General features: G+C 71.8%; 92 protein-coding genes, 2 pseudogenes and 3 riboswitches (2 of these 97 only partly in view). Of the genes and pseudogenes, 40 read left to right on the forward strand and 54 right to left on the reverse strand.

Translation table 11 applies throughout. The features are described 5' to 3' along the window. The 4 genes in view from WMF28_RS19030 to WMF28_RS19045 are tightly spaced (at most 31 nt apart) and all read left to right on the forward strand, a layout consistent with a single transcriptional unit that may run on beyond the window. Positions 1–799 carry the 3' portion of a Hint domain-containing protein gene (locus tag WMF28_RS19030; RefSeq protein WP_437603661.1) on the forward strand. 251 nt of this gene lie to the left of the window's left edge, so the window shows 799 of its 1,050 coding nt (coding positions 252–1,050); the start codon falls outside the window, past its left edge; the stop codon is at positions 797–799. Between the two features lie 23 nt (positions 800–822). Beyond that, positions 823–3,081, forward strand: coding sequence for a S8 family serine peptidase (locus WMF28_RS19035; protein WP_437603662.1), 2,259 nt, complete (start codon positions 823–825; stop codon positions 3,079–3,081). Positions 3,082–3,112: 31 nt separating this feature from the next. Beyond that, complete coding sequence (locus WMF28_RS19040; protein WP_437603663.1) at positions 3,113–3,880, forward strand: hypothetical protein; 768 nt, start codon at positions 3,113–3,115, stop codon at positions 3,878–3,880. Next, a complete protein-coding gene (locus WMF28_RS19045) occupies positions 3,867–5,102 on the forward strand; it encodes a hypothetical protein (protein WP_437603664.1) in 1,236 nt (411 codons plus the stop codon). The genes WMF28_RS19040 and WMF28_RS19045 overlap by 14 nt, the downstream gene beginning before the upstream one ends. A 122-nt stretch (positions 5,103–5,224) precedes the next feature. Here the strand turns inward: WMF28_RS19045 and WMF28_RS19050 are convergent, their stop codons facing one another. The 6 genes from WMF28_RS19050 to WMF28_RS19075 all read right to left on the reverse strand — a co-directional run bounded on the left by WMF28_RS19050 (position 5,225) and on the right by WMF28_RS19075 (position 12,669). Next, positions 5,225–6,388: a hypothetical protein gene (locus WMF28_RS19050; protein WP_437603665.1), complete on the reverse strand. Its 1,164-nt coding sequence runs from the start codon at positions 6,386–6,388 to the stop codon at positions 5,225–5,227. Between the two features lie 145 nt (positions 6,389–6,533). Then, complete coding sequence (locus WMF28_RS19055) at positions 6,534–7,751, reverse strand: hypothetical protein (RefSeq protein WP_437603666.1); 1,218 nt, start codon at positions 7,749–7,751, stop codon at positions 6,534–6,536. Beyond that, positions 7,748–9,100: an RNA polymerase sigma factor gene (locus WMF28_RS19060; protein ID WP_437603667.1), complete on the reverse strand. Its 1,353-nt coding sequence runs from the start codon at positions 9,098–9,100 to the stop codon at positions 7,748–7,750. The genes WMF28_RS19055 and WMF28_RS19060 overlap by 4 nt, the downstream gene beginning before the upstream one ends. A gap of 112 nt (positions 9,101–9,212) precedes the next feature. Next, on the reverse strand, positions 9,213–10,109 hold the full coding sequence (locus WMF28_RS19065; protein WP_437603668.1) for a hypothetical protein: 897 nt from the start codon (positions 10,107–10,109) through the stop codon (positions 9,213–9,215). Between the two features lie 624 nt (positions 10,110–10,733). Next, on the reverse strand, positions 10,734–11,336 hold the full coding sequence (locus tag WMF28_RS19070) for a Uma2 family endonuclease (protein ID WP_437603669.1): 603 nt from the start codon (positions 11,334–11,336) through the stop codon (positions 10,734–10,736). Positions 11,337–11,469: 133 nt separating this feature from the next. Beyond that, the gene (locus tag WMF28_RS19075; protein WP_437603670.1) at positions 11,470–12,669 is read right to left on the reverse strand and encodes a glycosyltransferase; all 1,200 of its coding nucleotides are present in this window, start codon (positions 12,667–12,669) and stop codon (positions 11,470–11,472) included. A gap of 216 nt (positions 12,670–12,885) precedes the next feature. Between WMF28_RS19075 and WMF28_RS19080 the strand changes: the two genes are divergently transcribed. The 3 genes from WMF28_RS19080 to WMF28_RS19090 all read left to right on the forward strand — a co-directional run bounded on the left by WMF28_RS19080 (position 12,886) and on the right by WMF28_RS19090 (position 16,096). Beyond that, a complete protein-coding gene (locus tag WMF28_RS19080; protein WP_437603671.1) occupies positions 12,886–13,806 on the forward strand; it encodes a LysR family transcriptional regulator in 921 nt (306 codons plus the stop codon). Positions 13,807–14,042: 236 nt separating this feature from the next. Further along, entirely contained in the window at positions 14,043–15,197 is a 1,155-nt protein-coding gene (locus WMF28_RS19085; RefSeq protein WP_437603672.1) for a 2Fe-2S iron-sulfur cluster-binding protein, read from the forward strand. Next, positions 15,179–16,096 (forward strand): sterol desaturase family protein, encoded by a 918-nt coding sequence (locus tag WMF28_RS19090; RefSeq protein ID WP_437603673.1) that lies wholly within the window; start codon positions 15,179–15,181, stop codon positions 16,094–16,096. The genes WMF28_RS19085 and WMF28_RS19090 overlap by 19 nt, the downstream gene beginning before the upstream one ends. Positions 16,097–16,279: 183 nt before the next feature. Here WMF28_RS19090 and WMF28_RS19095 read toward each other — a convergent pair whose 3' ends face one another. The 4 genes from WMF28_RS19095 to WMF28_RS19110 form a co-directional block, all read right to left on the reverse strand. Next, entirely contained in the window at positions 16,280–17,860 is a 1,581-nt protein-coding gene (locus WMF28_RS19095) for a DUF4331 family protein (protein WP_437603674.1), read from the reverse strand. Positions 17,861–17,891: 31 nt separating this feature from the next. After that, positions 17,892–19,127, reverse strand: coding sequence for a tetratricopeptide repeat protein (locus WMF28_RS19100; protein WP_437603675.1), 1,236 nt, complete (start codon positions 19,125–19,127; stop codon positions 17,892–17,894). A gap of 167 nt (positions 19,128–19,294) precedes the next feature. Further along, the gene (locus tag WMF28_RS19105; protein WP_437603676.1) at positions 19,295–20,626 is read right to left on the reverse strand and encodes a Dyp-type peroxidase; all 1,332 of its coding nucleotides are present in this window, start codon (positions 20,624–20,626) and stop codon (positions 19,295–19,297) included. Positions 20,627–20,742: 116 nt separating this feature from the next. After that, positions 20,743–21,294, reverse strand: a complete 552-nt coding sequence (locus tag WMF28_RS19110) for a hypothetical protein (protein WP_437603677.1) — start codon at positions 21,292–21,294, stop codon at positions 20,743–20,745. Between the two features lie 310 nt (positions 21,295–21,604). Between WMF28_RS19110 and WMF28_RS19115 the strand changes: the two are divergent. After that, positions 21,605–22,000: pseudogene (locus tag WMF28_RS19115) on the forward strand (Dyp-type peroxidase); the annotation flags it as partial. A gap of 9 nt (positions 22,001–22,009) precedes the next feature. On the opposite strand, the gene WMF28_RS19120 reads toward WMF28_RS19115, so the two are convergent. From WMF28_RS19120 to WMF28_RS19130, 3 genes are all read right to left on the reverse strand, one after another. Further along, positions 22,010–23,020 (reverse strand): HTTM domain-containing protein, encoded by a 1,011-nt coding sequence (locus WMF28_RS19120; RefSeq protein WP_437603678.1) that lies wholly within the window; start codon positions 23,018–23,020, stop codon positions 22,010–22,012. Next, positions 23,017–23,571, reverse strand: coding sequence for a hypothetical protein (locus WMF28_RS19125; protein WP_437603679.1), 555 nt, complete (start codon positions 23,569–23,571; stop codon positions 23,017–23,019). Before WMF28_RS19125 ends, WMF28_RS19120 begins: the two co-directional genes overlap by 4 nt. Positions 23,572–23,809: 238 nt before the next feature. Then, positions 23,810–24,091 carry a hypothetical protein gene (locus WMF28_RS19130; protein WP_437603680.1) on the reverse strand — a complete coding sequence of 94 codons (282 nt, stop codon included), beginning with the start codon at positions 24,089–24,091 and terminating at the stop codon, positions 23,810–23,812. A gap of 454 nt (positions 24,092–24,545) precedes the next feature. Here WMF28_RS19130 and WMF28_RS19135 point away from each other — a divergent pair, with 454 nt between their 5' ends. Further along, positions 24,546–25,037 carry a type II toxin-antitoxin system RatA family toxin gene (locus tag WMF28_RS19135; protein WP_437603681.1) on the forward strand — a complete coding sequence of 164 codons (492 nt, stop codon included), beginning with the start codon at positions 24,546–24,548 and terminating at the stop codon, positions 25,035–25,037. 5 nt (positions 25,038–25,042) lie between these two features. Here WMF28_RS19135 and WMF28_RS19140 read toward each other — a convergent pair whose 3' ends face one another. Next, positions 25,043–27,886, reverse strand: coding sequence for a helix-turn-helix domain-containing protein (locus WMF28_RS19140; RefSeq protein WP_437603682.1), 2,844 nt, complete (start codon positions 27,884–27,886; stop codon positions 25,043–25,045). A gap of 112 nt (positions 27,887–27,998) precedes the next feature. On the opposite strand from WMF28_RS19140, the gene WMF28_RS19145 reads away from it, so the two are divergent. Beyond that, positions 27,999–28,577 (forward strand): prolyl hydroxylase family protein, encoded by a 579-nt coding sequence (locus WMF28_RS19145; RefSeq protein WP_437603683.1) that lies wholly within the window; start codon positions 27,999–28,001, stop codon positions 28,575–28,577. 16 nt (positions 28,578–28,593) lie between these two features. Here WMF28_RS19145 and WMF28_RS19150 read toward each other — a convergent pair whose 3' ends face one another. After that, positions 28,594–29,454, reverse strand: a complete 861-nt coding sequence (locus tag WMF28_RS19150; protein ID WP_437603684.1) for an NAD-dependent protein deacetylase — start codon at positions 29,452–29,454, stop codon at positions 28,594–28,596. 323 nt (positions 29,455–29,777) lie between these two features. On the opposite strand from WMF28_RS19150, the gene WMF28_RS19155 reads away from it, so the two are divergent. From WMF28_RS19155 to WMF28_RS19190, 8 genes are all read left to right on the forward strand, one after another. Further along, the gene (locus tag WMF28_RS19155; protein WP_437603685.1) at positions 29,778–30,398 is read left to right on the forward strand and encodes a cytochrome c-type biogenesis protein; all 621 of its coding nucleotides are present in this window, start codon (positions 29,778–29,780) and stop codon (positions 30,396–30,398) included. Positions 30,399–30,502: 104 nt separating this feature from the next. Further along, a riboswitch (cobalamin riboswitch) is annotated at positions 30,503–30,710 on the forward strand. Positions 30,711–31,148: 438 nt separating this feature from the next. After that, positions 31,149–32,612, forward strand: a complete 1,464-nt coding sequence (locus tag WMF28_RS19160; protein ID WP_437603686.1) for a hypothetical protein — start codon at positions 31,149–31,151, stop codon at positions 32,610–32,612. 68 nt (positions 32,613–32,680) lie between these two features. Further along, positions 32,681–33,664 carry a hypothetical protein gene (locus tag WMF28_RS19165; RefSeq protein WP_437603687.1) on the forward strand — a complete coding sequence of 328 codons (984 nt, stop codon included), beginning with the start codon at positions 32,681–32,683 and terminating at the stop codon, positions 33,662–33,664. Positions 33,665–33,801: 137 nt separating this feature from the next. Continuing rightward, positions 33,802–34,009, forward strand: a riboswitch (cobalamin riboswitch). Between the two features lie 257 nt (positions 34,010–34,266). Then, on the forward strand, positions 34,267–36,759 hold the full coding sequence (locus WMF28_RS19170; protein ID WP_437603688.1) for a ribonucleoside-diphosphate reductase subunit alpha: 2,493 nt from the start codon (positions 34,267–34,269) through the stop codon (positions 36,757–36,759). Then, positions 36,756–37,775 (forward strand): ribonucleotide-diphosphate reductase subunit beta, encoded by a 1,020-nt coding sequence (locus WMF28_RS19175; protein WP_437603689.1) that lies wholly within the window; start codon positions 36,756–36,758, stop codon positions 37,773–37,775. The genes WMF28_RS19170 and WMF28_RS19175 overlap by 4 nt, the downstream gene beginning before the upstream one ends. Further along, positions 37,762–38,184 (forward strand): acyl-CoA thioesterase, encoded by a 423-nt coding sequence (locus WMF28_RS19180; protein ID WP_437493285.1) that lies wholly within the window; start codon positions 37,762–37,764, stop codon positions 38,182–38,184. The genes WMF28_RS19175 and WMF28_RS19180 overlap by 14 nt, the downstream gene beginning before the upstream one ends. Positions 38,185–38,203: 19 nt before the next feature. Further along, positions 38,204–40,516: a 5-methyltetrahydropteroyltriglutamate--homocysteine S-methyltransferase gene (gene metE, locus WMF28_RS19185; RefSeq protein WP_437603690.1), complete on the forward strand. Its 2,313-nt coding sequence runs from the start codon at positions 38,204–38,206 to the stop codon at positions 40,514–40,516. Further along, positions 40,513–40,752: a cysteine-rich CWC family protein gene (locus WMF28_RS19190; RefSeq protein WP_437493289.1), complete on the forward strand. Its 240-nt coding sequence runs from the start codon at positions 40,513–40,515 to the stop codon at positions 40,750–40,752. The genes metE and WMF28_RS19190 overlap by 4 nt, the downstream gene beginning before the upstream one ends. Positions 40,753–41,096: 344 nt before the next feature. On the opposite strand, the gene WMF28_RS19195 is transcribed toward WMF28_RS19190, so the two are convergent. Genes WMF28_RS19195 through WMF28_RS19220 form a run of 6 tightly spaced genes read right to left on the reverse strand, consistent with a single transcriptional unit; the run spans position 41,097 to position 47,888 of the window. Continuing rightward, entirely contained in the window at positions 41,097–41,678 is a 582-nt protein-coding gene (locus WMF28_RS19195) for a DUF7676 family protein (RefSeq protein WP_437603691.1), read from the reverse strand. Positions 41,679–41,732: 54 nt separating this feature from the next. Next, positions 41,733–42,722, reverse strand: a complete 990-nt coding sequence (locus WMF28_RS19200; RefSeq protein ID WP_437603692.1) for an ABC transporter substrate-binding protein — start codon at positions 42,720–42,722, stop codon at positions 41,733–41,735. Further along, positions 42,719–43,510, reverse strand: a complete 792-nt coding sequence (locus tag WMF28_RS19205; protein ID WP_437603693.1) for an ABC transporter ATP-binding protein — start codon at positions 43,508–43,510, stop codon at positions 42,719–42,721. The genes WMF28_RS19200 and WMF28_RS19205 overlap by 4 nt, the downstream gene beginning before the upstream one ends. Beyond that, the gene (locus WMF28_RS19210) at positions 43,503–44,564 is read right to left on the reverse strand and encodes a FecCD family ABC transporter permease (RefSeq protein WP_437603694.1); all 1,062 of its coding nucleotides are present in this window, start codon (positions 44,562–44,564) and stop codon (positions 43,503–43,505) included. Before WMF28_RS19210 ends, WMF28_RS19205 begins: the two co-directional genes overlap by 8 nt. Before the next feature lie 31 nt (positions 44,565–44,595). Then, complete coding sequence (locus WMF28_RS19215) at positions 44,596–45,843, reverse strand: hypothetical protein (RefSeq protein WP_437603695.1); 1,248 nt, start codon at positions 45,841–45,843, stop codon at positions 44,596–44,598. Next, positions 45,837–47,888: a TonB-dependent receptor domain-containing protein gene (locus WMF28_RS19220; RefSeq protein WP_437603696.1), complete on the reverse strand. Its 2,052-nt coding sequence runs from the start codon at positions 47,886–47,888 to the stop codon at positions 45,837–45,839. The genes WMF28_RS19215 and WMF28_RS19220 overlap by 7 nt, the downstream gene beginning before the upstream one ends. 171 nt (positions 47,889–48,059) lie before the next feature. Next, positions 48,060–48,286, reverse strand: a riboswitch (cobalamin riboswitch). Positions 48,287–48,545: 259 nt separating this feature from the next. Between WMF28_RS19220 and WMF28_RS19225 the strand changes: the two are divergent. Together WMF28_RS19225 and WMF28_RS19230 are read left to right on the forward strand one after the other, a co-directional pair. Further along, a pseudogene (locus WMF28_RS19225) lies at positions 48,546–48,923 on the forward strand (AMP-binding enzyme); the annotation flags it as partial. A gap of 96 nt (positions 48,924–49,019) precedes the next feature. Further along, positions 49,020–49,166, forward strand: a complete 147-nt coding sequence (locus WMF28_RS19230; RefSeq protein ID WP_437603697.1) for a hypothetical protein — start codon at positions 49,020–49,022, stop codon at positions 49,164–49,166. Here WMF28_RS19230 and WMF28_RS19235 read toward each other — a convergent pair. From WMF28_RS19235 to WMF28_RS19255, 5 genes are all read right to left on the reverse strand, one after another. Then, positions 49,144–49,599: a TlpA family protein disulfide reductase gene (locus tag WMF28_RS19235; protein WP_437603698.1), complete on the reverse strand. Its 456-nt coding sequence runs from the start codon at positions 49,597–49,599 to the stop codon at positions 49,144–49,146. The genes WMF28_RS19230 and WMF28_RS19235 overlap by 23 nt on opposite strands. Next, positions 49,589–50,164, reverse strand: a complete 576-nt coding sequence (locus WMF28_RS19240; RefSeq protein WP_437603699.1) for a peroxiredoxin — start codon at positions 50,162–50,164, stop codon at positions 49,589–49,591. The genes WMF28_RS19235 and WMF28_RS19240 overlap by 11 nt, the downstream gene beginning before the upstream one ends. Before the next feature lie 167 nt (positions 50,165–50,331). Next, positions 50,332–51,447, reverse strand: a complete 1,116-nt coding sequence (locus tag WMF28_RS19245; RefSeq protein ID WP_437603700.1) for a hypothetical protein — start codon at positions 51,445–51,447, stop codon at positions 50,332–50,334. A gap of 58 nt (positions 51,448–51,505) precedes the next feature. Further along, entirely contained in the window at positions 51,506–52,888 is a 1,383-nt protein-coding gene (locus tag WMF28_RS19250) for an OmpP1/FadL family transporter (protein ID WP_437603701.1), read from the reverse strand. Beyond that, the gene (locus WMF28_RS19255) at positions 52,888–54,210 is read right to left on the reverse strand and encodes an OmpP1/FadL family transporter (protein ID WP_437603702.1); all 1,323 of its coding nucleotides are present in this window, start codon (positions 54,208–54,210) and stop codon (positions 52,888–52,890) included. Before WMF28_RS19255 ends, WMF28_RS19250 begins: the two co-directional genes overlap by 1 nt. Positions 54,211–54,261: 51 nt before the next feature. On the opposite strand from WMF28_RS19255, the gene rlmN reads away from it, so the two are divergent. Genes rlmN through tatC form a run of 3 tightly spaced genes read left to right on the forward strand, consistent with a single transcriptional unit; the run spans position 54,262 to position 57,184 of the window. Next, positions 54,262–55,512: a 23S rRNA (adenine(2503)-C(2))-methyltransferase RlmN gene (gene rlmN, locus WMF28_RS19260; protein ID WP_437603703.1), complete on the forward strand. Its 1,251-nt coding sequence runs from the start codon at positions 54,262–54,264 to the stop codon at positions 55,510–55,512. Between the two features lie 44 nt (positions 55,513–55,556). Further along, positions 55,557–56,234 carry a Sec-independent protein translocase protein TatB gene (tatB, locus tag WMF28_RS19265; RefSeq protein WP_437603704.1) on the forward strand — a complete coding sequence of 226 codons (678 nt, stop codon included), beginning with the start codon at positions 55,557–55,559 and terminating at the stop codon, positions 56,232–56,234. Continuing rightward, the gene (gene tatC / locus WMF28_RS19270) at positions 56,231–57,184 is read left to right on the forward strand and encodes a twin-arginine translocase subunit TatC (RefSeq protein ID WP_437603705.1); all 954 of its coding nucleotides are present in this window, start codon (positions 56,231–56,233) and stop codon (positions 57,182–57,184) included. The genes tatB and tatC overlap by 4 nt, the downstream gene beginning before the upstream one ends. A gap of 285 nt (positions 57,185–57,469) precedes the next feature. Here tatC and WMF28_RS19275 read toward each other — a convergent pair whose 3' ends face one another. The 5 genes from WMF28_RS19275 to WMF28_RS19295 all read right to left on the reverse strand — a co-directional run bounded on the left by WMF28_RS19275 (position 57,470) and on the right by WMF28_RS19295 (position 60,940). After that, on the reverse strand, positions 57,470–58,399 hold the full coding sequence (locus WMF28_RS19275) for a prolipoprotein diacylglyceryl transferase (protein WP_437603706.1): 930 nt from the start codon (positions 58,397–58,399) through the stop codon (positions 57,470–57,472). A gap of 2 nt (positions 58,400–58,401) precedes the next feature. Beyond that, complete coding sequence (gene lspA / locus WMF28_RS19280) at positions 58,402–59,175, reverse strand: signal peptidase II (protein WP_437603707.1); 774 nt, start codon at positions 59,173–59,175, stop codon at positions 58,402–58,404. Between the two features lie 151 nt (positions 59,176–59,326). Further along, complete coding sequence (lspA, locus tag WMF28_RS19285) at positions 59,327–60,010, reverse strand: signal peptidase II (RefSeq protein WP_437603708.1); 684 nt, start codon at positions 60,008–60,010, stop codon at positions 59,327–59,329. A 79-nt stretch (positions 60,011–60,089) separates the two neighbouring features. Further along, positions 60,090–60,560, reverse strand: coding sequence for a DUF4398 domain-containing protein (locus tag WMF28_RS19290; protein ID WP_437603709.1), 471 nt, complete (start codon positions 60,558–60,560; stop codon positions 60,090–60,092). A 26-nt stretch (positions 60,561–60,586) separates the two neighbouring features. After that, a complete protein-coding gene (locus tag WMF28_RS19295; protein WP_437603710.1) occupies positions 60,587–60,940 on the reverse strand; it encodes a DUF4398 domain-containing protein in 354 nt (117 codons plus the stop codon). A 519-nt stretch (positions 60,941–61,459) separates the two neighbouring features. Here WMF28_RS19295 and WMF28_RS19300 point away from each other — a divergent pair. Then, a complete protein-coding gene (locus WMF28_RS19300; RefSeq protein ID WP_437603711.1) occupies positions 61,460–63,859 on the forward strand; it encodes a DEAD/DEAH box helicase in 2,400 nt (799 codons plus the stop codon). A 37-nt stretch (positions 63,860–63,896) separates the two neighbouring features. Here WMF28_RS19300 and WMF28_RS19305 read toward each other — a convergent pair whose 3' ends face one another. Beyond that, positions 63,897–64,715 (reverse strand): SDR family NAD(P)-dependent oxidoreductase, encoded by an 819-nt coding sequence (locus WMF28_RS19305; RefSeq protein ID WP_437603712.1) that lies wholly within the window; start codon positions 64,713–64,715, stop codon positions 63,897–63,899. Positions 64,716–65,038: 323 nt separating this feature from the next. On the opposite strand from WMF28_RS19305, the gene WMF28_RS19310 reads away from it, so the two are divergent. After that, positions 65,039–66,640, forward strand: coding sequence for a serine/threonine protein kinase (locus WMF28_RS19310; RefSeq protein ID WP_437603713.1), 1,602 nt, complete (start codon positions 65,039–65,041; stop codon positions 66,638–66,640). A gap of 44 nt (positions 66,641–66,684) precedes the next feature. After that, entirely contained in the window at positions 66,685–67,566 is an 882-nt protein-coding gene (locus tag WMF28_RS19315; RefSeq protein WP_437603714.1) for a class I SAM-dependent methyltransferase, read from the forward strand. A gap of 129 nt (positions 67,567–67,695) precedes the next feature. Here WMF28_RS19315 and WMF28_RS19320 read toward each other — a convergent pair whose 3' ends face one another. Then, the gene (locus WMF28_RS19320) at positions 67,696–68,835 is read right to left on the reverse strand and encodes a DUF1566 domain-containing protein (RefSeq protein WP_437603715.1); all 1,140 of its coding nucleotides are present in this window, start codon (positions 68,833–68,835) and stop codon (positions 67,696–67,698) included. Positions 68,836–69,129: 294 nt separating this feature from the next. Beyond that, entirely contained in the window at positions 69,130–70,407 is a 1,278-nt protein-coding gene (locus WMF28_RS19325; RefSeq protein ID WP_437603716.1) for a pre-peptidase C-terminal domain-containing protein, read from the reverse strand. Positions 70,408–70,431: 24 nt separating this feature from the next. On the opposite strand from WMF28_RS19325, the gene WMF28_RS19330 reads away from it, so the two are divergent. Then, entirely contained in the window at positions 70,432–70,716 is a 285-nt protein-coding gene (locus WMF28_RS19330) for a hypothetical protein (RefSeq protein WP_437603717.1), read from the forward strand. A 116-nt stretch (positions 70,717–70,832) separates the two neighbouring features. Here the strand turns inward: WMF28_RS19330 and WMF28_RS19335 are convergent, their stop codons facing one another. The 3 genes from WMF28_RS19335 to WMF28_RS19345 all read right to left on the reverse strand — a co-directional run bounded on the left by WMF28_RS19335 (position 70,833) and on the right by WMF28_RS19345 (position 73,860). Beyond that, positions 70,833–71,102, reverse strand: a complete 270-nt coding sequence (locus tag WMF28_RS19335) for a hypothetical protein (protein ID WP_437603718.1) — start codon at positions 71,100–71,102, stop codon at positions 70,833–70,835. Positions 71,103–71,562: 460 nt separating this feature from the next. Continuing rightward, a complete protein-coding gene (locus tag WMF28_RS19340; protein WP_437603719.1) occupies positions 71,563–73,158 on the reverse strand; it encodes a hypothetical protein in 1,596 nt (531 codons plus the stop codon). Positions 73,159–73,560: 402 nt separating this feature from the next. Then, positions 73,561–73,860 (reverse strand): FtsB family cell division protein, encoded by a 300-nt coding sequence (locus tag WMF28_RS19345; RefSeq protein WP_437603720.1) that lies wholly within the window; start codon positions 73,858–73,860, stop codon positions 73,561–73,563. 306 nt (positions 73,861–74,166) lie between these two features. Here WMF28_RS19345 and WMF28_RS19350 point away from each other — a divergent pair, with 306 nt between their 5' ends. The 4 genes from WMF28_RS19350 (at position 74,167) to WMF28_RS19365 (ending at position 83,068) form a co-directional block, all read left to right on the forward strand. Next, on the forward strand, positions 74,167–79,455 hold the full coding sequence (locus WMF28_RS19350) for a protein kinase domain-containing protein (protein WP_437603721.1): 5,289 nt from the start codon (positions 74,167–74,169) through the stop codon (positions 79,453–79,455). A gap of 490 nt (positions 79,456–79,945) precedes the next feature. After that, positions 79,946–81,679: a Fic family protein gene (locus WMF28_RS19355; RefSeq protein WP_437603722.1), complete on the forward strand. Its 1,734-nt coding sequence runs from the start codon at positions 79,946–79,948 to the stop codon at positions 81,677–81,679. A 121-nt stretch (positions 81,680–81,800) separates the two neighbouring features. Next, a complete protein-coding gene (gene nth / locus WMF28_RS19360) occupies positions 81,801–82,598 on the forward strand; it encodes an endonuclease III (protein ID WP_437603723.1) in 798 nt (265 codons plus the stop codon). 236 nt (positions 82,599–82,834) lie between these two features. Continuing rightward, positions 82,835–83,068: a hypothetical protein gene (locus WMF28_RS19365; protein WP_437603724.1), complete on the forward strand. Its 234-nt coding sequence runs from the start codon at positions 82,835–82,837 to the stop codon at positions 83,066–83,068. A 126-nt stretch (positions 83,069–83,194) separates the two neighbouring features. Here WMF28_RS19365 and meaB read toward each other — a convergent pair whose 3' ends face one another. The 3 genes from meaB to WMF28_RS19380 all read right to left on the reverse strand — a co-directional run bounded on the left by meaB (position 83,195) and on the right by WMF28_RS19380 (position 85,521). Then, the gene (meaB, locus tag WMF28_RS19370; protein WP_437603725.1) at positions 83,195–84,268 is read right to left on the reverse strand and encodes a methylmalonyl Co-A mutase-associated GTPase MeaB; all 1,074 of its coding nucleotides are present in this window, start codon (positions 84,266–84,268) and stop codon (positions 83,195–83,197) included. Positions 84,269–84,345: 77 nt separating this feature from the next. After that, positions 84,346–84,618, reverse strand: coding sequence for a hypothetical protein (locus WMF28_RS19375; RefSeq protein WP_437603726.1), 273 nt, complete (start codon positions 84,616–84,618; stop codon positions 84,346–84,348). Between the two features lie 117 nt (positions 84,619–84,735). Further along, positions 84,736–85,521 carry an arginyltransferase gene (locus WMF28_RS19380; protein ID WP_437603727.1) on the reverse strand — a complete coding sequence of 262 codons (786 nt, stop codon included), beginning with the start codon at positions 85,519–85,521 and terminating at the stop codon, positions 84,736–84,738. A 394-nt stretch (positions 85,522–85,915) separates the two neighbouring features. Here WMF28_RS19380 and yhbY point away from each other — a divergent pair, with 394 nt between their 5' ends. Beyond that, positions 85,916–86,218: a ribosome assembly RNA-binding protein YhbY gene (gene yhbY / locus WMF28_RS19385; RefSeq protein ID WP_437603728.1), complete on the forward strand. Its 303-nt coding sequence runs from the start codon at positions 85,916–85,918 to the stop codon at positions 86,216–86,218. Between the two features lie 53 nt (positions 86,219–86,271). On the opposite strand, the gene WMF28_RS19390 is transcribed toward yhbY, so the two are convergent. From WMF28_RS19390 to WMF28_RS19410, 5 genes are all read right to left on the reverse strand, one after another. Beyond that, on the reverse strand, positions 86,272–90,111 hold the full coding sequence (locus WMF28_RS19390) for an FAD-dependent oxidoreductase (RefSeq protein WP_437603729.1): 3,840 nt from the start codon (positions 90,109–90,111) through the stop codon (positions 86,272–86,274). Between the two features lie 287 nt (positions 90,112–90,398). Next, entirely contained in the window at positions 90,399–91,745 is a 1,347-nt protein-coding gene (gene accC / locus WMF28_RS19395) for an acetyl-CoA carboxylase biotin carboxylase subunit (RefSeq protein ID WP_437603730.1), read from the reverse strand. A gap of 21 nt (positions 91,746–91,766) precedes the next feature. Continuing rightward, positions 91,767–92,291 carry an acetyl-CoA carboxylase biotin carboxyl carrier protein gene (gene accB, locus WMF28_RS19400; protein ID WP_437603731.1) on the reverse strand — a complete coding sequence of 175 codons (525 nt, stop codon included), beginning with the start codon at positions 92,289–92,291 and terminating at the stop codon, positions 91,767–91,769. A 39-nt stretch (positions 92,292–92,330) separates the two neighbouring features. Next, positions 92,331–92,798, reverse strand: a complete 468-nt coding sequence (locus WMF28_RS19405) for a type II 3-dehydroquinate dehydratase (RefSeq protein ID WP_437604279.1) — start codon at positions 92,796–92,798, stop codon at positions 92,331–92,333. Then, positions 92,795–93,154, reverse strand: a complete 360-nt coding sequence (locus WMF28_RS19410; protein ID WP_437581352.1) for a roadblock/LC7 domain-containing protein — start codon at positions 93,152–93,154, stop codon at positions 92,795–92,797. The genes WMF28_RS19405 and WMF28_RS19410 overlap by 4 nt, the downstream gene beginning before the upstream one ends. Before the next feature lie 543 nt (positions 93,155–93,697). Here WMF28_RS19410 and WMF28_RS19415 point away from each other — a divergent pair. After that, positions 93,698–95,575, forward strand: coding sequence for an aconitase family protein (locus tag WMF28_RS19415; protein ID WP_437603732.1), 1,878 nt, complete (start codon positions 93,698–93,700; stop codon positions 95,573–95,575). Between the two features lie 102 nt (positions 95,576–95,677). Here the strand turns inward: WMF28_RS19415 and WMF28_RS19420 are convergent, their stop codons facing one another. Next, the gene (locus WMF28_RS19420) at positions 95,678–97,759 is read right to left on the reverse strand and encodes a hypothetical protein (RefSeq protein ID WP_437603733.1); all 2,082 of its coding nucleotides are present in this window, start codon (positions 97,757–97,759) and stop codon (positions 95,678–95,680) included. A gap of 23 nt (positions 97,760–97,782) precedes the next feature. Further along, complete coding sequence (locus tag WMF28_RS19425) at positions 97,783–98,892, reverse strand: hypothetical protein (protein WP_437603735.1); 1,110 nt, start codon at positions 98,890–98,892, stop codon at positions 97,783–97,785. A 77-nt stretch (positions 98,893–98,969) separates the two neighbouring features. Here WMF28_RS19425 and WMF28_RS19430 point away from each other — a divergent pair, with 77 nt between their 5' ends. Continuing rightward, positions 98,970–100,478: a sulfatase gene (locus tag WMF28_RS19430; protein ID WP_437603736.1), complete on the forward strand. Its 1,509-nt coding sequence runs from the start codon at positions 98,970–98,972 to the stop codon at positions 100,476–100,478. 19 nt (positions 100,479–100,497) lie between these two features. On the opposite strand, the gene WMF28_RS19435 is transcribed toward WMF28_RS19430, so the two are convergent. Genes WMF28_RS19435 through WMF28_RS19445 form a run of 3 tightly spaced genes read right to left on the reverse strand, consistent with a single transcriptional unit; the run spans position 100,498 to position 102,595 of the window. Beyond that, entirely contained in the window at positions 100,498–101,532 is a 1,035-nt protein-coding gene (locus WMF28_RS19435; protein ID WP_437603737.1) for a hypothetical protein, read from the reverse strand. Next, complete coding sequence (locus WMF28_RS19440) at positions 101,529–101,939, reverse strand: hypothetical protein (RefSeq protein WP_437603738.1); 411 nt, start codon at positions 101,937–101,939, stop codon at positions 101,529–101,531. The genes WMF28_RS19435 and WMF28_RS19440 overlap by 4 nt, the downstream gene beginning before the upstream one ends. Then, on the reverse strand, positions 101,936–102,595 hold the full coding sequence (locus WMF28_RS19445; RefSeq protein ID WP_437603739.1) for a hypothetical protein: 660 nt from the start codon (positions 102,593–102,595) through the stop codon (positions 101,936–101,938). The genes WMF28_RS19440 and WMF28_RS19445 overlap by 4 nt, the downstream gene beginning before the upstream one ends. A 390-nt stretch (positions 102,596–102,985) precedes the next feature. Here WMF28_RS19445 and WMF28_RS19450 point away from each other — a divergent pair, with 390 nt between their 5' ends. Then, the gene (locus WMF28_RS19450) at positions 102,986–103,354 is read left to right on the forward strand and encodes a hypothetical protein (protein ID WP_437603740.1); all 369 of its coding nucleotides are present in this window, start codon (positions 102,986–102,988) and stop codon (positions 103,352–103,354) included. A gap of 72 nt (positions 103,355–103,426) precedes the next feature. Here the strand turns inward: WMF28_RS19450 and WMF28_RS19455 are convergent, their stop codons facing one another. Both WMF28_RS19455 and mutY read right to left on the reverse strand, forming a co-directional pair. Further along, positions 103,427–103,642, reverse strand: a complete 216-nt coding sequence (locus tag WMF28_RS19455) for a hypothetical protein (RefSeq protein ID WP_437603741.1) — start codon at positions 103,640–103,642, stop codon at positions 103,427–103,429. A gap of 318 nt (positions 103,643–103,960) precedes the next feature. Further along, complete coding sequence (gene mutY / locus WMF28_RS19460) at positions 103,961–105,271, reverse strand: A/G-specific adenine glycosylase (protein WP_437603742.1); 1,311 nt, start codon at positions 105,269–105,271, stop codon at positions 103,961–103,963. A gap of 142 nt (positions 105,272–105,413) precedes the next feature. Here mutY and WMF28_RS19465 point away from each other — a divergent pair, with 142 nt between their 5' ends. The 4 genes from WMF28_RS19465 to WMF28_RS19480 all read left to right on the forward strand — a co-directional run bounded on the left by WMF28_RS19465 (position 105,414) and on the right by WMF28_RS19480 (position 108,786). After that, entirely contained in the window at positions 105,414–106,187 is a 774-nt protein-coding gene (locus WMF28_RS19465) for a hypothetical protein (protein WP_437603743.1), read from the forward strand. A 251-nt stretch (positions 106,188–106,438) separates the two neighbouring features. Further along, positions 106,439–106,945, forward strand: coding sequence for a hypothetical protein (locus tag WMF28_RS19470; RefSeq protein ID WP_437603744.1), 507 nt, complete (start codon positions 106,439–106,441; stop codon positions 106,943–106,945). 83 nt (positions 106,946–107,028) lie between these two features. Further along, positions 107,029–107,436, forward strand: coding sequence for a hypothetical protein (locus WMF28_RS19475; RefSeq protein ID WP_437603745.1), 408 nt, complete (start codon positions 107,029–107,031; stop codon positions 107,434–107,436). Between the two features lie 72 nt (positions 107,437–107,508). Continuing rightward, positions 107,509–108,786 (forward strand): phosphodiester glycosidase family protein, encoded by a 1,278-nt coding sequence (locus tag WMF28_RS19480; protein ID WP_437603746.1) that lies wholly within the window; start codon positions 107,509–107,511, stop codon positions 108,784–108,786. A 42-nt stretch (positions 108,787–108,828) separates the two neighbouring features. Here the strand turns inward: WMF28_RS19480 and WMF28_RS19485 are convergent, their stop codons facing one another. After that, entirely contained in the window at positions 108,829–110,571 is a 1,743-nt protein-coding gene (locus WMF28_RS19485; protein WP_437603747.1) for an ATP-binding protein, read from the reverse strand. 25 nt (positions 110,572–110,596) lie between these two features. Beyond that, positions 110,597–113,071 (reverse strand): hypothetical protein, encoded by a 2,475-nt coding sequence (locus WMF28_RS19490; RefSeq protein ID WP_437603748.1) that lies wholly within the window; start codon positions 113,069–113,071, stop codon positions 110,597–110,599. A gap of 303 nt (positions 113,072–113,374) precedes the next feature. Between WMF28_RS19490 and WMF28_RS19495 the strand changes: the two genes are divergently transcribed. Further along, positions 113,375–114,444: the 5' portion of a serine/threonine protein kinase gene (locus tag WMF28_RS19495; RefSeq protein WP_437603749.1), read on the forward strand. It continues 436 nt past the right edge of the window; the window shows 1,070 of its 1,506 coding nt (coding positions 1–1,070); its start codon is at positions 113,375–113,377; its stop codon lies beyond the right edge, outside the window.

Below are 114,444 nucleotides of genomic sequence, written 5' to 3' on the forward strand. Positions count from 1 at the left end.
CTATGTACAATACTTTGGAGCTCTCGAGGGCGCCACCAACTCAGCCAGCGCCGAGTGGCTGAAGCTTCCGACAGGCGATTATAAGCAGAAGCCGCGGTACCCGCTGTGGAAGTCGGCGCAGCAGCCCGATTGGAGAGCGCCCATCTCTGGCTCTGATTCGGGGTGGAAACCGGACGACGGGCAGATCCGGGCCGTGTGCACGTCGTCCTGCTACAAACCCACCGTCAAGCTCCTCTACGACGGCGGTTACACTCCCATCGGAGAGGCCACCGGCGCTCGCCTGCTCGACATCGTCACGCTCGCCGAGGGCGCGACGCTCGAACAGCCGACCCTGGAATTGGGTCGCGTCTCTCGGTACACCATGGAGGCAAGCGATACTCACCACGAGCTCGTCGTGATCGAGACCAGGGGCGGCGGGCGGCTCGTGGTCACCGGGAATCACCCGCTCGTCGACGGCGCGGGATACATGCGCGAGGCGAGCACGCTGGCCGTCCGTGAGCACCTGGCGCGCGTGGATGGATCGAAAGACGAGATCGTTCGAATCGGCATCGAGAGCTTCCTCGGGAAGGTGTACAACGTCACGCCGGAGGGTGAGTCGCTGGAGAGCCAGATCGTCGTCGCCGAGGGCTTCCTCAGCGGCTCCGCCTGGTACCAGAACGACGGTGCAGAGTACCTCAACCGTGACATTTTCCGGCTGAATCTACCGGACGAGCTGGTAGAGCCGCATGGGCTGGAGGAGGACGCCGTGCGGTCCCCGGGCGCGCTGCCCCCCCTCGAAGCCAACACGGTGCACCCATGAGGGTCGGCGGCACGCCACGCACGATGGCTATCGTATTTCTCCTGGCCGGCTGCGGGGCCGGTTCGGACGACGAGGAGCCGCGGCTGCCGTCCCCGCGACCCGGCGGCGGGACGAGCGACGCCGGTGTCCTGTATGGCGCGGATCCGGCGGATCCGGTCGCGGAGTTGCGCGCTACGTGCGAGGGCGGCGGCGGAGAGTTCGACGGCGTGGATTGCCGCTGCCCCAGGACGAGCCCGCCCGATCCCGTTCTCGTGTTCTCAGGAGAGGCACGAGGCTGCGCCGCGAGCGACGCCTGGTTGTTCAACTCGAGCTGCGCTGGCAAGACAGGACGGGATCTCAAGGTCTGTCTACGCCTCGGCGTGTGGACGCATGGCAGCACAAGGCTGGGCCTCGTCGTCGAGCCTGTGCAGGCCCACGAGGTCACCGGCTGGTTGAGAGACGTCGCCCCGTCGCTCTCGCCGCGGATCCCGGCGACGTCGGTGGACAGCCCACGCGCGACGATCCTGGTCGCGGTAGGCACGGCGCCGGCGTTCTCCGAGGATGTCGTCAGGATCGCGTTCGAGAACCAGCTCCATCATCCTCCGATGGGATCCATGGCTCCACCGTCAGGCTACGTGAGCCTCCGCGCGTCATCGCTAGACGCCCTGGCCTCTGCGCTGGGCGACCCCGCGTACACGCGCACGCGGCCGCAGCTTGCGTCGACCACCTCGGGGGAACACCTGGACGATCTCGCGGCCGCCACGACGCGAGCGATGGACCGCGACTTCATGCGCGATGCGCGTCCGCTCCCGCCGAGCGCGGGCAGCTCGTGCCTCGACGCCTGCGAGCTCCAGCGCGTCGTGCTCGATCAGGACGAGACGACCGGACAGCGTGAGGCGGTCGTGGTCGACCGGTACATCAACGGCGTCCGCCAGAATCGAGAGGTTCAGCTCCTCAGCCCGAGCCACCGGCTCGTCGAGGGCAAGGTCGTGTTCGACCTCGGCGATCACCCGAGCCTCGTCTACGTCCCCGCGGTCGTGCGCGACGACAACAGGCTCATCACACGCGTGCGGGTGTACGACGGGTCCTTCGCGCCGCTGGAGACGTCAGACTTCGTGCTGCTCGACCCGGCCGATGCGCTCGACCAGGTGACCGACCGGGCGTCGGTCACGCTCGGAGGCAACGAGCTCGCCATCCTCTCCTTCGAGAGCGGCTACTCGCTCCGGGACCCCGCGACCTTCAGCTGGATCCTCCGCGGGCCGTTCGCCAGTGTGGTCCCGAGCAGGGGCGCTAGCCTGCTCGGATGGTATCGCGCCGAGACCTCCGGTGCGCTCGAGTACGCGCGCGGCTTCATCCCGTCGCATCGTGATTCGCCGTTCGCGGATCGCCCCGCTGGCAACCACACCTACCATGTCAACTCCATCCTGAGAGGGAGCGCAGGGCCCACCTCCAGCGGAGCGCTCCGTCAACCGCGGATCGTTCCGCTGGGCAGCACCTTGTCGTCGGCCATGACGGTCTCCGCTGTGCGCGCGGCGAGATCGCGCGCGGGCGCGCGGGTCGGCTCGGTCTCCGTGCAGTTTCCGATGAACGCCGCGGCGTGCCGCGACAGCTTGAAAGGGTTGCTCGACACGGGGCTCCTCCTCGTGATCGGAGCGGGCAACGACGGCCGCGATGTGGGCAGGATGGATCTCTGTCCGCAGCGCCTCGGCGCATCGTCGCCCGACGTCATCGTCGTCGGCGCGGCTGCGGGCGGCCGGATGGAGTGGTACTCGAACCGCGGCGCGGCCGTGGTCGACATCGCAGCCGAAGGCGACAGCCCTGATCTCGCAGATCGAGGGACATCGTTCGCCGCGCCGCGGGTGGCCTACGCCGCCGCGCAGCTCGCGGCCGAGCTGCCCGACGCGAGCAACGCCCAGATCCGCATGGCGCTCCTGCTGTCGGCCGATCTGTCGTCGTCGGACGCGCTGCCCGTGCGCAGCGGTGGAAGCCTCGCACGCGACTACGACAGGGCACGCCTTGCGCTCGGCAAGCTGGTGCAGCGATTCCGTGAGGAGACATATGGCATGAAGGAGCGTGTCCCCTTCTCCGTCGCGCTCGCCGTCGCGAAGGCCGTCGAGCGCGAGCGCCCCGACGCCGACGTCTCTCGCGCGGTCGAGCGTCGCTTGGATATTCTGATCCGCAACAGCGTGGTCTGCAGGGATCAGGAGACCCAGGCTCAGTGCAGGGACGGGGATGAGCGATGCCGAGGGCTGCTCCGGGCGTTGATCGAGGCAAAGACAGAGGACTGTAAGCTCCTGAGATGACCCCTATGCACGAAAGGAAGGGATGGCCTTGATGAGCGTGGCTGCAAGCTCCGCCCCGCCGCCGCGCCGACGTGCATGGATCGGCGCGCTGGTCGTCGCGGGCACCGCCTTGTGGATCGCCTGGCCGCGCGACCCGCCACGGCGCGACGCGCCCGGCGCGACCGCGACCTCGCCTGCGCCTGATCGCAGGGCTCTCGCCGCAAACGAGCGTGGTGGAACGGCAGGCCGCCGGAGCGCTGTCGCGAGCGCGGGGCCGGCCGCGGGGCCCACAGCGCCGCCGATGCGCTTGCCTCGAAGCGCGCGCCTCAGGTTCGGTGAGGTCGATGATCCCAGGCTGCTGGGTCTGACGCCCGAGTTATCGCGGTTCGTCGACATTCAGCGCAAGGCGCTGCGCTCCCGCGAGGATATCGCCGAGGCGCTCGCGCTCGCCTCGGATCGCGGGCTCATCGACGAGGCGGCGCGCGGGCTCGGCCTGCACGATCCCGCGGAGCAGCAGGCGCTGGCGCGCCGCCGGCGGATGGTGCTCGTCGACTTCCTGAGGTTCGCGCTCCTGCGCGGAGGGGAGCCGCGCTACGCGGCGAGCGCCATCGGCGACGTCATCGCGAGCGGCGCGCTGGCCGAGGGAGAGCCGATCGAGATCCGCAAGACGTTCGTGGGCGACCGCATCGAGCTGGCTCGGTCCCTCAAGGAGTACGATCCGGCGGAGCTCGAGCGACTCCGAGCGCGTGTCGCCGGAAGCCCGGCGGAGAGGAGCCTCGCGTATGGTTCGGGTCCGCGGTACGAGGATGGCGACGAGTGAGCTGGTGCGCCGCGGCCTCTCCCTCGTCGCCGCGCTGAGCCTCGCTGCGTCCCCGACCACCGGCGCGGCGAGCGTCGTCCTCGCCGGAGACATCGGCCAGGTGGCGCTCGGCGCAGGTTACGATCCAGCGGCGCAGCGCATGCGGGACGTCTGCGTCACGGGCGAGCAGGCACGGCTGGGCGGCAACGTCGCCTGGGTGACGAGCTATCACGCGAGCGACATCGAGACCATGTTGCACAACGTCGATCGATACGGCAGCGGCGGCGTGGATGTCGGGATCATCGGCGTGAGTCGGTCTGTCGAGTACTTCGCGCGTATAGCGCGAGATACCCAGCGCGAAGCGGTCGTCTTCGAGTACCAGGTGCAGCTCGGCTCCTTGGTTCTGCGCCCGAACGCCGCCTTGAACCAGTACGGGCGCGACATCACCGCGATGAACGACGCCTACGCGCGCCGCCTGCGGTGCGGCACCGAGTTCGTGCGACAGATCGATGTAGGCTACCGCCTGTACATAGGGTTGTCCGTGACGTCCCGGTCCCGCTCCGTGCACGAGAGGTTGAAGAAGAAGCTGTCGGTGTCTGCGCTGTTTGGACTCGTGAGGAAGAGCAAGGAGAGCGTGAAGGAGCTCCAGGAGGCGGCGAAGGACGTCATGATCGAGGTCAGCGCCTTCCAGGAAGGGGGCCACCAGGACCGCCTCCAGCGGCTCTTGCAGGACAGGAGCACCTGCACAGGGGATCGAGTCGAGGCTTGCGCCGATCTGCTCGGGCGCTTGCTCGACTATGCCAGCACCGACGCGCTCGGGTTCCGCGCCCAGATGGCCGGCATCGACGGATACGACCCGGGTGACCTCACGGGTCCGGCCGTGCTTCGGTACGTCACATCGACCTATGAGAACGCGGGGATCGAGGACATGCGGACCGCGGAGGCGCCGGCGGGGGAGCTCCAGGCCATGCGGGAGGCGACGTCGCGGCTCGATGGGGTGCTCGTGCGGCTCTCGTCCGACGAACAGAAGGCGGACGCGCTGCTTGCGAGCGGAGCCGTCTCGTCGGAGAGGCGAGAGGGGCTCCTCCGTCTACGCCAGGGCCTCACGAGGCTCGGCGCGAGCGCGCGCGCGACCCGCGCCGCATGCGAGTCCGGCGAGTCCGCGGCGTGGTGCTGCGAGCGTGCGGCCGAGCACGTGCGAGCCGACGGGGAGCTCGACCGCGCGCCCCTGGACCAGGAGTGAGCACGTCGAGCGATGCCCCCGCCGCGCTGGACCTCGCACATCGTGTGGCCTGTCCCCGACGGCGCGCTCGGGTCGAGCGAGCGGCCGGCCAAGGACGGCGCTCAACCGAGTTGAGCCGAGTGTTACGCCAGACAGCAGAACGTCGACGGCTCGGCCGGCAGGATCTCCCCGACCGGCTCACCGCCGCTCGGCGTGCAGGAGCCGGGATCGACGGCGACGACCTCCGCCGACTTGCTGCCGAGGGCGACGCCGGGCGGCGTGACCCCGCAGAACGGCGTCGTCGAGCTCACGACGGCTGACACGAGCGTCTCCGTGCACGCGCCGTCGCTGAAGACCGAGGCCATGATCGTGCACGACGCGCCCTCCGGCTCCCCGCAGCCGCACTCGGAGCAGCCGCGGGCGTCGTCGACGCCGCCGAAGAAGACGTGCCTGTCGAGATACGGCTCCCTGCAGGTGACGTCGCCCTCGTGGAAGATGCACGTCAGGAAGCCGCCGGGCGGCGGGACCCCGGGCTGCCCGGGCGACGGCATGCAGGTGCTCCGGTCGTCCGGGCACTCCGTGTAGGCGCCGGGCAGGCAGGCGAGCGCCCGGGTCTGCCACGGATCGAGGCGTGCCGGCGGCGGCGGCTCGTCCACCCGGGGCGTGCAGGCGGCAGTCACCAGCACGGTCGGCGCCTCGACCGAGAGCGACTGCACGCACGGCTGCCCGCCGCAGTCCTGGCCCGCGGGGATCGCGTTCGCGGCGGTGCAGGCGCCGTCCCAGCCGTCGGGCGCCGCGAAGGCGGTCTCGACGCTGCCGGGGATGTCCGCGGGACACACCGCCGCCGTATGCGCCGACCAGCCCAGCGGGAGCTCACACGAGGCCGACGCCGGTGGGTCGCACAGGCAGGCCGCGCAGGCGAGCGGCGCCGGCGCCAGGTCGGCGAACCCTTGGTAGCCGACGTTCGGCGCGGCGGCGGGGCAGTCCGGCGCCTGGTCCGGCGGGCCGTACCAGAGGAGCGCCGGGCCGAACCAGCCGAGCGGCGCCGGCGAGACGCAGTTGCCGGCGCAGGCGCTCTCGTCGCCGCCGCCGGTCCCACCGCCATCGCCGCCGGTCCCACCCTCACCGCCTGCACCGCCCTCACCGCCGGCCCCACCCTCGCCGCCGGCCCCGCCGCCACCTTCCTCGGGCCACGGGCATGCTGGAGAGCCGTATTCACTGGGCTGACAAGGCCCGTAGATGGTCGGATCGCCGGCGCAGCCAGGTAACAGGAGAAGCCCTGCCGTCAACAAGGGGTAGATCTGCATGCGCGACAAGCTACCCGATATCGCTCCACGCAGACAACGACCATCTCCCGTGACGCGGGCAGTGGCCAGCAAGTTCACCATTCCGAAATGACACATATATTTCTCACCAATCCTCGCAGCATCGGGTCCCGTCTCGCAGATCCGTTCAGTAGCTGGCCGTAACACCCAGCCCGAGAGCTGCTCCGAGCGGCGGAGACGTCCAGTAGAGCGGCGCTGGCGTCACGGCGTTGTCCACCTCGCGCCTGAGCAAGACGTCTTCCACGATCCAGATCGCCTCGGCGTGGCCGTGCACGGACCACGTGTCCGAGAGCCGCCACGCGCTGCCAAGCCGCGCCCCTACCCCGACCAGGGCCTTGCTGCGTACACGCATGTTCCACGGGTCTTCTGGGACGAACCGGACAGCACCGAGCGTCGCAAGCCCGCAGCCGAACAGGAGGCGGCCGCGAAGGCAGGTCACGGTGGTCGCCGTGAAGGCCGTCGTCCCCAGGGACGTGCCCTCGACCTCCTTCGCCAGCGAGACGAGCCCCCGCCCCTCCACGGCGACCGACCAGTCGGACCAGCGCACGCCGAGGGCCAGGGTCGTTCCGGCCGCGACCCCCGGCGTGATCCCCAGTCCGACGGTCGCCCCGAGCCCCGCCTCGAACCGCAACGGCTCGGGAGGATCCGCCGTCGCCTCCTCTCCCGAAGCGATACGCGGCTCCGGCGCGCCCCGGCCGGACGGCGCCGGCGCCGCGCGCGCCGCCTGCGTGGGCGGCAAAGGCCTTGGCGAAGCCTGCGCAGACGGCAAAGGCCTCGGCGGACCCTGCGGAGCCTCCGCAGGGGGCGGAGGCCCGGGCGGCCCCGGCGGATCTTCCTGCGCAGGCTCACGCGGCGAAGGCTCACCTGACTCCCGCTCCGCCATGCTCAGGAGCCGCGTCGCGATGGCGAGACCCATGCCGGCGACGAGCGCCTCGCAGGCCCTGCTGGTGCCGAACCCGTCGGCCCACCCGATCTCCCCCTGGCCGTCGCGCAGCGCCAGCGAGGCCACGAGCTCGGCCCCATGACGCTCGATCCTGGCCGAGATCAGGAGCGGAGCATCGTCCCGGAACGGGTCGGCGCCGGCCACCCGCGCCACCTGCGCGCGCAGGAACGACGCGTCAGGGCAACGTTCGGCGCCACGCCCGCGCACGTACTCGAGGCGCGCCGCACTCGGGCGCAGCCCCGGCTCGGCGTGAGCTTCCCCGGCGGAGAGCGGGCACGCGGCGCCCAGGACGGCGGCACCGGCAAACGCCGCTCGCCGGGCGTGGCGGAGAGGCCCCGTGGCACGGAGCGCGGGCCGCCCGCGCTGCGCGCGCTGCGCCCGTTCCTCGTGAGGCCGGCTCATCGCGACGGCTCCTCCCTCGCCGCGCCGCCGGCCGGACCGGTCCGGCGCATCTGCACGAGCTCCCGGAGCCGCTCGCGCACGGACCTCAGACGGCCGCTCGGGAACCGCTGCTCATGGAAGGCGAGCTGCCGGAGCGCCCCGGCGGAATCGCCGGCGGAGAGCATCGCCTGCGCCGCGTCGAGCACCCGGTATTCCTCGGCGAACGAGTCTCCCTGCGCGGCCGCCGGCCCCGCTGGACGCGGCGCCACATCGCGCCGGGAGGTCGCGTCGGGCGGCGGCGCGCTGGGCGGCGGCGCGCTGGGCGGCGGCGCGCTGGGCGGCGGCGCGCTGGGCGGCGGCGCCGGCCTCTCCGGCGGCGCCATCTCCACGACGCGGGAGAGGCGCACCCGGGGCAGCTCGACCGCCAGCACGCCGAAATGGTCAGCCCAGAGCGGTTGCGGCGGCGCGAAGACGATCAGCAAGGCCACGGTGCCTCCAGCGCCCGCCACGCTCCACCCGACCGCGCGTCCCAGCTCCCCCAACCAGGTATGCGGGCCCGCGAGCCCCGCTGGCGCAGGAGCGCCCGCGAGCCCCGCTGGCGCAGGAGCGCCCGCGAGCCCCGCTGGCGCAGGAGCGGGCGGCGCGAGCGCAGGCGGCGCGGGCGCAGGCGGCGCGGGCGCGATCGCTCCGGCGTCCTCGTGCACGAGAAACGCCGAAGCCAGCGGGAACCCGAGCCAGCACCCGCGCAGCGCGTCTCGCTGCTCCGGGCGCAGCCGCTGGATGGCAGCGCGGTAGTCCTCGCGGGCGAGGCGCAGCCGGTTTGTCGCCGTGTTGTAGTTGATGCCCAGCTCTCGCGCGATCTCGACGAGCGGCACCTCGTACGCCTCGTGCAGGACCAGGAGGAGCCGCCGCTCCGGGGCCAGCGTCCAGAGCACGTCGATCACGAGCCCCAGCCGCTCCCGCTCCACGGCGCGCTGCTCGCTGAGCGGCGCGGGATCGACGGCCTCGCCGCACGGCGCCGGGAGCAGGCCGCTCGGCACCTCGCGGCGGCGATGGGCGCGGTCCAGGTAATGGCCCACCTTCCGCCAGGCGATACCGAACACCCACCGCGCCTCGGCGCTGCGGTGCTGGCGCCAGGCGTCCCGGCCCGCGGGATCGGCATCGTCCGCGGGCGGGCACCAGGTGGGGTCGAATCGATCCAGGGACCGGTAGGCAGCGAGGAGGACCTCCTGGAGGAGGTCGTCGATGTCGGCCTCGGCCACGCCCAGGAGCCGGAACGTGCGGGGGAGCGTTTCTACTGCGGCTGTATGAAGGGCGTTCCAGGTGCGGTCGCGGGAGGTGCCGGCGGGGGACGAGAGAGGTGCGCTCATATCCCCTTAATTACGGGGGGCTCTCCGGACCCGTTTGTGTTCGGCGTGGCTGCACGCGGGCAGCGGCGATGCGCGCGCGTAGCCCGCCGCGCGGCGGGCTACGCGCCGCGGCTCACGGAGACGGCGGGAGGGCGGGCTTCGCCGGCTGCGCGACGGCGCCGCCGGTCTCGTCAGCGCCCGGGTCGTCGCCGCCGCCCTCCTCGGCCTCGACCTCCTCGGCCTCGTCCGCGGCGGCGGAGCGCGACAGGCGCGACTGGAGCTTCGGGGTCACCTCGTCGAACGCCTCGCCGTGGAAGTAGTACGCGATCTTGCGCAGATCCGCGTAACGCCGGACCAGGAGGGTCCAGAGCCGGTCGCGCATCTTCTCGGCCTCGCTGCGCTGCCTGGCGACGGGGCGGCGGGCGCCGTCGGGGGTGAGGGTGTCGAGCAGCCACTCGCTCGCCTCCCGCAGCTTGTCGAGCTCCTCCTGCGTGAAGGGGTGCTTTCCGCGGAGCGCGCCCGCGTGCTCCGCGTACAGGTGGGCCAGCGCCATCCCGTCGCTGGCCAGGTCGTACTTGCCGCTGCCGGCCCGGATCTCCGCCACCACGTCCTTCGGCAGGAGCGCCCGCTTCGCCAGCGTCTCGGCGAGCGTGAGCATCGGCTCGCGCAGCTCGATCACGATCGCCAGCTTCGCCTCGATGTCGCCGGTGCTCGCCGGCTTCGCCGTGACGCGCGTGGCGGCGAAGATCAGGGCCCGGCCGAGGTCCGGCAGCGCGAGCACGTCATCGAGCGGCAGCTCCGGCAGCGCCCGCCGGATGCGCGCCGGATCCGCGCACGCGGCCTGGACACCCCGCTTCACGTTGGCGAAGGCGATCCGCACGTCCGCCCGACAGACCTCGATCTCCCCATCGGGGAGCGCCTCGGCCAGCGGGGCGTAGCGCTTGTAGCAGGCGTGGTAGGTCGTTGTTGCCGTGGGAGCCGCCGTGGGCGCCTTCCCGGTGGGTTCTTTGTTGGTCTTGGCTTTGGCCATCTCGAGAGCGTAGATCCAGGCGAGCGCGGCCGTGAGGCCACATCGCCGTCGGAAGTGTGCTCCGAGGAGCGCAGGATCTCGACGCGACAGCGCGATGGGGCGGCGGGCCGGGGATCCGAGGTGCAACGCCTCGCCGGGAGCCCGGAGCGGGTACGTCGGTGGTCACATAGTGTCATTTCGCAGGCAGATCTGTAAACGGCGGGACACACGTAGTGTCATTTCGCAGGGCCTGCTGAGAATACCGGTGGTCACGTAGTGTCATTTCGCAGGCAGATCTGTAAACGGCGGGGCACACGTAGTGTCACCCGGCGCGGGGTGGTGGTGGAGGCGTCCGGGTGCCTTCCGCCGGCGCGCCACCCGGCGTGTGAGGGAAGCTGGATCTCCGCCTTGTTCCGCACGCCGCGCCGCGCGCCCCCGGCTCCACGTTGCCGATGAACACCGCGCCGCGCGCCGATGAGCGGCCCGGCCCCGGCGCGCCGCCCCGGCCTGCTCCTCACCGCCTTGTCCAGCCGCGCGCCCCCGGGCAGGTTACGCACATGAGCTCGACCTCTCGGTGCTCTGGGCGAAGTAGCTGGCCGCCGCGCTGGCGAGCACGGCGGGGACGATCTGTGCCTCGAGGCCCCCCTAGGCGAGGGTGGGCTCCTCCTTTGTCGCGACCTCGGCGAGCGGATCTCGGTACACCTCGTCGACCGACAGGGTGCATCCGATCGTCTCCAGATGCGCGCCCTCTGCTGCGCGGGCCTCCCGGAGCGTCCACGAGTCATCCTCGTTGCGGTGGAACACCTCGATGCGCGGTTCGTGCTGCGAGACGAGCACGTACTCCCGGAGCGAGGGGATCCGCCGGTAGTGCGCGAACTTCTGCCCCCGATCGCAGGCCTCCGAGCTGTCGGAGAGGACCTCGACCAGGACGATCGGGTTCAGCGCGGCGTCCTTGTCGACAGGATCGCGCTCGAGCTTGCCGCAAACAACGCTGACGTCAGGGTACGTCGAGAGCCCGGTCGCCTGCACCCGGACGCGCAGGTCGGAGGAGTAGACCGCGCAGGGCCGCCCGCGGAGGTGCGCACGTAGCTCGGCGCCGACGCTCATGCACAGGCGCGCATGCTCCGGCGTGCCGCCGGCCATCGCGAAGATCTCGCCGTTCAGGAACTCGTGCTTCGTCGGGCTCGCCCGCTCCTGATCGAGATACTCCGTGTACGTCCCGAGGATCTTGCGCGCCGGCTCGTTCATGGTCCTGCCGAGTGTGCCACGCGGGCTCCTCCAGGAGCCAACGGTGCCCGTGCGCCTCCTCCAACCGGCGGGTCGTCACGCAGGCCCCCGGCCAGCTCACTTCGGCTGCGTGGCCCGCGGCGACCCCCCGAGGTTACGCGGAGGCCCGCTCGATGAGGTCGGCGGCGACCGCCGTGCCGTCCACCGCCACGGCGCCGGCGAGCGCGGCCGCGCGAGCAACGACCCCCTGATCGAGGGCGCCCCCCAGCGCGGCCAGGAGGGACTCCGCGCTCAGCGCTCCACGAGCCACGGACGTCCCGATCCCGAGCGCCCGGACGCGCGAGGCCCAATAGGGCTGATCGGCGAACATCGGGACGATCACCTGCGGGACGCCCGCGCGCGCCGCGGTCGTGGTCGTGCCCGCGCCGCCGTGGTGCACAACCGCGGCGACCCTCGGGAACAGCGCCTGGTGGTTGACGTCGCCGATCACAATGCAGTCGGGGCCGTCGTCGACAAGACCGAGCTCGGCCCACCCCTGCGACAGGACGAGGCGGCGCCCCGCAGCCCGCGCGGCCTCGATGACGATGCGGCCAGTCTGCTGGTCCGCAGGCATGCTGCCGAAGCCGACGTAGACAGGCGCCTCGCCGGCGGCGAGGAACGCTTCCAGCTCGGGTACGAGCGGCGTCGGATCGGGAAGGAGCCAGGCTCCCGTCTGCGTGGGCTTCAGGCCGGGAGTCGCCGGCAGCGGCCCAAGGACCGGATCCGCCGCGAGCCACGGAGCCTCGCCCAGGATGTGACTGCGGGCATCGCTCAGCGGACCCAGGCCCCGTCGCTTCCGATTGTCGTTGAGCCGCTCGAGAATGCGCTCGTTCCAGCTCCGCGATTCGTCCTGCCAGCGCCGGAGGTTGGACTCCGGGTCACCCCCGGGCTCCCCGCTGGGCGCATGATCCGGCGACGGCAGGGCCACCGACGCGTACACGGCGACCACGGACGGGATGCCCAGCCGTTCCGCGATCGACCGTGCGGCGTACTGGTGCTCTCCGCCGGCCACGATCACGTCGCATCCCTCGGCGGCCGACGCTGTCGCGTCGAACTGGTCTCTCACGAGGTGCTCGACCAGCGCGCGGATCTGCTCCGGCGTCGGCAGGGAGGCCTGCGCGGCGGCGGCCCCGCTCGGTTGACGCATCGCGATTCCGATCGGGGCCGCCGTGAAGCCCAAGCCGCGCACCCAGTCGATGAAGTTCGGCGGAACGCACAGCCTCACGTCGTGCCCCCGACGCCGCATCTCGGCGGCCAAGGCAACGACAGGTTGCACGTCACCGCGCGTCCCCACTCCCGTCAGCAATATCCGCATCGTCTCTCTCCCTTCCACCACGCGTGTCGCGTGGATGTCGGACGACGACGATGGCATCGCGGATGCGATTTTTCATCGGAGCAGCGCCAAGTTACATTATACATGCTGGAACGGCAGGCGGGGCGAGGACGCCCACACCACGCATCATCCGTTCAGGCCGCGCTCGCCTCCGCGGGCCGAGCGCGGCACGTGGCGGGGCTGCGCTACCCTCTCCGCATGAGCGCACCGCCGCTTCCTCGCCTGCGCGCCGTGGACCTGAATCTGCTGACCGTGCTCGACGTCATGCTCCTCGAGCGCAACGTGACGCGCGCAGCCGAGCGCCTCGGCATGACCCAGCCCGCCGTGAGCAGCGCGCTGGCCCGGCTGCGGCTCCTGCTCGACGACGATCTCTTCGTGCGTTGCGGCAAGGAGATGGCTCCGACGCCGCGCGCCCTCTCGCTCGCCGGCCCGATCCGGAGGGCGCTCGACCTGATCCAGGCCTCGCTCGCTCAGCCTGACGCCTTCGACTACACGGCGAGCCACACCTTCAAGCTGGGGATCGGCGACCTCGGAGAGGCCGTTCTCTTGCCCCGGCTTCTGCAGTGGCTCGAGCAGCTCGGCGCTCGCGTCCGGATCGAGATCTGCCGCGAGCCTGGGGCCTTGCTGCAGAATGAAATGCGGCTCGGCAAGGTCGAGCTCGTCCTGGATCATGTCGTCATCCCGGGCGAGGGGTTCCGGCGAGAGCGCGTGCTCGACATCGAGCTCGTCCCGCTGGTGCGCCAGGATCATCCGACCGTGGGGCCCTCTTTGACCGTCGACGAGTACATGGCGCTCGAGCACGTCATCCTCGAGCCGCGCGAGGGCCAGACCGACCTGGCAGAGCATACCCAGGCCGTCGTGGGGCTATCGCGGCGCGTGCAGGTGCAGGTCCCCCATTATCTATCGATGCCGTTCATCGTCTCGCAGTCGAACCTCGTCTGCACGCTGCCGCTCCCCCTGGCACGGCTGTTCGAGCAGCACTTCCCCGTCCGGGTGGTGAGCTGTCCCCTGCCCATCCACCCGATCCCGCTGTTCATGATGTGGCACGTATGTCAGGAGGCCGACCCGGCCCATCAGTGGCTCCGGCGATCGCTCATCGATCTCTGCAGCCGCGTCTGACCTGTCCTCGGCGGGCGGACTGATTCAGGAGGAGGCGCGCGACCCCGGATTCAGCGGAATATTCGCGCTGGCCATCTGACTCATACCGTTTCTTGATTGGGATTTTCGTGGGTCGCCGCCCATGAAATCCGTGCGCTCAGGGCTGCACCAGCAAGGGGCGGCCCAGCGAAGAGCGACCCGAGCGCGCGGCCAGGTGCCGCGGACCTGGGTGGCCATCCACAGAAAGAGAACACATCATGTTCGGATTTTCATCTGTCCGCCGGAAAGGCGGTCGAGGCGGGACGCTTCATGTCCTGGGCAGCGAGCGCGCGGCGACCATCGAGCCCGGAGAGACGCTGCTCAGCGCAGCCGCGCGCGCGAATATCCCGTTCCCCCGGATGTGCAACGTGGGCGAGTGCGGCACTTGCAAGTGCCGGCTCACCAAGGGGCATGTCCGTCTCAAAAAGGATATCTCTCGCCACGTCACGCCCGAGGAGCTCTCTGCCGGCTTCGTCCTCGCCTGCCAGAGCCTGGCCGAGTCGGAGGACGTGGAGGTCGAGGTCCCGGGCATCGGCCGCGAGCGCTCGGCGGGGCCTGCGCCGGTGCAGCCGGTGCAGACGGACGCGAGCATCACGCGCGTGACGCCGCTCGCGCCCGGCATCCTCGCGATCGAGGTCGGCCTCGCTGCGGAGATCCGCTACGTGGCCGGGCAGTATGCGCAGCTCACAGCGCCCGGCGTCCCGGGGCTTGGCGAGCCGCGCTGCTACTCGTTCGCCCAGGCACCGGCTCGGGCCTCGCCGCGAAGGGCGCTCTTTCATATCCGCCACGTCCCGGGCGGCGCCTTCACCGACTGGCTCTTCGCCGCCGATCGCACGGGCTCGCGACTCGGCTTCTCGGGGCCACACGGCGGCTTCCGCTACCACGAGGCCGGGCGGTCGCTCCTGTGTGTGGCAGGAGGCACTGGCCTCTCGCCGATCAGCGCGATCCTCGAGCAAGGGATCTCGGACGGGCTCGCTCGCGACGTGACGCTGGTCGTCGGCGCGCGCACCCGGCAGGACCTCTACGCGCTCGACGCCATCGCCTCGATCGAGGCGCGATGGCGAGGGCGGTTCGCCTTCGTGCCCGTGCTCTCGCGAGAGCCCGAAGGCTCGAGCTGGACAGGGCGGAAGGGGCACGTCACGGACTACCTCCGTGAGGTCGCCGTGGCCCACGCCGATCGCGCGGCCTACCTGTGCGGGCCGCCCGGGATGATCGACGGCGCGCTCGACGTGCTGCGCGGCACGATCCCGCCGGACCACGTGCATTGCGACAAGTTCCTGGACCGTGGCTCGATCGCCCTCGCCACCTCGGCGGGGGCACGAGCCCGGACACGACGCGCGGAAGGAGAGGCATCATGCTCGGAAATGCTCTGATCGCCCTCGCTCTCATCGCGATCTTCGCCGCCTTGGAGATCGCGTTCGGCCTGTACCGGCGCCCCGGCGTGCTCACCATGCGGGAGCTGGGCGCGAGCCTCGTGAGTCTCGGTAACTTCCTGCTGGTACGCGGCGCATCCTTCGCCGCCTTGATCTGGGCGTTCACGGCGCTCTGGCCGCGCTCGGAGGGGGCGCTCGCGGGCGTGAGCTTCTGGCTCGCCTTCCCGATCTACGTGCTCGCCGACGAGTACGCGGTGTACTGGTTCCACCGCAAGAGCCATGAATGGCCGTGGCTGTGGCGTATCCACAAACCGCACCACGTCCCGCGCAACATGAATATCGGCGTCGGTTACCGGCAAAACTGGCTGTGGCATGTGCTGGTGCCGGGCGCGTGGTTGGGCCCGGCCGTCATCTGGCTCGGCCAACCTGGTGCCTACGCGGCTGGGTTGGCCTTCAGGACTCTGATGGTGTTGATGGAGCACTCCGATCTCCGCTGGGATCTGCCGCTTCAGCGCAACCGCTTCACGCGTCCTTTCATGTGGGTGATCGAGCGCGTCATCTCGCTGCCCGACACCCACCACGCCCACCACGGCGTCGGCCGCTACGGCAATGCCATGAAGAACTATGGCGTCGCCCTCATCTGCTTCGATGTGATCCACGGCACGCTCGTGATCCCGCACGCTCGGCAGGAGGGCTTCGGGCTGCCCGACGACGCACCGGCCGAGCCCTGGGCTGAGCAGCTCTTCTGGCCGTTCGTGCGCTCGACGAGCTCGACGAGCTCGTCGAAGAAGGTGGCGGCTCATCGCCCGTCGATCGAGCCCACGCCGCCGGCGGCCGCGCTCGCCGCGGCAAAGGCGGTGATTTACACCGCTGATGGCCGCGCTGTCGTGGTGAGCTGAGCCGTGTTACCAAGCACCGTTGTTGATGCCGATGGTGCGCTTGGGCGCTACCCGACTCCGACAAAGCGAGCGGCGTCGCGCTCGTCGCGATCGAACAATTTCGGATTTGCCACGGCGCAGCATGTGGACGGCCCCGTCGATCCGGCCGATTGGTTCGCTCAGCTCGGGAGACGATAAAGGGCTTTATTGAAGCACGCCGAAACGCGTCTTCAAGCCCTCGAGGCCCTTGGAGATGATGGTATTGACCGTTGCGCCTATGAACGGGGTACCCGCGCCCTTGAGCCGATAGCTCACCCGCCACTCCACCGTGCAACCCGCGCCCTTGTCCCTGACCTGGATGACCCCCGTGTAATCCGAGGCTGGCAACCCGCTCACCATCGTGTACCGCATGAGCCGCCGGGCGTCGTCGAGCTCCTCTAGCCGTTCGACGACTTCAGATCCGTCCGTCATGAAGCTCTTCCGCAGCTGGCCGACCCCTCTCCCGACCGTCTCCAACCGCACGACCATCGGGTGCCAGTCCATCAGCCCGTCGAAGCGCCCGATCACCTTCCAGACTTCCTTGCTGCCGGCGGCGAGGTTGACTGCGCGGGTGATCTCGATCGGCGTCACGTTGGGGGGCTGCACGTAGGGGAACGTCTTGCCCCCCGGCTGCGTGGCGCCCTTGGCCCCGCCGCGGAGCATAGGCCCTCTGCCACGGTTGACCTCGTACGAGATGAAGATGTTCATGACATTGGCGTCGAGGGTCCTGCCCCCGCCCGTGGCGTACTTCTTCCCCTCGAGCGTGCTGTGCTCGATCTCTCGATGGCTGTCGTCAGTGGTCGGCTTGGTCACATCAATCAGGAGAAAATCGTCCAGGAGCACGTTCACCAGGGCCCTGCGCCCGGCCTCTGTCCAATCGACCTTGCCGTCCCGCCTGTCCCAGAGATCGAGTGAGAGGAGCAGGCGATCTCTGTAGAGCGGCAGGCGCTTCGGGTCGACCGCGAACGGATCCTCCTGATTCCACAGGTCCCGCAGGTCGATCTCGCCATCGACGAACATGCGGAGGTTGGTCACCTCGGGCCGTCCGATCCGGTCGATCCGCGGGACGTCGCTCGTGAAGCCCCCCCCTGCGGCGCCGGGCGTTGTCTCTGCGATGACCCCGAACAGCGATCCCTTGCGCGGCTCGAGCACCTTGGTCGTGTCGAGCTCGATGACGATGCTCAGGACGTTGTTGTCCTGGAGGGCGTTGGGGATGGCCTTCGGTATCGCGTTGCGGGGCGGGTGCCCCCAGCCGGAAAAGAAGGGGTCCGACCGCAGCCCGGCGAAGATACGGAAGGCGCCATCGGGCGTGGCAGCGCCTCGCGCGTCGCCGACGACCAGCGGCAAGGTCCTCCCGCCAGGCAACGTGCACGCCCCCCTTTGGCGCGGCTTGCCGCCGCTCGTTGAGGCTTCGAGCGGTTCGAACTTGCAGGTGAACTTCAGCTCCTCCTTGGCGGCCTGAAAGCGGGCTTCGTTCCCCGATCCGGCGACATGGACGCGGCGCATCGCGATGATGTAGTTCACGGCGTCGGAGAAGAACGCGGAGTCGCCCGCGAACGGGAACACGTTGGCGATGAGCACCGTGTGGTCGGTTCGCTCCGGGCTCTGAAAAGCGTACAGATCATTCAGGTCTGCCGCCGGATCGCCCATGGATCGCGGCCCGTCGATGTGATCCGACGCGATGGCCGGAAGACCGCCGATGGGCCCGAGAACAATGATCCCGAGCAGGAGACGGAGGAGCGGCATGACCGTATTCCCCCGGCGGCGGGCGACCGCTTCACTTGATGTGGGCCTGTGGCACATGGGGGTTCTTCTCCGTTGATCGGTTCTTGCGCGAGAGAGGAGACCCCTGAAAGGCCTTCGTGTTCCCCAGGCGCGCCTGGGCCTCGGCGAGCAGATTGGCGGCGAGTCGTCGTTCACCGACGCGGACGGCGGCCTCGTGGGCCAACTCGAAGGCGCGGAGCGTCGGCCGGTTGGCCAGGTTGCGGCGAGCCAGCGACAGCGCCTTGAGCACGTCATTGCCGTCACCGAGGTAGAATTCGGCGGCGTGATCGGCGAAGGCGAGCTCGTGCCGCGCGAGGAGCCGATCGTAGGAGGCCCTGGCCCCAAGCAACTGTTCCTGCGCTTCCTGGGCGCGGCCCTGCTCCTTCAGGACCTGGGCAAGGCGCCACCTGGACTCCGGGTCGCCGCGGCGTGCCCCGGGGGTGAGGAGCGCCTCCGCCTTGGCGAGAGCGCCGCGCCTGGCGTAGAGCTCGGCGAGGTGGACGCGCGCCGGAACGTAAGTCGGCAAGTACGCCAGCGCCATTTCGTAATAGCGCCGAGCTCTCTCGGGCTGCGGCGCGGGCATGCGCTCGCCCCAGAGCACCCCGCGCTGGAAGCAGACCCACGCCGGCGGAAACGGGGAGACATCGCGGTACTGGGCGAGCGCCCGTGCATACACGCGGTCCGCCTCCTCGTACTCGCCGAGGTCCACCAGCAAGGCCGCAAGGGGGAGGAGCTCGTCGATGCCGGAGATGGTCTGCGCCCTTCTGCGACGCACAGCCAATACCTCCGCCAGATGCTTGCCGGTCGCTTGCTGGATCGAGAGCCGCACCGGCTCGGTCATGGCCGCCAGGACGCCGCGGCGCCCGGCTTGGCGGAGGTCGGCTTCGGCCTCCTCGAATCGATGCAAGTACGCCGCGATCCTCGCCGATAGCAGGTAGGTCTCGCCGGCTTCGGGCTCATGGCGACGGAGCTCTGCGGCAAGGTGATCGAGGCGATCCGGTGACTCTATGTCGCCCAGGAACTGCGCCTTCAACTGCTCGATCTGGACGATGCGATCCGGCGCGCCGTTTTTTCGGGCGAATCGGAGATAGTCGCTCCAGGCCGCGCGGAGCGAGCTCTCCAGATTGGAGACGGCGATGTCTCCGGACGTGGTCCGGAGGGTCGAAGCGCGTACGCCCGGCGCGATCCCGATCCCCAAGAGGAGCAACCCCAAAAAGAGCCCGATTGGCTTGATCGCGTGGGCTGGCATCGTCTGCCTCCTCGTGCACGTTCCGACGGCGATCGCGGCCGTGCCACCTTGTGAGCTCCTCCATCCGCGAACATCCGCAAAACGCACGCCAGCATCATTGGTACGGCGGCGCACATCACATCCTGCGGGACCGACCGTCTCGTTCCATCGTCAGGTGAAAGCGCAGCTCATGTCTGGAGATCAGCGAGCCATCGCAGGGCTCGCAGCCCCGGCATGAATGCGTACTCACCGCCCCTTGTCACGACGAACCGCGGCAATCCGTGGAGGCGCCGCGGGATCGGGCGTCGTGGAATTGTAAAGTCGCCGTCCCCCTCATTCGATCCGGCGATGGGGTCCTTGGCGTTGCCCGCCCCGATGAAAGCGCCGCTGTTGACCCACTCCGTTTGCACGAATTCGAACTGCCGCCCCGGGTGCGCTCCAACGAAGGCAAATATGAACCCCCGGTCGACACCATCGTCCTCCAGAACCCCTTCCGCGAGCGGAGGACCATAGACCGTTCCACGCCGGATCATCCGGTGCAGGCCGACTATGCCCGCCACACTCGAGTCTCGTGGGTTCACTCGGCGAATGTGTGATTCGAGAGGAGTCTTGAAGCCTGTCGGGTCGTCTCCATAGAGGAATGCGTTGTTGCGTAGCGGGTCGCCTCCCAGCTCGGGATTGTCGCTGGATGGGCTGAGCGCCAGGGGCGCACCGCTCCGCCAGCGCCCCATCATCTTTGCCGCTAGAAGCTCCTCGTCGTCCGGGCTGAGAGAGTTCTCCTTCACGTATCGGCGGAACAGCGCCACGCGTTGGTACAGCTTACGAAAAGCCACGTAGGTCCCGTTGCGGCCCAGTGCCTCGGGCTGGGGCGTCAGGGTGCCGCCCAGCTCGTCCGGGTAGCCCAGGACGAATTCACCTGCCTTGTGAGGACGCTGCGCCGGGTTGGTTCCCGGAATGCCGCTGCCCTCGATCGCGGGATGGCTCATGCCGTCCCGGAACCCGAAGTGTTCCCTTGGACCGGGCAGCGCATAGCAATCCTGGCGCCAGATCAACGCAACTCCCGGCAACGCCTGGATCGCTTCTCGAGCGCGCTCAAGCGCCGCCTCCAGGCCGTGCGCGTCCGGCGACAGCGCAGTGATCACGACGTGGACGTCTGGAGTTCCGAGCGGTGCTTCCCAGTGCTCAGGGCTGCTATCGCCGGTGTCTCCCAGGTGGCGCGCGCGCGCGGCCATCCCCTGCTGGAACTCCCACGCGAAGCTATCGAGCGACTCCTGCGGCACGCCGAGCGCCTTGAGGCCCTGGAAGGTGAGCGAGGCGCTCACCCAAGTATCGGCCGCCGGACTCTCGCGGTGGGCGGCCGAGGCCACCACATTGCTGAGCCGCCTCATCAACTCCCGCCCTGCCTTGCGGTCGTCGATGCGGAGCAAGAGGTACGTCGCCACGTACGGCGCAGGCCGTGGGCGCAAGACCCCGCTCTGTATGTCATCCAGTTCGAGCAGGCCGCTGACTGACTCGGGCATCGATCTCCTCCATCGCGATTGGTTCCATTTTAGCGCGAGGTTTCTCCAGAAAATCTCCAGGTCAATCGCGACAGGAACGGGAATTCTGCTCCCTGTCTCGCAACCAGAGAATGAGCTCACTGCATCTGGTCGAGCATCGTGGAAAGGGCGCACTTGACTTTGAGCGCCTTGACCACCTCCACTCCGGTGGCGTCCGGATACTCCGCGTATTCCATGAATGGCTCAGCTGCGTGCTCACGTGCGAACTTGGCGAACGAGGCAGGATTTTCCTTCCAGTCCAACGGAAAGCCTTCGAGCTGCTCGAATATCGTGTTGAGGCCTGCCTGTTTGAAGAGCAGCACCGCGTCCTCTATATACTTGTCGAAATCCGTGTCGAAGAAGCCGATATAAAGGAACCACGTGGTGTCACCTTCCTTGTAGGTGGCCCAGCGCAAATAATGGAGCGCAAGCGGAGCGAGCGCCATGGGTTGATCCTTTATCAGATTTTCGAGGGTCTTACCGTGTGCGCGGACCACATCCTCCCGTCCTGGTATGACCTTGGCGATGAGCGTGAACCCGCGTGACCTGGGGAGCACCGTACCGAATCTCCCTGCCTCTATCTCTTCGTCCGCTCTTGGCAGCGCCTCTGCAAGCGGTCGAATATCGGCGCAATTCCGTGTCCGGCTCATATCATCTCGCTTTCGTGACCGGTGGCTGTTTTCGTACTATAATGCTTCCCCGAGGTGTACATCATTTTCTGTTCGGCTATCCGCGGTGGCCGAACGGCTGGCTCGGGAGGCATCTCATGGCATGTAACCCCCTACATCGGGCGTCTTCTGAAGGATCTGCAGCTCACGGACGAGAAGCGCAAGAGCACGCGGTCCTCTTGCCTCGACTTGGGGCGCGCCTCCCGGAGGGTAGTGTCCGACCACCTTGACGAAGGTATCCGGGAATATCCGATACTCGATGGTTCCCGGCCTCTGTCCCACGGGGACCCCGGCTTTCCGTCAGTTCCTGAAGGCGAACTCGGCGACTCCCGAGGAAGAGGTTGGCGCTCGCTGCAAACCGCGGAATTCCGGACAGCCCGAGCGCTGGCGGAGCGGCGCGCCGCTGGCGCTCAGCCCGGAGAAGGACGAGGCTGCTCTGGGCGCCGACCCGACGCGCAACAACGCCTTCCTGTACCGTGACGATCCGAAGGGGTACAAGACCCCGCCGGGCTCGCACATCCGGCGCGCGAACCCGCGCGACGCGCTGGGGGGCGGAGACACGGTGCGGATCCACCGCGTGCTCCGGCGCCGCACGACCTACGGCCCGCCGCTGCCGGAGGGGGCCCTGGAGGACGACGGCGCCGACCGGGGCCAGGTGTTCCTGTTCATCGGCGCGCACCTGCGCCGGCCTACCCGACTAGCGCTCTGACGACCCGATGACGTCGTGCACCGATCCCGTTCGTCCGTGAAGAGCGCCCACAGCCGAGGGCGCTCGCGCCTGTCGAGGGTCCGCCTTCACGCCAAACGCGGCAATGGTGAACACCGACATGATGGCGCCGAAGATATCGAGCCTCATGAAGACCGCGATTCCAACATGCAATCCGACCGTGGCTGCTACCCAGAGTCGCCGGGTCCGACGTGGCCAGATGAAGAACGGGTACCCGATCTCCACGAGCAGCACCATCCACCCCGCGGCCACGGCGATCCAGGCGTGGTGAGCGAGCCACGAAAAATCGAACCGCCGGTACTCGGGCAGCATGAGCGATCGCCACACCGCGTCGCCGTCCCACCACGCTGGGCCCAATGCCTTTTCCACACCACTCGAAAGGTAGACGAGACAAAGGTGCAGCTGTACCACCCGCAGCGCGAGACGCGCAGTCGCGCTCGGCTCAGGCGGCGCTCGTCCGAAGACACGATCGAGCGACAGCGCGGCGCCAGAAGGCATGAAGATGAGGTAGAACAGGAAGATGTTCGCGAACTGATCTGCTCCGTAGTTCGTCCTTTCCGCGGTCATCATCAACGTGAAATGCACGAACCAAGCGCACGCCGCGGAGAACCTCGTCCTCCAGCCGAGCAGGAGGCCAGCCAGCGACAGCACGTAGAGAACACCCACTCCAGCGATCACCGAGCTCTCACCGACCCCGAAGCGCGAAAGTGCATTCACGAGGTGGCCGATCCGGGGGAAACCGATCGCGCCAGCCCCGTCGAGGAGCCGTCCCTGAACGATGCCCGAACGCGAGTACAGCTCGGAAGCGATGGGCGCGATCAGCGCCGCCTGCACCAAGAGGACCGACGCGAGCCCTATCCGGAGCGCTGCCAGGGGCCGCGCCGACGCGGGAGCGAGCGCGAATCGCCCCATCGAGCCCCACAGGCGCTCAGCTGCCTCTCGAGCATTCGGCAGGCGCAGGGTACAGGTCCGCTGCCTCATGGCGTCGCCTCTTTGTTGATCTCGCCGGTAGCGAGCTGCGCCTTCAGGTTGAACTTGGCCTGATATTCGACAACCCACTGCGGCGGCTTGCCCGCGCGATACTCCGCCATCGAGGGCAGGTCGTAGCTTTCGAGCCGGACAACAACGCTGTCCGCCTCTGGGTGCTTGGCGAACACCTTCGCTGCCCAGGACGCAACCAGGGAGCGCCTCACGGCCGGGTCCTGCTCATCCCAGTACATACCGATGATATTTTTGACGCGGAGGTCCGCTTCGCGGCTCGCTCCTGTCTCCAGCACCTCGGTCGTCAGCGTTCCCGCGCGATCCCTGACCTGGAAGGTGGCCCAGGGCAGGGGCCCGACGCTCGGAGCAAAGAAGGAATACGCGCTGCTGGCCCCGGAGAGCGCGCCATAATAGCCCACCGCACGCTCCACCCAACCTCCGTACGGCAAGCGCACATGCAGCACCCCCAGCACGATCACCAGCCCGAGATGGATCGCGGCAGCGGGAAGCACGAAGAGCACGCGCTTTTCCATGTTTCCTGTCTCGGCCATGGAGCTCACCCCCGTGGAGCCGTATTGCGCGCGGCGTGCCACCCGCTTTCGCCACCCACGTGTCCAATGCGTTGCCACCGGGCCGCAGAGCAGGCCGCGGTCGGACGGCGACGCCTGACGCGCGATGTCTCAGCGCAATCGCCCGCGATGTTCGACTCCGCGCTCGGCAAAGCGGACCCGGCATTCCGTGATGGCCGCGCCCAACTCCGTGCCCATCACGGTAGGGCCCATACCTTTCCTAGCGCCGATAGGGCCGGTAGTGGCCGACAGCCGGCCGGTAGTAGCCGGCAGCCGGCCGGTAGTAGCCGGCAGCCGGTCGGTAGTAGCCGGCAGCCGGCCGGTAGTAGCCGACAGCCGGCCGGTAGGCGTAACGCTCGTTGTCAGGCGATGGTGGCGTTGCTGTCTCCTCGACGAGGTTCAGGTTGTCGATCGGCACCGTATTCGCCGCAGAAGCAAGCGCAGAGATCCCGCACACTCCTGCGCTGACAGCGATGAGGCCAAGAATTTTCACGTGGTTCATTTGTCGGCTCCTTCCCTCTTCGGTTGCGCCCGTGGGCGCGACGTTGCGCCCATGACGATGCAGGAAACGGGCCGAGTTCGACCGGTGCGGCAGGTGGCAGGCTGCTGATCGCAGCGCACAGATCATTCCTGAGTTGTGGGTTGGCCAGGTGAAGGTGTGCAATGCGTGAGCGGTGTGCTGCGACACTGCGGCACCAGCGGCATTACACCCATTCATGGCAGTCAAGAACCTACCCCCCGGCAGGGAGCATCCAGGATCTTGGGAGACCATGTTCAGGAACATGCGGAGATCCCGGCGAGGCGGCTTGAATTTGGGGGGTGCGTCGGTGATGCTCAATCTATCCCCCTATCCCCGCGGACCGCGCCAGCTCACTTCGGCTGCGTGGCTGGCGACCTGAACAGCCGTCGCAGCGCGCGCTCGCCATCGCGATCCCCGCGGCCCTATCCTGAGCGCCATGCCCACGATCCAGAGCACCGCCGAGATCGACGCCGCTCCCGACGAGCTCTTCGCGCTGTCCCAGGACCACGATCTCCGGCTCGAGTGGGACCCGTTCCTCCGCGAGATGCGCTACCGCGACGGCGCGACCGAGCCGGCCGTCGATGTGCGGGTGTGGGTGCGGGCGAAGAACGGGCTGTCCATGGAGGCCCGTTACATCACCCTGAACCCGCCGGAGCAGGTGGCGATCACCATGGTCGACGGGCCGCGGATCTTCCGCCAGTTCTCGGGCGCGTGGCTCTTCAAGGCGCTCTCGCCGCGGCGGACCCGCGTCACCTTCCGTTACAATTTCACGGCGCGCCCGCGGGTGCTCGCGCCGGTGCTGGAGCCGGTGATGGCGGCCGTGCTGAAGCGCGACGTCGAGAAGCGCCTCGCCGGGCTCAAGGCCAGCGCCGAGACGACGGACATCCTGCAGCGCCTGCCGCGGCGCGGGACGACGGCGGCGGCCTGACCCGCCTACCTGAACCGCGCCTCGCTCTCCGGGGTCGACCCGAGCCGCGACAGCGCCTCCCGCGACGCCGCCGCCTCGGGATGGCGCAGGCGCCCCCGCAGCGCCGCCGCCTCGGCGAGCAGCTCCCGCCCGCGCGGCACGTCCCCCTCGCGCGCCGCCGCCACGCCCGCCCAGTGCAGCGCGTCCGCCCTCGCCCACGCGTCCTCGCCCGCCCACGCCACCGCCGAGCCGGCGAGCGCCACCGCAGACGCCGCCTGCCCCGCGCCGCGGGCCAGCGCGCACCGCGCGGCGACCACCGCGAGCCGCGCGCGGAACGGGCCGAACCCGCACGCCTCCGCGACGTGCAGCCCCTCCAGCGCCTGCCGCGCGCCCTCGTCGAGCCGGCCGGCCGCGAGCGCGATCCGCGCCGCGAGCTCGTGGCACCGCAGCGCGACCTCCACCTCGCCCGTCGCGGAGGCCCAGCGGCGCGCCTCGACGAGGTGCGCCTCGACCGACGCGACGTCGCCGTCGCCGCCGTCGCCGCCGTCGAGCAGCGCGAGGCCGAGCAGCGTGTGGCCGTGCGCCACGTGCCCCTCCCAGCCGCGCCGCCGGCACGCCGCGAGGTTCCGCTCGGTGGCCTCGCGCGCCTCGTCCCGGCGCCCGAGCGCGAAGGCGTGCTCCGCCTCCCAGAGCGCGCGGCGCGCCACCGGGGCGTCGCCCATCGCACGCAGGAGCGCGAAGCGCTCGCCCGCCGCGTCGACCTCGCCGAGGTCGTGCAGCACCGCGCCGAGCAGCGCCAGCGCGCGTACCGCGTGGGCCTGGTCCGCGGCGCGCGCGACGCTCCCGGCGATCTCCGCCGAGCGCTCTAGCAGGCGGCGCGCCTCCGTCAGGTTGCCCCGCAGCCGCTCCGTGTACGCGAGCGTGCGCAGGCCGGTCGCGAGCGGCGCCGAGTCGGCGAGCGCCCCGGCGATCTCGTTGTGCGCCTCGTAGCAGGCGCAGGCGAACGCGAGATCGCCGAGCGCGCCCGCGTAGAGGCCCGCGTCGTACGCGAGCGACGCGCGGACGCGCGCGGGCAGCGAGGCCGGCATGCCGCGAGGATCGTCGCCGCCGGCGAACGCGCGCAGGAGCCGGGCGCCGCGCGCCATGTCGCCGAGCTGCAGCCCGAGGTGCGCGAAGCCCCCGAGGCCGAGCGCGTAGATCTCGTACGCCTCGGTCGCGCGCCCGGCGCCGAGCAGCTCGGTGAGGATGGCCTCGTACGCGTCGACCGCCCGGCGCTCCCGCGGGGCCCGGCGCGGCGCCTCGTCGAGGCGCGGCGGCGGCGCGGCGCTCCCGGCGGCGTGGATGCGATCCGGCGGCACGCCGAGCAGCGACTTGAAGTGCTGCCGCACGAACGGGTGCGTCGAGTAGCAGCGCTCGCCCTGCCGCGCCGCGAACACGAGCCCGAGACGCTCGATCCGCGCGAGCCCGCGGGCGAGCTCCGCGGCGCCCCACCCCGCCATGGCGCCCGCGATCTCGCCGCCCGCCCGGACCAGCTGGAGCAGCGCCGCCTCGCCCGCGCCGCCCGGGAACACCGAGAGGCGCGCGAGCAGGTCCCGCTCGCCCGGGGGCAGCGCGCGCGCGTAGGCCGACAGCACCGAGCTCAGCCGGCGGGCGAGGACGTCGTCGCGCTCGGCCTCGGCGAGGTGCGCCGCGCGCGCCGCGGAGAGCCGCCCCGCGTCGCCGCCGAGGAACGCGCCCACGTACGAGCCGACCACGGCGACCGAGAGCGCGTGGCCGCCCGTGCTCTCGAACAGCGCGCGGAGGGCGTCGTCGTCGCTCTGGATGCCCCAGCGGCGCATCAGCGACGCGGCGTCGCCCTCGCCGAGCGACTCCGGCCGGATCGTCGAGAGCCCGCCCTCGGCCCAGGCGGCCAGATCCGCGAGCTCGAAGCGCGACGTGACGAGCGCCCGCGCGCCGCCGAGCCCCGCGGCGATCGCGCAGAGCAGCCGCCGGAGGAGCGTGTCGTGGAGCTCGCCGTGCGCGCGGCCGGCGCCCCCCTCGGCCTGCACGGTCTCGAGGCCGTCGAGCACGAGCAGGTGCGGCGGGCCCTGCCCGAGCGCCTCCTTCAGCCGCGCGAGCTGCTCGCCGGGCGCCGCCGGCGGCCGCGGCGGCGCTGCGCCGGGGGCGCCGGGGCCCGGCGCGAAGTAGGCCGCCGCCTGGTCGAGGAACGCCTCGGTCCTGGGATCGTCGTAGAAGCTCCAGACGAGCACGCCGCCGGGCCGCGGGGCGTCACCGAGCCCCCGGAGGAAGCGCTCGGCGATCGCGGTCTTGCCCGCACCGCCCACGCCGAGGAGCGCGATCACGCGGGGGGAGGGCGGCGAGGCGCCGGCCCACGCGGCGAGCCGATCGAGGATCTCCCCGCGCCCGACGAAGTGCCGCGCCCGCTGGAGCGTGTGCGCGTGCAGCGGGCGCCACGCCGGGGCGGCTCCGTTCGCCGCCGCGGGCGCGATCGCCGGCGCCTGTGCCTCTGCTGCGCCGCTGGGCGCCTCTGCTGCGCCGGCGGGCGCCTCTGCTGCGCCGCTGGGCGCCTCTGCTGCGCCGGCGGGCGCCTCCCCCGCCCCGGCGACGAGCAGGTCGGCCTCGGCGAGGCCGAGCTCGGCGCCGAGCCGCTCGAGGATGCGCCGGCGGGACGGGCTCCGGACCGAGAAGCCGAGCCGCGGGTCGTTGACGGCGCCCGACTCGTAGCGGCGGTAGGTCCGCACATCGACGCCGATCGACGCTGCGACCTGCTCCTGCGTCAGGTCGAGCTCGAGCCGCGCCCGCAGCAGGAGCGCGTGGTTGAAATGCGCCGCGGGCTCCGCGCCGCGGCCCGCCCTGGGGACCTGTGCCATCGCTGCGAGCCCTCGATGTTCGGCGATGCCCTGCCCTCCTGTCCACCGCGCTGCCCGGTCCTGCCCGGTCCCGCCCTTCCGGATCCGGCCCGCCGCGACGCAGGGTTCCCGCATGAGCAGCACGATCCACGCCGAACGACCCGCCCAGCGGACCGCCCACGCGGACGACCTCCGCATCTTCACGGTGACGAACCTCCTGTCGCCCGAGGAGTGCGATGGCTTCATCGCACTCGCCGAGGCTCGGGGCTTCGAGCAGGCGCCGATCGGGGGCACCGACGTCGTGAACCTCGAGGTGCGCAACAACGGCCGCATCCTCCTCGACGATCCGGCCCTCGCCATGAGCCTCTGGGAGCGGCTCGCGCCGTGGACCCCGCCGCGCTGGTGCCACCACCGCGCCGTCGGGCTGAACGAGCGCTTCCGCTTCTACCGGTACACCGAGGGCGAGTACTTCAACTGGCACGGCGACGGGTCGTTCCTGCGCTCGGACGGCGAGCGGAGCCTGTTCACCGCGATGCTCTACCTGAACGACGACTTCGAGGGCGGCACGACCGACTTCTGGGGCGGCCGGAGCATCACCCCGCAGCGCGGGATGGCCCTCGTGTTCGAGCACCGGCGGCTCCACCGCGGCGCCGCCGTGACGCGGGGGTGCAAGTACGTGCTCCGCTCCGACGTGATGTACCGGCGCGACTGACCCCGGCGCGGCGCCCTCACCACGGCCAGGACGCGCCGGCCAGCGCCTCGGCAAGGCGCGGCAGCACGTCGCCCGCCCGGGCCTCGATCTTCAGCGCGCCGAGCTCCTCGCCGCGCGCCGACCCGAGGTTGACCATGGCGATCGGGATGCCCCGCTGCGCGGCGCGCAGCACGAAGCGGTAACCCGAGAAGACCGCCAGCGACGAGCCCACGACGAGGAGCGCGTCCGCCGCGTCGACGAGGGCGAACGCCGCGTCGACGATCGGCCGCGCCACGTTCTCGCCGAAGAAGACGACGCGCGGCTTGAGCGGGCCGTCGCAGCGCAGGCAGGGGGGCGCCTGGAAGCCGGCCACGTGCTCGGCAGGGAGATCGGCGTCGCCGTCGGGGGCGATGTCGGCCGCGAGGCGCAGCCAGCCGGGGTTCCGCGCGAGCAGCCGCGCCTGGAGGGCGGCGCGCGGCTCCATCGCGCCGCACGCGAGGCAGGCGACCTCGGAGAGCGTGCCGTGCAGCTCGATGACCCGGCGGCTGCCGGCGGCCAGATGGAGGCCGTCGACGTTCTGCGTGATGAGGCCCTCGAGCAGCCCGTCCCGCTCGAGCCGCGCGAGGGCGCGATGCGCAGGGTTGGGCTCGGCGCGGGAGAAGCGCTCCCAGCCGATCACCGCGCGCGCCCAGTAGCGCTGCCGGATCTCCGCCGAGCGCGAGAACTCCCGCCCCTGGATCGGGTTGCGCGCGCGGCGCCGCGTCTCGGGCCCGCGGTAATCCGGGATGCCGGACTCGGTGCTGCACCCCGCCCCCGTCAGCGCCACGAACCGCTTGCCGCGCAGGAGCGCGATGAGGTCGTCGACCGGATCCGCGAGGAGCGCTTCGCCGAGCGGCATGGACCGGTTTGTGACCCGTTCCAGGGGGCGCCGCCAGCCGCCGGCCGCCCGCCCGCCGGCACGACGCTCGGCACAGGCACGGCGCCCCTCCGGGCCCACCCGTCCAGGCACACGCCCCCGCAGCCATGGAGACGGGCGCTGCGCAGAAGAGCTGGGACCAGCAAGCAGGGAGTCGAGGCGCACGCCGGCAGTGCGTCACGCTGTCGCACCTCATCGAACGATGCAGCGATATCCCGCCCTTCGGGCCGCACGCGGGCGCGCCGCGACGAGCGCGACATCGTGTCGCAGAGCCCTGGCGGACGGCCCCGCTAGGCTGTCTCACGATGATCCAGCGAGAGCACGGCAGGTCGGCGAATGACTCGGCCCGTACCGCGCACGGGGTCCGCGAGGTGAGCTCGCCATTGCACCTCCGGTCGCTGCGCGGCGCGCGCTGGCGCCGCGCGGCGGCGCTGGTCGCCTTCGTCGCGGGCGTGGCGATGAGCGGCAGGGCCGAGCCCGCGACGCCCAGCCAGGCTGCGTCCGAGCTCGTGGACACGACGCCGGCGCCCGGCGAGCGGGCGCTCGCAGGGCGCCTGCTCGCGCCTTGCTGCTGGGATCAGACGCTTGATGTCCACGAATCGGAGGTGGCGCGCGATCTTCGCCGCGAGATCCGCGCGCGCCTCCGCCAGGGCGAGGCGGCCGGCGCCGTCGAGCAGGACCTCGTCGCACGTTATGGCGACCGCCTCCGCGCGGCGCCCTCGTCAGGCACCCTCGGCAAGGTCGCGCTTGGATTGATGCTGGGCATCGCGGTGGCCTTGCTCGGGGTCTTCGCCCTGCTGCGCTCGTGGAGGCGCAACGCAGCGCAGACGGGTCCATCCAGGGGCGCCACCGCGGCGGCCCTTCGCGACGAGTATGACGAGTATGACGAGCGCCTCGACAACGAGCTCCGGGAGCGCGACGCGTGAGCGCATCCCCGCCGTGACGCGCGCGGCGCGGCATGGCGCGGTCGTCGCCCCGCTCGTCCGGGCGCAGCCCCAACATCCCGCTTGACCGGAGTCCCGCACCACAATATGTAGTGCCTCGTGTTGGTGCCTCGGGCTTCGGCCCCGGGCTCAAAAGGGAACCCGGTGCGAATCCGGGGCTGCCCCGCAGCGGTAAGCGAGAACGATCTCCACGACGAGCACTGGCCTCCGGGCTGGGAAGCGGTGGACCGTAGGAACCCGGCGAGAGCCGGAGCGCTCGCAAGTCCGAAGACCTGCCAACATCCTGCGTCGGGGAGACATCCCGCGCCGGTTTGACCTGGAAGCCTCGTGGGAGGGCGGTAGGTCCGAGCTGGCGCGAGACTCTCGCGCCGGTCCCGGTTCCGACCCGTTCCCCGAGCTTTCTTTCGCAATCGTCCGCGGGGACGAAGGGTCGGTCCGATGATCATCTCGAAGGTTCAGCGCCCTCGCGCGTCGCAGCTGGCTCCTCCGCGCCTCGCGTCCTCGTACCGAGCGCTCTGGCGTCGATCCGTGCGGAGCCGACGACGAGAGACGTCGCGCTGAGCCTTTCCGGTCGAGGATCAACACAACGTATCCCCCGTGCGCGTCGTCGCGCCGGAGCGCGATCACGCGCGCTTCGTCGCCCGATGGAGACAGCTCAGCTCTCGAGCGCGACAGGGGGGCGCAGGCACGCTCCTCTCCTGTTGCAGCAGAAGTAGAAAGGAAAGAGTCCCTATGCGCATTGTCGCGTCTTCCGTCACCGCAGCGCTCCTCCTGCTCTCACCGTCGGTGTTCGCTGACGCCTTCGACGAGTACGCGGGGAACACGTCGTATACGTTCGACCTTCCCGCCATCGCCGGCGGGTGGTCCGTGGCCCTGGATGGGTTCCCCACGACAGCCCAGGAGATCGATGGCTACGAGCTGGCCGGCCGGCTCCTCGCCGCCAACGATCAGACCGTGTACCTCCAGAAGAACTATGGTTCGAGCGCCTACGTGCCCGTCGCGACGCTGAGCGACGGGCCGATGGATCCGAGCTTCCTCGCCATCTCACCGGACGGCAGCACGATCGCGCTCGGGGTCGGGTACGGGGCGCCGCTGCTCGTGTTCCCGAGCTCCATCCTCAGCATCACCTCGCCGCCGGACCTGCTCAGCCACGTGGACGTGATCGAGCTCGACGTCGACTACTACGACCTGGCCTGGTACGGGAACGAGGCGCTCGTCATCAACGGCGGCTGGAGCGGCCCGGGCGGCTACACGAGCGGCGTCTATGCCCTCGATCTGACCGCGTCGCCGATCACGGAGATCCCGCTGATCACGAGCATCCCCGGCGCCTCCGCGGGGATCGCCGTGGACTCCGAGGGCAACCTCGTCACCGGGATCGGCCATCTGACCTCGCCCAACCGGACAGGAGAGCTCCGGATCTGGGCGGCGGCCGACGTCCAGGGCGTCATCAATGGCACGTGGAACGCCTACGCGTATGGCGGCAGCGAGGGCTCGCTCCTGGCGAGCAACGTGCTGAACGCGGCGGCGCTCGGCTTCGACGAGGACGACACCCTGCATGTGGGCGGCGGAGACGCGTTCGGCGTCGGCGGCGCGAGCGAGAACGGCTACGCCGCGCTCATCCGCGCCAGCGTCGTCGCGAGCGTCGTCGGGGGCAGCCAGACGCCGGTGAACGAGGCGAGCTCGTCGCAGTACCTCGAGCTCGCGCCGGACGTCTGCGAGGACGACAGCACGACCTCGCCCATCGCGTTCGTCGGCCACACGAGCGCCCTGGCGATCGTTTGGAACCCGTCGGGCGACGAGTACTCGTCCCCCGCGGGGCAGTGCTACTCGGCCGGAAGCGCCTCGGACTTCTGGGAAACCTGGGTGACGCCGAAGGTGACGCTGTACTTCCCCGACGGCGCGCCGGACTCCGACAGCGACGGCGTGCCCGACGGCGCGGACAACGCCTACCTCACCGCGAACTCGAACCAGCGCGACACCGACGGCGACGGCTTCGGGAACATCGCGGACGCGGATCTCGACAACGACGACGACGTGGACACGGACGATTACAACATCCTGATGGCGGCGTGGAACACCCAGCTGGGCAACTCCGGATACAACCAGCACGCCGACTTCAACGGGGATGGGAGCATCAACAGCACCGATTATAACATCCATTCCGCGCGCTACGGTACGTCGGCGCCGTTCTACTGATCAGCACGCGGGCCGCGCGACGCGTCGGGCGCGTTCCGACGCGTCGCGCGCCCGCCCTCGGAGGTCTCATGGTGTTTCGCATCGCGCGCGCGAGCGTGCTTCTGTCGGTTCTCACGATCATCGCCTGTTCCTCGGAGGACTCGCCGTCCGGGAGCGGGTCCGGGGGAATGGGAGGAACGGCCGCGCAGGGATTCGGCGGCGCGGCCGGTCAGGGAGGGGCCACCGGATCGGGCGGCGGGGCAACCACGTCGTCGAGCGACGCCGGGAGCGGCGCGGGCGGCGCGACGAGCACCGGCGGCTCGGGCGGCGCTGGGGGCGACGGCGGCGCTGGGGGTGCCGGGGGCGACGGCGGCACTGGCGGAGAGCACGCCACCGGCGGCGCAGGGGGTACAGGCGGGGCGGGCGGCGCTGGTGACGGCGGCGCTGGTGACGGCGGCGCTGGCGGCGGCGGCGCTGGCGGCGGCGGCGGCGGCGGCGGCGAGGGCTGCACGGGCGCGGAAACGGTGTTCGCCTCCGAGGTGGTAAGCCACCTCTTCGGGCCGGGCCAGACCTATGGGCAGGACAGATTCCCGGGCATCGCCTTCGGTCCTCCCAAGGGCGGGGGTTGCTGCGCTGGCTCGACCGACGTGGTGTCTCTCGGCAACGGCGGCACCGTCACCTTCGGCTTCTCGGGCAATCTCATCCTCGACAGGCCAGGACCGGACTTCATCGTCTTCGAGAACGCGTTCCAGACGGGCCCGACCACCGTGTTCGCCGAGCTCGCGACCGTGGAGGTGAGCCAGAACGGCGTCGACTGGATAGCCTTCCCGTGCACGGCCACGGCGGCCCCCTACGGCTCCTGCGCCGGCTGGCACCCCGTGCTCGCGAACCCCGACACGAGCTCCATCGATCCGACCGACCCCGAGGTCGCGGGCGGCGATGCATTCGACCTCGCCGATCTCGAGCTCAGCTTCGCGCGCTACGTGCGGATCACCGATCGGCCGGACTTGACCGGCGCAACGGGCATCTTCGATCTCGACGCCGTGGCGATCGTAAACGCGTCCTGCCCCTAGCTTTACCTCTGCTGCGGGAAGTCGGCCGGGAAGCGAACCGCAATGACGCCAAGGAACCAGGAAGCAGTAAGGAAAGCAGAACGGGGAAATGCCGGTCCACCCCCAACATCTCGCTTGACCGGAGGCCCGCACCACAATATGTAGTGCCTCGTGTTGGTGCCTCGGGCTTCGGTCCGGGGCTCAAAAGGGAACCCGGTGCGAATCCGGGGCTGCCCCGCAGCGGTAAGCGAGAACGATCTCCACGACGAGCACTGGCCTCCGGGCTGGGAAGCGGTGGACCGTAGGAACCCGGCGAGAGCCGGAGCGCTCGCAAGTCCGAAGACCTGCCAACATCCTGCGTCGGGGAGACATCCCGCGCCGGTTTGACCTGGAAGCCTCGTGGGAGGGCGGTAGGTCCGAGCTGGCGCCGACTCTCGCGCTTGTCCCGGTTCCGACCCCCTCCCGCGTCGTCTTCCTTTCGCCCGCGGGGGCGAGCGGTCGGTCCGAAGGCTCTCTCCTGAAGAGCACGCGCCCCGTGCGCATCGGCTGGCTTCTTCGCTCTCGCGGCATCGACGCGAGCGGTCCGGGACCGCTCCGAACGAAGCACGACGAGGAGGATTGCCATGCTGAGCGATACGTCGATGAGGAGCAACGGCGCGGCGCCGTTGCGCGCGCTCCACACGCCCCACACGAGCACCCGCGGCGCCGAGGACGCACTCCCACACACGACGATGCGGGTGAAGAAGAGGAACGGATCGAGCGAGCCTGTCGACGTCAACAAGATCGTCCGGGCCGTGAGCCGCTCTTGCGCCGGCCTGTCCGACGTGGACGCGCTCCGCGTCGCGACAAAGACCATCAGCGGCCTCTACGACGGCGCGACGACGCGCGAGCTCGATCAGCTCTCCATCCAGACGGCGGCCTCGCTCATCGCCGATGAGCCCCAGTACGCGAAGCTCGCGGCGCGCCTGCTCGCCACCTATATCGACAAGGAGGTCCGCAACCAGGAGATCCACGCCTTCTCGCAGTCCATCGCCGTCGGGCGGCGGCTCGGCCTCATCAACGAGCGACTCCACGGCTTCGTGGCGCAGAACGCCCGCAAGCTGAACGACGCCATCGAGCCGGGGCGGGACAACGAGCTCGAGTACTTCGGCCTGCGGACCCTCTACGATCGCTATCTGCTCAAGCACCCCGAGACGCGCCTCGTCGTCGAGACGCCGCAGCAGTTCTTCCTGCGCATCGCGTGCGCGCTGTCCGAGACGGCGGCGCAGGCCATCGAGCTCTACCGGCTCTTCTCGTCGCTCGACTACCTCCCGAGCTCGCCCACGATGTTCAACGCGGGCACGGGCCACGAGCAGCTCTCGAGCTGCTTCTTGCTCGACTCGCCGGAGGACCACCTCGAGACCATCTACCAGCGCTACACCGACGTCGCGATGCTCTCGAAGTTCTCGGGCGGCATCGGGCTCGCCTACCACCGCGTGCGGTCGCGCGGCTCGCTCATCGAGAGCACCAACGGGCACTCCAGCGGCATCGTGCCGTGGCTCAAGACGCTCGACGCGTCGGTGGCGGCCGTGAACCAGGGCGGCAAGCGCAAGGGCGCCTGCTGCGTCTACCTCGAGCCGTGGCACGCCGACGTCGAGGAGTTCCTCGCGCTGCGCGACAACACGGGCGACGAGGCCGCGCGCACGCACAACCTGAACCTCGCGAGCTGGGTGCCGGACCTCTTCATGAAGCGGGTCGAGGCCGACGGCGAATGGAGCCTGTTCGATCCCAAGGACGTGCGCGATCTGCCCGATCTCTACGGAGACGAGTTCGAGCGCCGTTATGCCGAGGCCGAGGCGGCGGGCCTCGCCAGGAAGACGATGAAGGCGCGCGAGCTCTACGCGCGGATGATGCGCACGCTCGCGCAGACCGGCAACGGCTGGATGACGTTCAAGGACAAGTCGAACCGCGCGTGCAACCAGACGGCGCTGCCGGGCCGCACCGTCCACCTCTCGAACCTGTGCACCGAGATCCTGGAGGTGACCTCGAAGGAGGAGTCGGCCGTCTGCAACCTGGGCTCGATCAACCTCGCGCGCCACACGGCCCTGCGGGAAGACGGCGCGGTCGCGTTCGACCTCGAGAAGCTCGCGCGTACGGTGCAGAGCGCGATCCGCCAGCTCGACCGCGTCATCGACCTCAACTACTATCCCATCGCCTCGACCCAGCGCTCGAACCTCCGCTGGCGGCCGGTGGGGCTCGGGCTGATGGGGCTGCAAGACGTGTTCTTCCAGATGCGTCTGCCCTTCGACGCCCCGGCCGCGCGCGACCTCTCGCGGCGGATCTCGGAGGAGGTGTACTATCACGCGCTCTCGACGTCCGCGGACCTCGCGGCCGAGAAGGGGCCCCACCCGTCGTTCGACGAGACGCGCGCCGCGCGCGGAGAGCTCCAGTTCGACGCGTGGGACTCCGTCCCGGAGGACACGGCGCGCTGGGAGGCGCTCCGCGCCCGCGTCCGCGCCGAGGGGCTGCGGAACTCGCTGCTCGTCGCCATCGCGCCGACCGCGACGATCGCGTCGATCGCGGGCTGCTGCGAGTGCATCGAGCCGCAGGTGTCGAACCTCTTCAAGCGCGAGACGCTCTCGGGGGATTTCCTGCAGATGAACCGCTACCTGGTCGCGGAGCTCAAGCGGCACGGCGCCTGGAACGACGCCGTGCGCGCGCGGCTCAAGCTCGCGGAGGGCTCGGCCCAGGGCCTCGACGAGCTGCCGGAGGAGGTCCGCGCCGTGTACCGGACGGCGTGGGAGATCCCGATGCGCTCGCTCATCGACATGGCCGCGGATCGCGGCGCCTTCATCGATCAGAGCCAGTCGCTGAACCTCTTCGTCGAGACCCCCACCATCGGTCAGCTGTCGAGCATGTACTTCCACGCATGGAAGAAGGGCCTCAAGACGACCTACTACCTGCGATCGCGCCCCGCGACGCGCATCACCAAGGCCACCGTGGACGCGGCGCCGGACCGGACGCCCGGGGGCGGCGCCGAGCCGCACCCCGAGCGCGGGTGGGTGCCCGCGGCGAAGGCGGCCGCGGACGTGGCGTGCGCGCTCGAGAACCCCGAAGCGTGCGAGGCCTGCCAATGAGCCGCCTGAGCCGCCCCGCGCGCCTCCTGGATTCGGGCCACTGCCTCACCCTGCGCCCGATGGCCTATCCGGTCTTCTTCGAGATGTACCGCGCCGCCATCAGGAACACGTGGACCGTGGAGGAGGTCGACTTCTCGACGGACGTGGGCGACCTGCGGAAGATGACCGGCGCGGAGCGGCACCTCGTCCAGCGCCTCGTCGCGTTCTTCGCCACGGGTGACTCCATCGTGGCGAACAACCTCGTGCTCAACCTGTACAGGCACATCAACGCCCCGGAGGCGCGGATGTACCTGTCGCGGCAGCTCTATGAAGAGGCGTTGCACGTCCAGTTCTACCTGACGCTCCTCGACACGTACATCCCCGATCCGGAGGACCGTCACCGCGCCTTCGCGGCCGTCGAGAGCATCCCATCGATCCGGGCGAAGGCCGATTTCTGCATGCGATGGATCGATTCCATCGAGTCGCTCGGGCGGCTGGACTCGCGCGCCGCGAGGCGGCAGTTCCTCCTCAACGTCATCTGCTTCGCCGCGTGCGTCGAGGGGCTCTTCTTCTTCGGCGCGTTCGCGTACGTGTACTTCCTGCGCTCGCGCGGCCTGCTCCACGGGCTCGCCGCGGGGACGAGCTGGGTCTTCCGCGACGAGAGCGCGCACATGCGCTTCGCGTTCGAGGTCGTGAGCACGGTGCGGCGCGAGGAGCCCGACCTCTTCGACGCCGGCCTCTCGCGGTCGATCGCCGACATGATGGATGAGGCGATCGACTGCGAGGCACGGTTCGCGGAGGATCTCCTCGGCGCCGGCGTCGCGGGCATGTCGGCGCGCGACGTGCGCCGCTACCTCGAGTTCTGCGCCGACCAGCGGCTCGTCACGCTCGGCATGCCGAAGCGCTACGGGGCGAAGAACCCGTTCTCCTTCATGGACCTGCAGGATGTCCAGGAGGTCACGAATTTCTTCGAGCGCCGCGTGTCGGCCTATCAGGTCGGCGTCTCCGGGGAGGTCGTCCTCGATGCCTCCTTCTGAGATCGAGCGCATCGAGGCCGGGCTCATCACCGAGGCTCGGCTCGTCGAGATGGTCTTTCCCGGGCAGACGAACCATTACGGGACGCTGTTCGGCGGACAGGCGCTCGCCCTCATGGATAAGGCGGCCTTCATCCTCGCCTCGCGCTACGCGCGCCGCGCGGTGGTGACCGCGAGCAGCGAGAAGGTCGACTTCCATGTGCCTGTGCGGCAGGGTCAGCTCGTCGAGCTCGTGGCGAGCATCGCCGCCACCGGGCGCTCCTCCATGACCGTGGAGGTTGGCCTCTACGCCGAGGATCTGATCAGCGGAGATCGGCAGCTCGCCACCCGCGGCCGCTTCGTCCTCGTCGCGCTCGACACGCACGGGAAGCCGACGAGCGTCCCACCGTTCCGATCGATCGCACAATCCTGAAAAGGAGAAAGGGACTCCCATGTCCGTGCTCGCAACGTGTCTAGGTTATCCGCGTTTCGGCATCGCTCGAGAGCTGAAGAAAGCGCTCGAGAGCCACTGGTCGAAGAGCTCGCCGGCGAGCGAGCTCGAGGCGACGGCGTCGACGCTCCGTCGCCGGCACTGGTCGGCGATGAGGTCGCTGGGCATCGATCAGATCCCGAGCAACGACTTCTCGCTCTACGACCACATGCTCGACATGACGGTCGCTGTCGGCGCGGTGCCGGCGCGTTATCGCGCCATCCCCGATCCTCTCGTTCGTTACTTCGCGATGGCGCGGGGTCTCCAGGACCGCGCCGCGGGCGTCGACGTCGCCGCCCTGGAGATGACGAAGTGGTTCGACACGAACTACCATTACATCGTCCCCGAGCTCGATCCTGGTCAGCAGTTCGAGCTCGAAGCGTCGAAGATCGTGGGCGAGCTCGAGGAGGCGCGCGCGCTCGGCGTCGAGACCCGCCCCGTGGTGGTCGGACCGGTCACGTTCCTGCTCCTCTCCAAGCTCGCGCCGGGGTCGCCGGCCGGCGCCAGCCCCCTCGATCTCCTGGATCGGCTGCTCCCGGTCTACGAGGCGCTGCTCGGGACGCTCGCGGAGCGGAACGTCGCGTGGGTCCAGATCGACGAGCCGTGCCTCGTGCTGGACCTGGACGCGCGCGCTCGGGACGCCTGCCAGAGGGCGTTCGCCCGGCTCGCCGCGTGCGCGCGGCGACCGCGCGTCCTCCTCGCGACGTACTTCGGCGCGCTCGGCGAGAACCTCGCGCTCGCCGCGGGGTCGGGCTTCGATGCGCTCCACGTGGACCTGTTGCGCGCGCCGGAGCAGCTCGACGCCGCGCTCGCGGCGCTCCCGCCGTCGATGTCCCTCTCCGCGGGCGTGGTCGACGGCCGGAACATCTGGCGCACCGATCTCGACGCCGCGCACCGGCGGATCCGACGCGCGGTCACGGCGCTCGGGCCGGACAGGGTCTTCGTGGCGCCCTCGTGCTCGCTGCTCCACGTGCCCGCCGACCTCTCCGTCGAGAAGAAGCTGGACGCGGAGCTGCTCCGCTGGATGGCCTTCGCCGCGCAGAAGCTCGCCGAGCTCCGCGCGCTCGCCGACGCCGCCGCGACGAGCTCGCCCAGCTCGGCGGCCTTCGACGAAGCGCGGAGCGCGCTCGCCGCGCGGCGCGCCTCGCAGCGGACCCGGAACCCGGGGGTCCGCGCGCGGGTCGACGCAGTGAACGATGGGATGCTGCGCCGGGCGTCGCCGTTCGCCGAGCGGGCGGCGAAGCAGCGCGCGCGCTTCGGCCTCCCGGCGTTCCCCACGACGACGATCGGCTCGTTCCCTCAGACAGGCGACGTCCGCGGCGCTCGCGCCGCGCTGCGCGCTGGTCGGATGACGTCGGAGCAGTACGAGCGATTCCTGAAGGACGAGACGCAGCGCTGCGTGAAGAGGCAAGAGGCTATCGGGCTCGATGTCCTCGTACACGGCGAGTTCGAGCGCAACGACATGGTGGAGTACTTCGGCGAGCAGCTCGCCGGCTTCGCGTTCACCGAGAACGGGTGGGTCCAGAGCTATGGTTCGAGGTGCGTGAAGCCGCCCGTGCTCTTCGGGGACGTGTCGCGCCCTTCCGCGATGACCGTCCCGTGGTCCACGTTCGCGCAGTCGCTCACGGCGAGGCCCATGAAGGGCATGCTCACGGGGCCCGTCACGATCCTCCAGTGGTCCTTCGTGCGCGACGATCAGCCCCGCAGCGAGACGTGCGCGCAGATCGCGCTGGCGCTCCGGGACGAGGTGGCCGACCTCGAGGCCGCCGGCATCGCGATGATCCAGGTGGATGAACCGGCCATCCGCGAGGGGCTGCCCCTCTGCCGCGACGCCTGGGGAGCCTACCTGCGATGGGCCGTGGACGCGTTCCGGCTCGCCACGAGCGGAGTCCGCGACGAGACCCAGATCCACACGCACATGTGCTACTCGGAGTTCGGCGACATCCTCGACTCCATCGCCGCGATGGATGCCGACGTGCTCTCCATCGAGACGTCGCGCTCCAGGATGGAGCTCCTCGCCGACTTCGCGCGCTTCCGCTATCCGAACGAGATCGGCCCGGGCGTCTACGACATCCATTCGCCGCGCGTGCCGACCCTCGACGAGATGGTCAATCTGCTCGAGGTCGCAGCGCGCGTGCTGCCCGGCCATCAGCTCTGGGTGAACCCGGACTGCGGGCTCAAGACCCGCGGCTGGGAAGAGGTCGAGGCGGCCCTGGTCAACATGGTGGAGGCGGCGCGGCTCGCTCGACAGCGGCTCGCCGGCGTGACGACGTGACGGGTGCCGACATCGATACGTCGCGGTGTCCGCTCTGCGACGAGGCCAATGCGTGCGGGGTGGCCGGGGGGGCGCCGACATGCTGGTGCTTCGAGGTGTCGATACCCGCAGCGGTGCTCGATCGGGTCCCCCAGGAGGCGCGGGGCGTCGCGTGCGTGTGCAGGGCGTGCGCGACGGGGCGGAGGGATCCGGCCAGGACGACTGAGCTGATCGGCCGGCTGTTGCGGGGCCGGTGACGCGCCTCCGGTCCGCCGCCGGAGGGCCGGGGTCGCTCCTCGACCGAGGATCTGACCTCCCGCGCGCTGCGCCAGAGGTCGTCGACAGGCTCGCCCTCGTCAGCGCAGCCGAGGAACGCGACAGGGGGAAACCATCGCACCCGCGATCCACACCCATCGGGAGGTCATTTCAGCCCCTTTGCCCAGCCAGGCGGGCCGCGCCGTAACACACGGTCGAGCCTGGTAGCACGATCTTTCAAGATCGTGCTACCAGCCCAGCCGACGAGGCGCCGGCAGGCGAGCGGCGACAGAAAGGATGGATCCGGGGCCCCTCGCTCAGGCCGCCGGGCGAGCTGACGTTGCCGCTATCCGCACATCCGCGGGCGCCGAGGATCATCGACCGGCGCGGGCTCGGCCGGCACGCCCGCGAAGCGCGCGCGCAGGTCCATCCAGAGCGCGAGCCTCGACCAGTCGGGCTCCTTGACGGGCTTCATGCGCTCCTGGTCGAGCCACGGGTTCGGGAAGAACACCGTCATCATCTGCTCGTTCCGGCCGTTCCAGAGCCTCAATCCCCAGCTCCTCGGGCGCCCGTCCGCGTCGCGATCGCAGTAAAATGCGGCGCGCGCGCACTGCCGCCATCGCGCGAGCTCCGGCGGCGTGGGCCGCGCCTTCGTCCCCTTGTGGGCTCCGACGCAGAGGTGGAAGTGCCACGCGCCGGGCTCGTCCGGCCCGATCGTCAAGTAGCCGTCGAGGTAACCGACCCGGGGCTTGCTCGCGAACCGGAGCTCGAACACGGCGCCCTGGAGGCACGGGCCGAAATCGATGGCGCTCCAGTGGTCCTCGAACAGGACCCTCACCAGCTCACGATACGCCTCTTCCGCCGGCGGGACATCGAAGTACTCCGTCGTCGTTCCGTCGAGATTGCGCTCGGTCGAGCGCTCAGCCACGTCATCACTCATCTTGTCTTGTCCGATCTCCAGGGTGGCAGGGTTGCACACGAGCTACTCGCCGCCCCCGAGCGCAGGGGGAGCGCCATAGACGGCCGCTCGAACGATCCGGGCGGCGTCGAGCATGGCCGGCCCCGGATCGCCGAGGAGCGCGTCGTCGAGCTCGACGACGCCGCCGGCCGCGCTGCAGGCGCGGAGCCGATCGAGACCCGCCTGTCCGCACAGGACCCTTCGCATTCCGGCGTTCGTCACCAGGACATCGGGGTCGAGCGTCAGGATCTGCTCCGGCGTGTACTCCGGCCAGTCGCGGTGCGCGCTCGCGGCCGCGTCGACAAGCCCCGCCGAGGCGAGCACGTCGTGGTAGCTCGTGCCCGCCGTGCCTCCGAAGAGGCGACCGCCGTAGCCGCTCAGGTACATGCCGCGACGGCGCTGCGGAGGCTGGATATCGGCCGCCACCGCGGCCATGCCGTGCGCGAGGGCCGTCGCGAACCGCCGGCCGCGCTCGGGGTGGCCGACCAGCGCGGCGATCTCGTGCGCGTTGCGGACGAGGGCGGCGAGCCCGCGCATGGGGCCGAGGTCGTAGACGGTCAGGCCTGCCTCGCGCAGGCGCGCGATCGGGCGGGGGTCACCGTAACCGTTGAGGAGGATGAGATCCGGTCGCAACGCGAGGAGCGCCTCGATGTCGGCGATGTCCTCGACGCGGGCCTTGCCGGCGTACCGGTAGCCGCGCGGCGAGCGGCGCGCGCCGTACCCGGTGAACGCGACGATGCGATCGGGCTCGCAGAGCTCCACGAGCAGCGCGTCCGCCACCGAGCTCGCCGACGCGATCCTGCGGAAATCGAGGAGCGCCACGGCGGCTCCCGCATGATCTTCGAGCGCGGCCGGGTTCGCCTTCGCCGCGACGCCGCCGGGCGCGCGCGCGGCGGTGTCCTGCGGTCCGGACGGCGACCGCGGGTCGGAGGAGCGCGGCAGGGCGGCCGCGGCCGCCGACAGGGCGAGCGCGCCGGCGAGCGCGCCGTAGTTCATCCAGGCGACGGCGCTCATGACGGCGCTCCCCCGCCGAGGGCGTCCGGATCGACGGGCAGGCGGAAGCCGAGCGCGCCGCCTGGAACGAGCCGCACGTCGTAGATCGACTCCACGGCGCCCGGGCGGATGACGTCACGCGTCTCTCCCTGCTGCCGTATCCGGCCACGGTCCATGAGCACGGCGGCGTCGGTCCAGTCGAGCGCCTCCGCGAGGGGGTGGAGCACCACGACGACGCCGTATCCGTCGGCCGCGAGACGCCGGAGCAGCGCGTAGAGGCGAAGGGCGTGCCCGACGTCGAGCGCCGAGGTGGGCTCGTCGAGCAGGAGGATGCGGGCCTCCGTCGCGATCGCCCGCGCGAGGAGCACGCGCTGCCGCTCGCCGTGCGACAGCGCGGGGAACGGGCGGGAGGCGAGCGGCGCGGTGTCGGTCAGGCGCAAGGCGCGCGCGACGGCGTCCTCGTCGGCCGAGGCGGCGCGCACGCGCCCGATGTGGTGCGCATAGCGGCCCTGCGCCACGACGCTCGCGACCGTGAGCGGCGAGCGGAGCTCGGACTGCTGCGGGACGTACGCGGCGAGGCGCGCTCGCTCGTCCGCGCGGAGCCCGCGCGCGCGGCGCCCGCTCAGCCGGATGTCCCCCTCGAAGGGCACGACGCCGGCGAGCGCCTTGAGGAGCGAGGACTTGCCCGCCCCGTTCGGGCCGAGCACGGCGAGCACGCCGCCGAAGGGGGCCGTGAAGGACACGTCGTCGACGACCACGCGCCCTCCGCGTCGGACGCGCAGCCCGGACACGCCGATGGCCTCAGGCACGCTCCGCCTCCCGCTGCGAGCGCGCGAGCAGCACAAGGAAGACCGGCGCGCCGATGAGCCCTGTGATGACGCCGAGCGGCACCTCCCCGCGCGCGGGCAGGAGGCGCGCGACGAGATCGCACGAGGCGACGAAGACCGCGCCGCCCAGCGCCGCGATGGGGATCAGCCGCCGGTGGTCGACGCCAAGGAACGGCCGCAGCGCGTGCGGCACGAGCAGCCCGACGAAGGCGACGTTGCCGCCGAGCGCGACAGCGCCGGCGGTGAGCACCGCGATCCAGAGGATGCAGAAGCGGCGCACCAGGGGAACGTCCACGCCGAGCGACGTCGCCTCCTCCTCCCCGGAGAGGAGCAGATCGAGGGGCTTGCCCCAGAACCACGCGGCGACGACGCCGGTGAGCACGAGCGGGGCGGCCAGGGCGACGTGTCGCGGGCTCGCGCCCGACAGGCCGCCGAGCGCGAAGGCGACGACGGCGCGGCCGAGCTCCCACCGCTCCTGCGCGAGGCTCGTTGCGAGGCTCCCCAGGCTGAGGAACAGCGAGGAGAGGAGGAAGCCGACGAGGAGGATGCTCAGGAGATCCCCGGGCGCGCGCACCAGCACGAGCACGAGCCCCAGGCTGACGACAGCGCCGGCGAGGCAGCCGGCCGGGAGCACAAGATCGGGGGGTAACCCGCGGATCCAGCGCTCGGCGACCGCGAGCTCCATGACGAGGAGGGCGACCTTGCCGCCGAGCACCGCGCCCGCGGTCGTGCCGAGCACCGACGGGTCAGCGAGCGGGTTCCGGAAGAGGCCTTGCACCACGACGCCGCCGACGGCGAGCGCGGCGCCGACGAGGAGCGCCGCCCCGAGGCGCGCGGCGCGCAGGGTCAGCAGGGTCGCCCGGAGGCCCATATCGGAGAGGCTCGCCGTGCCGAGGACGAGCGAGGCCGCGGCGACCATCGCGAGCGCGGCGAGCAGGACGGCGTACACGAGGAGCACGCGGCCTCCCGGGTGCCGCGCCGCCGGCGCCTCGGGCGCGCTCGCGGCGCGCTCGATGTCGATTCCTTGCACGGTCATGTCACCCCCCCTCGCCCGCTGAAGCGGCGCATCAGAGCCCCCCGATGGATCGCGGCGGGAGCCCGATCGCGGTGTCGACGGTCACGTCCTCCAGCGGATCGAGCGCCCCGTTCGCCGTCACCTTCCAGCGCCGGAGCGTGCTCCTCTCCGCGTCGCTCAGCAGGCAGACGTCGCCGCATCCAGGCGAGCAATGCACGCCGCCGAAGGCGAAGGGCTGGGCCGCCTCGCCGAGCGGCGTGACATCGCCCGTGGCGACGTTCACCGAGAAGACGCTGTCGCCGGCGGACGCGTTGCCCCCGTAGGCCATCGCGAGGAGGACGTCCTCGGACGCGAAGGCGAGCGAGCGCTGGACCCCGGCGTCCAGCGCCCTGGCGACGCCGAGCCGCTTGAGCTCGCGGGGAGGGGCGGAGCGGGCGTCGTAGATCACGATGTCGCTCGTCGCCGGATCGAATTGCATCGTGTCCGCGTCGAAGCGGCTCGAGCAGGCGACGGCCAGCCGCTCGCCCGAGGGCGACACGGCGACGCGGCCGCAGCCGTGGAGCCCCTGGATGTCGACCGTCCACGCGACGGCGCGCTGCTCCGGCGAGACGCCCACGAAGCGCCCCTCCCCCACGTCCGAGAAGTCCGCCGCGAGCCGGCCGAGCGACACGACAACGTCGTCGCCGACGCGCGTCATCCCCGACGGGCGCGGCAGGAGCCCCGCTCGCTCCTCCGGCAGGGCGATGCGCCCCTCGATGGAGTACTTCGCCGTGTCGAGGACGAGGAGATCGCCGCCCTCGTCGAAAGGCTCGGCGCCCGGGGTCGGGTTGCTCCCGAAGCGCGAGACGAGCGCGCGCTCCGCGTCCACCTCGATGTAGTCATGCGGGTTGGACTCGAACCCCTGCCCGACCGGGAGCTGCGCGATGACCTCGGCGGTCTCGAGATCCATCCAGGTGAGCACGTTCGTGCCGTACCGATCGATCAGGACGACGCGGCCGGACGGCGGCGCCGTCGCCGGGACGTCCACGTCGCCGGACAGCGCGAGGCTGAGCCCCGGCTTCGCCGCGCCGCTCGACACGAACGAGGGCGAGAGGGTGGTCCCGTCGAGCCTCGACACAACGATGTTCGTCGACTGGTAGTCGCTCGTCACGATGACGACGCCGCGCTCGCACGCGCGCGGCGCGCCCGGATCGCCTCCACGGCCGTCTGGAACGCCGCCCGTCGACGGCGGCGGCGGCTCCACGTTGCACCCGAGGAGCGGGATCGAGGCGGCGACCGCGAAGAGGCTGAGCTTCACCATGTGGACTCCAGTGCGAAAAACACGCTCCGTCCCGGGAGCGGATACCCGACGACGTCCGTGCGCCGCCCGTCGAGGAGGTTCGCCAGGCGAGCTCTCGCCGCGAGGTGACCTCCGAGCCACGTCGTCTCCGCCTCGAGGTCGACGGTCGCTTGCTCCGCGATCACGCCGAGGCCGGCGGGGTCGGCGTATCGGCTCGACTGGTACACGGCCCGGAGCTCGCCGGAGGCGCCCGAGAACACGGCGCCGCCCGCGGGCTTCCACGCGGCGTGGAGGCGCGGCGCGACGACGAGCCGGGAGCGGAACGGGAGGACGTCGTTGGCGATCGTCCGCTCCGGGGTCGTGTCCCGCGGCTCGAGGAGCGTCGCCGCGACCTCGGCGCGGAGGAACGCGGTGATCTCGACCCCCGTCAGGATCTCGGCGCCCAGGACGCGGGCGCGGCCGACGTTGTAGGGGGCCACGTAGCCCTGGCCCGTGCGCGCGTACGCGATGAGCCCGGAGGCGGCGCGTCCGAACACGAACGCGTCGACGTAGGCGCCGCGCAGCGCCGCGCCGCGCCGCGTCTGCGCCCGGACCCCGGCCTCGATCGTGACGCCGGACTCCGGCTCGAGCGCCGCGTTGCCGTGGACGACGCCCGAGACGCCGTACACCTCGCCGAGCGTCGGGACGCGGAGGTAGTGGCCGACGGTCGCGAGGACGCGGAGCCGGTCGCTCCCCGCCTCCACCCCGACACGCCCGGTCGGCGCGAGCACATCGCAAGGGCGCTCGGGGGCCGCGCCGGTGGCGTGGCACTCCCCGCTCGCGAGGGCGTGCAGCGCGAGCCCCTCGCCGAGGCGCACCTCCGCGCCGGCGGCGGCGCGCGCGAACGAGCGCCCCGCGCGGGCGAGCGGGATGTCGCCCGGCTCGCGCGAGATGCCCTCGCGCGCGACGGAGAGCATGGGTCGCACCCGGAGGCGATCGGAGAAGTAGAGCGTCGCCCCCAGCGTCTGCTCCAGGCGGCGGCCGGCGATGCGGAGCTCGCGCGCGTGGATCGCGAGCTCGAGGAGGGGATCGTGGATCTCGGAGCGCGCCTCGATGAACGAGGTGCGCGCCTCGAGCGTGTGCTCCGCCTCGCCTCCGAACGGGACCCGCGCCACGACGGACGCGAGCGCGCGCCGGGATTCCCCCCGCGCCCTCCGGGACGGCAGGAGCGCGAGCCGCGGCACGCCCTGCTCGCGGCCTGTGCCGTTCGCGATCACGTCGACGATCGCGCCGCGGCCGAGATCGACGCGCGCGAGCGCCCATGCGTCGATCATGCGCACGTCGGCGTTCTGCCGGCGCTGGACGGTGTCGTCGCTCGCGTCGAAGAGCGTGCCGCGATCGTCGACGAACGCGTAGCGGTTCGTCGCGGCCTCCGCGCTCACCCCGACGATCGAGCTCACCGGGCCCGCGCTGACGCCGGCGAAGGCCCACCCGCGCCAGGCGCCGAACGAGCCTGTCATCGCGCCCGCGCCGGCCATCGTCCGGGAAGGCCGCCGAGGCTCGAAGAAGATCGCGCCGCCCGGCCCGAGGCGATCGGCCTCGATGGGGGCGTTGCCGCGGTAGATCTCGACACGCTCGATGAGCCAGAGGGGCACGAGCGAGAGATCCGCCGTCCCCGCGACGTCGTCGTTCAGGCGGACACCGGCGAGGTACACGGGCGTCTGCGCGGCGGTCGCGCCCCGGATCGCGGCGGTCGCCGGTCCGCCGAAGCCGCCCGACTCGGTCACCTGGACGCCCGGCTGCGTGCGGAGCACGTCCGCGGCTTCGAGCCCCGCGCCGCCGAGGCGATCACGGCGCAGCACGGATCCCGCGACGGACCTGTCCCGGGGCGGCGCGGGCGCGAGCGCGCGCTCCCCCTCGACGCGCACCTCCAGCGGCGCCGGCGCTGCGGCAGCGCGATCGCCGCCCGGATCGCCCCCTGACCTGCGCAGCTCCTCCGCGAGGGCGGCCGGCGCGACCGCCACGGCGCCGCCGGCAGCGAGCACGAGCCAGCACCCTGCGCCGTCGCTCCAGCGACGACGCGCCACACGATCCGATGGATGAACCATTCACGCCCGCCTGCCCGCGTCGACCCAGCACTGCTCGGGTGAGAGCCAGGCGAGGGGGCTGCGTGACGGGCTACGGCACCGCGCGTGAGCGGGGTGGTCCAGAGCCTGCGCGCCTTCCCCTCGAAGGCTCAGGTCAGCGCGCGCCGGAGCACCGGCACGCGCACCTCGGCAGGTCTTCGGACTCACGGGCGCCGCGGCCGTCGCCGGTCGCTTTCCTACTGATCACCGCTTCCCAGGCCGCTCATGCGCTTGGCCCAGTGCTTGATGGTGATGGTCGTTCCCGTTCACCGCTGCGGGGGCAGTCCCGGATTCACACCGGGTTCCCTTTTCAGCTCGCCAGGCATGGCCGGGCGAGCACCGATGGCGGGGCGACTCCTGCCAGACTCCTCATGGAATGTCAACACAGAAGCGCCCGCCCAGCGCAGCCCGTTGGCAGGCAGGCCACAGGGAGGGCACCCCGGACCAGCACCACGGATCCTTGACAGTTGTCAACGTGTCATGAGTTACTTGAACCTGATTTTCGTTATCAGATAATCGGTTGAGCAGCGGCCCGCGACTTCACGTCCAGAGCCCGATGAATCGAGCCCACGCGGCTCTCGAAGCCCATCGGAGCGGGATGTGACGACGTACCTATTCGTGCGGCGGACGCCGGCGGGCTACCTGGTCGTCGAGGGCCGCGCCAAGGATCAGATCAACCGCGGCGGCGAGAAGATCGCGGCCGAGGAGGTCGAGAACCACGTCCTCGCCCACCCGGCGGTGCGCGACGCGGCGCTCGTCGCCATGCCGGACGAGCGCCTCGGCGAGCGATCGTGCGCGTTCCTCGTGCCCCGCGGGCAGCCGCCGGCCGCGCGCGAGATCAACGCCTTCCTGCGCGAGCGCGGCGTCGCTCAGTACAAGGTGCCCGATCGCATCGAGTGGCTCGACGCGCTCCCCACGACGAGCGTCGGCAAGGTGGACAAGAAGGCGCTCCGCCAGTGGATCGAAGGCCGGCTCGCGCAGGGCGCCCAACGCTGAAGCGCGGCGCGGGCAGGGGCAGCGCGGCGACCACGCCTCTCGCGCCTCGCCCGAGCCGCCGAGATGAAACGCGGATCACGTGAGAGAGGAACAACCATGGCCATCCCCAGCATCCAGACCTATTCCATGCCACGCGTCGACGAGCTCCCGGAGAGCCGGGTGGCCCTCGACCTGGCGAGCCGCGCCGGGCCGGCGCTTGTCGCGCGTCCGGCCGGGCCGCTCAGCCGCCCTCCCCGGCCGTGAGCTGCGCGAGCGTGCGCTCCAGGTGCGACAGCCCTGCGGCGCCCGCGGATCGCGCCCTCAGCTTCCCCTCGCCGTCGAACAGGAAGTACGCGGGCCAGAGGCCGCCCGTCTGGAAGCGGTCGCCGATCGCGTGCGCGTTGTCGATGGCGACCGGCTCGTCCATGCCGGTCTCCTCCACGACGGCCTCCACCTGATCGACGCGCGTGTCGGACTCCTGGCGCGGCATGTGGACCGAGACGAAGCGGACGCCGCGGGGCCCGTACTTCTCCTTCCACGCGCGCAGGGTCGGCAGGTTGTCCTTGCAGAGCGAGCACGACACCGCCCAGAAATGCACGACGGCCGGCGCGCCCTTCAGCGACGCGGGCGTGGGCTCGCCGTGCAGCCAGCGCGTCGCGCCCTCGAACGAGGGCATCGGCGCGCCGCTAGGCAGCACGGCGCCGCTCCGCCGCGATCTCGATCGTGTCCTTGCCCGGCTTCCAGTCGGACGGGCACAGGCCGCCGGTCTGGAGCGCCGCGAGCACACGGAGCGTCTCGTCGGTCGAGCGGCCGATGTTGAGCGAGTGGATCACGGCGTACTGGAGCAGGCCCTTGGGATCGATGATGAAGAGCCCGCGCAGCGCCGCGTGGACGCCCTCGATGAGGACGCCGTACTTGCGCGCCACCTCGCCCGAGTGGTCGGCGGCGATCGGGTAGTTCACGCCCGCGATGCCGTTCTGCTCCCGGGGCATCATCGCCCAGGCCCGGTGGGTGTAGATCGTGTCGGTCGAGCAGCCGAGGAGGCTCGCGCCGAGCTGATCGAATTCGGCTCGCCGGTCGGCCAGCGCGAGGATCTCGGTCGGACAGACGAAGGTGAAGTCCATCGGATAGAAGAAGAACAGGAGCCACCGGCCGCTGTGATCCGACAGGGAGATCGAGAGATCGCTGCGGTTCGGGGCGGCGGGATCGAACGCGGGGAGCGTGAACTCGGGGGCGGGCTCACCCACTCTGGCGATGGACATGATTCCTCCGTGGGCCTCGTCGAGCACGGGCTCGATCGGCCGGTGCGCTGGCGATTGCGTCGTGCGTGCGTCGAACGATGGTGTCGACGCGGAGGTCGTTGTGCCGGGGCCCACGGCGTCAACTGCGGCGCGACGGGCGGCGCGGCGGGCCGGCGGCCCGAGCGCGCTCACGGCCCGGGCGGCGGGAGCGACGCGTCGGCCGGCGCGACGCCGGCGGCGACCGCGGGGTAGCGCTGGCCGTCGCCCGCCCCGGCCGCCTGCGTGACGAACAGCAGCGAGAACCCGGGGTAGGCGGCCACGCAGGGCGCGCGCGGCGCGAGCGCGGACGACGCGCCGAACACCGGCGCCGCCGCGCGCTGGAGCGGTCCGTCGGGACCGAAGCGGGCCGCGAGGCCGATCGCGGATCGCCCCGCGCTGTCGCGGCCCGCGTAGTAGACGCGCAGGCTCGGGCGGCCCGTGGCCGAGACGGCGAGCACCGGGGCGGGGTCAAAGACGGCGGCGCTGTCGAAGGGCTCGTCCTCGCTCACCGGCGCGAGCGCGGGGCCGTCGCCGACGCGCTCCCAGGCGAGGCCGTCGTCGCTGCGCGCCTCGCCCACGAACGAGGCGTCGCCGTCGCCCGCGACGACGTAGAACATCCGGAGCGAGCCGTCGGGCAGGCGGACCACGCCGGGGCTGCCGGGGACGGCGCCGCGCTCCCAGCCGCCGTCGCCGGACGCGAGCGGCGCGAGCACGGGCGATGGCGCACGCGCGAAGGCGACCCCGTCGGCGCTGCGCGCGAGGCCGATGCCGCCTTCCGCCGCGTAGTAGAGCCAGATCTCGCCGCCCACGAGGAGCGCCGAAGGGGCCGCCGCCACGCCGCCTTCCCAGGGCAGCTCCGGCGTGAGGACCGTCACGGCCGCTCGCCCGAACGAGCGGCCGTCCGCGGCGTCGTGGCGGACGATCGCGTTCGGCGGGGCCAGCGGGTCCGGCGGGGCGTCCTCGGGGCGGAGCGTGGCGGCGAAGAAGCCGGCGGCCGCGAGCGTGGCGGGGTCGCCGTCGAGATCGACAACGGACGCGTCGCGCGCGAAGCGCTCGTCGTCGTTCATCACGTGCGGGGCTGCCCTGGAGTTGCCCAGCTCTTCCTGATCGATCGCCCGGAACGGCCCGGCGAGGGAGCTCGGCAAGCGGCCCTCGTCGCTGTCCGACGGCAGCGTCGCGCAGGACGCGGCGAGCGACACGCACGACAGCAAGAGCGCGGGGACCGCGGTCGAACGGCGGACGAGCGGGTGAGGAGGCCCATGCATGGCGGCGGATGCTAGCGCGCGTCGCGATCACCGGTAGACGCAGGCGGCAAGCTCCACCTCAGAACGCGGCCGTCACCGTCGCCCCGAGGTTCACCATCGTCCCGCCCGCGCGGTAATCGCCCACGAAATCCGCCGGGTTATCCTTCTCCACGATCACCTCCGGCAGCACCGACAGCTGCCCGTGGAGGTCGATCCGGAGCGACCCCGGCAGCTCCTCCAGCGGGCGATTCAGGACGGCGCCCGCGCCCAGCGACATCGTGTGCCGATCCGCATCGACGTAGTTCGTCACGCCCCGCTGCGGCGGGACCGGCGAGCGCTCGTAGACGTACCCCGCGCGGAGCGGGATCTCGACCGCGCGGCGCGCTCCCCCCTGCGCGCCCTGCCCGGCCACCTTGCGCAAGCCCCCCGCCGCGACGACCACGTACTCGACGCCCAGCCGCGGCACGAGCCGATCCGCGAACCGGAGCGGCACCACGGACGTGGGCCTCGGATCGTCGGGCAGATCGAGCGGCAGGTCCGGGGGCGGCGCCGCCTCGAGGTGCGCCCGCGTCCTCGCCACCGGGCTCTCGTAGGCCGACCAGTTCACCCACGTGACGTCGAGGTTCACGCGCAGGCCCTCGATCCGCTGGAAGCTCGCCCCCACGACGACCTGCTGCGGCAGGAACGCGTCGACGGTGCGCGACTCGAGCTCGTAGAGGAGCGGCACCTCGATGCCCGCGAAGTCGACGATCCCTCGCAGCCGCGCGTCGATCGACAGCGGGAGCTTCGCCTCCCCGCGGTAGACGACCCCGACGAAGCCGAGATCCCCGACGCGCATCCGGGCGCCGAGCTGCGGGTAGCGGATCGACGTGAGGTCGGCGTCCACCTCGTGGCGGAGCGCGGAGTCGTGGGGAGAGAGCGCGTCGGCGCGGCCCGTCACCGAGAAGCGGCCCCGCGTCGAGGCCAGGAACGCGACGCCGCCGCCGAGCTCCAGGAACGGGAGCGGGCGCACCGCGATGTTCGCGGCGAGGAACAGGATCGAGAGCCGGTCGTCGTAGAGCTCCCAGCGCGGCGTCTCCTGGCGGATCGCCTTGATCCGCGACAGCCCGTCGTCCGGCAGGAACGTCGCCAGGCCGAACGCGAACGGGACGCCGAGCACCTCGCCCGGCACGACGAGGCCGCCCGAGAGCCCGTGGACGTCGCGCACCCCGCTGTCGCGATCGTTGAACCGCAGGCGGTTCGACGCGTGACCGTAGCCGATCGAGAGGCCGAGCCCCGTCGCGCCGGCGAGGCCCGCCGGGTTGTAGTAGCTCGCCGAGAAATCTGTCGCGTCGGCCGCGAGCGCGCCGCCCATCGAGGCGCCGCGCGAGCCGAAGCCGTACGCGTCGGGCGCGTGCGCGCGCGCTCGCCCGGCGGCGAGGAGCGCCAGCAGCGAGGCGGCGGCGCACGAGAGCCGGCGCATCAGAACGCGACCCCGAGCGTCGTCCCGCCCGCGACGAGGACGCCCCGCGTGCGCACCGCGCGGTCGCCGCCGTCCCCGCCGCCCGCGGCCTGCTCGCCGCGCTTCTGGTGCGCGCGCGGCAGGAGCACCTGGACCTCGGCGAACAGGTCCAGCGTCAGCCGCGGCAGCGGCGCGGCGAGCGCGAGCCCGTAGCCGAGCGAGAGCGCGACGCGCGCGTTGTCGTAGAGGTTCGACGCGCCCGTCTGCTCGGGCGCGGGCGACGGCTCGACGTAGGCGCCGCCGCGCGCGTGCGCCGTGGCCCCCGGCCGCAGCGCGAGGCTTCGCTCCACGCCGACGCGCGGCACGACCGTGTCCGAGTACCCCGGGTCCGCGGGCGCCGGCGCCGCGCAGGAGCCGGTGAACGGCGCGCCCGTATCGGGATCGACCTCCGGGCAGCGCACCGTCGCCTCGACAGGGCCGGGGTAGTCCGACCAGCGCTTGTACGTCGCGCCGATCGCCACCTTCCAGGGGCCCTTCACGCGCGCCACCTCGAGCGCGACTTGCGCCGGATCGTACTGCGCGATCCCCGCGATGTGGAGCGGCGGCACGGCGATCCCCCCGAGATCGTCGGCGTGGATGACGACGTCGAAGCGCCCGACGAGCTCGCCGCGGAACGTGGCCCCGACGCGGTACGCGCCGATGTCGTAGCTCGCGCCGAGGATCGGCCCGTAGCTCGCGACGAGCGTGTCCTCGACGAGCGTGCCCACGCGGCCGGACGCGTCGGTCGCCACCGTCACCGAGCCGGACAGCGCCGCCAGCGCGGCGAAGCCGGCGCCCACCCGGACGCCGCGCCCGAGCGACGCGCCGAGCGCCGCCTGCACCGCGACCGACTGGGTGCGGTCCGCGAGCGGGAACTGCGGCGTCTCCGGGTAGAGGATCCGCCCGCGGACGACCACGTCGAACGGCGCGAAGAAGCCGAGGCCGATCGTCACGCGTTCGGCGAGCGCGCCGCCGAACGGGATCGGCACCGTGGCGCCGATCAGGCTGCCGCGCAGCGGCGCGTACGAGAGCCGCCGGCCGCCCGCGCGGAGGTCGAAGATCGCGCCCGCGAGCCCCAGCGTGAGCCGGCGCTCGCGCGACAGCGACAGGAGCGCGGGGTTCGCGTAGACGGCCTCGTAGCCCTCCGCGACCGCGGCGCCGGTCGCGCCCATGGCGCTCGCGCGCGCCCCGAAGCCGAGCACGTCCTCCGGCGACGCCTGCGCCGCGCCGGCCGGCGCCAGGGCGAGCCCCGCCGCGAGCAGAGGCGCGATACCGCGCCACATCCAGCGGATCGGGCGAAGCATGCGCGGGCGACCGTAGACTGGGCCCCCCTGGCGCGCTAGTCGGTATCCGCCGTGGATCTCCGCCCCAAAAGCACCTCGGACGAACGTCGCCCTCGCCTCGCGCTCCAGGCCGTGCTCCCGGACGAGCTCGCCGCCGCGTGCGGCATCGATCTCACCGACGCGCGCCGCATCGTCTCGCTGGCGCACCGCCTCGGGGAGCTGCCCGCGCGCGCGCCCGCGACCGTCCGGCGCGTCGCGCTCGAGGCGGCGCGCGCGGCGGGCGAGATCCGGACGCTCGCGCTCGTGGAGCGGCGCGCGAGCGCCGAGGATCCGTTCGTGAAGTACGCGTTCCGTCTGGAGGACGGCGCGATGATCGAGTCGGTGCGCATCCCGCTCGAGCGGCCGGGCCGGTACTCGGCGTGCGTGAGCTCGCAGGTCGGCTGCGCGCTCGCTTGCGCCTTCTGCGCCACCGGGCGCATGGGCCTCACGCGCAACCTCGAGGCCTGGGAGATCGTCGAGCAGGTGCGGCTCATCCGCCGCGATCTCGGCGCGACCACCGAGCGCGCGGGCGGCGGCGCGCGCGTGCACGGCGTGCTGTTCCAGGGCATGGGCGAGCCGCTCGCCAACGCCGACCGCGTCATCCAGGCGATCCGGGTGCTCTCGGAGCCGAGCGCGCAGGCCATCGACATGCGCAACATCACGGTGTGCACGGCGGGGCTCCCGTCCGGCATCCGGCGGCTCGCGGCGGAGGTCCCCGGCGTCCGGCTCGGCCTCTCGCTCGGCTCGGTGCGGCCCGGCAGGCGGCGCCAGCTCATGCCGATCGACGGCGCGCACCCGCTCGACGAGGTCCTCGCCGCCGCGGGCGAGCACGCGCGCGCGACCGGGCACGCGCCGATGTGGGCGTACACGCTGCTCGCGGGCCAGAACGACACGGACGAGGACGCCGCGAGCCTGGCCGCGCTCGCCCGCGGCTTCGCCGCGCAGCACGGGATCTCCCCTCGGCTCAGCCTGATCCCCTACAACGCGATCGGCCCGGCCGACGCTCCCCTGCCCTCGCCCGGCGGCGTCGAGGACAGCGGCGCGGCGGCCGATCCGTTCGTGCGCTCGGCGCGGCTCCAGGCGTTCCGCGCGGTCCTCTCCGCCGCCGGGGTCGGCTCGATCGTGCGCTATTCCGGCGGCGGCGACGTCGGCGCGGCCTGCGGGCAGCTCGCGCGGCCTCCGGTGGAGGCGCAGCGACCAGGCGGCCGCCGGGCGTCGCCCCTGCCCGGAGCGGCGGCGGGTGCTGCCGCGGTTGGGCCGGACGCGCCGCCGCGGCCTGTGTGAGGGTCGCTATGGATCCCCGCTCCGGTGCGCGCTAGCTTGCGCCCGTGTTCGGCTTCAGCTTCGGCGAGATGATGGTGCTCGTCATCGTGGGCATCATCGTGGTCGGCCCACGACGGTTGCCTGCGATGATGCGGACGGCGGGCAGCTGGATCACCAAGATTCGCCGGATGACCACGGAGCTCCGGTCTCAGAGCGGCATCGACGATCTGATCCGCCAGGAGGGGCTGGAGCGCGACATCCGCGAGCTCCGCTCCCTGTCGCGGGTGAACGTGATCGAGACGTTCGTGAAGCCCGTGATGGACGCCGCCACCGTCGGCACGGTCGTCTCGGCGACGCCGCGCATCAGGCCACCGGAGCCCGAGCCCCCGCAGCCCCCGCCGAACGTGCAGCCGCTCCGCGAGCGCGAGTACCCGGTCCTCGGCTGCGACGCCTACGAATCCGAGATCGACGCCGGGCCGGCGGCCGCGGCGGAGGGCGCGAACGGAGCGGTGGCGGCGAGCGCGGCAGAGCCCGCGACCACGGCAGACGCGGCGATCACGGAAGGGCCCACGGCAGCGCCGGAGCCCGCGGCCACGGCAGACGCGGCGATCACGGAAGGGCCCACGGCAGCGCCGGAGCCCGCGGCCACGGCAGACGCGGCGATCATGGAAGGGCCCACGGCAGCGCCGGAGCCCGCGGGGGTGCCGCAGGGCGCGGCGACGGGGAACGGAGCGGCGTCATGAGCCAGGAGCAGGTGGCGGCGAAGAGCGATTCCCCGGAGACGACCGGCGCGGCCGGCGCTGCCGCCGCGGCCGGCGCTGCCGCCGCGGCCGGCGCTGCCGCCGCGGGCTCCGGCGCGGCCGCCGCGGCCGTTGAGGATGCCACCGAAGACAAGCCGATGTCGTTCTGGGAGCACCTCGATGAGCTGCGCAAGCGGCTCGTCCGGAGCATCCTCGTCTTCTTCGCGGCCTGCTTCGTGGGGTGGGAGGTGCGCGAGAAGCTCCTGCACTTTCTGACGATCCCGTTCGTGCAGGCGTGGCGGGAGCAGAACCTGCCGGGCGACCCCTCGCTCCACTTCGGCGCGCCGGCGGCCGCGTTCGTCGCTTACTTCAAGCTGTCGATGCTCGGCGGCGCGGCGCTGGCCTCGCCGTTCATCTTCTACCAGCTGTGGTCGTTCATCGCGCCGGGCCTCTACGCCCGCGAGAAGCGCTACGTCATCCCCTTCGTCCTGTTCTCGACGATCCTGTTCGTGGGCGGCGGCCTGTTCGGCTGGCGCGCGGCCTTTCCGATCTCGTTCGGCTACTTCCTCAGCATGGCCGGCACGGTCGGCAGCGGCGGGGTGACGATCACGCCGACCGTGATGATGGGCGACTACCTCGACTTCGTCGCCCAGCTCCTGCTCGGCTTCGGGCTCATCTTCGAGCTCCCGCTCATCGTGCTGTTTCTCTCCCTCGCGGGGGTCATCAACTACCTGCAGCTCATCCTGTTCGGCCGCTGGTTCGTGTTCGCCGCCTTCGTGCTGGCCGCCATCCTGACGCCGCCCGATATCACCAGCCAGCTCGTCATGGCCGTGCCGATGTGCGCCCTTTACGTGGTCTCGATCGGCCTCGCGTATGTGTTCGGCAAGCCGCCGACCGATGCCCAGCGCGAGGCGTACAAGAAGCGCAAGGAGAAGGAAGTCTCCAAGGGCTGAGGGGCCAGCCCGGCGCGGCTCAGGCTGGCTGCGCCGCCTCCGCGCATCGTCCTTTGCGCCCGGCGCAGGGTCCGCGGCACCGCGCCCCGTCCTCTGCGCCCCGCGCGCATCGAGGGTCCGCGGCACCGCGCCCCGTCCTCTGCGCCCCGCGCGCATCGAGGGTCCGCGGCACCGCGCCCCGTCCTCTGCGCCCCGCGCGCATCGAGGGTCCGCGGCACCGCGCCCCGTCCTCTGCGCCCCGCGCGCATCGTCGGCGGGCCCCGCGCTCCGCCGGGACCGCGGAGCTCAGGCGGCGGGCGCGGGCGCCGTCTTCCGGCTCCGTGTCACGTGGATCGCGATCGCCGCGCCGGCGATCGCGAGCCCGATGAGCTGCGACGTGGACAGACCGAGGAGGCCCCCTCGATCGTCGGCGCGCGCGAACTCGAGCGTGAAGCGCCCGAGCGCGTAGAGGCCGAGGAACGTCACGAAGACCTGCCCGTCGTACCGCTTCCGCCCGTGCACGTAGAGCATGCAGATCGCCGCGATGGCGAACGACATGGCCGACTCGTAGATCTGCGTCGGGTGGACCGGGTGCGACGGCACGCGCGCGCTCGCGAGCTCGTGCAGCTTGAACTGCGCCTCGCTCGCGGGGCTGTTCGGCGGGAACGAGAGCCCGAACGCCCCGTCGGTGCGCTGGCCGAAGCAGCAGCCGGCGAGCAGGCAGCCCATCCGGCCGAACCCGAGGCCCAGCGGCACGGCGAAGCCCGCCATGTCCGCCGCCTTCCAGAACGGGAACCGATCGCGTTTGAGCAGCCAGTACGCCGCCGCCGACGCGCCGAAGAAGCCGCCGTAGTACGTCAGGCCGCCGGCCCAGAACTTCGCCCACGCCAGGCAATCGCGCTCGGTCGGGTGGCAGACCCCCTTCGCGGCGTCCCAGACGCCGTGGTACCGCGGCACGCAGAGCGCCTGCTCGACCTTCCAGTCAACCAGCGACGGATCGGTGCACAAGTGCACGTAATCCCAGAAGTATCCATCGGCGATGACGTGGAGGAGCCTGCCGCCGACGACCCCTGCGAGCAGGCAGGCGAGCCCCAGGTCGACGACCACGTCCGGATCCTGGCCGATCCGCCGCGCCCAGAGGGCGCCGATCGCGGTCGCGAAGAGGAAGCCGGTCAGCAGCAGCAGGAAGTAGGCAGGGAACGCGACGTCGAGCAGGCGGAACAGCTCGGGCCGCATGGTCAGCCCGCCGACGCCTTCGCTCCGGTCGCGCCGGAGGTCTTCCTCGCGAGCTCGGGGCGCTGGGGAGAGAACATGTCGATCGCCATCAGCCCGACGCCCACGACGATCGCGATGTCAGCCACGTTGAACGTCGGCCACACGAACGTCGGCGTGAACCGAACCTGGATGAAGTCGATGACGTACCCGTAACGGATCCGGTCGACGAGGTTCCCGAGCGCGCCGCCGAGCACGAGCGGCAGCCCCCACCGGAGCGCGATCTGGGAGGGGTGGAGCTTCCGGTACAGCGAGACGATGAAGACGATCGCGGCGAGCGAGACCACGAGGAAGAAGGGACGGCGGATCGCCTCGCTCTCGTCGCCCAGGATGCCCCACGCCCCGCCGTGGTTCTTCGCGTAGATCATGTTCAGGTGGTCCTTGATCACCTCGATCTTCCGGAGCGCGAACGGCCGGGGCGCGGCGGCGAGGTCCGCGAGGTCGGCGAGCGCGCGCGGCTCCAGCCGGTCCTTGGCCCACCACTTCGTGCCGAGATCGGCCACCAGCGTGACCGCCGACACGCCGAGCAGGAACGCATACGACGGGCGGTAGGTGGGCTTCGCCGGTGCGACCACATCGTCGGCGTCCCCCTCCGGCGAGGAGGCGCGCCCCTCGTCGTCGCGCTCGCCGGCGGCCAGCGGCTCGCCTTCCGGCGCCTTCACCGGCGCGGCGCCATCCGGCTCCGCATCGGCCCCCTCGGTCTTCACGGCAGCATCTCGCGGCGTCGCGTCTTCAGTCATGCGGAGCGCGTTCCTCTACGACAAACCGAGCGCTCCGGCAAAGGCTTCCCTCCGCGCGGGCCCGTATCGCCCGTCTCGCGCGTCTTTCATGCCGTGCCTCCCGGCGTGCGCGCGCACAACCTGCTCCGGCCGCGCTGCCTGCTTCGGTCCTTCAGGCCGCCGGCGGCGCCGGCGGAGGCGCTTCCGTCGATAGCGGAGCGGCGGCGTCGCTGCCTGCCGGGCTGACGGGAGCGCCGCTCGGGTCTGGAACGGGAGCGCTCGCGTTGCGGGCGGAGGCGATCATGTCCATCGACATCAGGATGACGCCGGCGACGATCGCGATGTCGGCGACGTTGAACGTCGGCCAGTGAAACTCCTGGCCGCCGCGGGTCACGTACACGTCGATGAAGTCGATGACCCAGCCGTAGCGGATCCGGTCGACAAGGTTGCCCATCGCGCCGCCGAGCGCCAGCGCGAGCCCCCACTTCATCGCGGTCTGGTCCTTGTGGACGCGCCGGTAGATCGAGAAGATGAAGACGATCGCCGCGGCCGAGACGAACAGGAAGAACGGCCGCCGCAGGCCGTCCGGGAGGCTGCGGAGGAAGCTCCAGGCGCCGCCGGGGTTCTGCGCGAAGATGAAATCCAGGTGGTCCGGGATGACCGTGACGATCTTCGGGCCCGACCGCTTCGCGTCGAACCCGGTGAGCCGCGCGTGCGCCCACGCCTTCGTCGCCAGATCGGCGGCGCACGAGACGAGCGCAACGACGGCCACGAAGGCGAGCGAGGCGCGCTCGCCTCGGGGGAGCTCGTCCGCAAGGTGTGAGGCGGGCGACGCTTGCGATGCGCCAGAAGACATCACCCTCGCTTCTACGCGATGGTGCAGCGCGGAGCAAACGGCCCGGAGCCGAGCGACGCCGGGCGGGCTCCGGGCCCGTTCACCGCGTGTTCAGGATCATCTGCGAGCGCTCCGGAGCGCGCGCCTGCGCGGGCGCCTTCTCCTGCTTCTCCTGCGGTTTACGCGGCTCTGCCGGCTCGATCGCCGGCGCCCGCTTCTTCCTCCGCGCGATCTGCACCTCGGCGTACGCTTGGAGGGCCGCGCCGCGCTGCCGCTCCATGGCCGCCGTGCGCCCGAGCGCCTCGGCCAGCTGCGCCCGGCGCTCCGCGAGGTACGCGAGATCCCTCGCCTCGGCGAGCTCCCTCCCCTCGGCGAACGCGCGCTCCGCGCGCTCCAGCGCCTCGAGGGCGCCTCGCAGATCGGCGGGCGCGAGCTCCGCCGCCGCGCCCGCTCGGGCGCGCGCGTAGCTCTTCCGCGCGCCGATGAGCTCCTTCGGCGGAAGCGGGGCGCTCGCGCACCCGAGCAGGCCGCCGAGGAGCAGCATGACCACGATCCCCTGGTTGTATCGCATGGTTTCGCGCCTCTTCCCGCGAGCCCCTAGCGGAGCCGCCGATGGATGGATCCGACCTCCGCGACCGCCTCGCGCGCGAGCGCCTGGGCCCGCGCCTCGCGCGTGAGGGCGAGCGCGAGCTCCGCGTCCGCCTGCGCGCGCAGCAGCATGCGCCGCGCCCGATCGCGCACGCCCTCGGCCGACAGCCGCCTCGCTCGCTCCACCTGTTCCCTGGCGAGGCACAGGTGGATGTCCGCCGGCGGGACCTCCTCGGCGCCGACCTCCTCGGCGGCCCGGATCATCGCCTCCGACGCGACGACCCGCTCGCTGAACGGCGGCGTGCGCGCGGCGCACCCCGCCGCCGACGCGCCGAGGAGCGTCAAGATCACTGCGTTTCTCATGTGCGACACCTCGTGGCCAGCCCCGGACGAGCGGTCGCCCGGAGCAGGCGGGTCAAAGAGCGGATGTGGACATCGACTCCGGATCTCCGTCGCCGGTCGGCTCGTCCTCAGGCAACCGGCACACCAGGCCCGCCCGCCCTGGGGCCGCGCCTGAGCGCCCCCGCGAGGCGCGCCTCCGGCCGTCCGTCGGTGCAGCAGGATGGCCGGAGACGCTGAGACATCGCCTCACGCGCCGTATCCGCGCTTCCCAGCCGTTGCGCGCAAACGAGCCATTCGCCGGCGCCTCGGTGCGCCTCGACGGCGGGAGAGCCGCCGACATCCGATCTCGTTCGAGGACACGAGAGCTCCTCCCTCCGATGTACGCGCGCCTGCCGCGCCGGTCCTCGCCCTCCCCGGCGCCCATCCCCTGCGCCGCCCGCCGAGGTCCGGCGTGGTGGATCATCGCAGATCCACCCACCTCCACCCTCGGCGCCCGATCCGGTTGAGCGACACGGCGCATCTGTTTAGTATACCGGGGTCATGCCGTCGCCCCCCTGGAAGATCGAGACCGGCGTCGAGACGGTCATCTCGTCGTGGCTTGCCTCGGGCTACGTTCGCCCTTGTTTCGCCGCGGATCGCGAGCTGCCGCCGGCCGAGGCGCGCACCGCGGCGATGCCCGAGGCGCTCTCGCCGGCGCTCCGCGGCGCGCTGGAGCGGCGCGGCATCTCCCGGCTCTACGACCACCAGGCCCGGGCGTTCGCGGCTGCCCGCGCGCCGCGGGGCGCGCAGGCGGCCGAAGAGCCGGCGCAGGCCGGGCGACACGTGGTCGTCGCCACGCCCACGGCGAGCGGCAAGAGCCTCTGCTTCCATCTCCCGGTGCTCGACGCGCTGGCGGAGGGCGCCGCGTCGGGCCAGGGCGGCAGCGCGATCTACCTGTACCCGACCAAGGCGCTCGCCCGGGATCAGGAGGCCGGCCTGCACGCGCTCATCCGCGAGGCCGGGCTCACGATCCCGGCCATCGTCTACGACGGGGACACGCCGGGCGACGCGCGTCGGGCGGCCCGCGAGCGCAGCCCCATCGTCATGACCAACCCCGACATGCTCCACGCGGGGATCCTGCCGCACCACGCGCACTGGGCGCGGACGTTCCAGCGCCTGCGCTACGTCGTGCTGGACGAGCTCCACACCTACCGCGGCGTGTTCGGCTCGCACGTCGCCCACGTGCTCGCCCGGCTGCGCCGCGTCGCGGCCTTCCACGGCTCGAGCCCGACGTTCCTCTGCGCGACGGCGACCATCGGCAACCCGCGGGCGCACGCCGCGCGCCTCCTGGGCATCGCCGAGGACGAGATCGAGCTCATCGACGAGTCCGGCGCCCCGCGCGGGCCGCGGCGCTTCTTCCTGTACAACCCGCCCGTGGTGAACGCGGAGCTCGGGGTGCGCGCCAGCACCCTGAAGAGCGCGGTGCGCCTCGCCGGGGATCTCGCGCGGGCCCGCGTGCCGACGCTTGTGTTCGGCCAGTCGCGCAACTCGGTCGAGATCATGCTGAAGTACCTGCGCGAGGGCGTCGGCAAGGAGATCGGGGCGGAGGACGCGATCATGGCCTACCGCGGCGGCTACCTCCCGGAGACGCGCCGCCGGGTCGAGCGGGGGCTACGCGAGGGCGAGATCCTCTGCGTCGTGGCCACGAACGCGCTCGAGCTCGGCATCGACGTCGGCGAGCTCGACGCGGTGATCTGCGCCGGCTATCCCGGGTCGGTCGCGGAGACGTGGCAGCGCTTCGGCCGCGCGGGCCGGCGCGGCAAGACGAGCATCGCCGTCCTGTGCGCGACGAGCGCTGCGCTCGACCAGTACCTCGCGAGGAACCCGAGCTACCTGCTCGAGCGCAGCGCCGAGTCGGCCCGGATCGATCCGCAGAACACCGAGATCCTTGTGCAGCACCTCAAGTGCGCGGCGTTCGAGCTGCCGTTCCTCAAGGGGGAGCCCTACGCGGCGATGCCGGCGGACGACACCGTCGCGGCGCTCCGCTTTCTCCAGGACAAGGGGGTCATCCACGAATCGAACGATCGGTTTCACTGGGCGACCGACGCCTATCCGGCGAACCACGTGAGCCTGCGCTCGGTGGGCTGGGACAACTTCGTCATCATCGACAAGGCGCATGGCAAGACGCTCGCGGAGCTCGACTGGCGCGCTGCGCCGACGATGCTCCATGAACAGGCCATCTACCAGCACGACGGCGAGCAGTACCAGGTCGAGCGGCTCGATTACGAGAACCACAAGGCCTTCGTGACGAAGGTCATCCCCGACTATTTCACGACCGCGCTCACCCACCGCAAGGTGAGCATCCTCGACGAGAGCGCGACCGCCTCGCTCGGCCGGGCGACCGCTTCTTTCGGCGAGGTGAGCATCGTGGAGAAGGTGGTGGGGTACAAGAAGATCAAGTTCTACACGCACGAGAACGCGGGGTATGGCGACGTGCGTTTGCCCGATATCCAGATGCACACGACCTCTTTCTGGCTCACGGTGCCCGAACCGCTCTGCGAGGAGCTCGGCCTCGGCCGCGCGACCGCCATCGACGGCCTGCGCGGGATCGCGCGGGCGCTGGAGACGGTCGCGACGCTCTCGCTCATGTGCGATCCGCGGGACATTGGCCAGACGCTCGAGGACGGGAGCGAGGCGCGGGCGGTCCCGCCTGGCGGCGAGATGGCCGGGGTCTTCGATCCGACGCTGTTCCTGTTCGACAACGTACCCGGCGGCGTCGGCCTCGCCGAGCGCATCTACGAGCAGCGCGACGAGCTCCTCGCGCGCACGCGGCAGCTCATCGCGGGGTGCGGCTGCGACACGACCGGCTGTCCTCTGTGCGTCGGCGCGACCGAGACCGTCGACGGGATGCGCAGGCGCGCCGCGATCGGGCTCCTCGAGATCTTGCTCCACCAGGCGTGAGGCCTATGAACCCAGGGTGGACCTGCGCGACGTGGACCTAGCCCCGCTTCACGGCGAAGCCGGCGAACGCCTGCATGATGGGCATCAGCTCCAGCCGGTTCACATTGACGTGCTCGGGGAGCGTCGCGCACCAGATCACGGCCTCGGCCACGTCCTCGGCCGAGAGGGGCTTCACTCCCTGGTACACGGCGGCGGCCCTCTCCTGGTCGCCCTTGAAGCGCACCAGCGAGAACTCCGTCTCGGCGAGGCCAGGCTCGATGTCGGTGACGCGCACCCGGCTGCCGAGGAGATCCGCGCGCAGGTTCAGCGAGAACTGCGCCACGAACGCCTTGCACGCGCCGTAGACGTTGCTCCCGGGATACGGCGTCTCCGCGGCCACCGAGCCGAGGTTGATGATGTGCCCCCGGTCGCGCGCCACCATCCCGGGCAGGAGCGCCCGCGTGCAGTGGAGCAGCCCGTTGATGTTTGTGTCGACCATCTGCTGCCAGTCGTCGGGGTCCGCCGTGTGCGCCGGCGAGAGGCCGATCGCGCCGCCCGCGTTGTTGACCAGCACCGACACCTCGGACATCTCCGGCGGGAGCTCCGCGATCGCCCGGTCCACCGCGCCCCGGTCCCGGACGTCCAGCCGGACGAGGTGGACCGCGGCCGCCCGCCCGCCCCCATCGCCGGGCGACGAGCCCGCCCCGCCGCCGGTGAGCTCGGCGGCGAGCGCCTCCAGGCGCTCGTAACGGCGCGCGGCCAGGATCAGGCGGGCGCCCAGGCCAGCGAAGCGACGGGCGATCGCAGCGCCAAATCCAGCGGAAGCGCCGGTGATGAAGACAACCGGAGTCGGATCGTTCGGGGCAGCGCGCATCATGTCCTGAGCGGACTTGTACCAGACCCGCCCAGATCCAGCGACATGCACCGCGCCCGGCGACACACGTCGGCCCACCCCGTGCTGTGTCGCCGGGCCGGCCGCGCATTCGTCGTGGGCGTGCCGCTACGCCCGCGCTCATGACATCCGGGTTTCGGGCGCGGAGGGCACACCACGAGTTGATTTGTGCAATCGACCGCAGCATCTCCGGCGGTCGGGCGCGGTCGCCCCTTTACCCCACCCCTCGGTGCCATTTACAGTCGGGCATCGTGGAGAGCGCGCCATCGAGGGGGTTTGTTCTGGGGCGTTACGCCGTCGGACCGCGGATGGCGCGCGGCGGGATGGGCGAGGTGTTCCGCGCGGTCGCGCTCGGGCCGGACGGCGAGGAGGCCCCGGTCGCCATCAAGCGAATCGTCCCGATGCACGCCGGCAGCGACGATCTCAAGCAGCTCTTCATCGCCGAGGCGGGCATGATGACCCACCTCAAGCACCCCAACATCGATGAGGTGCTCGACTTCGGCGTCGACGAGGCGGGCGACTTCTACCTCGTGCTCGAGTTCGTGTCCGGAACGGATCTCGGGCGGCTCTGCAAATGGCTCTGGGCGCGGGGGGAGGCCGTCCCGGTGCCGGTCGCGCTCTTCGTTGCGTCCGAGGTGCTCAAGGGGCTCGGTTACGCGCACGAGCGCTCGGCCGCGGAGGGGCGGCTGATGGTGCATCGCGACGTGAGCCCTGGGAACGTGCTCATCTCGCTGGCCGGCGCGGTGAAGATCGGGGATTTCGGCGTGGCGATCGCCACGCGAGGCGGAGCGGGCGACGCGATCCGGCGCGATCTCGTCGGGAAGCCGACGTACATGCCGCCCGAGCAGTTCGACGGGGAGCGCGTCGACCCCCGCGCCGACCTGTTCGCGCTCGGGGTGGTCCTCTTCCAGATGCTCACCGGCACGCGGCCGTTCTCCGGGACCAGCGCCGCCACGCGCATGGCCGCGGCGCGCGCAGGGCAGATGCTGCGGGCGGGCGAGCTGCGTCCCGAGGTGAGCCCCGCGCTCGAGGCGCTCCTCGCGCGCGCGCTCGCGCCCCGCCGGGAGGACCGGTTCCACGACGCGCGCGCCATGCTGGAGGCGATCGAGGCGCTCCGCGAGCCCGGCCACGAGATCGGCGCGCCGGAGGACCTCGCGGCGCTCGTGAGCGCGGCGCTGAAGGAGCCGCCCGAGTCGCGCCCGGCGGGAGCCCCCGCGTCGGGCCCCCCCGCGTCCGATTTCCCCGACGGCGACGACGATCTCGAGGGGGGCGAGCTGGCGCGCGCCGACGCGGACAGCCCCTTCACCCTGCGCGTGACGCGGCGCCTCAACGGAGCGGCGCAGGCGCTCGGCGGTGAGAACGAGCCGCTCGACGCGGACGGCGCGGCGCTGCCGGAGCCGTCGAGCGCGCCGCTGAGCGGCGGATTCCACGCGGTGGCGCCGGCGTCCGGCGACGACAGCTCGCTCGCTCCGCTGCTGGCCCCGTCCGTGAGGGCGGCGGTCTCCTCGTCGCAGCGGCCGCGGGACGAGCTCCGGTCGCCCTCGGTGCCGGCCGCGGCCCTCCCGGCGGCCGGGGCAACGCGGCAGCGCCTGCTCGCGGCGGCGATCGCCTGCGCCGCGCTGGCGGGGATCGCGGCCGCGAGCGTGCGCGTCGGCCGGGGCCGTCTGAGCGCGACGCCCCCCGCGGCAGCGCAGCACGCCGCCGCTGTGGCGCAGCCGCGGCTCGCTCCCGCGGTGCAGGCGGCGCTCCTGCCCCTGCGAACGCCGGCGCCGCCGGCGAGCTCCACCGTGGAGGCAGCGCCCGCCGCGGCCTCCACCGCCGACGCAGCGCCCGCCGCGGCCTCCACCGCCGACGCAGCGCCCGCCGCGGCCTCTCCTGCGGGCGCTGCGCCCGCCGCCACGCTGCCCTGACCGCCCCGCTTGCGTCGCTCAGCTCGCTCGGCTAACAGCGCGGCGTGCGAAGCCCTCACGCCCTCCTTGCTCTTGCCCTCGCCGCGCTCGCCGGGTGCGGCGCCGCGCCTCCCGCTGCTCCGCCTCCTGCGCCGCTCGCCACGCCGGCGGGCCAGCCCGACACGGCGCCCGCCACGGCGACCCCGCCCCCGAGCGACGCGACCGCGTCGGCACCGTCCCAGACCACCTCGGTCGAGGTGCCCGCCGCCCTGCGCGCCGTCATCGACGCCGCCGACCGGGCGGACACCGACCGGGCGCTCGACGTCGGCCGGAAGCCCGCGGAAACACTCGCATTTTTCGGCATTCAGCCGGGGATGAAGGTCGCGGAGCTCGAGGCTGGGGGCGGGTACACGGCCGAGCTCCTGGCGCGGGCGGTCGGCCCGGGCGGGGCCGTCTATGCGCAGAACAACCGCTTCGTCCTCGAGCGCTTCGCCGAGAAGCCGTGGAGCGAGCGGCTCAAGAAGCCCGTCATGAAGTCGGTGGTCCGGGTCGACCGCGAGCTCGACGATCCGCTGCCGCCCGAGGCGCGGGATCTCGACGCCGTGTTCTTCATCCTCTTCTACCACGACACCGTGTGGATGGAGACGGACCGGGCCGCGATGAACCGCGCGATCTTCCGCGCGCTCAAGCCCGGCGGCGTGTACGCGATCATCGATCACGCCGGGCGCGAGGGGACTGGCGTCGCCGAAGTGAAGACGCTCCACCGCATCGAGGAGAAGGTCGTGCGCGAGGAGATCGAGCGGGCCGGCTTCCGGCTCGCGGCCGAGGCGAGCTTCCTCCGGAGCCCCACGGACACGCGCGACTGGAACGCCTCGCCCATGGTGGCCGGCGAGAAGCGGGGCACGAGCGACCGCTTCGTCCTGAAGTTCGTCAAGCCTGGCGGCTGAGCCGCGGCGGGCTGGGCGCTCGGCCCGCGCGGCGGGTCGGCGCCGACGGCCTTCGTGATCGGGCTCGGCCCGCGCGGCAGGTCGGCGCCGACGGTCTTCGCGATCGGGTGCGCCAGGCTCGGGCGGCGCTCACCCGTCGGAGCGAACGCAGCGCGTGAGCCGCTGAGCGCGGACCGAGTGGTCCTGCGATGTGCCGTTCGTGAAGTTGACGAGGATGGCCTTCTCGGCGCTGCTGATGGCGGGCGTCGACGACCAGAAGACATCGGACGGCGTCCCCGGGAAGGCCTCCCGGTCGATCGCCGGCCCGGAGAGCCGATCGTCGACGATCGAGAGCAGCTCCTTCGCGCTCGGCAGCCGCCAGTCGCTCTTGCCGGCGAGGGTGAGCTCCTCGCAGTGCTCGAGCGCGCCGCTCCAGATGAACCGGGTCAACGAGGCCTGACGCTGCCAGACGAGCCCCGTCCGCTTATCGAGCACCCATTCCTCAGCGAACGACAGATCGGGCGGCGCCGTCTCGCGCTCGCCTCCGACGCACAGCGCTCGCGCGCCGGACATGTCCTTCTGGAAGAACCCGACGGACGCATCGCTGGCGAGCACGCCCCACGCGAACGTGCTGTCCGCGTCGACGTCGGTCGCGGACCAGTAGAAGCCGCCCTGGGCGTCCGTGAACGTGAAGAAGATGTCCGGAAACGCCGTGATGTGGCCGAAATCCAGGATGGAGACGAGCTCGCGCCGCGTCGGCAGGCGCCACTTCTCGATGCCGCCGGCGCGCTCGGCGTCGAGCACGGCGCAGTGCTGGAGCGCGGCCTCCCGCGTGAACATCCCGTTCTCCGTCACCTTTTCCCACGTGAGCCCGGTCACCGAGTCCATCACGGTGCCGTCGCCTTCTGTGTAGGAGGGAACGGCGATCTCGTAGTTGCCGTCCTGTCCGAAGAAGGGCTCCGACGGTCCCGGGCACGCCTCGAGCACGGTCGTCCCGTTCGAGCAGCGTTTCGTCGGCGAGTCTGGCCAGATCACCGGCACGGTGGGCGGCCCTCCGCCGGTCCCGCCCCCGGCGCCGCCGCCGCCGATCGGCTCGCCCCCGCCGCCGCCGATCGGCTCGCTCCCACCGCCGCCGATCGGCTCGCTCCCGCCGCCGCCGCCGATCCCTCCCCCGGAGCCGTGACCGATGTGAAAGGGGTCTCCAACGCATCCGGCGAGCGCGACGAGCTCCACGAGCAGCGCGGCCAGCGGCCGGGTGAAGCGAAGTGCGTGAGATGTCTCGTTCGGCATGGGCAAGCAGCGGCGTCCGTGGAAGGATCTGGGCCAGCAGCCTACCATTCACCGGGGCGCCGGGGTCGATTTCCTCGCAGGCGCGCCGCGCGCCGCAGGTTCTCATCGCGGCCCGCCCACCGCGCTTTTCCCGTGCGCTTTTCCAGCGCGCTTCTCCGTGAGCCCACGCGCGGGCGGTCCGGAGGCGCCCCTGCGCCGCGATCGTGGAAGACACCGAGGACAGGCGTTCGCTGTCCTCGGTGTCCCTCCGGGAGATGAGTTTCCTCGATCTCCCGGGTCCTTTCCGCCGTTACGTCACGGGGTCGTGTAGTCGACGTCTACCGTGTACGTGCTCTCCGCATATCCCTGCACGAGCAGGAAGGCCTCCGACTGACCTTCCGGGACCGTCAGCTCGCACGTCTCGTCCGCGCCGTCGAGGTAAGGACGGCAGTCATAGGCGCTCAGCGTGGGCTGCTCGCCGAACCGCACGTAGAGATCGGGATCCCCGGAGCCGCTCATCACGGCCCGGAACGCCGTGCCCGGGACGACCGCGATCGGCCCGTGGGATGCCGTCTCGCGCCGCGCGATGCTGCCCTCGAAGCTCGTGGACGTCGCGGTGCCCCCGCCTTCCGGCGCCCCCGGCGCGGAGTAGCGCACCTCGATGTCATAGGTCGACGCCGTGTAGCCGTGCACCTTGATGAAGGCCCTCGTCTCGCCTGCCGGCACCTCGAGCGTGCAGGTCTCGTTGGCGCCGCTGAGGTACGGCCGGCAATCGAACGATCGTGCCGTCGGCGCAGCGCCGAATTTCACGAAGAGATCGGGATCTCCGGTCCCGGTCATGACGACGGTGAGGGTCGTCCCGGGCACCACCTCGATCCCCTCGGCGGGCCCTACCGCGTCGAACACCCCGCGGGCGACACGGCCGCTGAAGTTCTCGGTGGTCGGCGCGCCGCCACCGCCGCCGCCGCCGCCGCCACCGCCACCACCGCCGCCGCCACCGCCGCCGCCGCCGGGAGCGCCGTAGAGCGCTTGAACGCCGTTGATGTCCTTCTCCGTGAGGTTGAGCGTCCTGTCGCCGCTGCCGTTGCACTGGGGATAGTGCATGACGGACGCACCGTCGTAGTTGGTGAGGGCGCGCCAGTTGTTGTCCTCGAAGCAGGTGCCGGCCTCAGGACGGGTGTGTTCGTGGCGGAAGGCGAGGGTGTGACCCAGCTCGTGACGGAGAATGCCCGTGAGGTCGGGCCGGGTGCTGTTGTAAGCGGACCTGTCGATCAGGACGTTCCGCGACCCCCTCGACTGGCCGGGGAAGAAGGCGCGCGCCAGGTACTGGCCGCCCGTGTTCACGGGGTTCACGTCGAACAGGACGCTGCTGGTGCTCGACGTGCAGCTCGAGTCGGCAGACTCCACGTGGATGAAGTCGACGTCGGCGACCGCCTCCCACGCCTCGACGGCCTCCGCCATCGCGGCCACGACGGGCTCGTAGTTGCTCCCGAATCTCGTGCTCACGCAGTAGGTGAGATTGCGCCGCTGCTCCGTCGTCCAGACCATGTCGCTGCCGCCTGACTGGTTGACGATCAGCGCACCATCGCGCACATGCGTCTCCCAGAACTCGCGCAGATGCTTGATATCTACGACCGGCGTGTCCCCGTTAACAATGTAGATGCCTGTGTCAGCCTCGCGGAAGACGCTCCGCTCGAAGTGGTCAAATCCCAATTGATTGGTGCCGACTGCCTCGGTGCTACCGTCGCCGACGTCGGCCGAGCAACCGACCGCAGCAGCGGTCAAACCAGCGATCACCAACGCGAGCTTACGGGCGACCACATTGCTCTCGTGCGGCTTTGCAGGATGCATTTGAAGCTCCTTTCGGGGAGGCGAATCACGCTGTCCAGGCGAACTCGATGAGACACAAATGCCTTAACCCGATTTGACCCGCAGTCGGATAGCCAAATCTGACCGCCGTTCAGAAAAAGGGTTCCGGATTGTAAAAAATTTCGAAAGGAGTGTATTTGGTTCTCTTGTCACAAGAAAATTATTGTCACACGCAACAAGCTCAGCTCGTCATGTACCGACACACTGGAAAATGACACCTCTTGAACTCTGGCAACGCGCACTTGCACCTCGACAAGCATCGGGATTTTCCTGCTTTCGTTGCGCAGATGAAAGGCGCGGCGCGCACGCATGCAACGCGGCGCCTGCAGCGGCGCGTTGCATGCGTGCGGCGGCAGCTGCAGGGGCAGCGGCAGCCGCGGGCGCGCCGCGCGATCAGCGAGATCGCGCAGCAGCTGCAACGGCGATGCAGCACGCCGGAGCGCGGCGCTCGCAGAGATGACCCGCGTTCATGTACAGGTCGCTCCCCGATGCTCGACCCGGATCGCGCGCAGCGCGGCGCGATCCTCGCGATCTCCTCGACCCGGATCGCGCGCAGCGCGGCGCAGCTCGAGCTTCGCTGTCTCCTCGACGATGCGATCGCTGCCGCGGAGAGAGAGATGCCGGCGCGCTCGCTGAAGGAGGTGCCGCCGCGATCGCCGGAGAGGGTCGCTGCAGGACGAGGAACGAGACCCGCGCGAGGGCCGCATCGCCTGGGGCGAGCGCGGCGGCGTCAACGCGCGCGATGCCGTCGGCGTGCATGGACGCGCTCTCCTGCGCCGCGCCGCCGCGTGCCCCGCGCCCGGCGTCGGCGCGGCTCGAGATCGAGCGCGGCTCCGGCGCGAGCGCGGCGGTCGCGCGCGCCGCGCCGACGGCGGGCGCTCACCCGCGCGCGGACAGGATCCGGCTGAACGCCTCGCCGACGGCGCGCGCGAGCTCGATCATGCGGCGCGATCCGCTCGCGGCGTCGAGGATCCGGTCGGCGACCAGGATCATCGCGGGCCGGCCGACCACCTGGACGGCGACCGCGGCGACGTCGAGGCTCGGGTTGACCATGACGTCGAGCAGCGGCGCGTGGGTGGGCGTGCCGGGGATCGGCCCGACATAGAGGTGGGTCGCCACGGCCGTGGCCAGGACGCTCGGCTGATCCATCGGGAGGGTGAGCTTCCGCAGCGCCTCCTGGTCGCCGAACTCCACGTTGCAGGCGAAGCCCCGGAAGATCCCGCGATGCGCGGCGAAGATCGCGACGCGCACCGCGAACAGCCGCATCCCTCGCAGCGCGAGCCGGACGACGTCGTCGCGCGTGCGCGCCAGGTAGAGCGCGTCGATGACGTCGCTCAGATCGACGAACGGCTGCGGCGGCGGGTCGTCGTCGAGGGGGTCGATGAGCTCCGGCTCGGGCGCGGGGGGCAGCACCGGGAGCCGACCGGAGCGCCTGCTCGACGGCGCCGCGGCGCTCTCGGGACGACCCCCGCCGCGGCGAGACGGCGGGACCGACGCGGAGGCGGCGCTCCGGCGCGAGGGCGGCGCGAGGCCGGAGGCCACGTCGAGCGGCAGCCGGCCGAGGCGCCGCGTCGAGGGGGCCGGCTCCCGCCCGCCGCTGTCCAGACCGCGGTCGGGCCCCGGCGAGCTCGGGGGCAGGATCGAGGCGAGCAGCTTGAAGGGAGGCGAGATCTCCACGGGCAGAGGCGGCGGGAACGAGACCGCGGGCGGCTCCGCATCCGCCGGCGCACGCAGCGTGGCACGACGCCGGGTCGGGGCCGCGCCGCGCCCGGCGTCCAGAGGGCCGCGCGCGTCGGCCGCTGCCTTGGCGTGGCGGAGCGGCAGGATCGGCTCCTCCGGCGAAGGCGCGCCGGCGAGCCGGGCGTGGCCGTTGTGGGCTGGACCACGGTGACCTGATTTGCCGCTCGGCGGCTCGTCGAACGAGGGCACCGAGGCGCGCCGGATGAGCGGGATGGGCACCTCGTGCGACGGCGGCGGCGGGATGGTCGACTGGGGCGCGCCGTGCGGAAACGCCGGGGTCGCGCGGCGCAAGCGGACGGGGGCCTGCTCGCGCTCGTCGAGCTCCAGGGCGCGGATGGCCTCCTCGATCGCCGTGATCGGCGCGCGGAAGATGCGCACCGGCGCGCCGAGGTGGAAAGTGAACTCGTCGGCGATGTGGCGGTCGAGCGGATCGGCGGCCGCGACGTCGACGGTGCCGGCGCCGGGATCGACGCGGATCGGGACGGCGCCGAGGCGGCGGCACATGGCACGCGGCAGGCGAGCGACGAGATCGCGGGCGCCGACGACCTGCCGGAGCGCGAGGCCACCGCGGCGCTCGAGCTCCCCCTCCAGGGCGTGCTCGGTGATGGCGGCGCGGTCGATGAGGGCGCGGGGGAACGAGATGCCCCGCAAGACCGCCACGAAGAGGGCGGCTTCGACCTCAGCCTTGGAGACGGCGCCGGCAGAGATGAGGAGGCGGCCCAGGTCTAGCGACACTCGCCCCACGATACCAGAAAGGACGCTGCCAGCGTGCAGCGCCCCGCATGCGGCCACGACGGACGCCGTGGCCTCGCGCGAGCGGCGCGCAGGATCTCCCTATAAGGAGACGCGGGCCGCGCCGGCGGGCAGATCGCACCTCGCCAGGGAGCGAAGCGAGGCCCGGCGGTCGCGCGTGCGTCGCCGCGGCGGCCCGCGCGGGGAGCGCGACGCCGGGAGACCGTCGCGCGCACGGAGCGCCACGGCGGGCGGAAGCCGGGGCGCGCGTCCGCGACGCAGGCGCCCGGCGACGCAGGCGCGACCGCCGGGCGAGCTCACGCGATCACGCCGGGCGCTCCCGCGGAGGAGCCCTGGTGTCCGACACGACACCTGGCCTGGACAGAACCAGAAGACCCCGAGTCCTCAGCGGGAGAACTGAAAGACCACCTCGCTCTGCCGCACGAGACCCAGGTTGTCGCGCGCGATCCTCTCCACGGCGGTCGGGTCGTCGCGCAGGCGCGCCACCTTGCCGCGGAGCGCCTCGATTTGCCGCCCGAGCGCGGCGTTCTCCTCCTCGACGTCAGCGAGCTCTCTCTCGAGCTCCCGCAGGCGCGGCAGCCCCTGAGGCGAGAAGATCATGATCGGAGCGCCCACGACGGCGACGATGAGCACCGCGATGGGCAGGGTCCGCTCCAGGAACTGCGTTATTCGACGCACAGACATCCGCTCGCACATCACCCGCGTTCCTGTCAACTTTCCTCCACGGTTCCTGGTACTCCGCGTTGACTTCCATCGGGTTTCAGCTCGGCAAACGGGGTGAGCGCAGCCGCGCGCGGGGCGGCCGCGCGGCGCGGAGACAGCGCCCTCATCGAGCACCGCCATGGCCGCGCGCCGCCGGGACGCCGCCCGGACCGGCGATCGTCGGAGGTCGCGTGGAGCCGCCAGCTTCGCTAGCATGACGCACGCCCGGCCGTACGGCAGGTCCGCTGCGCGCGCATGCCGCCACGAGGGCTCGGCCCGAGGAGACCTATGTCCATTGATATCGTCCGAGGCGAGCTCGAGCGCCTCTTCTCGCTAGATGAAATGATGGCCCTGTCGTCCGACCTCCTCGGCCTCAGCCCGTCCGAGATCGGCGGCAACGCCTCCAAGGCCTCCTTCGCACGCGCGCTCACGGACCATTGCGTCGAGGTCGATGCCATCGAGGCGTTGCTCGACGCCATCATCGCCTCACGCGCCGAGGTGGACGCGCGCGTCCGCGCCCTCGGCGCCCAGGGGATCAGCCTGCCCGAGGAGATCGCGCCCGGCGACTCGTTCGGCGACTACATCATCACGAGAAAAATCGGCGAGGGACCGCGAGGGCTGGTCTACGCGGCGACGCGGGGGACCGAGCCGCGGACGCTCAAGGTGCTCCGGCGCGAGGTGACCCGGGACGGCCGGGCGGTGCGCCGGTTCCTGACCCACGTCCGCCTGGTCGCACGGGTGCACCACGAGAGCCTGGCGAGCGACGTCGACGCCGGGCTCGTGGGCGACCGGGCGTTCGTCGCGTACGCGCACGTCGACGGGCTCCCGCTCTCGGCGCGCCTCGCGCGCTCGGGGCCGCTCCACATCAACGAGGCCAAGCCGCTGCTCCGCGGGATCCTGGGCGGGCTCGCCGCGCTCCACGAGCAGCGCCTCGTCCACGGCGCGCTCAAGCTCGAGAACGTGCTCGTCGCCCGCGGCGGCGATGGGCAACCGCTCCCCGTCCTCATCGACGTGGGCGGCGACCGGCTCGGCGCCGGATGGTCCAGCCCGGGGCTCGTCAAGACGGCCAGCCCCGAGCGGCTGCGCGGCGAGGGCGTCGGCCCTGCGAGCGACCTCTACGCCTTCGGCGCGCTGCTCTTCGAGCTCCTCACGGGCAAGCCCGTGTTCGCGGGCGCGGCCGCGGTCGACATCGCCGTCGCGCACCTCACCGAGCCGCCGCCCGCGCCGAGCGCGGTGGCGCCGCGCGGGTGGGTGGGCAAGGACATCGATGAGCTCGCGGGGCGCCTGCTCGCGAAGCCGCAGGACGCCCGGCCGCGGAGCGCGCGCGCGGCGCTCGACGCGCTCGAGTCGCTCGGCGCGCCGCAGCAGCAGGGGGCGACGGTCGACGACGCGCAGCTGAACGCCCTCGTCGACCGGCTGGTCGCGAGCCCGACCGACACCGACCTCGCGCTCGCCGTCGAGGCGACCGTCGCTCGGGGGGCAGACCCGGGGCGGGTCGCCGAGGCGCTCGTGATGGCCTCCGATCAGGTCGACGCGAGCGCGGGCGAGGGCGGCGACCAGGCGGCGGCGAAGCGGCTCCTGCACTGCCGGGCGGCCCGGATCTACGAGAAGGGGAGGCTCCACGACAAGGCCGAGGCCGTCTACGTGCGCCTCCTCGAGCTCGATCCGGGCGACGACATCGCCTTCAGCGCGCTCGAGGAGCTCCGCAAGGCGCTGGGCAAGCACGAGGAGCTCGTGGAGATGCTCCTCCAGCGGAGCGAGCGCGCCGAGAGCGCGGGCGAGCGCGCCAGGGCGCTGAACGAGATCGGGCACCTCTACGTGCGAGAGCTCGACGACAAGGACCAGGGGGTGTTCGCCTTCGCCCAGGCGCTCGTCCAGGACCCCGAGCAGGACGCGTACGCCGTCGACCTGGAGCGCGCGGCCGGCAACGACATGAAGATCTGGTCCGAGGCGCTCCAGATCCTGAGCCAGGCGAGCACCGAGGAGGCGATGGCCGCCGAGCCGAAGATCGCGCTCTTCAACCGGCTCGGGCCCTGGTACGCGGAGAAGCTCGCGCGGGCGGACCTCGGGATCCCGTGCTTCCAGTTCGTGCTCGGGCTCGACCCGGCGAACGAGAAGGCGCTGGAGGGGCTGGCGCAGGTCTACCGCCGCGCCCAGCAGTGGCAGGAGCTCGTCCAGGTGCTGCTCTCGCGGGCCGATCGCGCCGCGACCCCCGGCGAGGCGCGCGATCTCCGCGCCGCGGCGGCCGAGCTCCTCGAGTCGAAGCTGAGCGACGCGGGCCGCGCGCGCGACCTCTACGAGCAGATCTTCACCGAGGACCCTGGCCACACGAAGGCGTGCGACGCGCTGCTCAGGATCTACCGGCGCGTCGAGGACCACGCCGGCTACGCCAAGATCCTCGAGCGGCGCGCGGAGGCGCTGCGGGGCGAGGAGCGCGTCGACACGGTGTGCAAGCTCGCCGAGCTCTACGAGGACCGGCTCGGCGACCTGAACGAGGCGACGCGCCGCTACGAGGCGGCGATCGAGCTCGATCCGACCAGCCTGGCCGCCCTGCGCGGGCTCGATCGCATCTACAGCCGCACCGGGCGCTTCAAGGAGCTGCTCCGGAACCTGGAGCGGCAGATCGACGTCAGCGCGACGCCGCGCCAGAAGATCAACCTCTACGAGCGGATCGCCGGCATCCACGACGAGGAGTTCCTCGACCACGCGAGGGCGGCCGAGGCCCTCGAGGCGATCCTCGGGATCGACGGCGCGCACGAGGGCTCGCTCGCCGCGCTCGGGCGGCACTACCGCGCGCTCGAGCGGTGGGAGGACGTGGTCGCCCTCTACGAGCGGCACCTCGGCATCGTGCCCGACGACAGGCGCCGGGAGGAGCTCCTGCTCGCGATGGGGCGCGTGCTGCTCGATCAGATCGGCTCGCCCGAGCGCGCCAGCAAGGCCTACGAGCGGGTGCTCGCGATCGACCCGCACCACGCCGGGGCGCTCGAGTCGCTGGCGCACGTGCGGGCCGCGACAGGCGACGCCGCGGCGGCGCTGAGCGCGATCGAGTCGCTCGCGGCGTCGGCCAAGACCGCGGAGAGCCGGGGCGATCTCTGGATCCGCGCGGCGAAGATGCTCGAGGAGAAGGGCGATCGCGACGGGGCGATCGAGCGGTACAAGATGGCCCTCGACGCGCAGCCGCAGAACGCGGGCGCGTCATCGGCGCTGCGCGCGGCCTACCTGGCCCGGGGCGACGCGACGAGCGCCGTCGAGCTCATCGCGCGCGAGGCCGAGGTCGCCGAGGGCAACCTCGCCAAGGCCCGCCTCCACGGCGAGATGGCCCTGCTGCTGCGCGAGCGCCTGAAGGACGACGCGCGCGCCGCCGAGGCGGCCACGAGGGCGGTCGACCTCGATCCGACCAGCGTGATGGGGCTCATGATCTCGGGCGATCTCGCGTTCGAGGCCGGCCGGTTCCTCGAGGCGGGGAGGCACTACGAGCTCCTCTCGGGCCGGGTCGACGCCCTGCCGAGGGAGCAGGGGCTCAAGCTGCTCCTCCGCTACGTCGACGCGCTCAGCAAGAGCGGATCGAGCGGCAAGGCGATCGGCACGGTGCAGGCGCTGCTCGCGCTCGCGCCGGACGACCCGGCGGCGCTCTCGCGCGCCGCGAAGGTCAACCTCGACGCGGGCAAGGCCAAGGAGGCCGTGGAGCTCTACGAGCGCCTCATGGAGCGCTTCGGCGCCGGCCTGCCGGAGCGGGAGCGGGCCGAGGCGCTCCTCCGGCTCGGCGAGGCGAGGCTCGCCGCCGGCGACCCGGACGGCGCGGTGGCCCCGCTGAGCGAGGCCGCCGACCTCGTCCCGGAGTCCCCTGCCCCGCTCGCCCTGCTCTCCCGGGTCTTCGAGGCGAAGGAGGACTGGGAAGAGGTCGTGCGCCTCAGGCACCGGCGGCTCGACGTGGTGACCGGCGAGGAGCGGAGCGCGCTCCTGCTCGAGATCGGCGACCTGCTCGCGACGCACCTCCACGACCGGACGCGCGCGGCGAAGAGCTACGTGGCCGCGCTCGACGAGCGCCCGGACGACCGGAAGATCCTCACCAAGCTGATGCAGCTCTACAGCGAGGAGAAGGACTGGTCGAAGCTCATCGACATCGTCCTCAAGCTCGCCGCCAAGATCGACGACAGCCGACAGAAGGCGAAGTACCTGCACGCCGCGGCGATCGTGAGCGCGCGGCAGCTCGGCGATCTCGACCGGGCTGCCCGGTTCTACGACGAGGTGCTGGAGCTCGATCCGTCCCTCACGCGGGCGCTCGCGGAGGCGATCGAGCTCCGCGCCGAGAAGGGTGACCACGAGGAGGTGGAGCGCCTGCTCAAGGTCGAGCTCGACCTGGCCACCGAGGAGAACGACACGGCGAAGATGCTCGAGATGTTCGACCGCCTAGGCGCCCTCTACAAGGACAAGCTCGGCTGGATGAGCGAGGCGATCGACGCCTACGAGGCGGCGCAGACGCTCGATCCGGACAGCGAGGAGCGGAACGAGCTCCTGGCGAACCTCTACGCGAGCAACCCGGCGGAGTACCTGGACAAGGCGGTGGCCGCGCAGCTCCCGATCCTGCGGCGCACCCCCTACAAGCCGGACGCGTACCGGCTGCTGCGGAAGCTGTACACCGAGACGAAGCGGGCCGACGCCGCCTTCTGCCTCTGCCAGGCGCTCTGCTGCCTGAACGCGGCCGAGCCGGACGAGGAGCGCTTCTTCCGGCGGCTGCGCCCGGACACGGCCGCGGCCGCGCAGCAGCCGCTCGACGACCACGCGTGGGCGACCGCGCTCGTCCATCCCGACGCGGATCCGCTCCTGACCGCCATCTTCGGCGTCATCGAGCCGGCCGTGCTGAGGAAGAACGGGCAGCCGCTGGAGGAGCTCGGCTACCAGCTCGCCTACCGGATCGATCTCTCGCGCCACCCCTACCCGATGTCGCAGACGCTGTACTACGCGTCGGGCGTCCTCGGCCTTTCGCCGCCGCTCACGTTCCAGGACCCGAACGACGGCGGCGGCGTCTCGTTCCTTCACGCGCACGTGCCGGCGATCGTGCTCGGCGCCGCGGCGCTCCAGATGGATCTGCCGACCCAGGCCGCCTCGTTCATCGCCGCCCGCCACCTCACCTACTACCGGCCGGGCATGTACCTCCGCCACCTGGTGCCGACGGGCACCGGCCTGCGCGCCTGGCTGTTCGCGGCGATCAAGATGATCTCGCCGACGTTCCCGATCACGAAGGAGCTCGAGGGGCCGGTGAAGGACAACCTGTCGGTCCTGGAGCCCACCATCGTGGGGCCGGCGCGCGATCAGCTGGCGAGCATCGTGACCAAGCTCCTCCAGGGCGGCGCCATCGACCTGAAGCGCTGGGTGTCCGGCATCGACCTGACGGCCGACCGCGCCGGGTTCCTCCTGGCCAACGACCTGGAGCTGGCGCAGGAGATGATCAAGGTGGCCGATGACGCGAGCGCCGCTGTGCCCCAGAAAGAGCGACTCAAGGAGCTCATGCTTTACGCGGTCAGCGAGGAGTATTTCACCGTCCGGCAGCGGCTCGGCATCAACGTCGACAGCTGAGCTCCGGGCGCGGGGCCGTGGCGCGGTCTCGCTCGGTCGCGCGGCGGCGCCGCCCGCGCCCGCCGCGGGCGCTGCCCGGCAGGCGAGCGGGTGGGATGGATCGCCGATGATCCAGATCGAGGATGTCGCTTCTGGTCCACTTCTGCACCGGACTGGTTGACGGATAAATCCCCAAATTGCTAGGCTGCGGGCCGGCATTAGGCCCTTTGGATCGTATGTTAGCTCGCCGCAGCGTGGCAGCGGGCAGCCTGAGCGATTGTGTGAAAGCACGCCCATGGCGGCAAAGAAGACCCGAAAAACTTCGAAAAAAGACCGGAAGAGAGCGACCAAGGCGAGCGCGGTGAGCTCGAGGCGAGCTGCCTCGACGGCGCGAACGCGGAAGGCGAAGCCCGCCGCCCGTTCGGCCGCGCGCAAGCCGAAGCGGAAGGCCGCGTCCTCTCGTCCTGCTGCGCGACGTACCGCTGCCGTGAAGGCGGCAAAGCGCCGGAAGGTGACGACAAAACGGGCGACCGCCCGCAAGTCGGCGGCCCCGGCGCGGCGCAAGGCAACGCGCACACCGGCACGGGCCACCCGGACGGGCGCCAGGAAGAAATCGGCGGCCGCGAAGGCAAAGAAAACGACGCGCGTTGCTGCGAAGCGAGCCAGCGCGTCCAAGGCGAGGAAGACAGCCGCCAAGAAGAAGACGACGAAGGCCACGAAGCCGACGCGCGCCGCCGCCAAGCTCAGGACCACAAAGGCCAGGGCGAAGGCGCGGGCGACGAAGGTCAAGGCGAGGGCGACGAAGGCCAAGGCGACGCGGGCGAAGACGGCGAGGGCCAAGGCTCCGAAGGCCAAAGCGACGCGGGCCAGGGTCGCGAAGCCGAGGGCGGCGAAGACCAAGGCGGCGAAGGCCAGAACCGCGAAGACCAGGGCCGTCGCCGGCCGGACGCGGCGCGCGAAGGCCGCGAAGCCGAAGCTCGCGCGGGTCAAGGCCGCGAAGAAGCCGAAGCTCGCGCGGGTCAAGGCCACGAAGAAGCCGAAGCTCACGCGGGTCAAGGCCACGAAGCCGAGGCTCGCGCGGCGGAAGATCGCGGCGCGCTCCGAGCGGGTGCTGGCAGCACCGGCGGCGGAGCCGACGAAGCTCCGCAAGAAGCTGAGGCTCGACGACAAGCCGAAGCTCAAGGAGAGGCTGAAGCTCAAGGAGAAGCTGAAGCTCAAGGCCGACGTGGAGCAGGCCGCGCCGGTCGAGGCCGAGCGCCCGCGCCGGACGAGCGACAAGCCGCAGCGCACGAGCGACAGGCCGCAGCGCGCGAGCGACAGGCCGCAGCGCGCGAGCGACAGGCCCGCCGCCGAAAAGAAGAGCGGGCGGCCCGGCGCGCTCAAGGGGAAGGTGTCGATCGAGCGTCGTCCGGGCCGCGTCCCGCTCCGGGAGCCCCCGCGGGTGGTCACGCTGCCCCTGCCGATGCTGCCCCCTCCTCGGCGAGCCACCATCGAGGAGCGCAGCGCCATCATCGAGCAGCGGCTGAACGCGCAAACGGAGGAGTTCCGGCGGCGCTACATCGATAGCCTCGATATGTCGTGGATTTACCACGACAGCGCGCTTGAGGGCGTGGTCTACACGTTCGATGAGCTGCGCGCGGCCCTCAACGGCCCGGCGCCGCTCGTGACGGACTCGAGCCTTCAGCCGACATACGATGACATCCGCCGCCACAAGGAGGCCATCGTCTACGTGCGCGAGCAGGGCGCGAACAAGCGGGCGCCGGTCACGCTCGACTGCGTGAGGAAGCTGTACCTGATCCTCCACCCGGAGGAGGGGGATCTCAAGACGGTGAAGTACCGCAAGGACATCCCCCAGCACCGGCTCTACTTCCACGAGTACGCTCCGCCGGACAAGATCGCCTACAAGGTGCGGCAGATCATCGACTGGCTGAGCGATCCTGAGACACGGAAGACGCGCAACGGGATCCGGATCGCGGCGCGCGCGCACTACGATCTGCTGCGGGTCTATCCGTTCCCGAACGACAGCGGCAAGGTCGCGAGGCTGTTCATGAACATGCTGCTGCTCCGCACCGGTCTGCCCCCGTCGATCATCCACTCGACCGAGCGGCAGCGCTACTACGAGGCGCTGAAGGGCTCGGCGACGACGGTGCTGCAGATGGTGCAGGAGTCGGTGGAGAACGCGCTCGCGAGCGTCGAGAAGCTCCTCGATGAGCATGAGACGCGGAAACGCGCCTTCGTCAGCTGAGACAGCGGAGCGCGGCCTCGGGGGGAGCCCCGCCCCGGTCGGACGGGGCGCGCGCCGCCCGCCCGGGGCCGCCGCCGTCCGTCCCGCAGCCCGGAATCAGGGGAAGAGCGGCGCTGCCCCCGTGAAACGGCCCAACGAGGCCGCTCTCGGGGACACGCCCGCGGCGGCGCTCCGCGCGCCGAAGCCCCGGAAGCCGGCCGCGGTCGCCGCCGCGGATCGGCCCGCGCGGCCGGGCGCTTCGCCTCAGGCCACGTTTGCGCGGCTGCGCGCGTTGCACCCGGACGCCCACTGCGAGCTGGATCACAGCTCCTCGTTCGAGCTGCTCGTCGCGACGGTGCTCAGCGCGCAGACGACCGACGTGCTGGTCAACAAGGTGACGCCCCACCTGTTCGGCGCCTATCCCGACGCCCGCGCGCTCGCCGGCGCCGATCCCGCCGAGGTGGCCGCGCTCCTCCGGCGGCTCGGGATGGGCATGTTCAACCAGAAGGCCAGGAACGTCGTGGGGCTCGCACGGGGCCTCGTCGAGCGGCACGGCGGCGAGGTGCCGAGGACGCTGGCGGAGCTCGTGAAGCTGCCCGGCGTCGGACGGAAGACCGCGAATGTGGTGCTCGGCGTCGCCTTCGGGGCGCCGGAGGGCGTCGTGGTCGATACCCACGTGCAGCGCCTGTCGCAGCGGCTCGGGTGGACGAAGAGCGACAAGCCGGAGCAGATCGAGCGCGATCTCGTGGCGCTCTTCCCGCAGCGTGACTGGGATATGCTGTCCCACACACTGATCTTCCACGGCCGCCGGATCTGCTTCGCGAGGAAGCCGGCGTGTGGAGGCTGCGGGATCAACGACGCGTGCCCGAGCGCGTTCCGCGCCGAGAATGTGGGGCGCAAGGCGCCGCGCTCACCACGCCGCGGCGGCGCGCAGGCGTGAGCGCCATCCACGCCGCGCAAGCCGGGTGTCGAGCGCACAGACGGAAGATGGGAGCGCACCAGCGCGGGTCATCGGTCGCCGCTCATCGCTCATCGCTCATCGCTCATCGTGGCTCAACGCATCTACCGTCAGCTGTTTATTGCCCTGACGCTGGAGACGCGGGGTAAGCTGGGCCCATGAAGGCCTTGCACCTGACCCTCGCCCTAGCCTGCCTTTTCACCACCGCGTGCGGCCGCGTGGAAAGCGATCTCTGCGACTACAAGTGTGACTGCGAGGGATGCAACGACCGCGAGTACGGCGATTGCCTCGATCGCTACGATATCCGGTACGAAGACGCAGACCGCCACGACTGTGTCGACCGCTACGACGAGCTCGTCGCGTGCGAGGACCATACCGGGATTTGCCGCGACTATAAGTGGGGTACGTCCTGCAAGAAGGAGAACGACGCGCTGAAAAAGTGCGTGGACTAGCTCCGCGCATCAGCAACCCCTGGCGGGATCTCTGACGCATGGAACCAGGCGCTGTCGGACGGCCTGCTGCGGAGGCCGCAGGAGCGCCGTCTCCGGCACCGGTGGCCCTGTGCGCTCGCCGCCGGCTCAGGGCCCGTCGCCCACCGCAACGGCGCCGCCGGGCGTGAGAGCTCCGGTGCGGCGGAACGCCTCGACGAGCCGCTCCGACGCCGTGTAGGGGTCGACCTCGCGCCGCGCGACGGCATGCACCGCCGCGTCGAGCGCGGGCCCGAGCACGGCGACCGCGGCGTCGGTGAGCGCGTCGCGGAGCTGCACGTGCATCGCCTCACGCAGGCGCTCTTCGCGGCGCGCGGCGCCCGCCTCGGTCCCGAACAGCCACGCCCGGTGCCCCTCCAGCCTGTCCACGAGCGCCGCCACGCCCTCGTTCCGCGTGGCCACGGTCCGCGCGATCTCGGGCTCCCACGGCCCCTCGGTCGGCGAGCCGCCCGGAGCCGCCCCGACAACGCGGGCGTGGTGCGCCGCGGCGCTGTGCCCGCGCGCCCGCCCCGACGCGCTCGCCACCTCGCCGCCGAGCGCGATCATGAGCTCCAGATCGCGCACCGCGGCGTCGGCGCCGTCCCGATCGGCCTTGTTCACGGCGAAGACGTCGGCGCACTCCAGGATGCCCGCCTTGATCGCCTGCACCTCGTCGCCCATCCCCGGCGCGACAACGACCAGGGTGGTGTGCGCCATGCGCGTGATCTCGAGCTCGTCCTGCCCTACCCCGACGGTCTCGACCAGCACGACGTCGGCGCCCCACGCGTCGAGCACCCGCGCGATGTCCACCGCCGAGCGCGACAGCCCGCCGAGCGCGCCCCGCGTCGCCAGCGACCGGATGAACACGTCGGGATCGCCGAAATGCGCCTGCATGCGGATGCGATCGCCGAGGATGGCGCCGCCGGTGAACGGGCTCGTGGGATCGATCGCCACCACGGCGACCCGGCGATCCTGCTTCCGGAACACGCTGATCAGCCGGTCGGTGAGCGTGCTCTTCCCTGCCCCCGGGTTGCCGGTCACGCCGAGGACCCAGGCCCGGCCGGTGTGGGGGAAGAGATCCTTCAGGATCGCGGCATAGTCGCCGGCGCGATCGTCGGCGAGCCGGCAGGCCCGCGCCGTCGCGCGCGTGTCGCGGGCGAGGACCTTCTCTGCGATCGGATGCACGCGAGCGGTCTAGGCCCGGCGGTACGGGGACACAACCGGGCCGCGGGCGGCGCGGCCCCGGCCTCTCTGCCTACACCCTACGCTGCCCCGCCGCCGCCGCCCGCCCCGCCGCCGGCCTGACCGCCGTCACCACCGCCGCCCGCCCCGCCGCCCGCCCCGCCGCCGGCCTGACCGCCGTCACCGGATGGCTCCCCGCCGGCCCCGCCCTCGCCGCTCGTCGACGAGCCTGCGCCCCCGGCGCCGCCCGCGGCGTCGCCACGGTCGACGATCGGCCTTGTCTGGCCGCACGCAAGGGCGAGCAGGGCGGAGAGCACAGCGCAGGAGGCGAACGCGAGCGCGCGATTCCACATGGGCGCGTTCTTGAAACGGGGCGCCCCCGAAGTCCAGCCGCGCGCTCACGTCAGGGCGCCGTGGGCGCGAGCTGGTCGATGCGCCCCCGGCCCAGCCGCGCGCTCACGTCAGGGACGTCAGGGCGCCGGCCGGTCGAAGCGCCGCCAGCGGCCATCGATGAGCCGCTCGTGCGGCAGGTACTGGGACTTGTAGACAAGCTGCGAGCACCTCTCGACGTAGAGGCCGAGGTACAGGTACCGCAGGCCCCAGGTGCGGCACAGCTCGAGCTGCTTCAGGATCGAGAAGACACCGGGGCTCAGCGGCTCGAGCTCGGGATCGTAAAAGGAGTAGACCGCCGACAGCGACTCCAGCCCGCGATCGACGATGGCGACCCCGACGAGGCGACCGCCGACGCGGTAGCGCATCTCGAACGTCTCGCAGCAGCTGTCCACGAGGAACGCCTCGTAACCCGCGGCGCCGAGCGGGACGTCGTCGCGCATGAGCCCCCTGCCGTGCTTGTGCAGGTTGTACAGCGCGACCCTCTCCCGCGTGGTCACGGGCGGGCCAATCTCGACGTCGACAACCTCCTCGCCACGGCGGAGCACCCGGCGCTGCGTGCGGCCGGGGACGAAGTCGCGCACGACGATCCTGATCGGCTCGCACGCGCGGCACGAGGGGCACTGGGTGCGGTAGAGCAGCTTGCCGTGGCGGCGGTTGCCCGCGACCAGCCTCCGGTCGAACTCCGCGCGCGTGAGCGGACGGATGGGCACGCGGAGCGGCATCCGCGCCTCGACCTCGGGGAGGTACGGGCAAGGGCTCACCTCATCGTGGACCGTGAGCTCTAGCGGGCCGGCCACCTCGTCCAGCCGAGGGAGCTCGACGTCCGACCCCGATGACGCATCTCGCTCGCTCGATGAGCCCATATCGCTGTCGATCCGAGCGCTCGAGACCCCGTCGACACGCCGGCCGATACATCCAGGGGATGCCCGTTGTGCGGTCACGTCAAGCAAAACCCAGAGCGGCCCGGGGCCGCCTGGAGATCCCGCCCGCTTGCACAGCGCCGGAATTCACCACCGACATGTGCGCATTCACATGTATTTGCATGAATTTGCATGCATTTACATACAATAACGCTCGTACACTCACCTCGTCCCTCTCGCCCTGCGCTCCGATCCGGACAGGCTGTGCGCGGAGTCCGCGCGGCGCGCCCTTTTCCCTTGGCCCGGAGGCCGGTATGACCCGGCGCGCGCCCGCGAGGAGAGGTCGGTCCGGTGAAGGGCCCGCCTCGCGCGAGCGACTCAAGAAAGGCCGAACGCTTTGGATCTCACAGGAAAACAGCGCCGCCATCTCCGGGCGCTGGCGCATCACCTCGACCCGATCGTGCAGCTCGGCAAGGCCGGGCTGACCGACGGGGTCGTCGCGGCCGTCGACGCCGCCCTGGAGCGGCACGAGCTCGTGAAGGTACGCCTGGGCACCGAGTGCCCGGACGATCAGGGCGAGGTCGCCGGCTCCCTCTCCGAGCGGCTCCGCGCCGAGGTGGCGCAGACCCTCGGCCGGACGATCCTGCTCTACCGGCGCCACCCCAAGCAGCCGAAGATCAAGCTGCCCGCAGGCGACTGACCGCGAGCCGTAGCTCAGGGGGCGCCCCGGATCGCCGGGGCGCCCGGGCCACGTCACACGTGCCGGAGCGCGGGGCGCTCGGCCAGCAGCTGATCGAGCCAGGCGTTCGAGAGCTTCTCCTGCACCGTGTTGGCCCGGAGCCTCGCGGCAAGGTTCTTGAAGTCGACGTGGTCGATGAGCTGGTCCTGGTTGAAGCACGAGAAGACCATCGTCTCCTTGCCCGTCTCCGGATCCACGTGGCGCTGGAGGCACTGCGCGCAGACCTCCTTCATCATGCACTGCATCGGCGAGTTGATGCTCGCGATGCCGACGTGCTTCGGATCCAGGTGCGGCGCCAGCACGCCGTGCCGCGCCTCGCGCACGGCGTTCATCATCTTGTCCGAGCCGATCGCGATGATGCGCCGGACCTCCGAGAGGCTCGCCAGCTCGCCGCCGAGCTGGCGCTCCGCGTAGGCCCGCATCGCCTGGACGATGTTGCCGCGGAAATGGCGGTCCGTCGCGCGCCGCGGGGCGATCTCCGCGCCGCTGTCCGTGCACCAGACGACCTGATCGGTCGCCACCTCGATGTCGTCCTGCTTGAAGAGATCCTCGCCCCGCCGGTAGCCGGCGAAGTAGATCACGCGGTCACCGCGCGCCTTCAGCGCCTTCGCGATCGAGAACAGCACGGCGTTGCCGAGCCCGCCGCCGGCGAGCAGCACCGTCTCCCCCTCGGGGAGGTCCGTCGGCGTCCCGGTCGGCCCCATCACGACGACCTCCTCGCCCGGGCGCAGCGCGGCGAGCAGCCGGGACGAGGCGCCCATCTCGAGCGCGATGAGCGAGAGCAGCCCCTTCTCCTTGTCGACCCACGCGCCCGTGAGCGCGAGCCCCTCCATCGCGAGCCGCGTGCCGCGGACCACCGGCGAGCTCACCTCGTAGTTCTGCAGCCGGTAGAACTGCCCGGGCTCGAACTTCCGCGCCGCCGCGGGCGCGCGCACGACCACCTCGATGATCGTCGGCGTGAGCCGCTCGACGCGCTCGACAACCGCGACGAGATCGTGATCGAGGCGGGCGAACAGGTCGCGCCGCCGCGCGTCGCGCGCCGCCTGCGGCTCCTCGCCGAGCCGGGCGATGTCGCGCCGGAACAGCGCGACGACGGACGGGTACGCGTCCTTGGCGCTCGCCATCGCCTTCACGACGCTCCCCGCGTAGTGCGGGTGGTTGTCGCCGTAGAAGCTCACCGCGTGCTCGCCGTCGTTGTAGCTCGTGAAGAAGCCCTCCCTCGGCTTGGCCGGCTCGACCTTGAGCGCGCCGCCCTCGTCGACGTACGCGCGGTGCGGCTGGAAGAACTGCCGCCACTTGTCGAACACGAACGAGCCCGGGCGCTCCTTCTCGTAGGTCACGTTGGGGCTCGTCCCGGCCGCCACGCACACGGTGCGGGCAGGGATCGAGACCGTCTGCCCCGCGCTCCGCCACTTGCCGTCCACGACCTCCTGGCGATCGAACACGAGCGAGGACACGCACCCGCGCTCGTCGAGCACCGCCTCGATCGGGGCGAGGTTCTCGACGTAACGGATGCCCTCCTCGAGCGACTTGGCGACCTCCTCGTGGTTCAGCCGGTAGGCCGGCGAGTCGATGAGCCGCTTCCGGTAGACCAGCGAGACGCCGCCCCACGCGTCGATCAGCCCCTGGAACCGCGGCGGCCGCCCCTCGCGCGCGGCGCGGGCGCGCTCGTCGCGGATCTCCTCGGCGTGGCGCCGCTGCTCGACAAGGAAATCCCGCTCCTCCTCGTCGAACATCGCGAGGACCGAGGCCTCGCCGCGCTCCGCGACGAGCGCGTCGAGCCGGTCAGCCGTCTTCTCGGCCTGCACGATGTAGTAGGCCGCGAGCTCGGTCGCGGTGTCGATCGCCGTGAGGCCGCCGCCGATCACCACCGCGGGCAGCCGCACCTGCAGGTTCGCGAGCGCCGAGCGCTTGTAGGCGCCGGCCAGCTGCAGCGCCATCAGGAAGTCCGAGGCCTTGCGGATGCCGCGCGCGAGGTTGTTCTTGAGCGGGATGATCGTCGGCCGCCCCGCGCCCGCCGCGATCGCGACGTGGTGGAACCCGAGCCGGAAGGCGTCGTCGAGATCGATCGTGCCACCGAACCGCACGCCGCCGTGGATCCGGAGCAGGCGCTGCCGGGCGAGCGTGACGTAGAGGACGGTGAGGAAGTTCTTGTCCCACCGCACCGTGATCCCGTACTCGCTCACCCCGCCGAAGCCGAGGAGGACGCGCTCGTCGAGCTCGGTGTAGAGCCGCTTAAAATCCCTGACCGGCCGCGGCGGGCGCGTCTCGTCGCCCGTGAGCTCGACCGGCAGCGGCTCGATCTTCAGCCCGTCGATCGACACGCACGCGAAGCCCTGCCGGGTGAGGTGGTGCGACAGGGTGTAGCCGGCCGGGCCGAGGCCCACGACGAGCACGTTCTTGCCGTTGTACGGGAGCGCGTGCGGCCGCAGCGCGTCGAGCGGGTTCCACCGCGTGAGCAGCCCGTAGATCTCGAGGCCCCACGGGAGCGACAGCACGTCCGTGAGCGCCGCGGTCTCGATCTGCGGGATGTCCACCGGATCCTGCTTCTGAAAGACGCACGCCTTCATGCAGTCGTTGCAGATGCGGTGCCCGGTGCCGGGGCACATCGGGTTGTCGATGCAGACGAGCGCGAGCGCGGCGATCGACTCGCCCCGCCCGCGCATCGTGTGCATCTCGCTGATCTTCTCTTCGAGCGGGCAGCCGTGGAGCTCGACGCCGAGCGGGTTCGACTTGATCGCGCCGGTCTTGTTGTCGCGCAGGCCCTTCGAGCACGAGTCCTTGTCGCGATCGTGGCAGAGAAGGCAGTAGTCGACCTGGCTCTCGACCTCGCGGGGTCCCGCCCGCCGGTCGGTCAGCGCGAAGCCGTCGCGCTCCCTCCGCTCGTGCTCCGGCCCGACGAGGAGCTCGGCCGAGCCCGGGCCGTCGCCCGCGCCCTTCTTGTGCAGCTGGACGAGCGCCTGGTAGTCGAGCGTGCGCGGCGCCTTGAGCGTCGGCCAGCGCCGCGCCGGATCGTGCTCGTCCGCGCGGCGCGCCGCGAGCCACGCCTCGACGGCGTCGAGCGCGAACGAGACGACCGCCGCGTCCTCGGCCTCCGTCGGCTCCGCGCCCGCGACCGAGACCGCCTGCGCCACGCGCTCCGCGAGCGCCGGGTCCTCCCGCAGCGCCGCGCGCGCCTTCGCCGCCCGCCCGCGGAGCTCGTCCGTCCACTTCGCGCCGCCGGCCTTGGCGGCCTTGCGCGCGATCTCGTCGACCTCGATCAGCGCGAGCGCCGCGCGCGCGATCGCGAGCTCCTCGGCGGCGGAGCCGCTGTCGAGCGCGCTCGCCGGCGCGCCCATGGCCACGAGCGACCGCCGCGCCGCGTGCGCCGCCTCGACGTGCGTGCCCTGCCACGCCTTCCCCGGGCTCGGCTTGAACAGCCGCTTCTTGGAGAACTCGCGCTTGAAGTCCCAGAGCGCGCCGCGCTCGAGGGTCGCGTCGATCTGCGCCTGGGTCTCCCGCTCGACGCGGAAGAGCGTGGCCACGAAGCGGCCGACGTACGGCGCCGCCGCGAGCAGCGCCTCGGAGACCTGCTCCGGGGTGAGCGCGGTCCGGACCGCGTCGCCCCCCGCGGCGCCGGAGGCCCCCGCCGGCTCGGCGCGCAGGGCGGCCCGGTACGCGTCGAAGCGCGCGAAGGCGCCCTCGTCCGACGCATGGAAATACTCTTCGAAGCGCTCCGTCAGCTCGGCGAGCTTCGCAGGGTCGAAGAGGTCGGCGTAACCGAAACCAGGGATTCCGAGCTCGAGCTCGGAAGCATCGGAGGTGGCCTGCACCCACGCAGAGAAGTCACCCTGCACTCCAGCGTTCGCTTCCATACCCGCGGCAAATGCTTTCTATTTCAAGGGGTTTGCTCCCTCGGCGAGGGCGCGTTCACCCGATCCCGAGAGCGACATAAAGTAGCACCGGGCGGTACCGCCGACCTGTCTCACGGACAACATTCATCGCGCCCGCGCCGCGCTCGCCGACGCGAGCGCGCATTCGTTGCGCGTTCGCCGCGTGCGCCGCGCTCGCCGACGCGAGCGCGCATTCGTTGCGCGCTCGCCGCGTTCGCCACGCTCCCCGCGCTCGCCGCGCCGGCGAGGCGAACGCAGGGGCGTCGCGGTCAGAAGCCCTGCGAGACGACGCGCTCGATCGTGTGGGTCGAGATGTTGCCCGCGATGACGTCGGGATCTCGCAGCAGCGCCTGGTGCAGCGGGATGTTCGTGCGGATGCCGCCGATGATGAACTCGTCGAGCGCGCACCGGAGCCTGGCGATCGCCTCGGCCCGGTTCGCGCCGTGCGCGATCACCTTGGCGACCAGCGAGTCGTAGGCGCTCGGGACGCGGAAGCCGCCGTACACGCCGGAGTCGACGCGGATCCCGACGCCGCCGGGGGAGTGGTACTCGGTGATGAGCCCGGGCCACGGCACGAACGAGCGAGGATCCTCGGCGTTGACCCGGCACTCGATGGCGTGGCCGCGGAAGCTCCAGGGTCGCGTGTCGGGCAGCGTGAGGCGCTCGCCGGCGGCGGCGAGGATCTGCTGCGCGACCAGATCGACGCCGGTCACCATCTCGGTGACCGGGTGCTCGACCTGCACGCGGGTGTTCATCTCCATGAAGTAGAGATCGCCGCGGTCATCCATCAGGAACTCGAGCGTGCCGAGGCCCGTGTAGCCGGTCTCGAGGACCGCGGCCCGGATGATGTCGCCCATCCTGGAGCGCTTCTCGTTGTCCATCGCCGGGCTGGGCGACTCCTCCATCACCTTCTGGTGCCGGCGCTGGAGCGAGCACTCGCGCTCGCCGAGCGTCCACACGCCCCCGTGCTGATCCGCGAGCACCTGGAACTCGATGTGGCGCGGCGCCTCGACGTAGCGCTCGAGGTAGACGTCCGGGTTCTTGAAGCCGTTCATGGCCTCCTGCGTCGCGATCTCGAACGAGCGCTGCACCTCGCCGTCGTGGCGGACGATGCGCATGCCCCTGCCGCCGCCGCCCCCGGAGGCCTTCAGGATCACCGGATAGCCGACGCGCTCGGCCTGCTCGCTCGCGTCCTCCGCGCTCGTGAGCACGCCGGTGCCGCTGAGCATCGGGATGCCGAAGCGCTTGGCGACCGCGCGCGCGGACACCTTGTCGCCCCAGGTCCGCATCGCCTCGGCGGTCGGCCCGATGAAGGTGAGCCGGCACTTCTTGCAGAGCTCGGCGAACTTCGGGTTCTCCGAGAGGAACCCGTAGCCCGGGTGGATCGCGTCGGCGCCCGTGACCTCGGCGGCGGCGATGATCTGCGGGATGTTGAGGTAGCTCTTCGACGCGTCGGCCGGGCCGACGCACACGGCCTCGTCCGCGAACCGGACGTGCAGCGCCGCGGCGTCCACCTCGGAGTGGATCGCGACCGAGCGGATGCCGAGCAGGCGGCAAGCGCGGATGACACGCATCGCGATCTCGCCGCGATTGGCGATCAGGATCTTCTGGAACACGGCACCCTCGCCCCGGCAGCGCTAGCTGCCCCGGACCTTGAAGAGACGCTGCCCGAACTCGACCGGCTTGCCGTTGTCGACGAGGATCTCGACGATCGTGCCGGGGGAATCCGCCTCGATCTCGTTCATCAGCTTCATCGCCTCGATGATGCACAGCGCCTGACCCACGCGGATCGCGCTCCCGATATCGACGAAGGGCGGCGCGTCAGGAGACGGCGAGCGGTAGAACGTGCCGACGAACGGCGAGGTGACGTACGAGATCCCCTCGTCGCTCGCCGCGTCGGGCGCCGCCGGCGGCAGCGCCGCAGCAGGCGCGGCCGCCGGCGCGAGCTGCGCGGCGGGCGCCGCGGCCGGCGCGCTCTGGAGATGGTACGCGACCGGCGCGAGCGGTGGCGCCCCGCCCTGCGGCACGAGGCCCCCGCGCGTCAGCCGGATGCGAACGTGTTCGTCCTCGAACTCGAAGTCGCTCACGTTGCGCTTCTCTAGGAGGCGCACCAGCGCCCGCAACTGCTTGAGGTTGATGTTCATGGAAGGACGTTCGGCCATCGATGTTTGCCGCCTTTCAACCAGAGTGACGGCGCATGTTCAACCTCTTTCGTCCGATCGCAGCTTCTCCAGGTGCCCGAGCAGCCCGAGCAGCCCGAGCACGTACGAGCTCGGACCGAAGCCCGCGACGCGCGCCATGCACGCAGGCGCGATGCGGGAGCGGCGGCGGAACGGCTCGCGAGCGTCCGGGTTGGAGATGTGCACCTCGACGGTCGGAAGCGCGCACGCGCGGATCGCGTCGTAGAGCGCGATGGAGGTGTGCGTGTAGGCACCGGCGTTGAGGAGGATGCCGTGGAAGCCGCGATCGCCGGCGTGGCTGATCGCGGTCACGAGCTCCCCCTCGCAGTTCGATTGCATGCACGACACCGTGGCGCCGTGGGCCCGAGCGGCCTCCTCGACGGCGCCGTGGATATCATCCAGCGTGGCCGTGCCGTAGATCGCTGGCTCGCGCTTGCCCAGCCGATCGAGGTTCGGCCCCGAGATGACCGAGATCCTGAAGCTGCTCAGACGAGCTCCTTCAGCAGCACCGGCACCTTGGTGCGCAAGAGGTACCGGGCCTTGCCGATGTTCGCGTCGGGCGTCATCGAGAAGGCCACGAAGTACGAGTTGTTCACGACGCGGATCAGCGTGGTGACCTTCTCCGCCTGGATCGCGATCTCGGCGGCGTTGCCCGCGTCGAGCATCTCGGCGGCGCGCTGGATCGACTTCAACACGACGCTGAACTCCGCGCCGATGGTGGTGATGTCGAACGCGGCCCCGGGCTTGGAGTAGCTGTCGACCGCGATCCCCTCGAAATCCATGAGAAGGGTCGCGATGCCGCCCTCGGTGTTCTCTACGACTTCCTTCAGCACGGCCTGGAACATGCGCCGAGACTACCCAAGCGCGGCACGATCGGGAAAACAAACGAACGGGACCCGCCGTCACGCGCCTCGGCCCGGGCGGCCGGCGCCCACCCGCGCCGGCCGCCCGGCAGCGCGCGCCCAGCGGTGAAGAGGGAGGAAACGGAGAGGAGGGAGGAAACGGACAGCCCGCGGAGACGCAGCCGAGCCACCGCGCGCAACACCGCGAAAGCGCGCGCCGTCCGCCCGGCAGCGCGGCGAAGCGCGCTGATATAACGATGAACGGCGAGCGCGCTTTGCCTCTTGCATCCTGGTCCCAGCCGGGCGATTCCCGCCCCAGGGGACCCGCTCCAAAGCACGCCTTGACCCTTGTCCCGGCGAGCGGCTAACGTGCGGCCGTTCTTTCGCCTCGCGGCAAGGCCGTGGGCGGATCCCGCCGGAGCATCTCACCGGCGGGACGACGTGAAACGTGGTCGGAGCGGCGTACGCCGCACCCGCCAGCTCATCAAGAAAAACAAGGACGGCCCAACATCTATGCGTGCGCGAGCCGGGGATCCCCCCCGCACGATGCCCCAGAAGATCCTCGCCGGGCGGGCGACGGATCCTCAGCTGCGGGGTGATCTCGTTCAGGTCAAGGTCGATCAGGTAATCCTCTCCCGGGCGCCATCGCGCGCGCTGGCCGAGGCCATCGCCACGGGCATGAAGAAGACGCCGGTCGAAGTCGCCGTCGCCTACGACGGCACCTGCGTGGCCGACGCGAGCTCGCTCGCGGACACCGACGAGGGGAGCCCGCACTCGGTGTCGCCCGAGTTCCCGACCTACAATATCCCGATCGCGCGGCCCGGCATCGGCTTCCCCGCCCCCGTGCACCTCGAGCGCTTCGCCGCGCCGGCGCGGCTCGCCCTCACCGACGACCCGCGCCTCGCGACGGTCGGCGGCATCGGCATGCTGTCGCTCGTCGTCTCGCCGAGCCAGCTCGGGCAGGCGCTCGCCACGGGCTCGGCCTGGCTCCGGCCGCCGCGGAGCGTCCAGATCCACCTCTCGGGCCGGGTGCGGCCGTTCGTGTGCGCGCGGGACGTCGCCCTCGAGCTGCTCCGCAGGAACCTCGACGAGGTCGTGCGGCGCATCGAGGGCGAGCACCACGCGCCGGTGATCCTCGAGTTCGCCGGGCCGAGCGCGCGGCTCCTCTCGGTGGGCGACCGCGCGGTGCTCTGCGGCATCGCGCCGCAGGTGGGCGCGGCGGCGGCGCTGTTCGTGAGCGACGAGAAGACGGAGGTCTTCCTCCGCGATCAGCGCAGATCGAAGGCCCACCGGGCGCTCGTCCCGGATCCGGGCGCGCCCTGCGAGGAGGTCGTCTCGATCGACCTCGGCACGGTCGACCCTCTGCTGATGGACGAGGAGGGCGTGGTCCGGCCGGTCCGCGATCTCGCCGGCAAGCCGGTGGCGCAGGTCGTCCTCGGGGGCGACTCGGGCGTGACGTTGCGCGACATGCTCGCGGCGGCGCTGCTGCTCAAGTCGAAGCGCGTCCCGTCGCGGCTCGATCTGCTCGTCGCGCCGCCGTCGCGGCAGGTGCTCGAGGTGCTCGCGCAGTCGGGGGCGCTTGTCGATCTCGTGGCGACGGGCGCGCGGATCATCGAGCCGGACAGGCGCGTCGTGACCTCGGAGATCTACCCGCCGCCGCCCGGCGGCCTGTCGCTGCGCACCGCCGATCCGGAGCCGCGCATCGCCGGGGCGCCGTCGTTCGTCGTGGCCTCGGCCGAGACGCTGGCCTACGCCGTGGCCACGGGCTCGGTCGGCGATCCGCGGTCGTTCAAGCGGCCGGTGCGGGTGACCGTGCCGCGGGCGCTGCCGACCGACGACGTGCTGATCCTCCGCGACAAGAAGGGCGAGCAGGTGAGCACGAAGAAGCCGCCGCCGGCGCCCGCGGCGGTGCCCTGGAATGGGCCGCTGACGCTCGACGTGCTCGCGGGCGTGCCGAAGGCGAACGGGCGCGCGGCGGTCGGGGTGCGCGGGCGCAAAGCCCCTGGCCCGGTCGAGCCGGCCGCGCCTGTCGTCGACGACGACAGGGCGCCGGCCGAGAGCGCGGCGGCCGGCGGGGTGGCGCTCGTCCTGTCGACGCTCGACGAGGTGCGGGCGGTCGCCGAGCGCGCGACCGATCTGTCGGCGGTGCGCGCGGTGGTCGCGCCCTTCGTGCCGAGCACCGCGGTGTCGGCGTTCGCGAGCGAGGGGATCGCCACGTTCCTCGTCGGCGCGGAGGCGCTCGGCAGCATCAAGGGGCAGAAGAGCGTGGAGCTCCCCGCCCCCGCCCAGTGGGGCGATCGCGTCGCGGCCGTCTTCGACGGCGAGCGCGTCGAGGTGGCCTGGCTCGCGACGGGCATGGAGCGGAGCTGGACCCACGCCGGCACCGTGCGGCAGCCGCTCATCGCGAGCAAACCAGCGCGGTAGCGGGGCGAGCGCGCCCCGCTTCCGGTGGGGATGCAGGGCATCCTCACCGGAAGCGGGGCGCGGAGCCTCCCCGCCGGGAACCGGGGAACGAGAGCTCGGCGTTCAGGGCGCCGCGCGCACCGGGGCGAGCGGGGCGAGGAGCTTGATCTCGTTCGTGAGATCGCGGAAGCGGATCTGCTGCTCGTTGATCTGCATCTCGAGCACGATGACGCGCTTCGTGATCTCGTCGAGGCGCGCCGACGCCTTCGCGAGCCGGTCGGTGAGATCGCGGCGGAGCTCGTCGGCGGTCCTGTTCTTCTCGATCGCACGGAGGTTCTGCCGGAGCTCGTGGCTCTGCTGCTGGAGGCGCTCCTGCTCCGCGATCAGCTTGTCGCGCTCGTCGATGGCGGGGCGCAGCTTGCCCCGGACGTCCCAGGCATGGCCGAGCTGCTTCGCCACGGTCGCGTCTGCGCGCGGGTCCTTCAGGTAGGCCTGCACCGCGTCGTCGGCGAGCTGGCTGAGCCAGTCGATCTGCTGCCGGAAGAGCCGTCGCTCGTCCACGTCCAGCACCGCCGTCCCCCGCCGCGGCACGTCGATCGGCACGAGCGCGCTGCCCGTGCCGACGTTGTCTTCGGTGCCCTTCGGGGGCGCGTGCAGGCGCGTCCCGTGCAAGCGGGGGTGCTTCACGAGCGTCCTCGCCGCGAGATCGCCGCCGTTGCGGACGGCGTACTTGGTGTGCGTCACCCAGTCGCGCTCGATCTCGAGCGCGCCGCCCTCGATCTTCGCGATGCGCGCGCCCTCCGCGCTCTCCTCGCGCGCCGTGTCGACGGCGAGGCCCCGCTCCAGCGCGAACGGCACCGTCGTCGTGGCCCCCGGCGGCAGCGGCTCGACCATGCCCTGGCCGAGGAACGAGCCGTTCTCGAAGACCGCGATGGGGCCGCGCTCGAGGAGCCCCTTCGTGTCGTTCGTGAAGCGCGCCACCCGGAACGGGTGGGAGCTCGACGCGGGCACGCCGCCGTCGGGCGCGAACAGGAAGATCGACTCGCCGGGCACCTGCTTCGCGAGGAGCAGGACCATCGTCGCGCTCCGGTCGGGGATGTCGACCGGGAACGGGATGTCGTACCGCGTCGTGCCCGCCTCCATCGCGACCGCGGCGAGGGCGCTCATGTTGCGCGGCGGCGACGGGTTCATCATGGCCTTGCTGTCCATGGCCGCCGGATCGTCGGCGAACACCGCCCCTCCCCGCTGCGGCCCCGCGGCGCCAGGCGCGCCGCCGTAAGCCCGCTTCGCCGCCGGCCTTGTGGGCATCTTGGCCGTCGCGGCCCCTGTCCTGCCGGCGGCGACGCCCTCCTCGGCATCGAATGCGTACTCGTGGGCGGCCTCTACCTCCGCCTGCGGCGCAACCGGCGCCGGCATGGACGGCGGCGGAGGCGGCGCGGGCTGCGCGGCCTCGGTGGCCAGCGTGGTCTCGCTCGTCGGCACGGACGCGATCACCTCGCCCTGGTCGCTGACGATGGGGCGCGGCGGGATCGCCGCCCGGTCGAGCGTCGCCTGGAAGGCGAGCGGCGCGCCCGCCACGAGCGACAGCTTCACGCCATTCCAGTCCTCGCCCGAGAGGTTCTGCACGATGCCCCACGCCTGGAGGTGCGCCTGCTTCGACGTGGCGCGCGGGTCCACGCTCGCGGCGCCCGGAGCCCCGATCGCGCCCATCACGAGCCGGTAGGAGGGGCGCCACACCGGCGTCTCGGCCACGTAGCCGACCACGAGGTCGTGCTCGCGCCCGTCGAGCGTCAGCTTCACCTTCTCGAGCTCGTCCCGCTTCTTCTTCGCCGCCGTCGCGCCCTTGTCCCCGGGCGGCGGCGCGACCGTCACCTCGGGCCCGGGCGCCGCCGGTGCGTCGTCCTCGTCCGAGCCGTCGTCGACCTCGACCGGGAACGACGCGCTCCGGACGCTGCTGCCGCCGGCCTCGATGACCGCGAGCGTCGCGAGGAAGTCGCCGACCTTCTCCTTGCGCACGCGGAAGGTCACCTGATCGGCGTCGATGATCCCCCGGCGCTCGAAGTACGCGACGCCGTTCCTGTAGATGACCACGCGGCGGAGCGCGAGCCCCGAGGCGTCCACATCGGGGACGCGCGCGCAGCCGGCGAGCAGAGAGAGAGCGAAGAGCAGGCCGGAGCCCGCTCGCGCGACGTCGTACCGTCTCATGATGTCCGTGGGTTTCTCTTGGGTCAGCTGTCGGTAGGCGCCGTCGAGGCGCGGCGCCAGTCGGGCGGCAGGTCGAGAAAGCCCTCGTTGCAGAGGAACTCGTAGAGCCCCTCGCAGACCTCGCCGCAGATCATGCTGAAGAGCTGGGGATCGGTGATGAAGAGGATCGTCTCGTCGCGCTCGGCGCCGGCCGTGTCGGCCAGCTGGGCGACCAGCTCGTCCTCGGCGAAGCCGATGAGCATCACCATGAGGTGGCGCTCGAACGCCGCGCGGAAGCGAGGGAAGGCCTCGCTCGTCACCTTGTACGCGAACGCCCTGCCCTCGAACGTGCCCGCGTCACGCACGACCCGCGCGGCGATCTCGCCGAGGCTCTGGGCGAGGCGCGCGCTGAAGAAGTCGACGAGCACGGCGTGCACCACCGAGACGATGCGCCTGAGCTCGCTCGATCGGCGCGACAGGAAGGCGTCCTGCATGTCCTTCGTGAGCTTCGCGAGCAGGTCGAACGACTGCTCCCGCGCCTCCTCGGAGGCGAACTCGAAGCCGTCGAGCTCGGTCTCGATCCGGTTCTTGTAGCGGGTCAGCACGTAGAAGAGCGCCTGCTCGCCGTGGTGGATCACCTTCGGCGCGCCGTCGCGGCCCCGCGTCTTCTCGTGGAGCTCGGACTGGAAGAACAGGCGGGCGAGGTTCTTGTGGATCTTCTTGAGCCGCCGCTCGACGAGCAGCGAGATGCCGTCCTCGCGGATGACCCGCTCGAGCAGGGTGCGGAGGGTCTTCTCGTGCGCGTCGCGGATCGCGTCGTGGTTCCTCGTCCCACGCTCCGGCGCGCCCGCGGAGGCCTGGATCACCTTCAGCTGGGCGACGACCTGCGCGGTGACCGCGTCGAGCTGGGGGTTGGTCTCGAGATCGGCGCGGTAGTGGACGATGCGGGCCTGCATCTGCTCTTCGAGCAGGCCGAGCGCCATCTCGGTGATATGGTCCTTCAGCGCCTGGCTGACGTGCTCGCCCACGCGCCGCGGCGCGTTGGGCGGGAGCGACCGCGGCGGCTCGAGCGCCGCCCTCTCCCCCGGCCTGGCACCGGGTTGCGATCGGCCCGAAGGCGGCAGCGGCGGCGGGTTCCGAGGGGCCGAGGCCATGAACAGGGAGCATACCGGAAGTCGCGCGCGGTGTGCGGCTTTGGCGGAGCGGCGCAAGTCGGAGTAAGACGGCGCTCATGCACACGGTCGCTTCACGTACGAGAGTCTGGGAACCGGAAGGACAACGCGCGCCCTCGTGCTCGGCGCCCCCTCTCGCGGCGCCCCCGCGCCTGGCCCGCCGGCGCCTCGCGGCGACGCTCGCGCTCGCGCTCGTCAGCGCCGGAGCGGGCTGCTCCCGCGAGGGCGACGGCCACCCCCCGCCCGCGCGCACGCCGGAGCCCACGGCGCGGCAGGAGCCCGTCGCGGCCGGATCGCAGGCCGCCGCGGAGGGGAGCGCCGCGGCGGCGGCCGACGGCACCGCCGCCGCGGGCAAGGAGGGCAACCCCGCGGAGGCGCCGGCAGCGCAGCGCCCGAAAATGAACGTGCTCGTGATCTCGATCGACAGCCTGCGCGCGGACATGCCGTGGAACGGCTACGAGCGCGACATCGCGCCCACGCTGACGGCGTTCGAGAAGAAGGCGGTCAGCTACACGCGCCACTATGCGATCTCGTCGTACACCTCGATGAGCGTCGGCGGCTTCCTCGCCGGCCGGTACCCGAGCGCGGTCGAGCGCAGCGGCTACTTCTTCGGCAACTACCCCGACAGCGTCGTGATGTTCCCGGAGCTCCTGCAGAAGGCCGGGGTGCGGACGATGAGCGCGCACGCGCACTTCTACTTCGACCAGAAGGCGGGGTTCCGGCAGGGCTTCGACGTGTACGAGATCGTGCCCGGGCTCTCGGCCGACAACACGACCGACCGGAACGTGACGAGCCCCGGGCACCTGGAGCTCGCGATCAAGATGCTCTCCGACAAGGCGAACACATCGGGCACCTTCTTCGCGTACTTCCACTTCCTCGATCCGCACGACGTGTACATGACGCACGAGGGGATCGAGCCGTTCGGCAAGCGCGCCCGCGACAAGTACGACGGGGAGGTGAAGTTCACCGACATGCACGTGGGAAAGTTGCTCGATTTCGTCGCGAAGCAGCCGTGGGGGAAGGACACGGCGATCATCGTGACCGCGGACCACGGCGAGGCGTTCGGCGAGCACAAGATGTATCGCCACGGGTTCGAGGTGTGGGACGTGCTCACCCACGTGCCGCTGATGATCCAGGCGCCCGGGGGGATCACCCCGCGCCGGATCAACGTGCCGCGCAGCTCCATCGACCTCGCGCCCACGATCCTGGAGCTGACCGGCGCCCCGCCGGAGCCGTCGTTCTCGGGCACGAGCCTCGTGCCCGAGCTCTACGGCGCGAGCGCCGAGCCGCGCGACGTCATCGTCGATCTGCCGCGCACGAGCGACAACGACCGGCGCAGGGCGCTCATCAACGGGCGGCACAAGCTCATCGCCTACGGCGACGACGACGCGTTCGAGCTCTTCGACGTCATCGCGGATCCGGGGGAGACGAAGGATCTCAAGCGCGAGCAGGCGGCCGTCTTCGAGGCGATGAAGGCGATCTACAGGGAGCGCTCCGCCGCCATCAAGGACGTCTGCCCGAAGAACACGGCGAAGCTCAAGGGGAAGAAGAAGAACAAGCCGTGCTAGCGGGCGCAGACGCTCGGAGCTAGCGCGCCGGCGAGGCGACGGTGATCGTCACGACGTCGTCCTCGCCCGCCTCGCTCGCGGCGCGCGCCACGAGGCGGGCCCCTCCGCACTCCAGGTGCAGCACGACGGGCGCCACCACCTCGCGGCTGCACGACGGATCGCCAGAGACGCGCGCCGCGAAGGCGCCGCGCGAGAGCTCGACCGCCAGGGAGATCCCGCCGATGCGGCCCTCGGGGTCGTCCGGGGCGACCTCGCGCGCCGAGCGCGCCTCCTCGAGGCGCGTGAAGAGATCGGGCCCCCGGATCGCGACCTCGATCGGGCGGCCCGCCGCGTCCTGGAGGACGGCGACCTCGATCTCCGCCTGCCGCGGCGCGCTCTCGCCGCCGGCGTTCACGACGAACGGGAGCGCGATCCGCTTCGCGCAGGCGGCGGCGCCCGGGGGCGCGCGCTCGTCGGCCGGCGCGCACCGGGGCGCCGGCAGCGTCAGGCTGAACGGGACGATCACATCGGCAGGCGCCTCCGCGAGCGGGCGCCCCCAGACCTCCCTGCCCAGGAACCGGCGCAGCCACGCGGCGAGCTCCTCGCGGATCCGCGCGCGCTCCGCCCGCTGCCTCGAGAGGTGCGCATCCGTCTGCTGGGCCGCGCGCGAGAGCAGGTCGCCGGCGCTGCGCTCCCGGACGAGCGCGCGCAGCCGGTGGGTCGCCTCCGCGCGGAATGCGCCCCTGGGCAGCGTGGCCAGGTACGCCGCGAGGCCGGCGGTGGTCCCGCGCTTCGCGGCGTAGTAGACCGGCTCGGCCCGCGCGAGGTACGCGCGCACCTCGGCGGCGAAGGCCCCCTCCGGGTGGCGCTCCAGGTAGGCCGACGCCGCCGCGAGCCGCCCCTCGAGGGTCCTCGATACGCGCGTCGCCCGGTACGCCGCATAGTCGTCGTAGCTCGCGAGGAGCGCCGGCTTCGAGGCGCACCCGGACAGGGCCGCGACGAGCGCGGCGCACGAGAGCCCCCGCGCGGCCCTCGCGAGGCGTCGGCCCGACGCGACTGCGCCGCGCCCGCTCACGGCGCCTCTTCCAGTGGGCAAAAATTGCACTCCGTCGGGATCGACGCGCCCTCGTCCGCCATGTGATCGCGGTACTCGCCGCAGCTCGCCGTGTTGAGCTTGTGCAGGCACACCTCGCCGTCGTGGACCAGCGGATAGCAGCCGGCCGGGAGCTCCGGCGCGGCCTCGAAGCCGCAAGCGGCGGCGCAGGCGCGCGTGCGCAGGCCACAGTCCTCGCACTGGGCGCAGTCGATCTGCGCCTTGAGCGCGAAGAACTTGTACGGGTCGAGCTCCTCCGGCGCCTGCCCGCAGCTGCCGATGTCGCCCACGACCGGCGCGATGCCCACGAGGAGCAGCAGCGCCGCGACCCCCGCGGCCTCGCTCGCCCGGAGGCGCCCGCGGCGCCGCTCGCGCCCCGGCGAGCTCATGGCAAGAGCTCGTGCTCGATCATGAGCCCGAGCTGCGCGGAGACGACCGGATAGACGGTGTACGCCGCGTCGTACGTCGCGGCGCCGTAGAAGAGATCCCCGACGATCTCGCCCGAGAGCGCCACGCCAGCGAGGAGGAAGTACCCGAGCCCCACGGCAAGCTCGCCGCCGACGTTCACGTCGGGCTCGATCAGGATCGCCGCGCCGAGGCGCCCGTACGCGAGCGCGCGCGTGAGGCCGCGGTAGGCGACGAAGTAGCTCGGCGTGAGCGACTCCTGCGGCACGCCGTCCACCGCGATCGACAGGCGCAGCGCACCGCCGTGCTGGACGCCATCGGCCGGCCCCAGCGCCAGCGCGACGCCGAGATCGAGGTACCCCGCGGTCAGCGAGAGCGACTCCGCCGTCTCCCCGAGCTGCGTCTGCAGGCGGTACGGGTTGTTGAACCGGATCCCGGTCCCCATCGCGAGGGTCGACACGACGCGCCCCGCCGTCCCCGGCGGCCGCGAGAGCGCGCGGTACGCATCGAGCGCGGCGCCCCCACCCTCCTGCGGCGCCTCCGCGCCGCGGGCGGCAGCAGGCTGGGCCGCGGCGGCGCGCCCGAAGGACGCCCCGAGGAGAACGGCCACGAGCGCAAGCCCGGTCCGGAGTTCCAGCATCGCCTCGATCCTTCTACCCCGAGGTGGCGCTCGCTGGCACGCTCAATTGCGTCCCGGCCGCGCGCGGCGCGCGCCTCGTCCGCGCGCCGCGCCCCGGCGACGGCGCAGCACGCAGCCTTCGGCACGGTCCTCGCCCCCGTTGCGTATCCGCCCGCTGCACCTGCGGACCGGACCCTGCATGGGGAGACCACCGTGAGCAATTCAAGCACCCGAGGCAGGCAGAGCACCGCCGCACCTTCGTCACCGCCACGCGCGCCGCGCACGAGCACGACGCAGCGCCGAGAACGAGAAGATCGCAGCGACCCGGGAAGGCCCCGCAGGCACGCGCAGGCTCCTCAGAGCGCCGCGCGCTGGGCCGGGACGAGCGAGCTGGACGAGCCGTTCATCGACATGATGGACGCCGCCGCGGCGCCCCCGCTGCGCGGCAAGGTGAGCCCGCGCAGCGAGATCAGCGACGTGATCCCGACGCTCGACGACGAGGTCCGCGGCTACCACCACCACCCGAACGATGCCGGCTGCACCGAGTTCGAGGTGAACCCCGACGCCGCCGACGCCGCCGCCGATCTGGCGAGCGATCTCGGGGCGGAGTTCCTCGAGGGAGCGACGCGGGGGCAGGACATCAGCGACGTCGTGATGTCGCACGACGACGACGACGGCGACCTGCCCTATCTCCTGGAAGACGAGGAGGTCGAGTCCGTGGAGCCGGATGCCGAAGATGACGAGCAACCTGTGACCCAGCGGATGCGAAGCGTGGGCTGAGAAGCAGCCCGCGCCGGCGCGGCGAGGCCGCGGCGCGCTCCGCCACGCGCGGCGCGAGCAGCCCCGGCCGGGTCACGCCTGCCCGAGCACGGGCAGCTCCGCCACCACCTCCCCGTCGATGCGGATGAAGGCCAGCAGGCCCTCGTCCTCGTAGGCCAGCACATCGAGCACGATCCGCTCGCACAGCGGCAGCACGTACAGCGCTCCGTCGTCCGCCATCACGGTCATGGATCGCACAGGTGCGCTCGCCGTGGGCAGCGTCTCCGTGATCCGTCGTCGCGCATCCATGTTGCTTGAGCTCCCAGGCTTGAATCGAGCTCCGGCCACCGCCGGCGCCGCGAGGCTAGAGGGCCTGCCCGCCCTCCCACCAAGCGCCTTCCGTGCCACCGCGCTCGCGCTGCAGCGTCAAAGCCGGCGACGTTCCACGGCGACATACGGGTTTCGCTCCGCCCGCGCCGCTGCGCCGCAGCAGCTCGGCCGCAAGCGGCGCCGCCCCCCGCCCGCAGCGGAGCGAGGCCCTTCGGAGCGCAGCGAGGACGCGAATTCGAGCCATCTCCGGCCTCTCCGCGGACCACGGCGCGCGCCCGCCCGCCCGGCCGCGCGCGTTCACCGCGGCCGACGCGCGCCTCCGGCGTCCGGCGCCGATGCCGCGGAAAGGACCTTTCGCGCGAGCTTGGAAACGCCGAACTCCAGCACGCCCGGATCGAGCCACGCCGCCTTCTCGTAGGGGGCGGCAAGCTTTGCCCGGCAGCGCCACGGGGCCGCCACCTCGGCGCGCGCCACCGTCACGTCGAGCCGCCGGTGCGTGAGGATGTGGCGCACGCGGCCGACCTCGCGGAGCGGCGCGTCAGGCCCGACGCCGACCTGCTCGAGGAGCGCGCGGGCGTCCGCGAGCGCGCGCGCCTCGACCATGGGCGGCTCCCAGAGCCCGCCGAAGAGACCTCCCTCGGCGCGCCGGGCGAACAGCACGCGGTCGCCCGATCGCACCACCGCCGCGACCATCTCGACCGCCGGGACGTCGCGCTTCGGGGCGATCACCGGCAGCTCCGCCTGCCGCCCCAGCGCGCGCGCGGCGCACGCGCCGTCGACGGGACAGGCATCGCAGCGGGGGTTGCGGGGCGTGCACACGGTCGCGCCGAGCTCCATCAAGGCCTGGTTGAAGCGTCCCGGATGGACGCTGCCCGCGGGGCCCCGCACGAGGCGTTCCGCGGTCGACCAGAGCTTGCGCGTGCCCGAGGCGCTGCGGATGTCGTCGTCGATGCCCTCGATGCGGGAGAGCACCCGGGCGACGTTGCCGTCGACGAGAGGCACCGGCTGATCGTACGCGATGCTCGCGATCGCGCCCGCGGTGTACGCGCCGACGCCGGGCAGGGCGAGGAGCGCCGGGACGTCGCGGGGGAGCGCGCCGTCGTGGCGCGCGGTGATCTCGCGCGCGGCGAGGTGGAGCACGCGCGCGCGGCGGTAGTAGCCGAGGCCGCTCCACAGCGAGAGCACGTCGTCGATCTCCGCGGAGGCGAGGGCGGAGACCGTGGGGTAGCGGGCGAGGAAGCGCTCGTAGTACGGGATCACCGTGTCGACGCGGGTCTGCTGGAGCATCACCTCGCTCAGCCAGATCGCGTAGGGGTCGCGCGTCCTGCGCCACGGCAGGTCACGCGCGACGCGGTCGAACCAGGCCCCGAGGGCGGCCGCGATCTCCCGGTCGCGCTCGCTCGGGTCCGGCGGCGCCGGCGGGGACGCGCTCGCGCCCTGCTCACCGGACGAGGCGCGGCGGCGCGGCGCGCGCTCCTGATCCTGGTTCTGGCGCGAGCCCGCGCTCGGACGCGCGGGTGTCTGGCGTGAGCCCGCGCTTGAGCGCGCGGGTGTTGTCTGGCGTGAGCCCGCACCGGAACGCGCGGGCGGGCGGGGCGTCGTGCTCACGCGCGAGGGGCCCGCCCTCTGCAACGTCGGCGCGGATCGCGCGCGTCGTCGTGCCTCGCTTTGTGCGGATTGCGCGGCCGCCGCTCGCTGCGCTCAGAAAACGCTTCCATCGCGCGGGACTCTAGCGCAAGAGCCGAGCGCGGTGTCGTCCCGGCGCCCCTGCCCCTCCCTGCTCTTCCCGAGGGCCGCGCGCCTCTGCGCCGCGTTGCTCCTCGGGCTCGTCGTGGCGGGCTGCCGCGATGAGCCGCGTCCCTGGGAGGGCAAGCCCGGCCCCCCGGTCGTGCTCTCGGCAGCGCCGCCGAACGTGGCCGTCACGGTCGGGGCCGGCGGGCTGTCGGACGCCGACGCGGGACAGGGCGAGGGCGACGCCGGAGCGCCCGCGGATCTCGACCTGCCGGTCCTCCCGGTGCGCGTCGGCGGGCCCTGGGTGCGCTGCTACGGGAACTTCAGGATCAGCGGCAATCCGGTGAAGGACGTCACGCGCCTCTCGCTGCTCTGCGGTCCGGAGAACGGCATGCGCCGGCTCTCGCCCAAGCCGATCGAGGGGCAGGTGGCCGAGGGCGGGGCGATCGTCACGGAGCAGCTGCAGGCGGTCCGGGGCGCATGCTACCGGGTGTTCGCCGTCGGCGGACCGGGGGTCATCAACCTGGACGTCGCCGTGCGGAGCAGCCGCGGGGCGATGATCGCGAGCGACGGCACCGAGGACGCGTGGCCGATCGTCCAGCCGGATCGGCCTTTCTGCCCGCTCGAGGACGACGACGCCACCGTCGAGATCAGCGCTCGCCGCGGCGCCGGCCGGTTCGCGGCGGAGGTGTGGATGCTGAAGTCCTACAAGCGAGCGCGCGAAGGCGACGCTGGCGCGGAATCCGACGAAACCTACGAGATGCACGAGACGGACGCTTACGAGGAGCTCTGAGCCGGCGGCGCGCCCCGCGATCGGCAGGCGCGCGGACGCCGCGGAGCCGCGAGGTTCTGTCCTGGTCGCCACGACCTCCCGCCGCGCGGCCGGGCTCGAAGGCCGAGCTCTCCCGCCAGCGGACCGACGCGCGAAAGGCTCCCCATCGTCATCAAAATCCGGCAGATCCATGGACCATGGCGCGACGCCGGCACCCTGCACGAACCCCTGCATTGACGTGGCCGCCCCGTCCCGCTAGGGGAGCCCGAGCCATGGCCGACGACACCGAGCCGCTCCGCGAGGACGAAGGGGACAAGGTGGAAGGCGAGGGCGAGAAGAAACGCCTCTTCGAGCGCGCTATCCCCGAGCTCTTCAAGCGCGTGGTCGAGCGCGCCGTCGAGAGCGGCATCGACAGGCTGAGCGAGGGGCCCGAGAACCTCCGGCACTTCGTGGGCGACCTCAAGCTGCCCAAAGAGGTCCTCCACTACCTCTATACCCAGATCGACGAGACAAAGAACGGTCTCTACCGGGTCGTCGCCAAGGAGATCCGGGATGTCCTCGAGCACACCCAGTTCGCGGACGAGATCACGAAGGTGCTGACGAAGCTCTCCTTCGAGATCAAGACCGAGATCCGCTTCGTTCCGAACGATGCGGCCAGGAAAGACGACGGCCAGGACGAGCCGAGGACGGGCTTGCCGAAGCCGGAGGTGACCGCCCAAGTGAACGTCAAGGATCGAAGCAAAGAGACCGGGCGAGACCGGCGCCGTGAGGAGAAGTGACGACGAAGAAGCTTAGGACTGGCGGCGAAGTCGACGCCTGGTGCACCAAGTGCCGCCTGGACCTCACCCACCGGATCATCGCGATGGTCGGTGACGTGGTGAAGAAGGTCGAGTGCAAGACCTGCATGTCCCACCACCTCTACCGCCAGCCGAAGAGCGAGCGCGAGAGCCGGGCGGCCGCGCGCGCCGCGTCGCGGAGCAGCGGCGAGCCGAGGGCGACGTCGTCGGCCTCGACGCGCGGCGGCGGCGTGGAGCGCCTCACGGCCGCCCAGCGCGCCGAGCGCGACCAGACGCTCGCGTGGGAGCGCGCCATCGCGGGGAAGCCCTCCGGGGCGTTCAAGCCGTACCGCATCACCCTCACCTTCGGCGAGGGAGAGCTCATCCACCACAGCAAGTTCGGCGACGGCGTGGTCGCGAAGGTCATCGATCGAGGCAAGATCGAGATCCTGTTCAAGGACGGGCCCCGGACGATGGCGCACGGGCAGCCGTAGCGAGCGCGGCGGCGCTCGCCCGCAGCCCGGAACTTGGGGCTGCCCGCACGATCGGGTAGCCTCTTTATCGCCGTGGACAAGCCTTCGCCCCCTTTCGCCAGCGAGCCCCCGCGCAGGCGTCGGTCCCACCCGCGCTTACCCGAGCGCGCGCTGCGCTGCGTCGCGGTCTGCGCGATCGCGGTCGAGGCGCTCTGGTACGGCATCCATGAGGTCCGCGGCTTCGGCCCGGCGCTGGCCGACGGGGCGCGGGCCGTGGTCGGCCCGGCTCCGGTCGCGTGGGCCGAGGACGTGGCCTACGGCGTCGCCGATCGCCTGAACCAGGCCATCTACCGGCACGCGCCCCCGAAGACGTTCTGGGAGCCCGCGCCCGCCGCCGCGGCGGAGGCCGTGAAGGACAGCGAGAGCCTGGAGACCGAATCGATCTCGCCCCCCTCCTCGTTCGAGCCGCCCTTCCGCGAGGTCGCGGCCACGGGCGACGGCGTCTGGGCGCCGGTCCCCGACGCCGTGCGACCCGGCGGCGCCCCGGTGCTCTGGAGGAGCGTCGTGCACCCGGATCCGAGGCGCGTGTTCGCGGCGATCGCCGTGGTGGCGATCGATCTCGGGCGCGTCGACCTCCGGCTCGTCGCGGGCACGAAGGAGCCGTTCTCGCCGGACATCCCGGCCGAGCGCCGCCCGGGGCTCGTCCCCGAGGGCCACGCCGGAGGGCTCATCGCCGCCTTCAACGGGGGCTTCAAGGCGATGCACGGTCACTACGGGATGATGCTCGACGGCGACACGTTCCTGCCGCCGCGCGACAAGGCGTGCACGATCGCCCTCTACCGGACCGGCGCGGTGCGGATCCGCACCTGGCCCCAGCTGCGCGCCGACGAGGCCCGCATGGCCGCCTACCGGCAGACGCCGCCCTGCCTTGTCGAGCAGGGCGAGCTGCACCACTTGCTCTACGACTCGAACCGCGACTGGGGCGCGACCGTGAGCGGCGAGACGGTGATCCGGCGATCGGCGCTCGGCGTCGACGCGGCGGGCAAGCTGCTCTTCTACGGGCTCGGCGAGGCCGTGACCGCGCGCACCCTCGCCCAGGGGATGAAGGCCGCGGGCGCGCACGACGTGGCGGAGCTCGACGTCAACCACGCCTACCCGCGCTTCCTTCTGTACGAGCGCGGCGCGGACGGCGAGGGGCCGCGCGCGCGGTCGGCGCTGATCCCGGACGTGCAGTTCAAGCCGGAGGAATACGTCGCCGAGCCGGCGCCGCGCGACTTCTTCTACCTGCGGCGGCGGCGGCCGACGGCGCCGCTCGGGCTCGCCGATCGTCCGTCCCCCGCCGCCGACGTCCTCGGCCGCAGCGGGCGCTGATCCTCGATCCGCGGCGCCCCGGCGGATCGCTCGCCGCGGACGCTACCGCCGGTCGAGCAGGTCGCGCACGCGCTGCGCGAGGGCCTCGGGGGTGAACGGCTTCTGCAGCAGCACGAGCTCGCGGTCGGTCTCGGCGCCCGCGAGGACGTCCTCGGCGTAGCCGGACATGTACAGCACGCACGCGCGCGGCTGGATCGCGAGGGCGCGCTCCGCGAGCTCGCGGCCGTTCATGCCCGGCATCACGAGGTCGGTGAGCAGGAGGTCGATCGCCTCCTCCCCCTCGCCTGCGAGCGCGGCCAGCGCTTCCTCGCCGCTCGCGGCCGAGAGCACGCCGTAGCCGCGCCGCTCGAGCACCTCGACGATGAGCTTGCGCACGGCGTCGTCGTCCTCGACGACGAGCACCGTCTCATCGCCGCCGGCCGGCGACGGCCGGGCGCGCGCGGGCGCCTCCTCGGAGCGATCCTCGACGCGCGGCAGGTAGACGCGGAACGTCGTGCCGCGCCCGACCTCGCTCTCGACCTCGATGAGCCCGCCGCTCTGGCTCACGATCCCGTAGACCGTGGCGAGGCCGAGCCCCGTGCCCTTGCCGCGCGCCTTCGTCGTGAAGAACGGCTCGAACAGGTGCGTGAGCGTGTCGTGGTCCATCCCGTAGCCGCTGTCGGCCACCGACAGCACGACGTACGGCGGACCGCTCGCGGCGGGCGCGTCGCCCTCGTCCCGCTCCGCGGGCACGAACGACCGCGCCGCGGGGTTCTGGCCGGGCTCGCCGAGGGACGTCTCGACGACGAGCCCACCGCCCCGCGGCATCGCGTCGCGCGCGTTCACGACCAGGTTGAGGAGGACCTGCTCCAGCTGGCTCTTGTCGAACTTGATCGACCCGAGATCCCGGCCGACGTTCGTCTTCAGATCGATGTTCTCGCCGATGAGGCGCTGGAGCATCGTCTGCATGTCGAGCACCACCGCGTTGAGGTCGAGCACCTCGCGCTGCAGCACCTTGCGGCGGCTCATCGCGAGGAGCTGCCGCGTGAGCGCCGCGGCGCGCTCCCCGGCCTTCGTGACCTGGAGGGCGTCGCGCCGGAGCGCGCTCTCGGTCCCGAGCCGGCGCAGGAGGAGCTCGCCGTAGCCGAGCATCACCATGAGCATGTTGTTGAAGTCGTGCGCGATGCCGCCGGCCAGCCGGCCGAGCGCTTCCATCTTCTGCGACTCGCGCGATCGCTCCTCGCGCTGCCGGAGCGCCTCCTCGGTGCGCCGCCGCTCGGTGATGTCGCGGAGCAGGACGAGGGCGTGCCCCTCGAGGAACGGCATCATGCGCGCCTCCACGTGGCGCTCTCCGCCCGCGCTCGGGACGGCGTGCTCGAGCGCGACCACGGCGCCCGTCTCGTGGGCCTCCCGGATCCCGCGCTCCAGCTGCTCCCCGAGCTCGCCGGGGAGCACCTCCGCCAGGCGCTTGCCCAGCGGCGCCTCGGGCGCGACGCGGAGCGCGGAGAGCCGCGGCTCGTTGTGGTCGACGATCCGGAGCTCGGCGTCGACGCGGAAGCAGAGGTCCGGGATCGCGCGGAAGAGCGCGCGGAGCTCGCCCGTGGCGCGCGCGAGCTCCGCGGCCAGCCTGGCCTCGGTCTGCGGGGCCTCTGCGGGCGCCGCCGCCGGGGTGGCGCCGCCCGGCGCGGCGCTGGCAGGCGCGGCGCCGCCCGGCGCGGCGCTGGCAGGCGCGGCCGCCGAAGCGGCGCCTGCAGGCGCGGCGCCATCGTGGACCGATCCCTCGGGATCGAGGTCGTCGTCGGACACGTGAAGCCGCGGAGCCCGCATGCGCTCAGCCGCCGGTCTTTTCCGCGGCGCCGCTCTCCAGGTTGACCGTCCAGCACACGGCGCCCGCCGAGGGCTCGCCGCCGGACGGCCCCACGCTGACCTCGGCGCGCGCCGGCCCGACGGCCCGGATGTAGAGCCGCTGTCCGACGGCGTCGCGCCCGAGCGCGCAGGCCGCGCGGCGCACCCGCGGATCGTCCGCCGCGACCTCCCCCTCGTCCTCGACCGCCATGAACAGGATCTCGACCTCGGGCTTCAAGCAGGCGCCCATCTCGCGCCAGGCGTCATAGTCCACCGACGGATCGAGGACGTCGGCGAGCTGCCCGTGGCGGGCGCGCCCGACGCGGTAGCGGAACGCGTCGCGCTTCTCCGCGCGGAGCGTGGCCCCGATCCGATCGAACCGCAGCGACAGCGCGCCGAGCGCGGTCGCCATCTTGACCGTGGGCGCGCCCAGGTTCGCCTTGTCCGGCTCCTTGAAGCGGTGCACCTGCACGCCCGCGGGCAGCACGCCGGCGAGCAGCTCCGCGAGGCGCGGGTTCATCCCGAGGCGCCCGCCGAGCAGGATCCGGAGCCCCTGGTAGGGATCCGGCTCGCGCCCGATCTTGGCCACCGCGACGCCGAGGTGCTGCCGGAACACGTCGATCGCGTCCCGGAGCCACGCGTCGATCGCGCCGCTCAGCGCGCCGCGATCGATCGAGAGCGGCACCACGGCGCTCTCCCCGTCGAGCCCGACCAGCGCGAGCTTCTCCTCGACCGGCGCGCTCGGCCCCCCTTCGAGGAGAGGCCGCAGGAGCTCCTTGAGCGCCCAGGTGTTGGCGCGCGCGTCGGGCGACGGGGCGAGCCGATCTTCCGCGCCGTCGAGCGCGCTCTCCTCGGCCGGGCGCTCGAACGGGATCCGGCGCTCGCTCATCGCGGCCTGGCTGGCCGCGTACACCCGGTAGGCGAGCCGGTGCAGGAGCCGCTCGCCGCCGAGCCAGGGGATCGCCGTGGGCTCGAGGTACTCGACCATCCGCTCCAGCCCCTGCGCGACCTCGTGGCCCTTCGCGCTCCGCAGGATGCCGAAGGCGATCCCCGCCTCGCTGGCCCCGGCGTCGATGACGCAGAACGGGACGCCGCCCTCGCGCGGCTGGATCCCGAACATGCGGAACGCTTGCACGGCGTAGGCGATCGCCGACGGGCCCGCGTCGACGACCTGGAGGCCGTCGAGGTCGTGGTACTCGCAGAGGCCCGCCGGCAGGCTCCGGAAGAGACCGCGGCGGAAGGCGACGAGCACGCTGGCGCGGCGCTCGGGCGACCAGCCCGTCGGCATCGTGATCGCGTAGCGCGTGGAGATCCCCCGCGAGCGCTGGTTCAGCTGCAGGCCGACGTAGTACGCGTAGAGCTCGATCGGGTCGAACGGGTCGTGCGCGCCGATCCCTTCCTCGTCGATGATGGGCGGCGCCGGCTTCTTCAGCGCCTCGGCGGTGTCGGGGTCGCTCCTGCCCCGGAGCCGGAACGGCTCGCCGCGCTCGGTCCGCTCGCGCAGGAGCGTGACGGCCGGGAGGGAGGCCGCGGCGCGCTCGTGGGCGCCTTCGCCCGGCCGGAGCCGCATGTCGCGCGCGGCGTGCCCGACGAGCACGTCGCCCCAGCGCGTCATCGGCAGGATCACCCGATCGCGCCACGCCTTCGTTGTCCGGGCCAGCGCCTCGAACGCGACCTCGCTCGGGTTCTCGTTGTCGGCCGACACTCGGACCGGGCCGTTGGCTCCGATCCGGACGAACTCGGCGCCGCCGCGCTCTCCCCGGACGGCGACGACCGTCGACGCGGCGCCGACGTCCACGGCGACCCAGTCGGCGCGCACGTCGAGCCGCGGGTCGCGCCGCTTCACCTCGGGCGGGATCGGATCCTTGTCGGTCTTGCCTGTGCGCCGGTGCAGCCCGACCACGCGGCCCTGCCGGAGGATGGCGATCGACGTGGCGCCGAGGAAGCGCGCGCCCGTCCAGAAGCCCTGCGCGGGGTCGACCAGCGTCGTCCCCTTCACCGGATCGAGGTTCGCCACGACCTTGGGGAAGAAGTCCGCGATGTGCTCCGGCGAGGCCACCCCGTCGTAGCGCTCGACCTTGATCGGCGGCGAATAGTAGTTCTGGAGCCCTTCCCCGAAGATGCGCGGACTGACCTGGATCAGCTTCAGATAGGGGATCGGGCAAGTCTGCTCGTCGAGGCGGAACTCCTGATAGAGCGTGGACGGAGCGATCGCGTTCTCCATCTCGGGCGCGATGCGGGGGACGCTCGCGCTCATCTCGGTGCCGAAGTACATGAACTTCGTGCCCGCGTGCCCCGTGAAGGCGGCAATCCTGACCTCGTTGAACGTCGCCTGCCCGACGATGAGCGGCGGTAACGCGATCACGTAGTCGAGCACGAGCGTGGTGAGCCACGGCTGGTCGAAGAGGCGCGATTCCCAACGCATGACGAGCGTCGGGAACTCGCGACCGGCTAGCGACACGATCTTCTCCGCTTCGCGAACCAGGGCTCCATCGACCGATAGCTCGTAAACCGGCATACGAGGGCGACGTTACCACGAAGATCCCCTGCGCCAGCGCCGCGGATGCGCGGAGCGGGGCTTTCATTCCGCCCTCGGGCAGAGGGCGCTCTGCTCGACCCCGCCCGACCAACGCGGAGGCCCGCGGTCGGGCAGGCAGTAAAGGCGACGCGGCGGGCGCGCTCGCCCCGCGAGGGCGTAGGCCGGGCTCGGGGCACCGTGCTAGTCTGGCCGGGTGATCTGCTTCTCCGCACCGGGAACGCTGTCATGAGCCCCTTGGTCGGCGAGACCATCGATGGCAAGTACCGGATCGTCCGGCTGCTCGGCCAGGGGGGCATGGGCGCGGTCTTCGAAGGCGAGAACGTGCGCATCCGGCGCCGCGTCGCCATCAAGCTGCTGCACGCGAGCATCTCGAGCCAGGCCGAGTCGGTCGCGCGCTTCGAGCGCGAGGCCCAGGCCGCAGCGCGGATCGGCTCCGATCACATCTGCGAGGTGCTCGACCTCGGCGTGCTGCCCGACGGCACGCGGTACATGGTCATGGAGTACCTCGAGGGCGAGACCCTCGGGGCCAAGATCGAGCGGATGGGGCGGCTCGGGCCCGAGATCACCGTGCCGATCATGGCCCAGGTGCTCGAGGCGCTCGGCGCCGCGCACGCCGCGGGGATCATCCACCGCGATCTCAAGCCCGACAACATCTTCATCGTCCCCTCGAAGGCCGGGCTCAGCAACTTCGTGAAGGTGCTCGATTTCGGCGTCTCGAAGTTCTCGCCGCTCGCCGGCGCGGAGATGAGCATGACGCGCACGGGCGCCGTCGTCGGCACGCCGTACTACATGTCGCCCGAGCAGGCGCGGGGCTCCAGCCCCGTCGACCAGCGGACCGACATCTACGCCATGGGCGTGCTGCTCTATCAGGCGACGACCGGTCAGGTGCCGTTCGACGCGGCGACCTTCAACGAGCTACTCTTCAAGATCGTCCTCGAGACGGCGCCGTTGCCCCAGCAGCTCGTGCCCGACCTCGACGTCGAGTTCTCCGGGATGATCCAGAAGGCGATGGCGCGCGAGCCGGGGGCTCGCTTCCAGAGCTGCGCGGAGTTCAAGAGCGCGCTCCTCGCCTGGGCTGCCGCGCGGCCCAGCCTGGCCTTGCTGAGCACGGGGCGGGCCTCCATCCCGCGGCTGTCGCTGCCGTCCCAGCCCGAGACGACCACGCTTCCGCCCGTCCGCCCCGACACCCCCCCGTGGGGGAGCCAGAACGGACCGACGGTGCCCGGCATGGGCCACACGCCGCAGCTGACCGCCAACTCGTGGGGCGCCTCGTCCGGCGTCACGGGCCGCGCGAC

The sequence above is a fragment of the Sorangium sp. So ce590 genome, assembly GCF_051521365.1.
Taxonomy (GTDB): domain Bacteria; phylum Myxococcota_A; class Polyangia; order Polyangiales; family Polyangiaceae; genus Sorangium.

Excerpts from the sequence above, each read along its gene's own strand:
- WMF28_RS19035 (WP_437603662.1), top strand. The coding sequence starts at position 823 with ATGGCTATCGTATTTCTCCTGGCCGGCTGCGGGGCCGGTTCGGACGAC.
- WMF28_RS19040 (WP_437603663.1), top strand. The coding sequence starts at position 3,113 with ATGAGCGTGGCTGCAAGCTCCGCCCCGCCGCCGCGCCGACGTGCATGG.
- WMF28_RS19045 (WP_437603664.1), top strand. The coding sequence starts at position 3,867 with ATGGCGACGAGTGAGCTGGTGCGCCGCGGCCTCTCCCTCGTCGCCGCG.
- WMF28_RS19050 (WP_437603665.1), bottom strand. The coding sequence starts at position 6,388 with ATGCAGATCTACCCCTTGTTGACGGCAGGGCTTCTCCTGTTACCTGGC.
- WMF28_RS19055 (WP_437603666.1), bottom strand. The coding sequence starts at position 7,751 with ATGAGCCGGCCTCACGAGGAACGGGCGCAGCGCGCGCAGCGCGGGCGG.
- WMF28_RS19060 (WP_437603667.1), bottom strand. The coding sequence starts at position 9,100 with ATGAGCGCACCTCTCTCGTCCCCCGCCGGCACCTCCCGCGACCGCACC.
- WMF28_RS19065 (WP_437603668.1), bottom strand. The coding sequence starts at position 10,109 with ATGGCCAAAGCCAAGACCAACAAAGAACCCACCGGGAAGGCGCCCACG.
- WMF28_RS19070 (WP_437603669.1), bottom strand. The coding sequence starts at position 11,336 with ATGAACGAGCCGGCGCGCAAGATCCTCGGGACGTACACGGAGTATCTC.
- WMF28_RS19075 (WP_437603670.1), bottom strand. The coding sequence starts at position 12,669 with ATGCGGATATTGCTGACGGGAGTGGGGACGCGCGGTGACGTGCAACCT.
- WMF28_RS19080 (WP_437603671.1), top strand. The coding sequence starts at position 12,886 with ATGAGCGCACCGCCGCTTCCTCGCCTGCGCGCCGTGGACCTGAATCTG.
- WMF28_RS19085 (WP_437603672.1), top strand. The coding sequence starts at position 14,043 with ATGTTCGGATTTTCATCTGTCCGCCGGAAAGGCGGTCGAGGCGGGACG.
- WMF28_RS19090 (WP_437603673.1), top strand. The coding sequence starts at position 15,179 with ATGCTCGGAAATGCTCTGATCGCCCTCGCTCTCATCGCGATCTTCGCC.
- WMF28_RS19095 (WP_437603674.1), bottom strand. The coding sequence starts at position 17,860 with ATGCCGCTCCTCCGTCTCCTGCTCGGGATCATTGTTCTCGGGCCCATC.
- WMF28_RS19100 (WP_437603675.1), bottom strand. The coding sequence starts at position 19,127 with ATGCCAGCCCACGCGATCAAGCCAATCGGGCTCTTTTTGGGGTTGCTC.
- WMF28_RS19105 (WP_437603676.1), bottom strand. The coding sequence starts at position 20,626 with ATGCCCGAGTCAGTCAGCGGCCTGCTCGAACTGGATGACATACAGAGC.
- WMF28_RS19110 (WP_437603677.1), bottom strand. The coding sequence starts at position 21,294 with ATGAGCCGGACACGGAATTGCGCCGATATTCGACCGCTTGCAGAGGCG.
- WMF28_RS19120 (WP_437603678.1), bottom strand. The coding sequence starts at position 23,020 with ATGAGGCAGCGGACCTGTACCCTGCGCCTGCCGAATGCTCGAGAGGCA.
- WMF28_RS19125 (WP_437603679.1), bottom strand. The coding sequence starts at position 23,571 with ATGGCCGAGACAGGAAACATGGAAAAGCGCGTGCTCTTCGTGCTTCCC.
- WMF28_RS19130 (WP_437603680.1), bottom strand. The coding sequence starts at position 24,091 with ATGAACCACGTGAAAATTCTTGGCCTCATCGCTGTCAGCGCAGGAGTG.
- WMF28_RS19135 (WP_437603681.1), top strand. The coding sequence starts at position 24,546 with ATGCCCACGATCCAGAGCACCGCCGAGATCGACGCCGCTCCCGACGAG.
- WMF28_RS19140 (WP_437603682.1), bottom strand. The coding sequence starts at position 27,886 with ATGGCACAGGTCCCCAGGGCGGGCCGCGGCGCGGAGCCCGCGGCGCAT.
- WMF28_RS19145 (WP_437603683.1), top strand. The coding sequence starts at position 27,999 with ATGAGCAGCACGATCCACGCCGAACGACCCGCCCAGCGGACCGCCCAC.
- WMF28_RS19150 (WP_437603684.1), bottom strand. The coding sequence starts at position 29,454 with ATGCCGCTCGGCGAAGCGCTCCTCGCGGATCCGGTCGACGACCTCATC.
- WMF28_RS19155 (WP_437603685.1), top strand. The coding sequence starts at position 29,778 with ATGATCCAGCGAGAGCACGGCAGGTCGGCGAATGACTCGGCCCGTACC.
- WMF28_RS19160 (WP_437603686.1), top strand. The coding sequence starts at position 31,149 with ATGCGCATTGTCGCGTCTTCCGTCACCGCAGCGCTCCTCCTGCTCTCA.
- WMF28_RS19165 (WP_437603687.1), top strand. The coding sequence starts at position 32,681 with ATGGTGTTTCGCATCGCGCGCGCGAGCGTGCTTCTGTCGGTTCTCACG.
- WMF28_RS19170 (WP_437603688.1), top strand. The coding sequence starts at position 34,267 with ATGCTGAGCGATACGTCGATGAGGAGCAACGGCGCGGCGCCGTTGCGC.
- WMF28_RS19175 (WP_437603689.1), top strand. The coding sequence starts at position 36,756 with ATGAGCCGCCTGAGCCGCCCCGCGCGCCTCCTGGATTCGGGCCACTGC.
- WMF28_RS19180 (WP_437493285.1), top strand. The coding sequence starts at position 37,762 with ATGCCTCCTTCTGAGATCGAGCGCATCGAGGCCGGGCTCATCACCGAG.
- metE (WP_437603690.1), top strand. The coding sequence starts at position 38,204 with ATGTCCGTGCTCGCAACGTGTCTAGGTTATCCGCGTTTCGGCATCGCT.
- WMF28_RS19200 (WP_437603692.1), bottom strand. The coding sequence starts at position 42,722 with ATGAGCGCCGTCGCCTGGATGAACTACGGCGCGCTCGCCGGCGCGCTC.
- WMF28_RS19210 (WP_437603694.1), bottom strand. The coding sequence starts at position 44,564 with ATGACCGTGCAAGGAATCGACATCGAGCGCGCCGCGAGCGCGCCCGAG.
- WMF28_RS19215 (WP_437603695.1), bottom strand. The coding sequence starts at position 45,843 with ATGGTGAAGCTCAGCCTCTTCGCGGTCGCCGCCTCGATCCCGCTCCTC.
- WMF28_RS19230 (WP_437603697.1), top strand. The coding sequence starts at position 49,020 with ATGGCCATCCCCAGCATCCAGACCTATTCCATGCCACGCGTCGACGAG.
- WMF28_RS19240 (WP_437603699.1), bottom strand. The coding sequence starts at position 50,164 with ATGTCCATCGCCAGAGTGGGTGAGCCCGCCCCCGAGTTCACGCTCCCC.
- WMF28_RS19245 (WP_437603700.1), bottom strand. The coding sequence starts at position 51,447 with ATGCATGGGCCTCCTCACCCGCTCGTCCGCCGTTCGACCGCGGTCCCC.
- WMF28_RS19250 (WP_437603701.1), bottom strand. The coding sequence starts at position 52,888 with ATGCGCCGGCTCTCGTGCGCCGCCGCCTCGCTGCTGGCGCTCCTCGCC.
- WMF28_RS19255 (WP_437603702.1), bottom strand. The coding sequence starts at position 54,210 with ATGCTTCGCCCGATCCGCTGGATGTGGCGCGGTATCGCGCCTCTGCTC.
- tatC (WP_437603705.1), top strand. The coding sequence starts at position 56,231 with ATGAGCCAGGAGCAGGTGGCGGCGAAGAGCGATTCCCCGGAGACGACC.
- WMF28_RS19275 (WP_437603706.1), bottom strand. The coding sequence starts at position 58,399 with ATGCGGCCCGAGCTGTTCCGCCTGCTCGACGTCGCGTTCCCTGCCTAC.
- lspA (WP_437603707.1), bottom strand. The coding sequence starts at position 59,175 with ATGACTGAAGACGCGACGCCGCGAGATGCTGCCGTGAAGACCGAGGGG.
- lspA (WP_437603708.1), bottom strand. The coding sequence starts at position 60,010 with ATGTCTTCTGGCGCATCGCAAGCGTCGCCCGCCTCACACCTTGCGGAC.
- WMF28_RS19290 (WP_437603709.1), bottom strand. The coding sequence starts at position 60,560 with ATGCGATACAACCAGGGGATCGTGGTCATGCTGCTCCTCGGCGGCCTG.
- WMF28_RS19295 (WP_437603710.1), bottom strand. The coding sequence starts at position 60,940 with ATGAGAAACGCAGTGATCTTGACGCTCCTCGGCGCGTCGGCGGCGGGG.
- WMF28_RS19300 (WP_437603711.1), top strand. The coding sequence starts at position 61,460 with ATGCCGTCGCCCCCCTGGAAGATCGAGACCGGCGTCGAGACGGTCATC.
- WMF28_RS19305 (WP_437603712.1), bottom strand. The coding sequence starts at position 64,715 with ATGATGCGCGCTGCCCCGAACGATCCGACTCCGGTTGTCTTCATCACC.
- WMF28_RS19310 (WP_437603713.1), top strand. The coding sequence starts at position 65,039 with ATGGCGCGCGGCGGGATGGGCGAGGTGTTCCGCGCGGTCGCGCTCGGG.
- WMF28_RS19320 (WP_437603715.1), bottom strand. The coding sequence starts at position 68,835 with ATGCCGAACGAGACATCTCACGCACTTCGCTTCACCCGGCCGCTGGCC.
- WMF28_RS19330 (WP_437603717.1), top strand. The coding sequence starts at position 70,432 with ATGCTTGATATCTACGACCGGCGTGTCCCCGTTAACAATGTAGATGCC.
- WMF28_RS19345 (WP_437603720.1), bottom strand. The coding sequence starts at position 73,860 with ATGTCTGTGCGTCGAATAACGCAGTTCCTGGAGCGGACCCTGCCCATC.
- WMF28_RS19350 (WP_437603721.1), top strand. The coding sequence starts at position 74,167 with ATGTCCATTGATATCGTCCGAGGCGAGCTCGAGCGCCTCTTCTCGCTA.
- WMF28_RS19375 (WP_437603726.1), bottom strand. The coding sequence starts at position 84,618 with ATGTGGAATCGCGCGCTCGCGTTCGCCTCCTGCGCTGTGCTCTCCGCC.
- WMF28_RS19380 (WP_437603727.1), bottom strand. The coding sequence starts at position 85,521 with ATGGGCTCATCGAGCGAGCGAGATGCGTCATCGGGGTCGGACGTCGAG.
- WMF28_RS19390 (WP_437603729.1), bottom strand. The coding sequence starts at position 90,111 with ATGGAAGCGAACGCTGGAGTGCAGGGTGACTTCTCTGCGTGGGTGCAG.
- accB (WP_437603731.1), bottom strand. The coding sequence starts at position 92,291 with ATGGCCGAACGTCCTTCCATGAACATCAACCTCAAGCAGTTGCGGGCG.
- WMF28_RS19410 (WP_437581352.1), bottom strand. The coding sequence starts at position 93,154 with ATGTTCCAGGCCGTGCTGAAGGAAGTCGTAGAGAACACCGAGGGCGGC.
- WMF28_RS19415 (WP_437603732.1), top strand. The coding sequence starts at position 93,698 with ATGCCCCAGAAGATCCTCGCCGGGCGGGCGACGGATCCTCAGCTGCGG.
- WMF28_RS19420 (WP_437603733.1), bottom strand. The coding sequence starts at position 97,759 with ATGAGACGGTACGACGTCGCGCGAGCGGGCTCCGGCCTGCTCTTCGCT.
- WMF28_RS19425 (WP_437603735.1), bottom strand. The coding sequence starts at position 98,892 with ATGGCCTCGGCCCCTCGGAACCCGCCGCCGCTGCCGCCTTCGGGCCGA.
- WMF28_RS19430 (WP_437603736.1), top strand. The coding sequence starts at position 98,970 with ATGCACACGGTCGCTTCACGTACGAGAGTCTGGGAACCGGAAGGACAA.
- WMF28_RS19440 (WP_437603738.1), bottom strand. The coding sequence starts at position 101,939 with ATGAGCTCGCCGGGGCGCGAGCGGCGCCGCGGGCGCCTCCGGGCGAGC.
- WMF28_RS19445 (WP_437603739.1), bottom strand. The coding sequence starts at position 102,595 with ATGCTGGAACTCCGGACCGGGCTTGCGCTCGTGGCCGTTCTCCTCGGG.
- WMF28_RS19450 (WP_437603740.1), top strand. The coding sequence starts at position 102,986 with ATGATGGACGCCGCCGCGGCGCCCCCGCTGCGCGGCAAGGTGAGCCCG.
- WMF28_RS19455 (WP_437603741.1), bottom strand. The coding sequence starts at position 103,642 with ATGGATGCGCGACGACGGATCACGGAGACGCTGCCCACGGCGAGCGCA.
- WMF28_RS19470 (WP_437603744.1), top strand. The coding sequence starts at position 106,439 with ATGGCCGACGACACCGAGCCGCTCCGCGAGGACGAAGGGGACAAGGTG.
- WMF28_RS19475 (WP_437603745.1), top strand. The coding sequence starts at position 107,029 with ATGGTCGGTGACGTGGTGAAGAAGGTCGAGTGCAAGACCTGCATGTCC.